This window comes from Mycoplasma struthionis, assembly GCF_003855455.1.
Classification (GTDB): Bacteria; Bacillota_I; Bacilli_A; order Mycoplasmatales; family Metamycoplasmataceae; genus Metamycoplasma; species Metamycoplasma struthionis.
In genome coordinates this window covers 57,672-173,014 of sequence record NZ_CP034044.1, presented here as the reverse complement: position 1 = coordinate 173,014, position 115,343 = coordinate 57,672, and the positions used below count along the sequence as shown (strand labels likewise).

Here is a 115,343-nt window from a genome sequence, read left to right as displayed (position 1 = left end):
AACTATTCATTTAGCTTTTTCTTCACCTATTCCTGGAAAATTAGATGATTTTAAAATCTTAACTATATAAGCTACTTCAAATTCTTTTCTATCATTAACATCAATTTTACTTTTAGCTATATAACTATTTGCATATCTTGTTCTTTGATTTAATATAACTGAAAAACCATATTCTCTTCCATCCATTTGAACATCTGAATATCTATATAAATCGTCTTTAAAAACTAATGATATAGTGTTATCACGGTTTAAATTAATTGTATTTATAGGATCATTTACTGTAACTTTAAAAACACAAATAACGACACTTGTGTCGTCACTTGATCATAGTATTCTTTGAACAGTACCTTTTATAATACTTGGTTTTAATGCTTCTTTTTCTTTTGCCATAATTAAAATATATTTTAACATATTTTAAGGTTTTGAATTACTAAAATTTGTGTCAATAAATTTTTTAAAAAAGTTGAAAAAAAATAATAGTTTTACTATTATCTTTAGATTTCTAATTCAATTCTTTTTATAGCTAATTCATAAAATTCTTTATCAAGTTCTGAACCTATGAATCTTTTTTTTAATTGTTTAGCAGCAATTGCAGTTGAACCAGCACCTAAAAAACAATCTAAAACTATGTCATTTTCATTTGTATACATACTTATAAGTTTTTTCATTAATTCAACGGGTTTTTGAGTAGGATGAAAATAATTTGTTTCTTTATTAACTACTAAAATGTTATTTAAAGTCTTAGAATATTCAAAAGCATCTAGTTTTATGCCTTTAGTTATATTTTTTTCTTCATCTCATTTTTTCTTTAGTTCTTTATATTCTAAAAAGTGTTCAAATTTTCTAATATCAAATTTTTCAATTAAATCATTATATAAACTTTCGCTTAATAAACCAAAATGTTTTGAAGTGAAACAAAAGAAAAATTCTAATTTTCTATGTTTCATTATTTCATGAATTTTTCTTCTCTTTAGATTTGTAAATTTAAAAAGTTGTTGAGCATATCAACGACAAAAATGTTCTTCTTTATTAATTTCTGTTTCATTTGCAATGTTGTTAAAAGTTCTTTTATTTTCTTTATTTTCGTTGTGAATAAACACCGCAATGTTTTCAGTATAAATTAAAGGCATTTTGTCAGCATGAAAACCTTGAGCTGCATTATTTTTTTGTCAAATTAGTTCATATTTAAAATCTTTTAAATTTGATAAAATCATTTCACTATAAGTAGGTTGTTGTCCAAATACAACTATTGTTTTACCTTTTTTTATAATTCTATTAAATTCTAAAACATTTGTTTTCAATCTATTTTAGTATCTCAAGATACTTTTTTCTTTTGCCCTGATAAAATCATTCCATTGATTTTTCCGTAAGGTGGATCAATGCAAATAAAGTCAACACTTTCATTTTCTATTTTTTTAAGACATTCTAAATAATCTTCGTTAAAAAAAGTTATTCCATCTTTATCATACATATAATAATTATTATAAATTAATATTTTTAATTTAGTTTTTAGATTCAAAAGTTTTTTAAGATAAAAACTAAAAAAACAATTAAAATAATATTAATAGAAAAGAGAAGTTAAAATGATTGATTTAAAATATATTCTAAATAATGAAAAGCAAGTAAAAGAAGCTTTACAAAAACGTAGTTTTGATTTAGCTGTAATTGATGAAATTATAGCTAAAGGTAAAAAAAGAAATGATTTAATTTATACCCTTTCACAAAAGCAAGCTAAAAGAAATGAAATTTCTGAAACAATAGGTATTAAAAAAAGAAATAAAGAAGATTGTGAAGAACTTTTTAAAGAAGTTGCTTTAGTAAAAGAAGAAATAGATAATATAGAAAAACAAACAAATGATTTAATTAATGAAGTTAATAAACTTTTATTATTAGTTCCTAATATGCCTTATGAAGATGTTCCATATGGAGTTGATGAAAATGATAATATAACTCTTAAAGAACACAATACATTAGGTAGAGGTTTAGTTGAAGTTAAAAAAGCTCATTATGAAATTGCAGCTGATTTAGATTTGGTTGATTTTGTTAGAGCTGTAAAACTAGCAAAAACAAGATTTGTATTATATAAAAATGACGGAGCAAAATTAGTTAGAGCATTAGCTAATTTTATGTTAGATACTCATATAGCAAATGGATATAAAGAAATTATGCCAGCTCACTTAGTTAATTCAGATATGCTTTATGGAACAGGGCAACTTCCAAAGTTTGCTGAAGATCTATTTAAAATTGAAAATGAAGATCTTTGATTAATTCCAACAGCTGAAGTTCCTGTTACAAACTATCATTATGATGAAATTTTAAACTTAGATAAACCAATTAAATATGTTGCTTATACAAAATGTTTTAGATCAGAAGCTGGAAGCGGTGGAAAAGACACAAGAGGTTTAATTAGACAACATGAGTTTCATAAAGTTGAATTAGTTAAGTTTGTTAAAGAAGAAGACGCTTTAAAAGAATGACAAAAAACAGTAGACGATGCTAAGAGTATTCTTGAACTTTTAGAAATTCCTTATCGTGAACTTTTATTATGTTCTGGAGATATGGGTTTTGGTTCAGCTAAAACTATAGATTTAGAATTATGACTTCCTTCTGAAAAAAGATATCGTGAAACTTCTTCTATTTCTATATATAAAGATTTTCAAGCAAGAAGAGCAAAAATCAGATATCGTGATGAAAATAATAAAATTAAATACGCATATACAATTAATGGTTCAGGTTTAGCTATTGATAGAGTTATGGCTGCTATTTTAGAAAACTATCAAAATGAAGATGGAAGTATTACTGTTCCTAAAGTTTTAGTTAAATATCTAAATAAAGAAAAAATACAATAAAAAACTCGTAACTATGAGTTTTTATTTTTTATATAATTAAAGAATGGAAAACAAAGAAAAGTTATCGTTTAGCTTACAAATTAAAAAAGAAATAATGGCTAAACAATTAAACAAAAAACAAATGCTTAATTTATTAAGCGGTATTTTTGATTCTTTTCAAAACGAAAATAATAAAATCAAAATTACTTTATTAAATAAAGAAATCTTTGATTTTATTTCTATTTTGCTTGATTTATTTAATTTAGAATATTCAAAAGTTAAAAAAAATGTCTTAGAAATAAATTTAGACAATTTTAAAAATGAAAATTTAAAAAAAGAAAGAGATTATTTTGGGGGTATCTTTTTAGTTAGCGGGTCAATTAATGATTTGAAGAGTTCTTCAAATCATTTAGAAATGAAATTTAGCTTAGAAAAAAATGCTAAAGCTGCAATTGAAATACTGTCTCATTATGGCTTTGATTTTAAATTATTAAAAAGATCTAATAGATATTTTATTTATATTAAAAAAATAGAACAAATATGTGATTTTTTAAAAGCAATTGAAACTATTGAAAGTTATTATTTACTAGAAGAAAGTAAGATAAGAAAAGATTATTATAATAACATTAATAGAATAACTAACTTTGATATGTATAATCAAAAAAGAATCGCAAATGCAAATGTGCTGTTTATTAATGCCTATCAATTTTTAGAAAAAAATTTAGCTTTATTAAAAAATGAATTTAGTAAAAACGAATTAGCTTTTTTTAAACTCAAAGCTAATAATTTAGATGCAAGTTTAGAAGAACTTAGCAGTATTTTAAAAACAAAAAATATTAATAAAAGTAGATCTTCATTAAACAATGCTTTAATTAAACTTAAAAAGGTTTATCAAAAATTTAATCACGAAAATTAAAGAAACTTTTAAGTGTTTCTTTAATTTTTTTATTTAATAAAAAAACACAACTTTAGAATGTTGTGTTTTTTAAAATAATTATACTGTGTATTTAAAAATTTTAAGGCTTGCAGTGTTGATGCTTGGGTCTGGTTCTCTATATGATCTAGCAACCTTTGGTTGATTTAGAATAATGCTTGATATTGTCAATCCATTATTCTCAATTTTTAACGTGATATAACCATCGACTGGTCTTTTTGCTCTAACTTGGTCATTTTCTAATCCTTGTATTGGAATATTGTATTCGCTATTCATATCGGTTGTAGTATTTAAAAATGTTACCAATCTTACTTCATAATATGTACCACTTACTAACCAAATAAGTTTTAGATCCATATAAACAAGATCACCATAGTTAATAGTAGAAGTAAATGGTGCCTTATGCCCTCTTAAAATCACGTTTCTCAAATTTTTATCACTAATACGGTTTGCGACAAATAAATCTGTTCTTTTGAAACTTTTTCCTGCCGGGCCCATTGGTCCAGCAGGTCCCACGTCTCCACGTTCACCTTTAGGTCCAGTATCGCCTTTAGGACCTTTTGGTCCAACAGCTCCAGCAGGACCCATAGGACCCACTGGTCCAGTGTCTCCTCTTTCACCTCTTGCACCAGCAGGACCGGCTGCACCATCTCTTCCTGCAGGCCCGGGAGCACCTGCAGGTCCTCTGTCTCCTTGTGGTCCTCTTGGCCCTTGAGGTCCTGTTGCTCCAGCCGGTCCTCTTTGTCCTTGGGCTCCATCTCTACCCGCAGGCCCTTGGGCACCAGGTGCTCCGGCCGGGCCTCTATCTCCTTTAGGTCCTTTTAATTTCTCTAAATCTTCTTTTGATAAATCATTTAAATTGAAGCTTGTGCTATCAGATAAATCAGAATTATTATTAGATACAGCAGGTGCATCAGCTGCTAACATTTCTCTTAATCTATGATTTTTTTCTTTTTCTAATCTTAGTTGCCTTTGGTTATTCTTATGTTCTTTTAAAGGCAATGCAACTAAAGCAGTTGTTATTGCTAAAGGTGCAACTGTCCCTACTGTTATTAGCAATTTTGATGTTTTTGTCATTTTCTCAATCCTTATTTTTTAATAATTTTTTAGTTTACAAAAAAAAAAAAAAATGGCTTTTTTCATTGCCGAAAGATTGAAAAAAGCAATTTTTATTCTTAAATTAAGGATTTTTTTAGTTTTTTATTTCTTTTGTTAAGTTATAACAAAAGCTTAAAGAAGCAAGGTGTGGACCATTTTTTAATAGTTCTATTAATTCAGCTTCTTTTAATCATTTATTATATGAAAGTTGTTCATAAAATGAACCATCAGTGCTTGGAATATTTTCTTTTAAATTAGTTACATCAAAAATATAACAATAAACAATTTCATTTAATTGTGTACTTGAAAAATATGAAGAAGATATTTTTAAATTATTTTTATTAACAATAAAACCACCTTCTTCAGCTACTTCTCTAATAGCAGTGTCTACTGTATCTTCATTTTCATGATCTAAACTTCCAGTTATAGGGCATGGAAATTGATCATTTCAATTTTGATTTTCTTTTATACCTATTAATATTTGATAGTGAATTAAAAACTCTTTTTCATTATTTTCATTAATTCTATAGCAAAGCGCAGCTATAGAATTTTTTCCTGCTCTTTGTGCATAAACTAAACCTTGTTCAGTTTTATGCAAAGTTATGTATTTTTTTGATGTCATAATATATCCTCACTTTTAAACCTTTAATATTTTAATCTTTTTTATTAATTTTTTTAATATTAGTAAAATAGATTTAAAAGTGTAATTATGATATAATAAAAATATTAAAAAACAATAAGGAGTGGAGATGTCAAAAATCTTAGTAATTAATGCAGGTTCAAGCTCAATTAAATGAACACTGTTTTCAGCTTCATTTGAAGTTGAAGCTAAAGGGTTAGCAGAAAGAATTAAAGTAGCTAATGGAAAAGGAAGATTAAATTTATATTATAAAGCTGAAAAATATTCAGTTGAATTAGAATTACCTTCTTTTTTAGAAACCGTTAAACAATTAGTAAACTTATGAAAAGAAAAAAATATTATTTCAGATTTTAAAGAAATAGACCAAGTAGCGTTTAGAGTTGTTAATGGTGGTGTTAAAATGCAAGACACTACAATTGTTACAGATGAAACAATTGAAAATCTAAGATCAGTTTTAGATTTAGCACCAGTTCATAACCCAGGTGCTTTAGAAGCGATTTTAGCATTTAGAGAAATGCTTCCACATGCTAAAATGTCAATGCATTTTGATACAGCTTTTCACAAAACATTACCAAAAGTAGCTTATACATATCCTATTAATTATGAAATAACTAAAGAATTAAACATTAGAAAATATGGTTTTCATGGTTTAAATCATCACTATGTAACTTTAAAAGCTGAAGAAATATTAAATAAAAAAGGAATTAATATAGTAAGTTTACATATTGGAAATGGTGCAAGTTTATGTGCTATTGAAAATAGTCAATCAATTGATACATCAATGGGCTTTACTCCATTAGCTGGAATTATGATGGGAACAAGATCAGGAGATATTGATCCTTCAATAATTGCTTATATAATGAAAAACAAAAACATGACTATTGAAGAAGTTATGAAAATGTTGAATGAAAAATCTGGATTATTAGGAGTTAGTTTACTATCTTCAGATATAAGAGATATTCATGAAGTTGTTAAAGAAAATGAACAAGCTAAATTTGCATTAGATTTATATATAAGAAGAATTGTTGATTATTTAATAACTTACATTAACCGTTTAGGTCATGTTGATGCTTTAGTTTTCACTGCTGGCGTTGGTGAAAACGATGACTATGTAAGAGCAGAAGTTTTAAAACAAATTAAATTACTAGATATTAAAATTGACGAAAAAGCAAACGCTAACCGTAACTTTGGAGATTATAAACAAATAAGCACTGATGACAGTGCAACTAAAGTTTTTGTTATTAGAGCAGAAGAAGAACTTTACATTGCCACTCAAGCAAAAGGTCTTAAATAAGACTTTTTGTTTTATATAATGAAAATTTAGAAAGGAGAAAAAGTGTTTAGAATATTTAAATATTTATCAGCAAAATTCAAGTGATTAACTGCTATTGCTGTTGTTTTTACAGTTTTACAAGTCGCTGCTTTTTTAGTTGTTCCAAACTTTATTGGTCAACTTGTTGGTTTAATTGTCGAAAAAACTCAACCAAATTATGCAGCATTTGCTAATACTCAAAGAGTAATAACAATTTTAAGAATAGATTTAGTATTTAAAAATGCTAATGATGCAATAATTAAAATTCTTATTTATTTTATAAGCTTTTTATTAATTGGAACAATAGCTGGTTTTATATCTTCATATTTTTCATCTTATATTTCAAATGCAGGAGCAAAAGATGTAAGAAACAGATTATGAAGACATTTAGGTACTTTATCTCAAAAAGACATAGATACTTTTACACATGCGAGAATAATTACATGCTTTACAATTGATATTTCAAGAATTCAAGTTGGTATTGCATCATTTATTAGAACTATGATAATAGGTCCTTCATATTTAGCATTAGGTTTAATATTTGGTTTATTAACCGACCTTAATTTATCATTAGTATTTTCTGTTATGATTCCATTATTATCAGCAACAATGATGATTTCAGGTATTATAATAGGACCTTTATTTAAAAAAGAACAAAAAGCATATGATGAAATAAATAATCAATCAAGAGAAAACGTTATGGGTTCTAAAGTTATAAAATCATATAACTTAGAAGAAATTCAATTAAAGAAATTTGACAATGCAAATAATAATTGACATAATGTTGCTAAAAAATCTTGATTCTCATTTAACTTAACATTTAACTTTATTAATTTAATAACTAATATATCTTCAATTTCTATTTTCTTTGTAGTTGGTTTAACTTCAAGAAATATAAATGACACAATATTATTTCAAAAAGCAATTTCAAATGGAACAACATTTACTAACTATGTAATGTTTATAACAATTGGTGTTGTCATGTCTTCATTTGTTGCCTTTACTATGGCTAGAGCTTATGTTTCAACTAAAAGAATTTCAGAAATTTTAGATAAAAAAGGTGATATTGAATTTATTAAATCAGATAAAAAAATTACAAATGGTGTTTTAGAATTTGATCATGTTACTTTTAGATATCATGAAAGTTCAGAAAGAAATGTTTTAGAAGACATTTCATTTACTTTAAAACCAGGACAAACTTTAGGAATTATAGGTCCAACAGGTTCAGGAAAATCAACAATTGCAAAATTAGCAAGCTTAGATTTTAAAACAAGTCATGGTTTTATAAAGATCGACGGAAATAACATAACTGAAATTGATACACTTTCATTAAGAAATGCTATTTCTCATGTTTATCAAAAACCTGCTTTATTAAGTGGAACAATTAAATCTAATTTATTATTAGCAAATCCAGAAGCTAGTGAGCAAGATATTATTGACGCAGCTAAAGCTTCATGTGCTTTTGAATATATTAATAGATTTAAAAACAAATTTGAACACAGACTAGAACAAAAAGCAAACAATCTATCAGGTGGTCAAAAACAAAGACTTTCAATTGCTCAAGGTTTAATTAGAAATCCAAAAATTTTAATTTTAGATGACTCGACTTCTGCTTTAGATGCTAAAACTGAAGCTTTAGTTAGACATAATATAAAAGAAAAATTTGCAAACTCACCTTTAGCAACTATTATAATTGCTCAAAAAATATCTTCAATTATTGATGCCGATAACATTTTGGTTTTAGAACATGGAAGAATTATTGGTCAAGGTACACATGAACAATTAATGAAGAGCAATAAATTATATAAAGAAATAGCCTTAAGTCAATTAGGAGGAGAAAATGAGTAACAATTATATAGACCCTCTTAAAACAGAAATTAAATATAAAAACATGTCTAAAGCCGAAAAAAAGGCTTATAGAAAAAAGAAAGACAAGTTAAAAAAGAAAGTTTTCATCAATTAATTAAATATTTAAATGCCAAAAAAGGAACTGTTTTTTGAATAATAGTAACAACATTCCTAGCTTCATTTTCATTAACCGCTGGGGTATTTGGTTTAGGATATTTTACAGACACATTTTTAACAAAAGACTTTTTAAACAATAATTTTGATATGTTAAAATTTGGGGGCTTTTTTGGTTTAATTATCTTTTTATACTTACTTCAATTACTATTTTCATATATTTCAACCCAACTAACAATTAAATCGGCTATGCTAACAGCCAAAATAATGCGGCTTGATGCATATAAAGCAATAATGAAAATGCCAATATCATTTTTTGATTCAATTAACAATGGTGAATTAATGTCTATATTATCAAATGATATTGAAAACATTACAAGTGGACTAAATGGAAGTTTAAACGCAATTATTTCATCAGTTGCTACAACATTAACTTCTTTAGCATTTATGCTTTATTATTCAAGTTATTTAACAATCATTACAATTTCATTTTTCTTTGGTTCATTAATAGTAGCTTACTTTTTAATGAAAAAAGCAACTCCACAATTTGCTAAAACACAAAAAAGAATTGCTACATTAAATGGTTTTATTGAAGAAAACCTGTCAGCTCACCATTTAATTAATTCATATCAAAGACAAGAAGTTATTAATAAAGAATTTGAAATTAAAAATCAAAAATTATTTAAATCATCATTTAAAGGTAATCTATATTCAGGTTTAATTTATCCTTACGGAAATGCAATTTCAAACATTTTACAACTATTAACAGTAGCATTTGCCTTTGTATTCGCATTTAATAATATTGGAACAGGTTCAGGTAAAAAATTCCAAGCTGGTATCATAATCTCATTTATTATTTATGTAAGAATTATGTCAAACCAAATTATTAGAACTTTTGAAAACATTAATGCAATGCAAATAGCATCAGTTTCAGCTTCAAGAGTTATTAGATTAATTAATTTAAAACCTGAAGTAAATGAAGATTTATTAAAAACAATAGATAGTGTTTCAGGAGAAGTTGAATTTAAAAACGTTGACTTTTCATATAATAAATCATCTGATACATTACAACTTAAAAATGCTAACTTTAAAGCAAACAAAGGTCAAGTATTTGCAATAGTAGGCCCTACTGGAGCAGGTAAAACTACAATCATTAATTTATTATCAAAATTCTATTTACCAAACAAAGGTCAAGTATTAATAGATAATCACTCATCTACTGAAATAAATGAAAAATCTTGAAGAAACCATATTTCAATAGTTTTACAAGATACATTTTTATTTAAAACAACTATTTTAGAAAACTTACGTTATGCAAATCCAAATGCGACTGATGAAGAAATTCAAAAAGCAGCAAGAATTTCAAGCGCTGATGATTTTATTCAACAACTACAAAATGGATATAATGAAATAGTTGAAGAAGGTGGTGAAAACTTCTCACAAGGTGAAAGACAATTGTTAGCTATTACAAGAGCAATAATAGCTAATAAAAACATTTTGATTTTAGATGAAGCAACTTCAAATGTTGATACTAGAACTGAAAAATTAATTCAAGCTGCTATGCTTGAATTAATGAAAGGCAAAACAAGTTTTGTTATAGCTCATAGACTTTCAACAATAGTTAATGCTGATCAAATCTTAGTTATTAAAGATGGTGAAATAATCGAACGTGGAACTCACGCCGAATTATTAAAATTAAATCAATTTTATGCAAAACTATATAACTCATCATTTGATGAAGATGCATAAGATATTCAAGAATATAAAAAATACTTAATTTTAGAGTAAAATAAATAATAATATGACTAATCCAAAAATAAGAAATTTTGCAATTATAGCCCATATTGATCACGGTAAGAGCACTTTAGCAGACCGTATTTTAGAATTCACAAATACTGTATCAGCTAGAGAAGCTAAAGCCCAAATTCTTGATTCAATGGAACTTGAACAAGAAAGAGGGATAACAATCAAATTAAATGCTGTTCAAATTAAATATAAAGATTATGTTTTTCATTTAATAGATACACCAGGACATGTCGATTTTACTTATGAAGTCAGTCGAAGTTTAGCAGCTTGTGAAGGTGCTTTATTATTAGTAGATGCAACTCAAGGAATTCAAGCTCAAACACTAGCAAATGTTTATTTAGCTATTGAAAACAATTTAGAGATAATTCCCATTATCAATAAAATCGATTTAATAAGTGCTGATGTTGAAAGAGTTAAACAAGAAATTGAAGATATTATTGGAATAGATGCTTCAAATAGTATTTGTATATCTGCAAAAACAGGTTTAAATATAGATCAAGTCATTGAAGCAATTATTTCAAGAATACCAGCTCCAAAAGAAGCTGATATAAATAAACCATTAGAAGCTTTGATATTTGATAGTTATTTTGATAATTATAGAGGAGTTGTAATTTACACTAGGCTTTTTAATGGTAAAGTAAGTGTCGGCGACGAAATATATTTTATGCAATCGCAAAAAAAATATTTAGTCACTGAACTAGGAATTAAAAATCCTTCTGAAACTAAAAAAGAATCATTAGAGGCTGGCGAAGTTGGTTGAATTGCAGCATCTATTAGAGATGTACATGATGTTCATGTTGGAGATACTATAACTTTAGCTAATAATAAAGTATCTCAACCACTTCCTGGATATAAAAAACTAAAACCAGTAGTTTATACAGGATTTTATCCAGTTGATACTAGAGATTATAATGATTTAAAAGATGCTTTAGAAAAAATTTCTCTTTCAGATTCTTCAATAGTTTGAGAACCAGAAACCTCAAAAGCACTAGGTTTTGGCTTTAGAATTGGTTTTCTTGGTTTACTTCACATGGACATATTACAAGAAAGATTAGAAAGAGAATTTAAATTAGACATTATTGCAACTGCACCTTCTGTAGAATTCGTTGTTACTTTAACAAATAATGAGTCAATGTCTATTACAAACCCATCTTTATTTCCTGATAGAACTTTAATTAAAAAAATAGAAGAACCTTATATCAAGGCTAATATTATGTTAGTTGAAGAATATTTAGGTTCAATTATGGAACTATGTCAAAATAAAAGAGGAAAATATATAGACATTGAATATCTAGATAAAACAAGAAGAAAATTAGTTTATGAACTTCCATTAAATGAAATAATTTTTGACTTTTTTGATTTAATGAAAAGTTATTCAAGAGGTTATGCTTCATTTGATTATGAATATATTGGCTTAAGAGAAAGTGATTTAGTAAAAGTCGATATTATGCTAAATGGTGAAAAAATTGATGCTCTAGCTATGATAGTTCACAGAGACTCAGCTTATTCAAAAAGTCGTGAGTTAACTGAGAAATTAAAAGAAGTTGTTCCAAGACAAAACTTTGAAATTCCAGTTCAAGCCGCAATTGGTGGTAAAATTATAGCAAGAGAAACAATTAAGGCATATAGAAAAGATGTTACTGCTAAACTTTATGGAGGAGATGTTACAAGACGTCAAAAACTTCTAAATAAACAAAAAGCAGGTAAGAAAAGAATGAAACAAATAGGAACAGTTGAAGTTCCACAAGAAGCATTTTTAGCTATTTTAAAAACCGATACATCTAAAAAAGGAGATAAATAATGAGTTTGAGACCTGATATGAATAATCAAAACCCGAATAATCCAAATTTTAGAAATCCAAACATTCCAACAGCTACATATACAAATCACGTTTATGAAAATGAAGTAAAAAATAAACAATTAACCTCTAAAATAACTTCAGATCCACAAGGTATTATTCCTAACAGCATTTATAAAGTTTTCTCTCATGAAATGAGAAATAAAACAACAATGATTTTAATTGCATTCTTGGTTGCTTTATCAGCAGGAATTGTAATTGCTTTATTAGCTTTAAGACCATATCTATTTTCTTCAGAAATTAAAAAAGCACCTTGAGGATGATATGTTATTCCTGTAATATTTTTATTAATATCATCAGTATACTTTGTTTCTCAAAGCTTAGAACTTTCTGGTATTAAAAAGAGTGTTTCGATGTATCGAGACAATCTAAGAATGGGTTCTTCTGTAACACCTCCATTTATAACTCTTTTATATCGTAAATTAGTTTTACGTCAAGTATATTACACTTGATTAGTTATTGGATTTTTATTTTATGTAGGTATCTTTACTTTAGTTTTATGAGCTTTAAAAGATAGAACATTTGGTAAATTAGATTTTAAAAAATGAATTCATGAAACTTTTAAAGATCCAAATTTAATTATTTATATTCTATGTGGAATAATGGCTGGGGTTTTAGTAATATTTATTATTAATGCTATATTTAGAAAGAAAAGAATTATTGATATCCAATCATTCTTTGGCGATGCTATTATGAATTACTCAGAAGTAGCTGAAAAAAGATCAGAAGCTAATAGAAGATGTGTTAAATATTTCTTTTTATCAATTTTATTAATTTTAGTTATTCCAATTATTGTTTATATTATTTTAAGAAAAACCGTTTTAAGAGGAGGAAAATAATGCCAACTTATGCAATAGTATTATTAGTAATATTACCTATTGTTACTTTAATTATTGGTGGTGTTTTAGGAATTTACATTGCTCAAAAGAAATTCAAAAAACAACTAAAAGAAAACCCACCTATTTCTGAAAAAATGATTAGAGTAATGTTTCAACAAATGGGACGTAAAGCTTCAGAAGCACAAATTAGATCAGTCATGAAGTCAATGAAAAATGCTAAATAATAATTTAAACCAGATTAATTCTGGTTTTTATTTTATAAAAAAACAGCTATGAATTCACTTCATAGCTGAAACTAAAAAATAGTTTACACATAAAATTATTAATGTTAAAAAGTAATAGACTGTAAAAATGTATAGAGGAATTTTTAATTACTATTTTCAACATTTTCAAAAGGTAAAACATTAATGATACCTTTTGCTTTATAAGTTTGATTATCAATGATAATATCTGCTTCAATAGGATATGTACCATAATCTGAAGCCAAAACAAAACTATTATTTACTAATGTTAGTTTATCAGGAAGCTTATATCTAACAATAGCATTATCTAAATTTAAATATTTAGCTTGCAAAGTTAAAGGAATTAAATAATTATTTAACTCTTCATTTTTTAAATAATGTTTAGTTGAGCTAATAATAACTGCTTTAGGCAACATAGAATCATTTAAAGTTACAATTCTATTTAAAGTAACATTAGTATCTAAAGCTTTTTCATTTTTTTGATGTTTAACTCTTATTTCAAGAGTATGTTGTGTATTTTGTAAACCTCAAGCTTCAAAACCTAATAAATCATTATTTCTAATTGATCAACTATTTTGTCAATAATCAATTAAATATAAATCAATAGTTTTAACTAATTTATTATCTAAATAAATATCAGCTATACCAGATGATTTATCTCTTTTAAAAAATACACTAACATTTGTTCCTGTAAATGAATATGAAAATTTTTCATTTTCATTTTTTAATGTTATAGCTCTATCAGTTTTAATTTGATTACCTGTTTTTATAATAGAAGCACTATCAGCATAAGTTTCAGTGATAAAGCTATTATCTCTATTTAAAACAATTAATCTATCTATACTGTTTTCACCTGGTTCTGTTGTAACAATTTTTAAAGTGTGCTTTTTGTTTGAATCTAATAAATCACTGCTAAAAGCTATTAATCTAGGAGTTCTACTTGCGCTTTGGCTAAAATCTATTTGACTAACTTTATTATCATCAATATAAACATCAGCTTTACCACCATTTACACTTTTAACTACTTGAACTAATATTTGGTTACCTGAAAAACTATAAGTTAATGAATTATTTAATTTTGCTAAATTATAACTGTGGTTATATCATGATCCAGAATCATTATTATTTCAAGAACCTCCATCTAAAACTATTTCGTTTTGCATAGAAGCTTTTTTAATATCTATATATTTAACTGAACTATTATCTAAGGTTATTTCTTTTCCTTGATATGCCCCTATAACTGAAGAATTTTCATTTCCAAAAATGTCATAGTTATATTCTTCTTTTTTATTTAAGATATTTAAATTTTCTTTATTTTTAAAAATAGCAGAATATCAGCTAGGGTAAATTGATATTAAGTTGTCATTTAAAGCAATATTATCAACTTTAATATTGTTTAATGTTAGATCTTTAGCTTTATTTGGTAAAGCATTAGCATAAAAAACATTATTTACAAAGCTTGAATTAGCACCTGCTTCATAAACTTAATTAGGATTTAAATTGTTATCTTTATTTATATATTTAAATATGTTATTTTTATATAATACTTCATTACCATGGAATATCATTTTTCCATTCATTTCTTGAATAAAAGTATTATTATATACTTTTGCATTTTTTATATATGTATTAGTTAATGGATGTTCTCCTATAGCAATAATTTGAGCTTTATTTGGACTAAAAGCTAAAGTATTATTAATTAAAATATTGCCTCTTATAATGTGGTTTTTATTATATGAAGCATCACGAATGTGAAGCATAATACCACCACCATAATTATTTATTATCAAATTGTTTTCAATTAAACCATCTTTAGTCATGTCATCTAAATTGAAGCCCATACCGTCTTTATCATTGATTCCATTTCTAACAATATTGTTAATAAACATCATATGATCTGCTCTATCGGCTCATATACCTACTCCATAGCCTGAGCTATGAGATTGAAATGTATCGACTACATTTCCATCTACAATAACACCTGTAGTATATAATGGTATAATACCAGCTCTAGTTGCATTAATTATTTTATTATTTCTAATAACGACATTTCTATGTCTATATGCTATATTATCTAATTCACCTTTTATATTTGTTGTAGTAATACCATTTGCTTCGACATTTTCTATATCGTTATTTTCAATTAATACATCTTCAAAAATAGTTATTTTTTTATCTGGGTCTAGTTCTTGAACTAAAACACCTTTTTTGTTTTTCTTTTCTTTTTCTCTTGCTGTATATGTAACTAAATTAATACCACCAGTTCTGTGTGTTGTTCTTGCACCAAAAAAATTAGCTCCATTTTTTATTAAATTACCATCTTTATCTACTGCTTTAACAGTATATATATCATCTTGAGTTCCTCAACCATTTACGTGGTTTATAGTATTATTTCTAATTACTATTCCTTTTATTACACCTTTATTATAACCTTCAACTCTAATAGCTGATCTATCACCTTGATTAGTAGCGGGATTTGTTAAATAAAGATTTTCTATTGTTATATAGTCTTGATTATATAAATAAACTGCTGCACCTATATTGTTTTCTTTAAAATCAGTCATAGGTCCTTTTATATCTTTATTAGCATTTAAAAATTTTCTTCCTTCAGCATCTATTATTGGTTTATTTCCTGAGCCATACATTGAAATAGTAATTGGATTTTCTTGACTTCCACTTCCTTTAGGTCATAAAACACCTTTAAAAACACTATTTGCTTTTAATAAAACCTTGTCTCCTGGATTTAGTTTAATTTTATTAATTTGATCTAAATTATTAAAAGGTGTTTTTTCAGATAAGCCGTCACCATTACCTTGATAATTTGAATCCAAATAATAAGTTTTAAATTCAGCTGCTATGGCTTTATTATCTTTTATTAAAGCCATAGCTTCTATTAAATTAACAGTTGTATTATATATATTTTCAGGCTCATTATTTTCTAAAGAAGTTTTTAATAAACTAAAATCTTCATTTAATTTATTAAGTTGATTTTTATTTATATTATTACTTTCAGCTTCTAATTTTCTAATTAAAGCTTTTCAATCTGCTTTTTTTGCTTTTTTAATTACTATTGCTTTAAGTTTATTATTATATTCAGTTTTATATTCTTCACTTACTTCTTTATTTAATAGTTTATTTACTAAATCTGCGTTTAAATTTTTTAAATCTTCTAAATCAAAATAAGACATTAAAGTTTTAAAACTGTTATATATTTCTAGTGATTTAGTAGCAAAATCACTAGAAAACGCAGTTAATTTATTTTCATATTCTATTTTTTAAGTGTCGATATTTAAAAAACATTTTTGTAACTCTAAAAATATATCATTATTTTCTATTTGTTTAATTACTAAAGAATTAAACAAAGACTTATACTTATTTAATTCATTTAAAAAATCTTCTTTTCAATTTATTTCAAAATCACTTAAATTATATTTTTGTAATTTATCTTCAATATTATTTAAAAGATTAATTTTGTAATTAAAATAATCTTTTAAATCTATTTTTATATTTATTTGTAAAGAATTAATTAAAGAAGTTAGTTTATCTTCTTTATTTTTTTTATCTAAATTTTCTTTTTTTAGATCTTCAATGTCTTTAATATTTTGTAAAACTTGTTCACTTTTATTAAAGTTGTTTAATAAAAGTGAATTGTAATGTTGTTCTAATAGTTTGGCTTTATTTTCTAATTTTAAAACATCATTAGCTTCATTTTGTTTACATGCCACCATAATTAATGGGCTAACAAAAACTGGCGTTTGTGCTAATAAAATATAGACTAATTTTTTTGTATTACTTTTCATAAGCATCCTTTTTTATGCCTTAAATTATAAATAAAATAATTTTTTTGTTTTATTTAGAATGTTAATTTAAATACTTTTAAGTTTTTTAATTGCAATTATGATTTATTTATAAAAAATTAAGGAGAAAAAATGACAATTGATAATGAAAAGAAAATTTCAATTTTTAACAAATTTATAAAGTATAAAAAAAATCACGGTAACATTTCTGAAATAACACTAACCCATTATAAAATTTGCTTTTATAAGCATTTAGTAAAATTAGATTGAGAAAGCAAACTTACTTTAGCTGATTTTAATAATGAGAATTTAAAAAAATCAACTATTAATTTATTAATTACATTAATTAAAAATATTAATAATTGATATACTAAAACATATAAAAAACAACTTTTAAATTTAACTGAATTAGAAAGACATAAATCAATAGTATATAAAAAAAAGCCAGCTTATTATGGTGAAATATTAGATAGGTTAAATAAAAATATCGAAGAATTTAAAAATAAAGAATTTAAATTCTTATGACATATACTTTTAAAAAATGGTTGCAGGCTTTCTGAATTTACATCAGTAGATTGACAAACCGTTTTTAATAGGCATTTTAAAATATTTAAAATAGAAACTAAAAAGAATAATAATGATCGGTTTTTATCAATACCAGAAGAAGTTTTAAAATTAACTAATAGCAATTTGGATATAAAAAAATTGCAAAATAGAATATGAATCAAAAGCAATTTTGTTAAATTTAAAAAATTTGTGTTTGAAAAAAACGAAGATATAGCAAAATTAAATTTGCAAATTTGTGCTCACTCTTTAAGAACCACTTTTATAACATATGCTCATAAAAGTGGAAAAACAGTAGCACAAATTGCGCAAATTACGGGACATAAAAATCTTAATACTATTCAAAATCATTATATAAATGTAGATGAAGAATATCAAAAAGATTTACTTTTATCGCTGCAAAAAACCAGCTTTAAAAATAAAATTAGTTATCCAAAAAAAGAATATCAACTTAAAACAGCTAAAATTTTTTTCGAGCTTGAAATGCTCGAAAATATGATTAATTTGTATGAAATTAAGTTGTTTAAAGCTAAAAAAGTAAATAAAGAAATAAAAGATGAATTAGATAATATAAAAGAATTTATAAATCAAATTATTAAAAATAAAGCTTAAAGTATAAATAATATATATAAAACTAATATATAATATATATTTTTTAAATTTATATTAAATAATTAATTATTAAATATTAGGAGTATATATGAAAATTAAAAAACAATTTCTTTTATTAGCATTAGGAATGATTCCTATAGCAACTATATCATGCCAGCATATTCATGTTAAAGCTGAAAGAGGTTTACAAGGCTTTCAAGGAGAAAAAGGTGAAAGAGGAGAACCTGGTCAAAAAGGTGAGAGAGGCGAAAACGGAAAAGATGGCAAAGGATTTGAAAAAATTTGATTGCTAAATTCTTCATTAGAAGCCTCAGATTATCTTGTGAGGCGTGCCTTTGTAAAATCAGGTAAAATATTATTTTCAAATAATCAAAAGTATCTTGAAGGAGATTTAATAACTTTATTTTTAGATCTTAAAGCTAGTTTAGACAATAAAGAATATTCAATTAATTTAAAGACTTTATTAGATACTAGAAATATAGAAGAAAAAGGTAAGGTTGTAGAATGTTATACAAGCGCAATGGTTGTAAACAAAGATTTAAAAACAAAAGCTATTATTCCAGCTTTTATAACTTATCGTTTATGAGATGATGGTATAACAGTTTTTAATATTCAAGTTCAAGAAAATGAAAAGTTTATAAATCTTAAAAATAATGAATCTCTAACAGGAAGAATAACCTTAATAAAATATTCAAAAGAAAATTAGTTTTTATTGCTTTAGATTTTTATATCTAAAGCAATTTTTTATTTATTAAATTAAAAAGGAGAAAGATGAAAAAATCATTAAAAATTATGCTAGGTTTAGCTAGTGTTTCACCGTTAGTAGCAGCTCCTTTATTCGCTCTTTCATGTGAACAAGGACCTAAAGGTGAAAAAGGTGATAGAGGACCTGCTGGACCTCAAGGTCAACCTGGAGCCAAAGGTGAAAAAGGAGATAAGGGAGAAACCGGGGCTACCGGACCTGCTGGAGCTGTAGGACCTCAAGGACCTAGAGGTGAAAAAGGGGAACCTGGTAAAGATGCTTCTTCAGTAAGTGGGCCAGCTACTACATTAGAAAGAACCGTATTATTAAATCAAGATTTTGGCGATACTCAAGAAGAAAGTCCTAAAAAAGCGCTAAAAAAAGCTTTAGTTGATAGAACTGCAATACCTTTTACTAATGGAGAAATTAAAAAAGGTGATATTGTTAAATTAAGATTAACATTAAGCAATAGATGATCTGGAGCTACATTTACAGCATTCTATTTAGGTGAACTTGACACTGATGGTTTATTTGATGATCAAGGAAACGCGGTAGAGGATGGAATAGATGGTCAAGTTTATACCTTATTAGTAAAAAATGGGTTAAATGGTACAGCACCTAAAAACAATTTTCAAACAAGAATAGCATATAAATTGAAAAAATCTTCTATCCAATTTACTGTTTTAGCAGCTTCATTCGACGAAGTATCAGGCGGTTATAGCGATACAAATACAACATCATTTAATCAAAAAATAAATTCATCAGGTGCACCATTTGTTGGTAAAATAACAATAACAAAAATCTCAACAACAGACGCGACTCCTAAAGCAGCAGAACCTGCTCCAGCAGTTGAAGAAGCTGCTCACGCAAGCAATGAATCAACTAGATAATTTCTAAATAGCGATTACATTTTGTAATTGCTATTTTTTATTTTGTCTTTAAATTAAAAAGGAGAAAGATGAAAAAATCATTAAAAATTATGCTAGGTTTAGCTAGTGTTTCACCATTAGTAGCTGCTCCTTTATTCGCACTTTCATGTGAACAAGGACCTAAAGGTGAAAAAGGTGACAGAGGACCTACTGGACCTCAAGGTCAACCCGGAGCCAAAGGTGAAAAAGGAGACAAGGGAGATAAAGGTGAAACTGGTGATAGAGGACCTGCTGGACCTCAAGGAGAAAGAGGCCCTGAAGGACCAGCTGGTAAACCAGGGGTTGCAACAAATGCTGAAACAGCTACTAGTTTAGAAAGAACTGTGCTATTTGATAGAGACTTTGAAGACTCTGCAGAAGAACCTACCAAAAAAGAAGAAAAAGCTTTATATGATATTCTAATTCATGACGGCAAAGATGGATCTACAAAAATCCCTTTTTCAGAACAAATTAAAAAAGGGGATATTGTTAGAATAAAATTTAGTTTTTCAAATAATTGAGGAAGTAATAAATTATATACAGACTATGTTGGAGAAATTAACACAGATAACTTATTTTCAACTACACCTACATGACCTTTAGAAGATGGAGGAATGAGGGGACAAATACTTACAGATTTTATAAAAGACGGTGTAACAAATAATAGTACAAAAACTATTTATAAAATTAGAATTGCTTATCTTTTATTTAATGATGGTATTAAAATTTTACAAATAAAAGGTGGTTTTAATCCAAAAGGAAACACATTCCCAGCTATAGATAACTTTGATACAGATATAAGTACAGGTTCTAGCTTTAAAGGGCATTTACAACTTTCAAAAATTTCTATTAAAGATAAAGAAGGAATAAATTTACCATTGTTAGTTAAAGCTCCAGCAGCATAAATTAAAAAGTTGGGATTTCCCAACTTTTATTTACTATCTTGTTGTTTCAGCTTTATTTGTTTTATTTGTGGTGTGTATAGAAGTTAAAGTTAGTCTTCCTGTTAAACCTTTTCCTACATTAAATTGTGTGTCAAAATTTTCTGCCTTTTTTGGAGCCCCGTCACCAGAAGTGGTAAAACCACCTCTAATTTCATTGAAAATAATTTTATCTGCTTTTAAAGTATATTTTATTCTTGCAACAAATATTTCATCAGGTTTTGTTGCATCTCCCTCTACAAGGACTCTTCCAAAAACAACTCCATTAATGCCGTCTGCATTAACCTCATCGTTATTGTATAATCCTTCAGTGTCAAGATTTCCTAAATAAAATAATTTGAAAACTTTTCTAACACGATTAATTGTTCATGCATTGTCCATTTCTAATCTTAATGTTACAATATCTTCTTTTTGAATTGAATTATTTAAAGAAATTTCTTGAGGTGTTGTAATTTTTGTTCATAAATCATTTTCTGGTGTAGAAGTTGTAACTTCATCTGCATCTTTTTTAATAGCTAAATTAAGTAAAACTGTTTTTTCCAATGAAGTGGCAGGTCCATTTGCGCTTGCACCGTCTTTACCAGGCTCCCCTTTTTCACCTTTAGGACCTTGAGGTCCTACAGCTCCGGCAGGTCCGGTAGCACCGGTTTCTCCCTTGTCCCCCTTTTCTCCTTTTGCTCCAGGTTGACCTTGAGGTATATTAGGATAAAAAATTTAGACACAAAACGCTATATGTTGATTAACAGCATATGGCGTTTTATATTCCATATTCGATTGTGGTCTATCTAAGTTATATCAAACCACAAATTTGTTAACTATATTATACACATTTAATAAATTCATTTTACTGGTATCGTAAAAATCGAATAATTCTCTTTGAAAAATTGAAAACAAATATTCCGAAGGTCTATTAGCTAATGAATTCCCTTTTGGTGACATAGATTGTTTAATGTTGTTGGTTTTTAAAAAGTCCCTAAATTTATTATTTGCATACTCTATACCATGGTCGCTATGAAAAATTTGAGGTTTTATTTTAAATTTCTTAATAGTTTCATCTAATAATTTAATAGTTGAATCAGCGGTTCTTTCTTTTGACAATGTTCAGTTTAAAATGGAATTTGAAAATGTTTCAGTTAAAACATGTAAGTAGTATCATTGTTCTTTGACTCTTACATATTTAATATCCGCATGAATTGTTTGAGCGAAAAAAGATGATGAAAAATCTCCTTTTAAAAAGTCATCAGTTCATATTTTATCGTATTTAGCTTCTTTCGGTGGTCTTGATTTGTTTGAACGCACATATGACAAAGATTTATATTGACTTTTTTCATAATTTATTCTAAAAACATATGAAGAAACATATTTTTTTGTTGATCTTATATATTTATAATAGAGTTTGTCCCTACCTATAATTAATCCTGATTTTTCAGCTTCTGCTAAAATCCAATCAATAATTTCTTGTTTAATATATTTTTCTTTAGAATCTTTTTTTGTTTTTTAAGATAGTTAGAGTAAATAGAAGTTCTGTTTATATCAAAGATTTCTGCTAGAATTTTCATTCTGCAGTTTTTAATATTTTTTTCGTCTTTTCTTTTCTTAACTTTCTCAATTATATCTGAATTTGTTATCCCATGCTCTTCTAATATTTCTTCTAAGACATCTTGATAAAATTGTCTTTCATATTCATTTAAGTCATTTATGCTTATTTTTCTTTTTCGACCTGATTTACCTTTTTTTGGAGCAATTCCCGTTTTAGATTTGAGTAATTCCATATCTAAATTATACAAGTTGTATCAATCTGTAATTAGCATTTTCGCATATTTAAATGGGTTTCTTTTATTCTTGTATTTTAAATAATTTTCTTTATATCTTTCTTCTCAGAAATCTTCAACAAAAGTAATCATCGCCATTTCTAAATCTTTTTCAATTAAAATTTTTATATATTTTAGTTTTTGTTCTGCTGTAAACTGTTTTCTTGACATAAAAAAACACATTCCTTTCTTTTAAATGGAATGTGTCTATAAATTTTTATCCTAGTTTATTACAAAATGTAATCGCTATTTAGAAATTATCTAGTTTATTCAGTATCAGAATGTGTTCCAGCTTCTTCAGCTGCTGGAGCAGGTTCTGCTGCTTTAGGAGTAACTAAATTAGTTGATAATTTAGTAATTGATAACTGACCTTTAAAAGAAGCACCTCTATTATAATCTTGACCATTATTAAACCCATCGACTGCTACATAAGCATTACCTTTTTTTGTTGGGTTTAAAGTAACTTTCATTGAATTAATTTTAATAGATCCTTTTTTCAATGTATATTCTATTTTTGTTTTAAATATTTGGTTAATTGCATTAGGAGTAGCAGCTCCTCTTACAGCATCTACAATAATGTAATTAGTGGTTCCTTGATTGTCGTCGTAACCTTTTTTAAATAAAGAATCAGTATTTAAATCACCTAAATAAGATAATCAAAATTCATCTTTTGTGTTTCATACATTAGAAGCAAAAAAGTTTAATTTAACTATATCACCTTTTTCAATAGGAGCATTAAAATTAATTTCTTTGCTTGTAGTTAAGTTAGTTCATAAATCATTTTCTGGTGTAGAAGGTGTAACATTGTCTGCATCTTTTTTAAATTCATTACTAAATAAAACTGTTTGATTAACTTTTGATGCAGATTCAGCATTTGCTGCAACTCCTGGTTTACCAGCAGGTCCTTCAGGTCCTCTTTCTCCTTGAGGTCCAGCAGGTCCTCTATCACCAGTTTCACCTTTATCTCCCTTGTCTCCTTTTTCACCTTTGGCTCCAGGTTGACCTTGAGGTCCAGCAGGTCCTCTATCACCTTTTTCACCTTTAGGTCCCTGTTCACATGAAAGTGCGAATAAAGGAGCAGCTACTAATGGTGAAACACTAGCTAAACCTAGCATAATTTTTAATGATTTTTTCATCTTTCTCCTTTTTAATTTAAAGACAAAATAAAAAATAGCAATTACATATTGTAATCGCTATTTAGAAATTATCTAGTTGATTAAACACTAGGGTGTGCTACAGTTTCTTCAGCTGTTGCAACAGGTTCTGCTGCTTTAGGAGTAACCTCTGTTGTTGAAATTTTTGTGATTGTTATTCTTCCAGCAAAGTTTTGTCCAGTATTTATCTTATTACCAAAATTTGCACTTTCTTCAAATTTATTATTATTTCTATAAAAACTTACTCTTAACTCATTAAATTGAATTGAATTTTTTTTCAAAGTATATTTTGCTTTAATAATAAAGACATTATTAGGTTCATTATTTCCTAACCCATCTTTTACTATTGTTGGAATAATTATCCCTTGTATTCCTTCCTCATTAGCTTCTCCATTTTCCGTTTCAAATAATGGTTGTGTATCTAATTGACCCATATATAAAGAAGTAAAAGTAGAACCATTTCAACCATTTTGCATTTCCAGCCTTAAGTTAACGATATCACCTTTTTTAATTTCTCCATTGTCAAAATTTACTTCTTGTTCTGCTAATAGTTTATCTTGTAAAGCCTTTGCGTCACCATCTTTATTAAATTTTTTATCTAATAATACGGTTCTTTCTAATGAAGTGGCAGGTCCATTTGCGCCTACACCGTCTTTACCAGGCTCACCTTTTTCACCTCTAGGTCCTTGAGACCCTACAGCTCCGGCAGGTCCGGTAGCACCGGTTTCTCCCTTGTCACCTTTTTCACCTTTTGCTCCAGGTTGACCTTGAGGTCCAGCAGGTCCTCTATCACCTTTTTCACCTTTAGGTCCTTGTTCACATGAAAGTGCAAATAAAGGAGCTACTACTAATGGTGAAACACTAGCTAAACCTAGCATAATTTTTAATGATTTTTTCATCTTTCTCCTTTTTAATTTAGACAAAATAAAAAATAGCAATTACAAAATGTAATCACTATTTAGAAATTATCTAGAAGATACTTCAGCAGTATGTGTTGTAGCTTCTTCAGCTGCTGGAGAAGGTTCTGCTGCTTTAGGAGTTGAAGGATCTGTTGTTGAAATTTTTGTGATTGTTATTCTTCCAACAAAATTATCACCAGTATTTATTTTATTACCAAAGTTTGTACTTTCTTCAAATTTATTATTATTTCTATAAAAACTTACTCTTAACTCATTAAATTGAATTGAATTTTTTTTCAAAGTATATTTTGCTTTAATAATAAAGACATTATTAGGTTCATTATTTCCTAACCCATCTTTTACTATTGTTGGAATAATTATCCCTTGTATTCCTTCCTCATTAGCTTCTCCATTTTCCGTTTCAAATAATGGTTGTGTATCTAATTGACCCATATATAAAGAAGTAAAAGTAGAACCATTTCAACCATTTTGCATTTCCAGCCTTAAGTTAACGATATCCCCTTTTTTAATTTCTCCATTGTCAAAATTTACTTCTTGTTCTGCTAATAGTTTATCTTGTAAAGCCTTTGCGTCACCATCTTTATTAAATTTTTTATCTAATAATACGGTTCTTTCTAATGAAGTGGCAGGTCCATTTGCGCCTACACCGTCTTTACCAGGCTCACCTTTTTCACCTCTAGGTCCTTGAGACCCTACAGCTCCGGCAGGTCCGGTAGCACCGGTTTCTCCCTTGTCACCTTTTTCACCTTTTGCTCCAGGTTGACCTTGAGGTCCAGCAGGCCCTCTGTCCCCTTTTTCTCCTTTAGGTCCTTGTTCACATGAAAGTGCAAATAAAGGAGTTGCTACTAGTGGTGAAACACTAGCTAAACCTAGCATAATTTTTAATGATTTTTTCATCTTTCTCCTTTTTAATTTAAAAAAAAAACTTTAATTTTATATCAAAAAAAGTTTGATTAAATTGAAAAATATTTGATTATGATTTTATTTTATTTTAATTTATTTGTTTATTTTTGGATACTTATAAATAAGAATTATATATATAACAGACATAATAATATCCATTACATGTGTGACGCGTCTGTATACATCACACATAATAATTATATATTTTTTTTAAATTATTGCTTTTTTTTTTTTTTTTGCTGGCTTTTTATAATAAAAAAATGTATCAAAATTAATATTTTAAAAATATAAAGGTAAAGTAAATGCTTTTATTTTTAAAATAAAAAGCCTACATAATTATAACTTTAAAATTTATTATTTATATCACTTTAGGCAATAAAAACAATTTTGTTTTTTAAATTAAAAAGGAGAAAGATGAAAAAATCATTAAAAATTATGCTAGGTTTAGCTAGTGTTTCACCATTAGTAGCAGCTCCTTTATTTGCACTTTCATGTGAACAAGGACCTAAAGGTGAAAAAGGGGATAGAGGACCTGCTGGGCCTCAAGGTCAACCTGGAGCAAAAGGTGAAAAAGGTGATAAGGGAGAAACCGGTGCTACCGGACCTGCAGGAGCTGTAGGACCTCAAGGACCTAGAGGTGAAAAAGGTGAGCCTGGTAAAGATGCTTCTGCAGTAAGTGGGCCAGCTACTTCATTGGAAAGAACTGTGTTATTAAATCAAGATTTTGATAATTCAGCAGATGGACCTAAAAAAGTATTGAAAGACGCACTTGTTAAAAAAACAGAAATTTCTTTTGCTAATGGTGGAATAAAAAAAGGTGACATTGTTAGAATAAGAATTCAATTAACAAATAATTGAGGAGGGCAACCTTTTACAGCATTTTATTTAGGTGAACTAGACACTGATGGTTTATTTAACGAAAATGGTGATCCTGTTGACGCTGGAATTAATGGTCAAATTATAACGGATTTTATGAAAAATGGTTTTGCTAATACAGCACCGAAAAATATTTTTAAAGCAAGAATTGGTTACACTTTAAAAGCTGGATCTATTAAATTTACACAACTAGCTGCATCATTTAAAACAATCACACAAGGATTTGATGACAGTTCAACAGCATGAGATCAAACAATAAACACAACAGGAGCTGCCTTTGTTGGTAAAATAACAATAACAAAAATCTCAACAACAGATCCTTCAACTCCTAAAGCAGCAGAACCTTCTCCAGCAGCTGAAGAAACTGTAGCACACCCTAGTGTTTAATCAACTAGATAATTTCTAAATAGCGATTACAATATGTAATTGCTATTTTTTATTTTGTCTTTAAATTAAAAAGGAGAAAGATGAAAAAATCATTAAAAATTATGCTAGGTTTAGTTAGTGTTTCACCATTAGTAGCAGCTCCTTTATTTGCACTTTCATGTGAACAAGGACCTAAGGGTGAAAAAGGTGATAGAGGACCAGCTGGACCTCAAGGTCAACCCGGTGCAAAAGGTGAAAAAGGTGATAAGGGAGATAAAGGTGAAACTGGTGACAGAGGGCCTGCTGGAGAAAGAGGACCACAAGGTGAACCTGGTAAACCAGGGGTTGCGACAAATGCTGAAACAGCTACCAGTTTAGAAAGAACTGTTTTATTAAATGAAAATATAGATGGTGAAATTAGAACCAAACTAACAAATGGTTCAACAGCCCCTTTAAATTTTGCTACAAATTTACAAAAAGGCGACTTATTGTATATGAATATTAATTTAATGAATTATTGAACTATTAAAGGTAAAAGAACACCATTTGTAATAAATTATTCTAGTCAAATTGATACAACAAATTTATTTCAAAATGATAATACACCTAACGAACAAGGAATTAGTGGAATAATAATAGCCAAAATTTTAATGAATTCTGATGACGTAGCGAAACCAGATGACATTTTTGTAGCAAGAATTAAATATACATTAAAACAAAATTCAATTGAATTTAAAGAAATAAGACACGGTTTCAATGAAACAAACGGAACTAAGTCAAGCGATTTTAATGGAATCTTTAATAGAGGAACATTTACCGGAAAAATTTCTTTATCAACAATACACACAAAAAATAAAACAGAAAACACAACTAACGTAGAATAAAATTAAATAAAAAACCTGCTTAACAAAAAATGTTCTGAGCTATATTAGGATAAAAAATTTAGACACAAAACGCTATATGTTGATTAACAGCATATGGCGTTTTATATTCCATATTCGATTGTGGTCTATCTAAGTTATATCAAACCACAAATTTGTTAACTATATTATACACATTTAATAAATTCATTTTACTGGTATCGTAAAAATCGAAAAATTCTCTTTGAAAAATTGAAAACAAATATTCCGAAGGTCTATTAGCTAATGAATTCCCTTTTGGTGACATAGATTGTTTAATGTTGTTGGTTTTTAAAAAGTCCCTAAATTTATTATTTGCATACTCTATACCATGGTCGCTATGAAAAATTTGAGGTTTTATTTTAAATTTCTTAATGGTTTCATCTAATAATTTAATAGTTGAATCAGCGGTTCTTTCTTTTGACAATGTTCAGTTTAAAATTGAATTTGAAAATGTTTCAGTTAAAACATGTAAGTAGTATCATTGTTCTTTGACTCTTACATATTTAATATCCGCATGAATTGTTTGAGCGAAAAAAGATGATGAAAAATCTCCTTTTAAAAAGCCATCAGTTCATATTTTATCGTATTTAGCTTCTTTCGGTGGTCTTGATTTGTTTGAACGCACATATGACAAAGATTTATATTAACTTTTTTCATAATTTATTCTAAAAACATATGAAGAAACATATTTTTTTGTTGATCTTATATATTTATAATAGAGTTTGTCCCTACCTATAACTAATCCTGATTTTTCAGCTTCTGCTAAAATCCAATCAATAATTTCTTGTTTAATATATTTTTCTTTAGAATCTTTTTTTTGTTTTTTAAGATAGTTAGAGTAAATAGAAGTTCTGTTTATATCAAAGATTTCTGCTAGAATTTTCATTCTGCAGTTTTTAATATTTTTTTCGTCTTTTCTTTTCTTAACTTTCTCAATTATATCTGAATTTGTTATCCCATGCTCTTCTAATATTTCTTCTAAGACATCTTGATAAAATTGTCTTTCATATTCATTTAAGTCATTTATGCTTATTTTTCTTTTTCGACCTGATTTACCTTTTTTTGGAGCAATTCCCGTTTTAGATTTGAGTAATTCCATATCTAAATTATACAAGTTGTATCAATCTGTAATTAGCATTTTGGCATATTTAAATGGGTTTCTTTTATTCTTGTATTTTAAATAATTTTCTTTATATCTTTCTTCTCAGAAATCTTCAACAAAAGTAATCATCGCCATTTCTAAATCTTTTTCAATTAAAATTTTTATATATTTTAGTTTTTGTTCTGCTGTAAACTGTTTTCTTGACATAAAAAAACACATTCCTTTCTTTTAAATGGAATGTGTCTATAAATTTTTATCCTAGTTTAAAAATGTTCTGAGCAGGTTTTTTATTTTATTTTATTTTATTCAGCAGGTGTTTTAACTAATAAAGGAAGGGCTACATTTTCTTTGTTAGTTAAAGTAATTTTTGAAATTTGTAATCTTCCGGTGAAAGCATCTCCTGTATTAATTGTAGTTCCAAATCTATCAGATACAGTGAATTTTGTTGCATCAAAACCACCATTAATTTGCAGAATTTGTATACCATCTGTAAATAGTAAATATGCTACTCTTACTTTAAAAATTTCTTTAGGTGTATTTGTGTTAACTCCATCTTTTACAAAATCTAATAAAATTTGACCTCTAAGACCTTTTTCATTACTTGCAGAACCATCACCACTAGCTTCCAATAAAGAAGGATTATTAGCAAATAAAGACTCTGTTTCTAATTCACCATTATAATTTGCATAGTAAGTTCTGTTTGATAAGTTGTTTTTAAAACTTAATTTTATTTTTAAAATATCATTTTTTGTTATATTTTGAGCAAAAGGAATTTTTGTAGCTCCAACTTTCCCGCTATGTGTCATTATGTTGTATAATGCATTTTCTTCTTTTTTTGATGGATCGTTTGATTTTAAAAAGTCTCTATCAAATAGCACAGTTCTTTCTAAACTAGTAGCTGTTTCAGCATTTGTTGCAACCCCTGGTTTACCAGCTGGTCCTTCAGGTCCTCTTTCTCCAGCAGGCCCTCTGTCACCAGTTTCACCTTTAGGTCCTTGAGCACCAGTATCTCCTTTTTCACCTTTTGCTCCAGGTTGACCTTGAGGTCCAGCAGGTCCCCTGTCCCCTTTTTCACCTTTAGGTCCTTGTTCACATGAAAGTGCAAATAAAGGAGCTGCTACTAATGGTGAAACACTAGCTAAACCTAGCATAATTTTTAATGATTTTTTCATCTTTCTCCTTTTTAATTTAAAGACAAAATAAAAAATAGCAATTACAAAATGTAATCGCTATTTAGAAATTATCCAATTGATTAAGCACCAGAATGTGTTGTATCTTCTTCAACTGTTGTAGCAGAATCTGCTGCTTTAGGAGTAACTAAATTAGTTGAAATTTTTGTTAGAATTAATTTCCCCTTAAAGGCCTCACCTTTATTAAAGTCTTGTCCAGTTTTAAAATCTATTGCTGCATTATAAGCATTTGTACCATGTTTATTACTATCAAAAGCGGCTTTAATTGAATTAATTTTAATTGAACCTCTTTTTAAGGTATATTCAATTTTAGCTCTAAAGATTTGATTTATAGCATTAGGCAACCCTCCCCCTCTTACAGCTTCAACTAATATATAATTAGTTATACCTTCTGAATCATTGTAACCATTAATAAATAAATCGCTTGTATCTAATTGATTTAAATAGTATATTCTAAATTCATCATTTCCATTTCATTTATTTGACGCAAAAAAGTTTAGTTTAACAATGTCAGATTTTTCAATAGGAGAACTGAATACAATTTCTTGATTTGATGTCAATTTAGTTCAAAGTTCTCCCGCTGGTGTTGTATTGTCTGTGCTTGTGTCTTTAGCAAAGTCACTACTAAATAAAACAGTTTGATTAACTTTAGATGCAGATTCAGCATTTGTCGCAACCCCTGGTTTACCAGGTTCACCTTGTGGTCCTCTTTCTCCAGCAGGCCCTCTGTCACCAGTTTCACCTTTATCTCCCTTATCACCTTTTTCACCTTTTGCACCGGGTTGACCTTGAGGTCCAGCTGGTCCTCTATCACCTTTTTCACCTTTAGGTCCTTGTTCACATGAAAGTGCAAATAAAGGAGCTACTACTAATGGTGAAACACTAGCTAAACCTAGCATAATTTTTAATGATTTTTTCATCTTTCTCCTTTTTAATTTAAAACAGGCTGAACTATTTTCTTTTTATTTTTTTTCAAAAAATAACTTTAAATACTAAAAACTTAAAAAATGAAAATTTTTAATTTTTCTTTTATAATTTAAATAACTTAATAAAGGAGTTTAAAGTGAAAAAAAGGATTAGTATTTTAAATTATGAAAATCGAATTTGAACTTCATTTTTTATTAAAAAATATATTAGAGCGGAAGAGTAAGGGCTATAAAAATGTGGACTTACATTTTTATTAAAGCCCATTTTATGCATTTAAAAAGTTAATTAAATTATAAAAATAGATAAAGGTTAAAAATATGTCAAGAAAATTTACAGAACAAGAACAAATTAGAAGAGAAAAAATTCAAACTTTAGAAAAAGAAAATTTGAGAGCTTTTAATCAAACTATAAAACCAACTACAAACTCAGAAATAATAGATAAAAACTTTTCTTCACTTACTAGAGAAGAAATTGAAAGCCAAGAAATTAATGAAATTTTTAATGGTAGAGTATTAGCACAAAGAGGACCATTTATTGTTTTAAACGATAGATATGGCAATTTACAAATCTATATTGATAAAAAAATATTAGATGAAAATTCTTTAAACACATTAAAACAATTAGATTTAGGAGATATTGTAAGTGTTAGTGGTATGTTATCTAAAACTCATACTAATGCATTAATGCTTAAAGCTAAATCATTAACCTTATTAACTAAATCACTAAAACCATTACCAGATAAATATCATGGTTTAGTAGATCCAGAAGAAAGAAGACGTCATAGATATGTTGACACAATTGTTAATGAAGAATCAAGAAAAACTTTTGTATTAAGAACCAAAATAATTAGAGGTGTAAGAGAATATTTTGATAATTTAGACTATCTAGAAGTTGACACTCCTGTTTTACATCCTATTTTAGGCGGGGCTGCTGCCAAACCTTTTATTACTTACTACAATGCACTAAATAGAAATTTCTATTTAAGAATAGCTACTGAATTGCCACTTAAAAAATGTTTAGTTGGTGGTTTTGAAAGAGTATATGAAATAGGAAGAATTTTTAGAAACGAAGGTGTTGATTCTACACATAATCCAGAATTTACTTCTATTGAATTTTATGAAGCCTATTCTGATATGTGAGGAATGATGGAAAGAACTGAAGGAGTATTTAAATACTTAACAGAAAAATTAAATATTTCAAAAGTAAAATTCAATGGGTATGATATCGAATTTAAATATCCATTTAATAAAATAAATATGGTTGATGCTGTATCAGAAAAGGTCGGTGTTAATGTTAGAGAATTAAATGATGAACAAGCTATTGAACTTGCTAAAAAACATAACATTAAAGTTGAAAAATACTTTAAATTAGGTCACGTAATTAATGAACTATTTGAAAAATATATTGAAGAAACTTTAATACAACCAACATTTGTATATGGACATCCTATTGAAATCTCTCCACTTGCTTTTAAAGAACTAAATGATGAACGTTTTACACAAAGAGCAGAATTATTTATTGGTACAAAAGAATTTGCTAATATGTTTACAGAATTAACAGATCCTATTGATCAATTAAAACGTTTTGAAGCACAATTAGATGAAAGAGAAAATGGAAATGAAGAAGCTAATGAAATTGATTGAGATTTTGTTAATGCTTTAGAATATGGTATGCCACCTGCTGGAGGCTGTGGAATTGGTATTGATAGATTAATTATGCTATTAACAGAAAATGACTCAATTAGAGACATTTTAATGTTTCCACAATTAAAAGAATTAGAAAACAACAAATAATAACGTTTTATGCAATTTATCTTGAATGATAAATTGATTTTTTATACAATTTAAAATACTTTTAAATTTATTAAAACTCATTTAATATAATAAAGTAAAAAATTATTAATTAAGGAGATATTTATATATGAAAATTAAAAAACAATTTCTTTTATTAGCATTAGGAATAATTCCTATAGCAACTGTATCATGCCAGCATATTCATGTTAAAGCTGAAAGAGGTTTACAAGGCTTTCAAGGAGAAAAAGGTGAAAAAGGAGAACCAGGACAAAAAGGCGAGAAAGGCGAAAACGGAAAAGATGGCAAAGGATTTGAAAAAATTTGATTGCTAAATTCTTCATTAGAAGCCTCAGATTATCTTGTGAGGCGTGCTTTTGTAAAATCAGGTAAAATATTATTTTCAAATAATCAAAAGTATCTTGAAGGAGATTTAATAACTTTATTTTTAGATCTTAAAGCTAGTTTAGACAATAAAGAATATTCAATCAATTTAAAAACTTTATTAGATACTAGAAATATAGAAGAAAAAGGTAAGGTTGTAGAATGTTATACAAGCGCAATGGTTATGAGTATAAAATCCAAAACAAAAGCTATTATTCCAGCTTTTGTAACTTATCGATTATGAGATGATGGTATAACAGTTTTTAATATTCAAGTTCAAGAAAATGGAAATTTTATAAATCTTAAAAATAATGAATCTCTAACCGGCAGAATAACCTTAATAAAATATTCAAAAGAAAATTAGTTTTTATTGCTTTAGATTTTTATATCTAAAGCAATTTTTTATTTATTAAATTAAAAAGGAGAAAGATGAAAAAATCATTAAAAATTATGCTAGGTTTAGCTAGTGTTTCACCGTTAGTAGCAGCTCCTTTATTTGCACTTTCATGTGAACAAGGACCTAAAGGTGAAAAAGGTGATAGAGGACCTGCTGGACCTCAAGGTCAACCTGGAGCAAAAGGTGAAAAAGGTGATAAGGGAGATAAAGGTGAAACTGGTGACAGAGGACCTGCTGGAGAAAGAGGACCTGAAGGACCAGCTGGTAAACCTGGTAAAGATGGTGCAGGTGCAAATGGGCCTGCTGTTTCATTAGAAAGAACAGTTTTAATTGATAAAGCTATAGACACTGATTTGCGTCAAAAAATTGCTGACGGAAATACCAATGCAGCTATTGATTTCAGTAGCCCAATCAAAAAAGACGATGTTGTAACTTTAAAATTTGAAATTTCAAATTATTGAACTTCAAAAACAGTTAGACCTACAAACAGACGTTCAAAATTTATTATTAAATATGTAGGCCAACTGGATACAGATTCTCTTTTTGGAGAAGACGGTAACGCAAAAGACACTGGAGTTCAAGGAATATTATTTACAAATGTATTAGAAAACGGTGATGCTTCTGGACCTGATAATCTATTTTCTGCAAGAATAAAATATACTTTAAAAGCAAATTCAATTCAATTTACAGAAATTAAAGGGGCCTTTGCTACTGACAGTTTTAGTAAACTTGGTACATACAATACTAAAATGAATACAGGAAATTTTGAAGGTAAATTAACTATAACAAAAATTTCTGTTGTAGATACAACTCCTAATAAAGCAGCAGAAATGGCTAAACCTGTTAATGAAGAAGCTGCTCACGCAAGCAATGAATCAACTAGATAATTTCTAAATAGCGATTACATTTTGTAATTGCTATTTTTTATTTTGTCTAAATTAAAAAGGAGAAAGATGAAAAAATCATTAAAAATTATGCTAGGTTTAGCTAGTGTTTCACCACTAGTAGCAGCTCCTTTATTCGCACTTTCATGTGAACAAGGACCTAAAGGTGAAAAAGGTGACAGAGGGCCTGCTGGACCTCAAGGTCAACCTGGAGCAAAAGGTGAAAAAGGTGACACTGGTGCTCAAGGGCCTAAAGGTGAAACCGGTGACAGAGGACCTGCTGGAGAAAGAGGACCACAAGGTGAACCTGGTAAACCAGGGGTTGCGACAAATGCTGAAACAGCTACTAGTTTAGAAAGAACTGTGCTATTTGATAGGGACTTTGAAAACACTACAGAACCTACCAAAAAAGAAGAGAAAGCTTTATATGATATTCTAATTCATGACGGCAAAGATGGAGCTACAAAAATCCCTTTTTCAGAACAAATTAAAAAAGGCGATATTGTTAGAATAAAATTTAGTTTTTCAAATAATTTAGGAAGTAATAAATTATATACAGACTATGTTGGAGAAATTAACACAGATAACTTATTTTCAACTACACCTACATGACCTTTAGAAGATGGAGGAATGAGGGGACAAATACTTACAGATTTTATAAAAGACGGTGTAACAAATAATAGTACAAAAACTATTTATAAAATTAGAATTGCTTATCTTTTATTTAATGATGGTATTCAAATTTTACAAATAAAAGGTGGTTTTAATCCAAAAGGAAACACATTCCCAGCTATAGATAACTTTGATACAGATATAAGTACAGGCTCTAGCTTTAAAGGGCATTTACAACTTTCAAAAATTTCTATTAAAGATAAAGAAGGAATAAATTTACCATTGTTAGTTAAAGCTCCAGCAGCATAAATTAAAAAGTTGGGATATCCCAACTTTTATTTATTATCTTGCTGTTTCAGAGTTTTTAGTTTTATTTGTGGTGTGAATAGTAGTTAGAGTTAGTTTTCCTGTTAAACCTTTTCCTACATTAAATTGTGTGTCAAAATTTTCTGCCTTTTTTGGAGCCATATTACCAGAAGTGGTAAAACCACCTTTTACTTCATTAAAGATAATTTTATCAGCTTTTAAGGTATATTTAATTTTTGCAACAAATACTTCATCAGGTTTTGTTGCATCTCCCTCTACAAGGACTCTTCCAAAAACAACTCCATTAATGCCGCCTGCATTAACCTCATCGTTATTGTATAATCCTTCAGTGTCAAGATTTCCTAAATAAAATAATTTGAAAACTTTTCTAACACTATTAATTGTTCATGCATTGTCCATTTCTAATCTTAATGTTACAATATCTTCTTTTTGAATTGAATTATTTAAAGAAATTTCTTGAGGTGTTGTAATTTTTGTTCATAAATCATTTTCTGGTGTAGAAATTGTAACTTCATCTGCATCTTTTTTAATAGCTAAATTAAGTAAAACTGTTTTTTCCAATGAAGTGGCAGGTCCATTTGCGCCTGCACCGTCTTTACCAGGCTCCCCTTTTTCACCTTTAGGACCTTGAGGTCCTACAGCTCCGGCAGGTCCGGTAGCACCGGTTTCTCCCTTGTCCCCTTTTTCTCCTTTTGCTCCAGGTTGACCTTGAGGTCCAGCAGGCCCTCTATCACCTTTTTCACCTTTAGGCCCTTGTTCACATGAAAGTGCAAATAAAGGAGCTACTACTAATGGTGAAACACTAGCTAAACCTAGCATAATTTTTAATGATTTTTTCATCTTTCTCCTTTTTAATTTATATAAAAAAATGTTCTCTAGCGAGAACACTTTATTTAATTTGCAAAAATTCTTATTTTCTTTAATTTTATTGAACTTGTTTTTCCTGTAAATTCATAAAAAATTCATAAATCAAAATAGTTAGAATGCTTGTTTGTAATTATATTTGTTGAATATGAAAATGATCCACCTAAATCTCTTAAATTAAGATTTGAAATTCTTTTTGGATCCGCACCTTCAAATACATATACGGCACCGTTTATTCTATAACCTCTCGGTGTGCTTAAGAATATAAATTCATTATTATTAGTTTTTGTATATGAAATAGTAGCAAAAGTGCTTTTATTAGCTTGGTAATTTGTACTGGTTTTGTCAATAAATGTTCAAGTCTTACCACCATCTACTGACTTTCTAAAACTTAATGGGTGTAATCTTGAGTATCATAATAGTGTACCATCTTCTTTTTCTATTATAGATGATTCAGATCCGTCAGGAGAATTTATATCTTTATATAATACATATCAATTTTTACCCATATCATCACTGGCGATTAACCCAACTTTTTCTGAATGTCATCTAAAATATATTGGGAATATTAAACGACCATTTTTATTTGCGTTGCTTGCAGTTTGATGTTTCAATTGAATACCAGATCCAACTCCATTTATAAAGTATCTTTCTAATGTACGGCCACTAAATTGGTTTACTGAGATCATATTTCCTCAAGTTTTTCCATTGTCATCAGATTCTATAATAAAACTTCAGTCCATTATTTCAAAGGCTCAGCCTTTATTTTCTCTAGATCATGCTGAATAACTTTCTCTATTTGAAGCTATTTCTTGTTTAGAACTATTTTGACCTTCTTCACCAAAATTTGTAAATAAAGAAGGATTTATATTAGTATAAACTGCTCCAGTAATTACTTTATTAACTGGATCATATGAATTGTCAATTATTACATTTGCTGCTTCTAATGTTGAATTGTCATTTACTTGGCTGAAATCTGTTGCATCTAAAACTTTGTAAACTTTTCATCAATTTTTTAATCCATCTACTATTATTGGTTTTCCAATATATAATTCTCTTGAATTTGCTTTTTCTATTCTAATTCATTTATTATTATTTACATAACCATTTTTATTTTTCTTGGCAAAAAATGATCCTTGTTGAATTTTTGAATTATATCTATATACTCCGAAAAAGTAAAATAATTTTTCTCTTCCAGTATTTGGGTCTATAGAACTTAACATAGTTCCATCAGTTATTTGGCCTATGTTCTTTCCATCAACCGGATCATTTAAGCTAACCGCCACAATTCTTTTAACATCGCTTCATTTTTCATCTTTTTTATTATAAACTCTTAAGTCTTGTTCTATATCGCCAAGATCAGCTGCATTATTTTTTCTTTTATCTATATTAAATAAAATATTTCCATCTTTGTCTTCAACTACACCAGGAATTCTTCATGAATTAGAACCATCAACTTTTTCTGGCGTTCCTCTTAAAAAAGCGGTTGTTCCTAATGACTCAGGCATTTCCAAGTAACTGTATGTTTTTGTATTTCTTGGAGTGTCAAATTTCAAACTATATTTATCTAATATATGGCCTTCTCTATCTGAAATAACTGCTACAACTAAAAATTTATTATTGTTAACTTGTTGGGCAAAAAAGTCGTAATTTTTTGAACTAAAATCATTGTATCTTGGAACGATAAAGTTGATATTTATATCTTGTTTTACCTTTGTTATATTTTGATCACCTAATAACAATCTGTCGTAGTTTGAATAAACATCTATGGCTGTTTGATTAGAAGTACCTACTGTATTCTTTTTAATTGTAAAGTATTTTTCAAAGCCTTCAGTCTTAGAACTATCTACCAATTGTTTAAAATCAGTTAATTCTCAAGGTTTAATAGTATTGTTGTATAAAAGGTCTCGATCTTTAAATTTAATATCAATATTTTTCTTAGCCTTCAATTCCTGCATATCAATTCTTATTTGACCCTTTAATGTTTTTTCTATGGTCATACGAGGAGATTGCAAGGTTCCATTACCTATTTCTAAATTAATTGTGTAATCTGCTGTTAATGTATCTTGGTTTGTCAAACTTAAACTTTTTATTTCAAATCTTGCGTTAGGATAAGCTTTTAAAAAGCCAAAAGCATCAGTAAACTCAAAAACTTGTTTAAGTTTGTCTATAGAATCTTTTTTATTTGTAAATTCTGTTAGATTATTCAAGTCTTCATCAGTTATTACTGATAAATCTGCGTTTTCTTTTAATGAAGCCATCATTGTTAAAGTACTTGGAAATGATAGAATATTAGAACCTGAATTACTAAAGTTTAATTCTATAATTTGTTGATATTCTTTATTTCTATTGTAATTTACATATGCTAAAACAAAAAGTTTTTTTTGTGCTTCATTTGAACCAATTATTTCCAATTTTATATCTTTTCAGTCAAATAATCTTATATTATTATCTTCTATAGTTATGTAATCTCTTAAATTTTCATTGTTTAGAGTATTTAAATAAAATTTATCTAAATAAACTTTCGTTGGTGTAATTACAAGTGGTTTAACTTCTGAATTTTTATTATTAATCTTAAATACTTGTTGATTTCTTGGAACAAGTTCTGCATTTTTAAGTTCATCAATCTTATTAATTAATTTAAAAGTCAATTCACTTACTTCAGATCTGCTTCCGTCATTAGACAAAAGATTTTTCAAATCAGTTTTCAATTTATCTAGTTCTTTTATTTGCTCAATACTTAAATTAATATAATCTTTTTCAAAATTATTAACTACATTACTTCAATCTGTTTGACCTGATAAAATAAATATTTTGTTGTCTGCGTCTGTTTCAAAGGTATCACTTATACTGTCTTGTGTATTTTGGTCAGAATTTTTAAAAACTTCTAAAGATCTTGAAATTAATGTGTTTAATTCTTCATTATTGAAAAAATCTTTAACTTTTGATAATTTATTATATGTATTAAATCAGTTATTAGCACTTTCACTATTATATTTTTCAATTTCAGCTTGATATTTTTCAGAAATTTTTACAACTTCTTTAAACAAATTAGAGATTTCGCTTATAGATTCATCGTTTTTTAAATCAATATTTTTAATTGCTAAAAATTGTTGGTCATAGTTTTGAATCTCAGTGTTAAATTCACTAGTAATTGGAACTCCAAATTTTGCTAAAGTAACAGCAAATTTCGGTTCTTGTAAAGTTGTTTTAATACTGTTTAATGAAGCTTTTTCGGTTTCTCATCTTGTTTGAATTTCATCTTTAACGCTTTTATCAAATTCGGCAACAGCTTTTTGAATTTTTTCAACTAATTCATTTATTTCTTCATCAGTTGCTTCTTTTGAATTAAATGAAGAATTTTTTAATGATAATACTTTAATAATTTTATTTGCCAAATCTATGTTTGTTAGTTTTTCTTCTGGCATTAATTTTTTATAATTTGCTAATAATTGATCAAAATTATTAAACAAAGTGTTAATAGCGCTAAATTTTTCGCTATTATCCATATTTTTTATTTCTTCATTAGTAATAGGTTTTACATTGCTTGAACCCAAATTTACTTCTATTTTGTCGTTTTCTTTTTTTATTTTTTCATTATTTTTAACAAAGTCTTTCAATGTTAAAATCTTATTTTGACATGCCACACTAACTATTGCTGGTGCAACTGCAATAGGGGCAAGTAATAATTTTGCTAATATTTTTTTGCTCATAACATCCTTCACTACATTTTTAATAAAAAACATATAAATTATAAAACAAAGTTTTATGCAAATTAAAATAAAAAAAATTTTTTTTAAAAAAAGAGAGAATTTTTTCTCTTCTTTTTCAAAAAAATGGTAAATAATTAAATTTTAAAAATTTTCTTTCCTAATTTTATTAATTCTTCTATTTTATTTTCTAGTATTTCATAAGCTAAAGTATATATATTAGGATCATAAATATCAATGTTTGCTTCTTTTAAAATTTCAGCTGGTCAGTTTTTATCACCTGATTTTAAAAACTTATTAATATATTCATTTAATCCGTCTATTCCTTTTAATTTATATTGATTAAAAAAGACATTAGCACAAATATAACCTATTGCATATTTATATACATAAAAACCATAGTAATAATGTGGTACTATTACAGAATTAATAGTTGCAATATCATTTGGCTTATTATATTTATTTGTAGTTGAATATTTTTTTGCGTTATTTAAATATATATTTTCTAATGCTTCAAAAGTATTCACAGGCATTTGTTTATCTACTGCTTCATATAAATCATATTCATAGTTAGATCATTCAGTTTGTTTAATTACTGTAGCAATAAAATCATCAATACTCTGGTTTAATAGCATAAATTTTTCTTTATCACTTTTAGCATTTTTTACTAAATAATCATTTAACATAAGTTCATTAAAAATTGAAGCAATTTCAGCTAAGAAAATTGGATATTTAGATCTAAAATAAGGTTGATAAGTATCTGAAAAATAAGAGTGCAATGAATGTCCCATTTCATGGGCTAAAGTATTAACTGAAGAAAGTGTATAGTCAAAGTTCATTAAAATATATTTTTTATTTAAACCATAACTTTCACCGATTGAATAAGCTCCGGTTATTTTTGAAGGTACTGAAATAAAATCAACTCAGTTTTCATTTAAAGCTTTTTTGACTATATTATTATATTCTTGAGGCATTATTTTTAATGCTTCTAAAACAATATCTTTAGCTTCTTCAATACTATATTTATTTTTAATTGAAAATATAGGATAGCTTCAATCTCATCTTCTAATATCTTTTTTAAATCTTGCTTTATAAAACTTTTTATAAGCATCATAATATTTTTTTATTAAAGGCATTTTATTTTGCACTTGAGTATATAAAATGTTTAATAATTTTTTATCAACATGATCTGCTAATAAAAAACTTTCAACAGTTGAAGAAAAGTTTCTAATTAATGCATCTACTGATAATTCTTTAAAATGGTTATAAAGCATAAAAGAAAGGCTATGCTTATGCTTTATAAAACCTTTTAAATAATTTACATGTGCATCTTTTCTAACTTTTTCGTCTTTATCTTTTCTTAATAAACCTATATTAGCATTAGTTATTTTAATTTTTTTATTATTTTTATTAACAAAACCATATGAAACTTCTGAATCAGTTAAAATAGCAAAAAGTTCAGAAAGATCAGTATCAGCTGCTGTACTTTTAATTAAATATTCTTCAACTTCATCATTTAATTTATGCTCTAAAGTTTCAAAAGAAGCATCGATATCTTTTTTAACTTCATTTAATCTTGGATCTTTTAAATATTCTCTAATTTTGTTTTCATATTTTTTTAATCTATTAATTTCTGAACCTAATAATTTGTTTTTTTCAGTTACTTCTTTTTCAAATTCAGCTAATAAAACTAAATATTTTTGATTAACTAAATTAGTATTTATATTGTTAGATAAATAATTACTAATTTTATTATTAATAATTCCTAATTGCTTTGATAATTCAATACTTTTTAAATAATTTTCAATGTTTTCGTATTTTGAGTCTTTTATTTCAATTAATTTATCAAACAATAAAAAGAACTCTTTTTTTAATTCATCAAGAGTTTTATTTTCTAATATCGCTTCTAAATCGAAGCGATATTTGTTTTCTATTTGATCATAACTTTTATATTTTTTCATATTCTAACTTTCTATGATTGCTTTTATTGGATAATTTTTTACATATTCATTTGTTAATAAATCTTTTAAAGCTAATAAAACTACAATTTTTATAACCTTAGCTTCTTGATTTTCACATAATTTAATAATAGCTTCTAAAGTTCCACCTGTTGCTAAAACATCATCAATAATAACAACTTTGCTTCCTTTTTTTATTAAACCTTTTTGAAGTTCTAAAACATTTTTTCCATACTCTAAACTATATTCAATAAAATGAGTTTGTCCTGGTATTTTTCCTTTTTTTCTAACCATTATAAATGGCTTTTTTTCTTTATATGCTACAGGACATGCAAAAATAAAACCACGTGCATCAGGCGCTATAATTACATCGGCATCTTTTGTTTCTTTAGCTATTAAATCGATAGCTAAAGAAAAAGCTTCAGGATTAGCTAATAATGGGCTTATATCTTTAAAATCTATTCCTTTTTTAGGAAAATCTTTAATTGTTTTTATATAATCTTCTAGTTTCATAATTTAATTATAATTTAATTATGAAAACTAAAAGTTAGCAAAAATAAAATTTCTTAGTTTTTTCTTTAAATTTTCTAAAATTTTGGTTTTTTAAAAATCGTTTATTATAATAAAAATGAAATAAGGTTTTTTTGATACAATTAAAACAGTTAATTAAATATTAAGCACTTTAGATATTCAAAATAATACGGAGGAAAAATGAACAAAGTAAACTTTTTTGCATTAGGTGGGTTAGATGAAAATGGTAAAAACTGTTATGTAATAGAAGTAAATAGTAAACTTTTTATAATTAATTCAGGAACAAAAGTTCCTATTAATTCACATAATGGAATTGATACATTAATATGTAATTATGATTTTTTAGAAAAAAGACAAAAAGACATTGTTGGACTATTTTTAACTGATGTTCATAACGAATCTTTTTCAGCTATTCCTTGACTTTTAATGAAAGTTAAAAATTTAAAAATTTACACAAGTGCTTTTAATAGAATTGTTTTAATAGATAGAATTTCAAAATATAATATAGAAGATCATTCATATTCAATTGAGACTTTAAAAGCTAAAAAATCTTTTGATGGAACTTATGTAACACCTTTTGTTTTAGCAGGAGGCTTACCCGGTCAATTAGGTTTTAATTTAGAAACAGAAAAACTTAATTTATTATTTATGTCAGATTTTGTTGACGGTGATTTAGGACCTTATGGTAAAACCAATTTAGAAGATATAAAAAAGATTTTAAATTCTAAAAAAGAAACTGTTTTAATTTTAGATTCAAGCCACTCTGCTTATAAAGGAAAGAGTATTGAAAAACTTTGAGTTTCTAAAAAAATTGAATATAAATTTAAAGAAACAGCAGATGACAAAAGAATAATAGTGGGACTTTATGATGAAGATATGATTACAGCTCATGAAGTTTTAGTTTTAGCAAAAAGATACAAGAGACCTGTTATAACATATGGTAGAACTTATTCACAATTAATTAATTTAGTAAGTAAAATAAATCCTAATTTACCTTGACCTGAATTTGTTGATTATAGAGCGGCTAATGATGTTAAAAATGCAGTTATTTTAGTAACAGGTGCTATTGAAAGACTGTATTTGAGATTTTTAAGAATAACTTCAAATAATGATGTTTATTTAAAACTTAAAAAAGATGATTGTGTAATTATAATAGCTCCTCCAGTAAATGGACTTGAAGTAAATTATGCTTTAACATTAGATGAAATAGCAAGACACACTGCTAATTTAATAGAATTAGGTTCAGATCAATATTATCAATGTAATCCAGCTAGAGATGATATATTCAATATTATTAAAGCTATTAAACCAAAATATTTTATTCCAATAAAAGGTTTATATCGTTATATGGTTGTAGCTGCTTATATTGCTAAAGAAGCGGGAATGAATTTTAATAATGCTATTGTTTTAAATAATGGAAAAGTTGCAGAATTTTCAGACGCTGATTTAGTTTCTCAAAAACATCTTTTAAGAAATGTAGGGGACACTGTAATTGATGGTTTTGGAATAGGTGATATTTCTCAAGAAGTAATTAATGAAAGAGAATCATTAGCTAAAGACGGTGTTTTAGCTTTAAGTGTTTTAATTGACTATAAAACTAAAAAACCAATCAATGATTTACACATTTCATCTTATGGTTTAATTAGTAAAGATAATAAACAAACTGTAACAAAAATAATTAATGAATTATTTTTAAAAGAGTTTGAAAATAAAGAAACTCCAGAAATAGATTTAAAAGAAATTCAAGAACACTTAAGAAAAGTAATAAAAAGAAAAATTTTAAAAGTAGTAGACAAAGAACCTATGGTTGTGGTAACATTATTTGAAATATAAAGAAGGAATTATGCAAGAGGCTTTGACACACAAGAAAGTTAGAACAAGAAAAGCAAAGAATTATTATGTAACAAAAGATGTTGCTTTTTTATGAACATTGTTTATTTTGTTTAATATTTTCTTTATAATAGTATCTTTTCTAAACATTCCTTATTTAACAACTCTTCACTCATTTTCATTAAATGTTATTTTTGGAATGTTTTCAATATTAATTTATGTTTGATTTATTTTATTTGGTTTTAAGAATGTAATGAAATCATATAAAACAAGCTGGCAAAAATCAGTGTACACTAAAGGTGTTTTTCATGTCAGTTTATGAAGAATAGGATTTTTCTTTTTTGCAATTACATTATTAGGTTCAACTATTTATTATTTAAAAAATTCAAAACCAGTTGATTATAAAATAGAAACTGTTTTTCAAGAAGTTTTTAAAAATTGATTTAATGATTTTAAAAATACAGACAATGTTTTATTACCTAACAAGCTTACACCAGGATTAATAGGCACATTATTTTTTGCAACTTCATCAATTGCAAGTTACAAAGCTGGTATAGCTATAGCATTTGTAATTTCATCAATTATTTTAGTTTTATCTATTGCATTTTTCTTTATAGCATCAAAGAAAAATAAAGTAATAAAACCAGCCGATTCTCAGTCAAATCAAAACTTAGTTTTAGAAGAAACTAAAACTTCTGATATTTATTTAAATAATAAAAAATATAATGCTAAAAAAAATGTAGTTAACTTTGAACAACTTGAAAATTCAACAGAAGTAATTGAATTAGAAAAAGAAAAACAAAAAGAAAAAATAATAGAAGAAAAACCAACAAACAAAAAATCAGATTTTAGTTTTGAAACTAAAGATTTTGATTTAACTTGAGGAAATGAAGAAGCTACAAAAGAAAGCTTAGAAGATGTTTCTGAAACTAAAGAAACTAAACAAGATTATGAAGATTTTGAAATGATTGAAGATATAAAAGAAGAAGACAATATAAATGAAATTCAAAATCAAGAGGATTCATTGCCTTTTGAAACTAATGAAAATGATGAGAAAAACTTAGAATTAGATATAAATAATAATAAAAAAGAAAGTAGAAATTCTTCAGGTTCATTAATAGAAGATGAAGATGATTTATTTTAATGCAGCATAGACTGCATTTTTATATTTATTTTTTTAGTATAATAAAAGAAGTTAAAAAGGAGAAAATATGAGTAAAGAAGTAAATTTTAATGATATTTTTTTAGATCCATATAATAAATTTTATGAACCAGTAAAAGCGGCCTTTAAAGAAAATTTTGATGAAGTATATAAAAGGCTTTTTGAAGACAACAATGAAGAATATGTAGCTGAAATTAAAAGCTGTGATTCTAGAATTTCAGAATTAAATCTTTTAAATACAAAAGAAGAAAAACAAAATTCAATAAAAGCAAGAAGATTTGCTCAAAAACTAATGTTTGTTTTATTCTTTTTTATAATAGGTTTACCTTTTATTCCTTTATATATAAAAAATAAAAAGATAATTCAAAAGTTTGAAAACGAAAAAAGGGAAAGAGAAAAAGAAATTTCTAGTTTAAAAGAAAAAAGAGAGAAACTTATTGTTTATATTTGTCAAAATAAAAACTTAGGTGATTTAACAGAAGAAGTTTTAAAAACTATAAATATTCAAAGATTATACGATGCAAAAATAGAAGATCTTTTGGGTATCTTAAATACTAATGAAGAAAACACATATTTAAATATTGAAAAATACGACATTAGAAACAGTACTTTTTATCAAGTAATTTATCACACCTTGAAATATAAAATGGTTACAACAAGAGCTTATAAATCAGTTTTAGTTAAGTCAGGTGATAGTTTAGAAACACTTCGTATAGAAGGTGTCCATGTTGAAAAAACACCATATCTAGATTATAAAAAAGCTAATTTATTACCAACTAATTATTTAAAAGATTTAGATTTTTATAATAATAAAGAAAATTTAAATGTAAAAGAATATGAAAAATTAAAGAAAAAAGACACTTTTTATTAGAAAATCCTGAATTTTATAATTTCTATAATTTTAGTTATAATGATGAAATTAAATTTGCTACATACTTTCAAGTTTCAGTTCAAGAAAAAATGATTGATATAGCTAAAAAATTCACAGATTCAAAACCAGATTTTAATAAAAGAAAAAATATTATTTATTCAAAAAACTCAATTTTTGCACCTGATTTAGAAAAACTATCGTTTTCAAAAAGTTCAAAATTTATTTCTTTACTTTTTAACAAAACTTATAACAACTTTAAATGATTCTTATTTGATTATTTATGAACAAGAATGGGGAGCACTTTTAAATTTTTAACTTTTGCTTATGCAAATAAATATATAGCTTCAGAAAATTTAGAAGATGCTGATAATAAAGGATATTCTTCAGATTATCAAGATAATAAAAAAGTAAATACTGAAGTTTCTTTTGGCTATCCATTTTGATTTAATAGATTATCAGAACATGACTATATTAAAATGTTTACTAAAAATCCAGCATTAGATTATATTATTGATGATTTGCAATTTGAAGTTAAAAACAATTCTATGGAAGTTTCTGTATTTTTAAAAAACTTTTGAACAGAACAAAAAATAGATAGACAATATGTAAAAGGTTTTTATGTTGATGTTCCTTATACAAAATATAATGAATTTAAAGAAAAAAGAACTATTTATTTTACTCCACTTTTAAGATTAGAAGATGGACAAATAACTGTTAATAGAAACCCAATGATTTTATTAAATAATATGATTATGGAAGAAATAAATACAAAGTTGTATTCTTCAATGATTATTTATGATGAAGAAGTTTTAAAGGCAATAATTATAAAAATAATTGAAATATATACAAAATATCCAGAACTTAAAACAAACTCATTTATTCATGTTGATAAATTCGGTTTTTCAATTATAATTGAAGAAGATAAGAAGAAAATATTATCATTAGAAGAGTTTGACGAGATTATAAATAGTTAGTCAAAAAAAAGGAGAACAAAATGTTATTTGATACAAGAGAAAAACAAAATAACGAAGGTTTTAAGCCAAATGTTAACAATGAAATTGTTAAACCAACTCCAACAAAAAGTGAAAAAACAATTTATGTTTTATTTTGAGTTTTATCAGCTTTAACAATTATTGGTTTAATTATTATGGCAACACAATACTATTCAAGAAAAAATAGATTGTTAAGAAAAATTAATGATATTCAAGAATCATCATCTCTAATTCAAGCTGCAGAAAAAAAACGTAGAGCAACTCTATTAAAACAAATGGATTCAGTTTTAAGCTATAGAGATTTTGAAAAAGAAACAATAACAAAAGTTACAGAATTACGTTCACAATTAGTAAGTTTAGAAAATGAAGAATCACCAGTGGAATTAAACAAAAAAATCAATTCAATTCAAAGTGGTTTAAACTTACAATTTGAAAATTATCCAGATTTAAAAGCAAGTTCATTATACAGAAACTTCAATACTGAAATTGCTTTACAAGAAGATGAAATTTATACAGCTATTAGATTATACAACAACAAAGTTAACTCATTTAATAGTGAAATATACACATTCTGAACAAACATTATAGCTGCTAAAAACGACATGTATAATCAACCTTTATTTGTTGCTTCTGAAAAAGAAAGAGAAGACGTTGACACAAGCATGCTAAGAAATTAGTTTCAAAATTAAATAGGCTTAGCCTATTTTTTTAGTTTTTGGTATAATATAGACATATTAATACATACATGTATTAATACAATTAAATTCAAAAGGAGTTTTAATGAGTACTTTAGAAGATTCAAAAAACTATGAAGCTAGTAATATTCAGGTCTTAGAAGGCTTAGAAGCCGTAAGAAAAAGACCTGGTATGTATATAGGTTCAATCGGCTTTAGAGGATTACATCACTTAATTTGAGAAATAGTTGATAACTCAGTCGATGAAGCTATGGCTGGTTTTGCAAGTACAATAGATATTAAACTATATCCTGATAATGTTATAGAAATTACTGATAATGGGCGTGGTATGCCTGTTGGAATTCATGAAAAAACTGGCAAGTCAGCTGTAGAAACTATTTTAACAGTTTTACACGCTGGTGGTAAATTTGATAGTTCTACTTATAAAGTATCTGGTGGTTTACATGGTGTTGGTGCATCAGTTGTTAACGCTTTAAGTGATAGTTTTGAAGTTTGAGTTAAAAGAGAAGGTAAATTACATTATCAAAAATTTTTAAATGGTGGACAACCTGTTGAAAGTTTAAAAGTAATTGGTGAAGCAAACGAAAATGAAACAGGAACAAGAATAAAATTTCATCCAGATTTTACAGTAATGGACCGTCTAGATTTTGATTTTGGAACTATAGTAGACCACTCAAAACAAATTGCATATTTAAATAAAGGTTTAACTATAAATGTTGAACATGTTGCTAATGATACTAAAAAAACATTTTGTTTTGAAGGTGGGATTGTTGATTATGTTAATGAACTAAATAAAGGTAAAAAATTAATTAACAATCAAGTAATTTATGCAGAAGGTTCTTTTAAAGATAAAGTTGAAGGTGCTGAAGATGTTATAGTTGAAGTAGCATTACAATATAATGAAACTTACACTACTAATGTTGTATCATATGCAAACAATATTCAAACTGCAGATGGTGGAACTCATGAACAAGGTTTTTATGATGCTTTAATCAGAATTTTCCATAACTATGCTGAAACAAATAAACTTTATAAAAACAATAATGAAAGAATAACAAGAGAAGACGTAAAAGACGGATTAGTTTCTATAATTTCTATTAAACATACCGATCCTATTTTTGAAGGACAAACAAAAGGTAAATTAGAAAATAAAGATGCCAGAATTGCTACAAATAAAATCATTTCATTACAATTAGAAAGATTTATGAATGAAAACCCTGAAGCGGCTAAAGCAATTATTGAAAAATGTTTATTAGCTCAACGTTCTAGATTAGCAGCAAATGCAGCTAGAGAAGTTTCAAGAAAAAAAGATGGATTAGACATCGGTAATTTACCAGGCAAGTTAGCTGACTGTTCATCAAAAAATGCTGAAATTAGAGAACTATTTATAGTCGAAGGTAATTCAGCTGGTGGCTCTGCTAAAATGGGACGTAACCGTGCTATTCAAGCAATATTACCATTACGTGGTAAAGTTATTAACGCTGAAAAAAATCATTTTGCTTCTGTTCTTTCAAATAAAGAAATTGCAACAATGATTCATGCTTTAGGAACTGGAATTGGTCAAGAATTTAATATTAACAAATTGAAATATCACAAAATTATTATTATGACCGATGCCGACGTCGATGGGGCTCACATTACTACATTGTTATTAACTTTCTTCTATCGTTATATGAGACCACTAATTGAATATGGTTTTGTATATATAGCACAACCTCCACTATATAAAATTAGTAGTGGTAAAACTGTTTCTTATGCATATAATGATGCTCAAAAAGAAGAAATTTTAGCAAATTTAGAAGATAAAAGAAATATATCTATTCAACGTTACAAAGGGTTAGGTGAAATGGATCCAGAACAACTTTGAGAAACAACAATGGATCCTGATACAAGAAAAATGTTGCAAGTTCAAATTGACGACGTTGCAGTTTGTGATACTGTATTTTCAACACTTATGGGTGAAGAAATTGAACCTCGTCATGACTTTATTCAAGAAAATGCGAAATACGCATCTAATATTGACTTTTAAAAATGTTAAAAAAATTAGAAAATCAAGGTTTTACTAATATTACATTTAAAGATGAACAAAACAACTTATTTGTAAAAGAAAAAAAGTATGATGGGTTTAATCATAAAACCGATTACTTTTTATTAAATTCCCTAAGCTTTGCTCCTGAAGTTATTTCAGATGATAAAGAATATTTAAAAACTAAATGAATTGAAGGAAATATTTTATTAGAAAGTACAATTACAAATCAAGATTTAAAAGAAATTGGACAAAAACTAATAGAACTTCATAATTCAAAACTAAAATTTGCAAAAGAAAACCAAATAGCAAGACGTTTTAAAGTATATAGAGAAAAAATTGCAGCACTTAATAGAAAAATTCCTGTTTTAGATAAGCATTACAAAAAAATTAATTTATTTTTAAAAAACATTGATACTTCGGCTCCAACTCATAATGATTTATGACTTTTTAACATGATTAAAAACGAAAAAGGAATTTATATAACTGATTGAGAATATTCAAGTATGGGCGATGTTCATTTTGATTTAGCTTATTTCTGTGAAACAAGTAATTTAACAAAAGAACAAGAAGAAGTCTTTTTTGAAGGCTATGGTGACGATTATGAACCTAAGTATTTATTAGTTCATAGAATTATTGTTAACGCGTTAGTTGTTTTATGAATTAATAAAGAAGAAATTAAACCTTTTGATGATCAAATGTATATAGATAGAGTAGAAAAATATATGAAAGAGTATTTAGAAAAATATGCCTAATCAAATCAATCGTTCAAACATAATGTCAACAGCCAGCCCACAGAATAAAAAAAATGCTGAAGTTTATGAAGTATATAGAATAATTAAAGAAGCTTTTGGACAAGATATATATGAAAAACTAACAAACGTTAGAGCTTATTATAAAGATTATCATAACCGCTCATATATAGGCAAATTAGAAGATACATGAGTGCAAATAAGAATTCCTTATGATATTGTTGAAGTAAATCATGCTAATGAACAAAAAATAATAGAAATATTTAAAGATTATTTATATGCCAAAAATGGTGTTTTAATCAAAAAATGATTTCCTGGTGTAGATTTATTTAAAATAAACATTGATGAAAAAATCTCAAAAGCAATTTTGCATTGCGTTAAAAATTTTCAAAATCTTGATGTTAAATTAGAAAGATTTAACTGACTGAGATTCAATATAGATGATCCTAAATATTTAGAATTAGTTAAAAAATATGAAAATGAAGAATATGTTTTAGCACACAATAATTTAAAAAGACAAAACATATTAGTAAATAAATATGGTTTTATAAAACTTGTTGACTTTGAATTTAGTTCTTTTAATTCTAGATACTTTGATCCAGTGTCTTTACATTTATTTTTAGGTTTAAATAAAGATGAAATAATAGAATTTTTTAATTTAGATAGAAACACTTTTGACGATTATGTATATATGGTAAGAGTATATAATGAAGTTTTATTCAAAAACATATATGCAAATTTAAAAATTCCTAATATAAAAGTTATTGAATCATTAAACCATTACAATAATAGAAGCTTTTTAGTGTCAAATCGCTTTATTATTCAAAAAATAATAATGAATTTGATAATAAATTAGACATTTCAAAAATTGAAGATTTATACTTTGTTCCAACTTGTGTTTATGAAGATAAAGATAGAATTATTTGAAGATGATTAAACTGTCAAAATGTAACAGATATTAAAAGAAGACAAATGAAAGTTTTAGCTAAAGCTATAAAAAATCTTCATGATTCAGATATAGAATTTCCTGAATACATTTTAGAAGATAAAATTGAAAAACTAGTTAAAGCTGTTGGAAAAAAACAACTAGTTGAAGATTTTAATGATTTATCTGTTTTAAAATTAATCAGAGATTGATTAAAAGAAATTAAACCAGATGCAAACTGTCATAATAACTTATGTTCAGAAAGTATATATTTTTCAGAAAATTTAAACGTTTATATTATTGACTGAGCATATGCATATAGAAGTTCAAGATTTTTAGACATAGCCTTTATGTTTGAAAATTTAAATTCAACTAAAGCTGTAGAAGATGTATTTTGAAATGTATATGAATATGAATGTCCATATGATTTTGATAAATATAGAGTAATCGTTCATTTTATAGCTTATTTATATAATAGAGCTTTAAACGGGGATTATCTAGCCGCTTCAATTAATGTTAAAAGAATTAAAGAATTAATAGTTAAATTAAAGAAAAGAGATTAAAATGGATAATTTAAACGAAGCTAATAAAACTAAACCATTATCAAAAAAGAAAAAAGTAGTATCAACTACTATTTTGCTTTCTTTTTCAGTTTTAACTATTGCTTCAACTGTAACTATTCCATTAGCTATTAATAAACATAAAGTTTATAAAAAAACTAAATATTTTAACGATTTTTATTTAGATAAAGATCCTAAAATTGAAAAAATAAATGATGATGAACAACTAGTAACTTTTAGAAACACACCTTCTAATGAAGCTAAAATTATGTCTTTAGAACCCAAGATTTTAAAAGGTATTAGTTCTTTAAAAAAAGAAAACGGTATAAAATACTCATTATCTTTAAACTTTCACTCAATTGGGAATGAATTTAAAAAATATTATGACTCTTTAAATAATAATGAAAGTCATAAACTAAATGAAGTTCAGGTTCCCCTAGGCGTTGAAAGTTATATATATGAACTTGATTTATTAAATATATTAAATTTAATTAATAATAAAGCTAAAAAAGAATTTGATCAAGCTTTATTTTTAAGATCAATTAGTAGTATTAATTTTTCAATGACTTACTTTTTTAAAAAAGACAATAAAATATTTTATTATGATCATATAAATGAATATATAGGTTACTCAATTGTCGAATTTTTTAAAAACATAAGAATTTGATTATCTGCTTTTATAGATTCAAATCCAGATGCAATTATTAAAATAAATAAAGCATCTTTAAAAGCTAAAGTTAAAATAAATCCAGAGTCTCATAAAATAGAAGATTTAAAATTTGAAAATGAAATAGTTTTAAAAACAGAAAACCGAAAACCACAGCGCTAAGCTGTGGTTTTCTTAATAAAGTTTCCTCTCGACTTATGAATTTTTAGTTTAAATTGTATCCTTTTTCGATAACCGCTTTTAATGCATCAAGTGGTAAGGCACCATTCATTAACAATTTATCTAAAAATTCTTTGATATATCCGTGTTCTGCATTTTCGTGTTCTTCGCCAATTGAAGTAAATGATTTTGTTTGTTCAACAAATTCTTTTCTTGTCAAGCCAAAATGTTTTCTTACTTTTGTATATAACCCTAACATTGATTCTTTACCCGCATTGTAAGATGTGGCTTGTGCTGGCAACACTAAGTAACGCAATGATTCTGAAGTAATGTCTCCAATACCTAAAGCAGAATTAGATTTCATGAATTCTCTTACTTGGTTTATAGATGCACCTCTTGGTAGATCTGTGTGCCCTTCGATGTCTCCATGATATGCTGTATCAACTGCTCTACGCATATTTCTTAATTGTGCTTCATTTAAAGCACCAAAATATTGTAGCATATTTGTTAATTTAATTGCTCTTAACGCGTGTTCTTTGTTATTATTTTCGCCATCTTTAGCTGTTAATGTTCAATAAACACCGCCGTGTAATGATTTAATTTTGTTAACTATTTCATCTGTTACTTCAGAAGCTGTTCTAGCTTGTGAAAAGCTTGTAATACCTTTTGAAACTTGGAAGTCTACAGGCATTGCATAATTATCATCGCTATCATAGTCTGGGGTTCCATAATATCCAGCTTCAATAGCAAATCATTCCATAAATAATGCTCAACCTTCAACATATGCTGTATAGTCAAAAATGTTTCCTAATTGTTGATCATTATATTTTGCTAAATATTGCTTTGCATAATAAATTTGATTATGGTGTCCCATCATTGATTCGTGATCAGCAAAAGAAGTTAGTGATCACTTAGGTAATGAAAAGTAAGGGTCGGTGTTAAAGATAAATGCTTTAACACCGCTGTTGTATGCTCCAACACCTTCTATTGCTCTTCTTGGATATCTATATGTATACATTTCAAATTCTGGAACTTCGTTAGCAAAGAAACCTTTACCGAAGTTAACTGTTTGTTCTTTAAATTGTTGATATCCTTTGAAGGCTTCTAAAGCACCATAGTAAAATTGTTTGTCTGTAATTGAACCATAAGGTCTATCTGAATTTTTTAGATTTTCATAGCCTTTATCTTTTAGCTCTTTTACATATCTAGCTAATTTAGGATCTGATACTAAACTGTTTTTTAATTCTTCTGTGTAATAAGATTTGTCTTCACGACCAAAGAAGAATTGTTCTTGGTTTAATCATTTATTAAACTCTTTTAAGTCAATGTTACCGTTTTCATCTCTTATATTTACAGTTATTGTTTCTACTGGTTTTGGTCCTCTACCGTCAACGTCATATTTAATTTGAGGTTTTCAAGCGCCAGATTCACCAGCAATTAATTTTGCTACTTCAGTAGCCACTTTTTTCATATTTCCTGAAGCAGTGGTTGTGGTTGTATAACCTGAATCATTAACTTCTTGTGCTGTTAAAGATTCGGTTGTAGCCATTTTTAAATATTGATCATATAATGTTTTACCATTAATTTCTTCATTTCCCACAACTCCGATTAAACCTACATTATTAGCGTTTAAATCAGCTTCAGTAAATCCTAATCCGTAAATTTTTTGGGACTGTCCATTTACAGATATTTCAATGCTGTTTTCTTTTTCTTTATCTCCAGCATTTTCTTTTGTTAACTTCAGGTCTTGAATATTTTCTCCAAGTCCTTGTGTAGTTGTATTATAGTAATCATTAGCGTAATATTTAGTAAATTCAACTCAAGGATTATCTGATGCTGAACTTAATAAATCATTTACTGAAATCTCTTGTTTTGTACTATCTTTATAGAAAGCAACTAATTCTGTTTGGAAAAATGTTTCCAATAAGTATTTAATATTATTTTTAATTAATACTTTTGATAAAACAATATTATTGTCTTTTGCTTCTTTTAAAACTTCTAGAGCTTTAGGTAAGTTACCATCTAGATTTTTAAATGAATCATAAAAGCTATTTGCAGGATATGAACTTGCTGCTCCTCAAGAGAATGAACTTAGTAAAAATGGAGCTCCATATTTATAATTATCTCTTAAAACGCTGTATTCAAATTGTAATCCTTTAACTCAAGCAACTGTAACTTCGTTTAAATTACTTAAATCAATGCTTGCAAATTTATCTACTCATTTTCCATAAAAGTCAGATATTTTTTTAGCTTCTTCAGCATTAGGAATGTCTAAATCTACATCTGCTAGTTCAGCATCTTGTGCTGCAGATATTAGACTTTGCAAAATAAATACATATTCAGCAGTAATAATTTTAGCATCTTCTGAATTTCCTTTTGATTTTGCAATAGTCTCAATAGATTTAATATTCTTATTAATTAATTCATTATATTCATCACTTGAATTTTTTAATTCAGCTTCTTTATCACTAACAACTTGTTGTTGCTTACGATATTCAGCTGAGTTTTTATCTAATGAAGATAATTTTGCTTTTTCTTGTTTTAAATCTTCTGATAATTGTTGATTTTTAGATTTTATTTCTTTAATTTGGTTTAATGTGTCTAAATTAAAATTTTGTACTCAATAATTTTGAGATTTAGTATAGCTGTATGTTACACCAGCTGCGATAACAGGTGCTGCTACTAATGAAGTTGCAAGTAGAGACACTGTTAAAATTTTCACTTGTCTTTTATTCAAAGTGTTCCCTCCGAAACAAAAATTGAATCTAGCCTATAAAATTAAAGCCACCTGCTATTAATGATATAGGAGTCTTAATTTTACAAAAAAAATTCTAAATTTTTTCAATAAAGCAACAAAAAAACACATAAAAGCTAAAAATAAATAGAAGAAGTTAAAAAAATTGTGTAAATTTAAAACTTTCGACTTTTTCAAAGTAAATAATTTTAAGCAACTTTTTTATGTCTTTAATATAATTTAATATAAATGAAAATAATAATAAATAATCATTTTAATATATTTAAAGAAAAGAGAATTTTATGAATAAAAAAATAATTTTAACAGTTATTGATGGACTTGGTTTAAGAAATGAAAAACAAGGTAATGCTTATTTACAAGCAAATCATCCTACTTTTGATGAACTATTCAAATATTATCCAAATTCTGTATTAGAAGCATCGGGAGAATATGTTGGACTTCCTAAAGGTCAAATTGGAAATAGTGAAGTTGGACATCTAAATATAGGAGCTGGAAGAATCGTTTATACTGGTTTGTCTTTAATTAATAAAGCTATAGAAGATGATACTTTTAAAGATAATGAAGTATTAAACAAAGTTTTAGATGATGTTTTAAAAACAAATACAACATTACATCTAATGGGTTTATTAAGTGATGGTGGTGTTCATTCACTTGATAAACATTTATTTGAAATCATTAAATTAGCAAATACTAAAGGTTTAAAAAAAGCAAGTATTCATATTTTTGGTGATGGAAGAGATGTTAAACCTCAATCAATTAAAAATAGTTTAGAAACTTTAAATGATTTAGTTAAAAAATATAATTACACAATTTCATCAATTGCTGGTCGTTTTTATGCAATGGACCGTGATAGTATGTTTGAAAGAAATGCTCAAAGCTATGACGCAATTTTAGGTTTATCAGAAAATCAAATTGATGATGTAAATGAATATATTGAAAAACAATATAGCGAAGGAATTTATGATGAGTTCTTTAAACCAGCTCAACTAAAAAATGGTTTATTTGTAAATGATAATGATTCAATTATTTTCTTTAATTTTAGACCAGATAGAGCCAGACAACTAAGCCACATGTTTATAGGTTCAAATTTATACTCATTTGAACCAAAAAATAAAAGAAATATTAAAAACTTTGTTTCATTAATGAAATATGAAGGGATTAATTCTTTAATAGCTTTTGAAGAAATGAAAGTTATTAATCCATTAGGAGAAGTTTTAGAAAAAAATAATTTAACTCAACTAAGATTAGCTGAAACTCAAAAATATGCTCATGTTACATTTTTTATGGATGGTGGAATTGATACTGTTTATAAAAATGAAAATAGAATATTAGTTGATTCATTAAAAGTTGATTCTTTTGCCGATTATCCTCAAATGAGCGCAAAAGAAATAACTAATAAATTACTTGAAAATATTGAAAATAATGACTTTGTAATTATGAACTATGCAAATCCTGATATGGTAGGACACACTGGTAATTTAAAAGCAACTATTAAAGCAATTGAAATACTAGATTCACAGTTCAAAAGAATTTTAGATTATATAAAAAATAATGAAAATGTTACCTGATTTATAACAGCAGATCACGGTAATGCTGAAATAACAGAAGACGAAAATAATAAGCCAGCAACAAAACACACTACTAGTCCTGTAATGTTTATTTCAACAGATAAAAATATCAATTTAAATAATGGAAAATTAGCTGACGTTGCACCAACAATTTTAGAATATTTAGGTATAAATAAACCAGTAGAAATGACTGGAAATTCTTTGTTAAAAAAATAAATTTAAATTCTAATTAAACAATAAAAAAAGCAAAAAAAGAAAAAAATAAGGCAAAAATTTGAAAAAATGCCTTATTTTTTTGTATTTTTATTTAATTTTAAGTATGCAATAAAACTTTTGTTGTAATATATATGTATATATATATATTTTTTTAGTATGTATATAGAAATATAAATTTATTATTTTACAAAGGAAATTTTATGAATAATAGTAAGAAATTATTAATATCTACAGGTGTAATGTTGCCTGTAGCTTTAGGTTCTGTTTTGTCTTTATCTTTAAGTAATCTTAACAATAAAAAAGCAACTGACAGTCCTAGTGCATTAACAAAATATTTACATAAACACAAATTTAGTTATGAAAAACTTGAAAAATTAGGTGGTCTATCAAATAATCAAGTATTAAAATTTTTAAAACAAATAAACGCTTTAAAAGCTAAAAATCTAAATAAATTAGATTTAGAAAAAAAATTAAAAGAAATAAAAAATAGAATTGATTATGAATACAATATTACCACTTCAGCATATAATGACTTTTTAAACAACAGTTTTGGCGACCCGCTGTTTGCGGGGGGGGTTATTATAAAAACTCTGGGTTAGCAAATTTAAAACAATTAGCAAGTGAATATGTAACTAAAAACTTTCAAATTGGCTTTGACAATTCTAATGAAAATTTAGAAAAAATATTAAGCCAAAATCAAAAACAATTTAATATTAATTTCTACAATTTAATTACAAATCAAGAACTTAAAAATTTATTTTCTTTAGTTAAAGATAACCAACAAAATTTAAATACTTTAAATCAATTCTTATTGATTTTTTTAGGTATAGAAAATATTAATACTTTACATGAAAATATAAATAATGAATTACTAAATAACATAAAAGAAGTTGCAAAATTAAATGAAACTTTAGTAAACAAATTTTTAGAAAAATTTTCTTCATTTTCGAAAAAAGACATTAAAAGTTCAACACTATATAAAAATTTAATAACTGAAAATGAACAAAATGAAGTTTTTGCAATATTAGATTTTATTAAAGCAACAAATCAAGAACTATCATCTGTATTATCATTTAAAACCAAAAACGCTATTAATTCAATTGAAGATTTTTCTAGTGTAGTTCAAACTTTAAAAAATAATTTAAAAAATAACTTACAACTTTTAGATAATTTAATTTTAGTTTCTGACAAGCATTTTACAGAAGCTAAAGCAGATTTTGAAAGTAAAATTAGTAATATCTTACCAAATACACCATTATTAGCTAATACAGCTAATTTTTCAGTAATTGCAGATTTTGCGGTGGCTAATGCTCAAGCAAGTGCGGCCGCAGCAAGAGATAAATTGCAAAAAAAAGTTGATGAAGTAGTTAGATATACTACATTAGGCGATGACGCTATTTGATATAAGTATGCTGAGGAAACCAAAAAAAATGAGTTAAGAGCAGCCCTAACAAACGCACAACAAATATTACAAAATAATAATTCTAATTCTGAACAAGATTATAATCAAAAATATAACTCTTTAAATACTGCTTTTGGTAATGTTAGTCATAATAAAATTGAAGAATATCAAAAAAATAAAATAATGAATGATATGACAAATTGACCAGCTACACCTGAACAAATTAAAGAATTAAAAAGGACTGTTGAAGTTAAAGATATTCAAGACAAAGCAAGCATAATTAAAGAAATGGTAGAAGGTTATGCAACTGTTAAAAGTCAAATAACAACAATAGCTGACTTAACTAGATTGAGTCAAACCAGAAAAAAAGAAGCAGTAGATATAATAGTAAATTATCCTATAAACCCAGGGCGCAGAAATGGTGCTTTTACTCTGGCTACAAGAAGAGATAGTTTTTTAAAAAATTTAGATAAAGCTATAGAAATTCCAGAACAAACAAGACATGCTTTAGAAGAAGAAATAAATGGTGTAAAAGATCAAGTTACTAGCTCGGGTCAAATGAATGGTTTAAATAATAGATTTAATATTATTAAAAGAATTTATCAAAAACTTAATAACACTCCTGAGATTACTTCTGACCTAAAACGTATTTATGAAAATTATATACAAATAAATAATAGAACAGCTCTTAAACAATTGGATGAAGGCTATATACCTAACAGTATTGTAAATTTAAAAAGAATTAAAGATGCTGACACAACTTTAGAAATTAAAAAAATTCTTTCAACAGAATTAATTAGTTTTTCAAGTGAAACTCAATGACCTAGCATTATGGACGAAAAATTGCCAGCAGCTGAGTTAAAAACTGTATTAGAAAGAAAAGCTGACGAAATTGAAAATTATAAGCAAGGGAAAGATGATTTATTAAGTTATGCAAATCAAGATATTTTGAATAATCTTAATTCTAATATCGCAAGCATTAAATCAAAAAAATTAAGTACTAATTTAGATAGTCTTTCTAATTATAAAACTTTAGAGAGTACTATTAATACACAATATGAAGCCATTAAAGAACCAGCTATTGTTGCTTATCAAAAAGAAAAATTTAATAAATTAATTGATAGTTGAAATCCTCCTTTTTCACAAAATCACATTAGTAAATTAAAAGAAATTATTAATAAAGTTTCAACAATAGAACAATTCAAACAAGAATACGCAAATATAAATGCCTTAAAGCCTAAAGCCGAAACTATTAAAAACCTAGATCCTATTTTAGAAAATAATGAGAAAGATGACTTAATAGATAAAATTATTTCTTTAAAAGATAATAGTTCTGAGCAAGATAATATTGTTTCTTTAGGAAATAAAGAAGTTGATCTATTACAAAAATTAAATGCAAAACAAGATTATCCTTTTTTAACTAAAGATGGTTATAAAAACGATGTTGAAGGTTTAAATAGTTTAAGTGAAGTATCTTCATTAGTTGATAAACTTGAAAAACATAATAAATTCAAGGAGCTTGAACAAAAATTAAAAGAAGCCAAAGAATATTTAGCTAAAAATTTAAATGATTTAGATCTTATAGATCCTAAGGGTAAAGCAACACTTAAAGAAAAAATAAATTTAGCAGACGGTGTTGTAAAACAAGGTATTGATGCTGGAACAAAAGAAATTTATCAACAAAGAATTGATGAGTTAAATGTTGCTTTAAATTCAGTAAGTAATAATAACTTGTTAGATGCTTTAAGAAATAAATTAATTCAAGATTTGAATAACATGCAACCGGCTTTAACAGATGCTAATAGAATTAAATTAGAAAATGTTATTAAAAATCCTTTATTAAAAACTTCTTAAGATATAAACGCAGCATTTGAAAAAACAAAAGAAGTAAAAAATAAAATAGGTGAATTAAATAATTTAAATGATTTATCTCCAAATGCTTTACAACAAGCAAAAAACGAAATGACTAATTTAGTTTTAGATAATGGTACAAAAAAACAAGATTTATTGAACTTAGCGAAAGCAAAAAATGATGCTATTAAAAATTTTGATTCTAATTATCCTAATTTACAAGCAAACAAAAAAAATCATCAAGATGCAATAGAAGTACTTGACTCAGTTAAAAAAGTTCAAGAAAAAACAGTCGAATTGCAAAAATTAAATGCTAAGGAAGAATTAGCAAAAAAAGTTAAAGAAGCTCAAGATTACTTTGATAATAATCAAAACATTTTTAATGCAGCAACCTTGTCAAAACAAACTGCATTTTCTACAGCACTTCAAAATGCAAAAGATGTTGTTTCTCCTACAGCAACTTTACAAGAAGTACAAAAATATGAAGAATTAAAAAAACAATTAACTGACGCTTTAAATAATATATCAGCTAATAATGTTTTAAATGATTTAAGAGAAGCTTTAAAAGAAAAGGTTAAAAAGTTTATTCCTCCTTTTATTCAAGAGCAAATCGATAAATTGGTAAAAAAATTAGATGAGCCTGCACTTAACACATTAGACTTATTAAATCAAGAGTTTAGCAAAATTGAAGAAGTTAAAAATAATGCAAATACTGTGCAATCCTTATCAAAATTAAGTGAAAAAGCAAAAACAGATTCAATAAATAATTTAATTTCAAATATAAACAATAATGTAGCTCAGTTAGATGATATAGCTTTAGCTAAAAAGAAAAACGAAATATTAACAACTTTAGATAATGGTGTAGTTTATCCTAATCTAAAAACTAATGAAGAAAAAGATCAAGTGGAAGCTTTAAATTCACTTTCTAACGCGCCTGCATTACTTGAAAAACTAGCAACCAAAAATGAATTATTGAATCTTGATAAAAAAATACAAGCTGCGCAAGATGTATTATCTAAAAACGGTGCACAAATACAGAGAATAAATCCTGCAGGTAAACAAGATTTAGAAAATGAAATAACAAATGCAACTAATTTAAAAACAAAAACTCCATCTGCAACAAAACAAGAAATTTTGGACAAAATTAAGTTGCTTGATCAAAAAATGGATGCAGTTTCACAAGAAAAATTAATTAGAAAATTAAGAGAACAAAAAATCCAAGAAATTACTAATGCACAGCCAAATAATATATCTCAAAGCAATCTACAAAAATTAATAGACAAAATTGAAAACCCAAGATTAAGTACAGAAGATGAAATTAATGATGCGTTTTCAAAAGCAAAATATGCAAAAGATAAATTACAAGAAATAAAACAACTTAGTTCTTTAAGCCCAGATGCACAAAATAATTTAGAAGAAAAAATTATAAATGCAGCTGGAAATAACAGTTTGGTAGATGAAATAAAAAATGTAGCTATTAAACAAAATACTTTATTGCAAAATTTTGATTCAACATATGACAAATTGAATAAGCAAAATGAAAGATCAGATATTGAAAGCTTAAATTCATTGCAAGAATCAACAAATAAAGAAAAAGAATTAAAATCTAAAAATTCAAAAATAAAACTTCAAGAAATTGTTGATCAAGCGAATGCAGCAAAACAAGATACTGGAATTTATTCAAAAGCTGAGGACACAAAACGAACATCATTTGATCAAAAGCTTCAAGAAGCAGAACAAGCATTGCAAGGGGATCTAAAAGATTCAAAGGTTTATGATGATTTAGCTAATGGCTTAAAACCAAAAATTGACGATGTTAAACTGCCTACAGTTTTAAATTATCAAAAACAACAGGCAGAAGCGCTTATTAATACATACCAACCAGTTCTAACATCAGATCAAGCTCAAAAATTAAAAGAAAAAGTAAAATCAGATACAATAAAAGATTTAAATCAATTAGACAATGAATTAAATAAAGTCAAAGATGTAAAAGAAAAGATTGATGAAATTAACTTATTACAAACATTATCTAATGATGCAAAACAAAAAGCTTATGGCAAATTAATCGATCATTATGGTGATACTTCTAACCAAGCTTTAGATTTACAATTAGCAAAACAAAAAGATGAATTATTAAAACAAATACAAGATAAACAAAATCCTTATAATAATTTAAATTTAGATCAAAGTATTAGAACAGAAATAGAAAATGCAACTGATTCTAACAAATTAGATGAATTAAAACAAAAATATGCAATAAAAAATAGAATTGAAGATCTAAAAAAATTAAAAGATGAATCTGAACAATACAAAAATACTAATTCTAATGAATTAACCGAAGCAGATCCAGAAGGTAAAACAGAATTAGAAAAACAAATAACTGAAGCTCAAAATATAATAAATAAAGGTGACTTAAATAAATTAGCAGAAGTAGAAAATAAAATTTCAGAATTAAAAAATGCTTACGATGCAGTACAAAAAGAAAAATATTTAAAGAAATTTAGAGATAAAAAAGTCCAAGAAATTTCTAAGTTTAACGATGTTTTATCTGGCAATAATATAAGAGATTTAAATGCAAAAGTTACTGATCAAGGTCATAACACAGTAGCTTTAATAAAAGCGGAATTTGAAAAAGCTAAAAAAGTTCATGAAAATGCACAACAATTAAATAATAAAAATGAATTAAGTTCATCAATTATAGAAGCGGCAAAAAATAATCTTGTATCTAATTACGATAATCAACCAAAACAAATTGAAATTGTTAAGACAATTAACGCAAAACAAGATTTATTAGCAAGTTTTAATTCAAAATATCCAAACTTATTAAAAGCTGATAAAAAAAAACAAATTGAGAATTTAGATTCAGAAGACGCTGTTAATAAATACAAACAAGAATTAGAAAAAGAAAATGCAAAAGTAGATTTAGAGAATAAAGTAAAAGAAATTGATACATATTTAGCACAAAATCAAGAGATTTACAATTCAGCTGACCCACAAAAAAGAGAAGAATTTAACAAAGCTTTAGAAGCTGCCAAAAATGCTTTAAAAGAAACTACTTTTAAAAATAAAGAAGATTATGAAAATCTAAAAAAAGCATTAGTAGATAATTTAGTTTCTGTTCAAGAGCCAGCAGTTGTTACTTATCAAAAAGATCAAAAGAAAAACTTAATTTCTTCAATGTCTGAATTCGAAAATAATCAAAAAGATCTTTTAGAAGCAAAATATGATGATACAAATCTAAATACTCTTCAAAAAATTAATGAAGTGTTTGCAAAAGTTGAAGCGACAAAATCTCTTTCAAATCAAATTAAACAATTACCTAATTTAAGCCCAGAAGATCAAAAGAAAGCTATAGATAATTTAATTAGTCATTTTGGAGATAATTCAGCACAAACAAATGATTTTACATTAGCACAAAAAATCTCTGAAGTATTAGGTACACTAAATACAAACAATTATCCATTTTTAACTTCTGAAGAAATAAAAGATTTAACAAATAAAGTTAAGAGTGCAGATTCTTTAGATAAATTAGTTAACGTAGTTGTAAAAGAAATTGAAAATACCAATAAATTAGAAGAATTAAAAATTAAAAAACAACAAGCCGAAAATTATAAAACTCAAAATCCAAATGTTTTAAGAGCAGCAAATCCAGAAGATGTTAAAGAATTGGATAAAATTTTAGCTAAATCGCAAAAAGATATAGCAGCTGGTCAACAAATTGGAAAAGATACTTTTGAAGAAGATATAAGAAAAATTAATGAAGCTTTAGCAAAAGTAAGTGCTGATAAAGTTTTAAAAGAATTAAAACAAAGACAAACAGCTGAAATTAATAGTTATGATAATTTATTAACTCCGAGCGATATAAATAATCTAGCTTCTGCAATTAATGATTTAAATATCGATACTGTTGAAAAAGCTAATGACAAATTTGCAAAGATTCAAACAGTAAAACAAAAAGCTCAAGAAATTGAAAGCTTAGATCAATTAACTCCAACAGAAAAAACAAAATTAAAAACACAACTAGTAAATAATTTGGCTAACCCAACAGAACAACAAAGATTATTAGACTTAGGAAATTCAAAAAATAAATTATTAAAAGATTTAAATAATTCTAACTGACCTAAATTAACTAAAGCACAATATCAAACACAAATTGAGTCTTTAAACACTAAAGAAGAAGTTGAAAATTATAGAACTCAATTGGATAAAGATAATGAAAAAGCTTTATTAGATGAATTAATTAAAGAAATTGAAGATTATAAAAAATCTAACCCTACTGTTTTAGGAAATGCAAATGAATTAGATAAAACTACTTTAGATAATTTAATAGCAAAAGCAAAAGCAGATACAAGTAACCCAAACAATTTACCTTCAAAAGAAGAAATAGCTCAAAAAATTGCAGATTTAAAAGAAGCATATAATAAAATTAAACGTGACTATGTAACAAACTCTTTAAGAGAAAAAATAAACAAAGAAATTGAATCATATGGTGATTTAAGTTCACAAGATCAAAATGCTCTTAAAAATCAAATAACTCCAACTTTTGCTCCTAAATTAGAAGACTTGTTAGAAAAACAAAAAGAAAATCAAAAGATTGTAGCAAAAGCTAAAGAATTAAAAAACTTACAACATTTAAGTTCAAATAAAATAAATGAAGCAATTACTAATTTAGCAAATGCATTTGGCAATGAACAAAATCAAAATAATATAGTTTCATTAGCAAAAGCTAAAGATGCAGCTATAAATAATTTAAGTGAATTAAATGGGCTAAGAGTTCCAACTACAGCAATTCAAAACTTCACAGCAAACATTTCTGATAAAGACACTATAGCAAACTTAGAAGCTTATAAAGAGCAAACTGAAGCAGCTAAAAAAGCTGCAGAAGCAATTTTAGCTTCTAAAATAGATCCATCAAGTCAACAATTATTCTTAGATAAAATAGGAGAAGATAAAGCGCAAAATGATGCATTAACTGCTCATATACCTAAAGTAAATGACTTATTAGATAAAATAAAAGCAGCAGGAATTTCTGAAACTGTTAAAGATTCATTAAAAGATGAATTATTCCATTTAAATAATTTTGCAGACATAACAAATGTAGAAGCAAAATTGGAATCAGAAAAACAAAAAGTATTATTAGATCAATTAATAAAAGAAGTAGATAATTATATTCAAACTAATCCAAATGGATATAAATATGCTCCGCAAGAGGCTAAAGATGAACTTTTAGCTGAATTAGCAGTTGCAAAAGAAAAGATTAAAAAGACGCCTTTACCTTCAGCTGCTGATTTATTGAGATCATTTAATGATTTAAATAACAAATATACTAATGTTAAACCTGAAGCTACAATAAAACATCTACATGCAAAAATAGAATCAGAAATTGATCAAAATCAAAAACTTTCTCCTGAACAAAATACTTTATTAAAATCAAAAATTACTCCTATTTCTGATAATAATTTAGATAAATTGGTTCAAGATATAGATAAAAAAGACGAAGTATTTAACAATATTAATAAATTAGATAAATTTAGACACTTAGATCCTACTCAGGTTGAAGACTTTAAAAAACAATTAATTGATGCTTATGGTAATACGAATAAACAGCTAGAAATTTTAGAATTAGCAAAACTAAAAAATCAATTAAATGAAAAAGTAAAAAGATATTCAACTATACCAGAACCTATAGCAAATGAATTAAAGAAAATTATTAATGATGAAAATGATATTAATAAACTAAAAAATGATGTAGCTCAACAAATTGAAAAAGTAAAAGCAGTAGCTGATCAAATTGCAACTTCAACTATTCCTGATGATAAAAAACCTAGATTAGCTGCTAAACTAAGTGTAAATGAAACTAAAAACACAAAATTATCTAATTTAGTAAAAGATATTGAAGCACAATATCAAAAAGCTTGAGTTTCTTTAGTAAATGAAGAAAAGAAAAATGCATTAAAAGAAGAGGCTTTAGCATTAGACAACCACGAACAAGCAGAAACTTTATCTAAGAAAATAGATGCAGAAAATGAAAGAGTTCTATTAAATGAGTTAATTGCTTTAGTAAAAGCTTATCCTCAAGATGAACCTATTGTTTATGCTAATGCTGCACCTGAAGCCAAAGCCGCTTTACAAAAAGAATTAGAAGCTGCAATGGCTTTGACCGCTACAGAACCAGTAGTAAAAATAGAAGATTTAAAAGCAGCTAAAGACAAATTAACAAAAGCATTTGCAGGTGTAGAAAGAGCTGCAGTTACAGAATATGTAAGAAATAAATATAATGAAGAAATTGCTAGTCATAACTTTGACGAAACTGTTACTGAGGCATTAAAAGAAAAAATTAATAATACAAACTCACCTGCTTTAGAAAATTTAATTGAATAACATGGTAAAATTCGTGGTATTTCTGAAAAAATTAAATTTGTTAATAATTTAGAAAATATTACTGGAGCGGCTGAGGATAAAGTAGAAAGAGCTTTATTAGATAACTATAATTTACCTACTAAACAAAATGATTTAATAACCTTAGCTAATAAACAAAATACAACTATTGATAATATAGAAAGTTACAAAAATATTCCAGAAGACGTTAAAACACAATTAAAAGGTTTAACTCTTGTAGCTAAATCAGTAAACCCTGATGTTGATAAAGTTAATGCTGATGCTTTATCTATTAAAAGATCGGCAGATAAAATTAGTGATTCATTAATTCCAGAAGAAAATAGAAAACGTTTCTATGATAGAATTTCAACTAATTTATTAAATAATAATTCATTGGAAAACTTAGTAGCATCAGTTGATGATAAAATAGTAGATTTAAATAACTCAATAGTTTCACCAGAAAAAAATCTAGAACTTAAAGCTATTCTATTAAACGTAAATAATGAAAAAGATGTAGAGGAATTTGCAAAACTTCTAGATTCAGAAAATGAAAAAGTTCGTTTAGATAAAATAATTAAAGAAGCAGATGAATTTTTAGCTGATGGTGAATTTGACATTAATTTTGCAAATATTCCACAAATACAAAATTTAAAATCTGTTTTAACAGAATCAAAACAAGCAACTTTTGAAAATCCAATTAAATCTGCTAAAGATTTAAAAGCACAAAAAGAAAAATTAATTGAAGCAATAAATAATGCTAAAATGGCATCTGCTATTAAATTAGTAAGAGATAAATTAAAAGCATTAATTAATAATGAAAGTAGTTTATCAGCGCCTTTAAAAGAACGTCTATTAGACAAAATCAAACCACAAAATGCTCCTGGTTTAGCTGAATTAGCTAATAGTGAAATATTATTAAATCAAATTATTAATAATATAAAAGAAGTTAAAAATACAGCTTTACTAGATCAAGATAAAGAAAGATTAGCTAACAATTTAATTGATAATTATTCAGATAACGCAAAACAAAAAGCTTTAATTAATTTTGCAAAATCTATAGATAATAATATTAAAGAAGCAAAATCTAATTTAGAAAACTTAAATATTCCAAATGATGTTAAAGATAAATTAATTTCAAATCTTTCATCATCATTTGATGAAGATAGTTTAGCAAAAGCTAAAGAACACATTCTTTCAGCAAAAGATTTAGAAAACTTCATTAATGATTCAGTATTTATTCCTGAAGAATCTAGAGATTTATTAATGAGAAAAATATCTTAAAATAAAACTAATAATGAAAACTTAAAAACATTAATTAATGATTTTTCAGGTTTAATTAAAGAGGTAAATAATTTAACTTTACCAAAAGCTAAAAAAGTTGAAATCGCTAATGAAATTTTATCAAAAGCTAATTTAGAAGAAGCTAAAGCTTATTTAGAATCAATTAGCTGAAAATTCAACTTAGAACATGAAGTATTTAATAATGTTCCTAAAACAATATTAGATGAATTAGGTGGTTCTGATAAAGATGTAGCTATTGCCGAATATCTAAATAATCTAACAAAATTAAATATTAATAATTTATCAAATGCTAAATTAAAAGACTTCTTTAACGAATTTAAAAAATTAGATACCAAAATTCAAAGAGATCTATTTATTAAAAAATACGTAATTCAAGATGAATATGAAAAAGCAAGCACAGCTAAAAAAGCAAAAGACTTTTGAATATGAATTATTCTAATGTCTATAACATCAGCTTTAATATTCTTAGGAATTATTGTTTTAGCAAAGAAAAAAATAAGAAGAAAACACAGAGCAATCGATAAAGATAAAGAAAATAAATAAAATTATACGGAAAATTCAAGTAGTTTCTACTACTTGATTTTCGTTGTTTTAAAAAAATAAGGCAAAACAACAAAAAAACTCTTTCTTGCACAAAAAAACGCAAAAAAGAGCATTTTTGTTGTTTTTTTAGTTTAAAAGTTAAAAAAGAAAAAAATTTTTTTATTTTTCTAATGGCTGTTACTTTTTTTATTGTAGTATATATATATATATTGAGAAATGTATATATAAAAGCATTTTTATACATACAAAAAAAGGAAAGCATTTTTATGAATAATACTAAAAAATTATTATTAAGCTCAGGAGCTATTTTTTCTGCAACAATAGCTTCTGCTTTAACTTTGTCTTGAGTTAATAATAATCAAGACAAATTAGTTAATAGTCCAAATGCGTTATTGGACTATTTAAACAAACAAAAATTCAGTTATGATAGAGAAGGAAATTTAGGTGGGTTAACTGAAAAACAAGTTTCAGAATTTGTTAAAAAAATTAACGATTTACAAAGACTAAGTTTATCAAAAGAAGATTTAGAAAACAAATTAAGATTAATTAAAAATGAAATTGATAAAACTTTTGGTTTAATGACTCAAGCATATAGCTCATTTTTAAATTACAGTTTTGGTGATGGTTTTTGAAAAAATGAAATTGCATTTAGAAATGAAAAAAATGCAATACAAAAACAATTAGCAAATGATTTTGTTTTAAGTGTTTTTAAAAATGGTTATTCTTTAGACACAAATAATTTAAAAGCTTCATTAGCCTTATCTATGGAAGCTTTTAAAAATGAATTTAAAAATAGCTTAGAAAATTCTGAAATTAAAGATTTATATAATTCAATTTTAGAAAATGAAGAAAAAAACCAAAACAACACTTTAAACCAAATTTTATTAGTTTATTTAGGTTCTTTAGATTCTAACACTCTTAAAGAAAATTTAAATGCAAGTGTTTTAGAAAACATAACTTCTTTAAATAACCTAAATAAAGAATTAATTTTTACATTTGCTGAAGCTTTTTTAGCATTTAGTGCAAAAGAAATAAAAAAATCACCAACATTTTTAAACTTATTAGATAAAAACAGTCAAAACCAAGTTTTTGATATCCTAGACTTTATTAAAAATACAGATAGAAAACTATCTTCAGTTTTATCATTTAATTTTTCAATTCAAAATAACGGAATTAATGAATTTAAAGACAACGTTAATAATTTAAAAAATGCTATAAAAACAAATTTAATTAAATTAAATGAATTAATTACTAAATCAGAAAACAATTTATTAAACGCAAGAAATGAATACAATAAAACTATCGAAAGTAATGCAGATAGAGATAGTTTACTTTCAAAAGCAAGTAATTTTACAGTGGTTGCTGAGTTTGCTGCTAATGCTAATGAACAAGCCAAAACACAATTACAAAATAAAGTAAATGAAATTGAAAGATATAAAACCGATGCTACAAACTCTAGATGGTATGCTTTGGCCTATGAAACAGAAAAGCAAAAACTAGATGGTTTGTTGCAAAAAGCCAATGTTTTATTAAAAGATTCTGCAGTGCACCAAGCAAACGAATATAATACTATTCTAAACTCTCTAAATGCAACAAACGGACCTTGAGATAAAGTTCAATCAAATTGAGTAATTCAAAATCAAAAAGACATTTTAAGAGCAGAAATACCGAAATGGCCGAGTTTAGAACAAAATCAAATAAATAACCTATTAAATGCAGTAAGAGATTTTGATGTTCAAAGTAATATAGATCAATTAATATTAATGATAGATACTTTTAAAAAAGTAAAAGATCAAATAGAAAAAATGTCCAAAATGACTGTTCTTAACAGAACTCGTCTTAATGAATCTAGAAATAGAGTAACAGAAAACGTTTTTAATGAATCAGAAAGAGATGCAGCCTTTAAATTTGCAGATGATAGAGTTAAATTTATTAATAAAGTAAATACATACTTAGATATACCCGTTAGAAAAAGGGAAGCTTTTATAAATGATGTTAATAAATCAGAAAAAGGTTTTATTTCTACACAAGATGAAATAAATAGACATTTTGAAGTATTAGAATTAGCAAATAAACTTTCTAAGCGCATTAATACAGATCCAAATATACCTAGTTATGCAAGACCAAATTACCATAATCACGTTACTAGAGTTTTAAATCAGTTAAAAGAATTTGAAAAAAACATTGATAGCAGCATAAATGAACTTAAAAAAATTTCAGATGCTGATATATCTCAAGAAGCAAGAGTTCAGTTGTCAAAAGAATTAGCAGATAAAAAATATCCAATAGATTGGCCTTCAGTAATAAACAAAATTCCAAATGCTGAAGCTAGACACCACTTAGATGAAAAAGAAAAAGAAATTTCTAAATATATTGCGTCAAATGCAAATTTATATAGTTTAGCAGATCCAACTATAACTGCAGAATTGCAAAAAAATATTGCTTCTGCAAAAAGTGAAATTGCTGAAAGAGTTGTAGTAAATCCAAGAAGAAACACAACAGCCTTAAATATTAAAGACGCATCAGTATATAAAGCTATAGAAGATAAGTTAAAACTTGGTTTTGATAACATACAAGAACCTGCCGTAACAGAATATCAAAAAAATGAGTATACAAAAATAATTGATAATTGGTCATCTGTTTTTAATCCAGAACAAATAAAAAAACTTAAAGAAAAAATTAAAGATTCTTCTATCACATCAATTGATAAATTAAATGAAGAAAAAGCTAAATTAGAACATGTTAAAAGTGAAGCAGAAAAAGTTAGAAATTTAAGTAGTTTATTGAGTGATGAAGAAAAAAATAAAGCAATTTCAGCTATTATAGAAGCAAAAGATAGCCGTGTTGATCAAGCCGCAAATGTAGATCTTGCTAATAAAAAATTACAATTAATTGAAATATTAGAAAATAAACAACAGTTTCCTAAATTAGAAAAAGTTAATTATATTAAAAAAATAAACAATGCAACTACTCTTTCTCAATTAAATGAAATTGAAAATAATTTTCCAAGAGATAATAGTTTTGAATTGTTAAAAGAAAAAATTTCTTATGCAAATAATTATATTAATGAAAATAGAAATTTATTAGATGAAGCCACACCAGAATCAAAACAAAATTTAGAAGAAAAAATTAGATTAGGTCAGGCTGATGTCGATGCTGGCGTAGATTCTCATAATAAACAAGTATATGATGATCATATTAGTAAAATAGATGAAGCATTAAACTTAGTAACAAAAGATAAACTACTAAATGCATTAAAAGAAAAATTAATAAAAGATCTTAAGGCTATTGATCCTCAATTGGACCCATCAAATGATGCAAAATTGAATAATTATATAAAAAATGCTCAAGATGAGTCTGCAATAAGACAAGCTTTTGAAAAAGCTAAAGCTGTAAAAAATAATGTTAAAGAATTAAATAAATTAAGTGAATTATCACCACAAGCATTATTAAACGCTCAAAATGATCTAGCAACTGCTGTAGGCGATAATGCAAATCAAACTAATATTTTAGATTTAGCTAAAAAGAAAAACGAATTATTATCTAATTTTGACAATAATTATCCAAACCTAGTTAAAGATAAAGCAAATCATAAAAATGCAATTGAAGCACTAGCTGATTCGGGCCAAGTTGAACAAAAGAAACAAGATTTAGAAAAATTAAATTCTCAACAAGATTTAGCTAATAAAGTTAAAGAAGCTCAAGAATATTTTGATCAACACCAACCTATTTATAAAGCTGCTACAACTGACAAACAAAATGCTTTTGATTTAGCATTGCAAAATGCGAAAAATGCTACAAATTCTAGTGCAACTTTAAAAGAAGTTCCTGAATATAATCAACTAAAACAAGAATTGCAAAACGCTTTGGATGCAATCTCTGAAGCAAATGTTTTAAAAGATTTAAGAGATGCTTTAAAAGAAAAAGTTAGACAAATGACTCCTCCATTTGATTCAACTCAAATTCAAACATTAGTAAATAAATTAGATAATCAAACATTAAATACTCCTGATTTATTAAATAAAGAATTTGAGAAAATTGAAAATGTAAAAAATAATGCTGTTACAGTAAAAGCTTTAAGTCAATTATCACCTACTGCTTCTACTGATACAATAAATAATTTAATTACAAACATTGATGATCAAGCAGCTCAATTAACTAACGTTACTTTAGCTGAGAAAAAGAACGAAATTTTAACTACATTAAATAATCAAACAACATATCCAAATCTAAATAAAGCTGAAGAACAAGCTGAAGTTGAAAAACTTGCTTCTATTTCAGATGCACCTGCTTTATTGGAAAAATTAGCAACTAAAAATGAGTTAAAAAATTTAGAGAAAAAAATACAAGCTGCTCAAAATGTTATAACTCAAAATGGTGAGCAAATTGGTAGAATCAACCCAACAGGAAAACAAGAATTAGAAACAGAAATTAATAATGCTAATACTTTAAAAGCACAGAAGCCTACTCCAACTAAAAAAGAAATATTAGACAAGATTAAATTATTAGATCAAAAAATGGAAGCAGTTTCACATGATAATTTAATTAAAAAGTTAAGAGAGCAAAAAATAAAAGAAATAACTGATGCTCAACCTACAAATATTTCTTCAAGCAATTTACAAAAATTAGTTGACAAAATACAAGATCCGAGATTAAGTACCGAACAAGAAATAAATAGCGCCTTTAATAATGCTAAAAAAGCAAAAGACGCAATTTTAGAAGTACAAAAACTAGGACAATTAAGTTCTCAAGCACAAACTAATATAGAAAATAAAATAGTAAATGCTACCGGAAATGATCAATTAATAAGCACCATTAAAGATGTAGCTACAAAACAAAATGAATTGTTAGCTAAATTTGATGGAAATAGTGCATTCCCTAAATTAAGTAAGCAAACAGAACAACCAAATATAGAAGCTCTTGATAGTGCAGAGGCAGTTGAAAACAAAGAAAAAGAATTAAAAAATGAAAATGCTAAACGTAAACTTCAAGAAATAGTTGAAAAAGCAAGAGAAGCGCAAAGAAACAATGACGTTTATTCAAAGGCAGAACCAAATAAAAAATTAGAATTTGATCAAAAATTAAGAGAAGCTGAACAAGCGTTACAAGGAAATTTACAAGAAGCTAGTGTTTATGACAAATTAGCTGTTGATTTATCTAATAAAACTGAAGATGTTAAATTACCTGCTGTATTAAAACACCAACAATCCGTGGCTGAACAATTAATTAGTAGTTATTCACCAATGATGACTCAACCACAAATAAACAGTTTAAAGGCGAAAGTAAAAGATGCTAAAATTCAAGACCTTCAACAATTAGAAGCTGAGTTAAATAAAATTAAAAAGGTTAAAGAAAAAGCTGATGAAATTAACACATTAACAAAATTATCTACTGCTGCTAAACAAGAGACTTATAATAAACTAATTGAACATATAGAGGACCCTTCTAAACAAGATTTAGATACTGACTTAGCAAAACAAAAAGATGCTTTATTAAAACAAATAGGAGCTAAAAAAAGTCCTTATAACAATTTAACTTTAGATTCTACAATAACTAGTGAAATTGAATCTGCTAAAGATGCAAATGCTTTAGATGCTTTAAAACAAAAATATGCTGTTAGAAATAAAATAGAAGAACTAAAAAAATTGAAAGAAAAATCTAGTGATTATAAAACACAACATTCAAGCGATTTAGATGAAGCTGATCCTGATGGTAAAAGCGAACTAGAAAAACAAATAAAAGAAGCAGAAGCTATTATAGCAAAAGGTGAATCTAATCAAATAACTGATGTTGAAAGAAAAATTACTGAATTGCAAAATGCTCTAGATGCAGTTCAAGTAAACAAATACTTGCAAAAATTTAGAGATAAAAAAGTTAAAGAAATTTCTACGTTTAAAGATGCATTATCAGGTACCAATATTAATGATCTAAATGCGAAAGTTAATGACAAAACTCATAATACTATAGCTTTAATAAAAGCTGAATTCGAAAAAGCCGAAAAAGTACACGAAAATGCTAAACAATTAGATGCTAATAATGAATTAAGCCCATCAACAATTGAAAAAGCAAAAAATGCCTTGGTTTCTAATTATGGTGTTGAAAATAATCAAAAAAACATTTTAGATACTGCAAAAGCTAAACAAGATTTATTGTCTTCATTTGATAAAACGTATCCAAATTTAGTAAAAGCAGATAAAAAACAACATATTGAAGGTTTGGTTGATGTTACTGCTGTAAATCAATATAAAAATGAATTAGAAAAAGAAGATGCTAAAAACGATTTAGATAAAAAAGTTAAAAAAATGGAAGCATATTTAGCAAAAAGTAAAGATGTATATGATGCTTCAGATCCTCAAAACAAAACAGCTTTCGATAAAGCATTAGCTGATGCAAGAGCTGCTTTAGCAAACCCAAATTTAAAAACTAAAGAAGAATATAAAAATTTAAAAGATGCTTTAGATCAAAAATTAGTAGGTGTTCAAGAAGCTGCTGCTGTTACTTATCAAAAAGGTCAAAAGAAACAAGACATTCAAAACAGTACAAATGAATTTGATCATGATCAACAAGAAGAATTAAAAGCTAAATACGATGCACAAGACGTTACAACTTTATCAAAAGTAAATGAAGTTGCACAAAAAGTAAATGACACAAAACAATTAGCTAATCAGATAAAATCATTACCTAATTTGGATGGTGAAACACAAAAACGTTTAGTAGACAAATTAATAGATCATTTTGGTGACAACGCCGAACAAGCTAATGATTTAAAACTAGCACAAAAAATTTCAGAAGTTTTAGGCAAATTAAATAAAACAACTTATCCATTTTTAACTGATGAAGAAATAAACCAATTAACAGAAAAAGTTAAAAAAGCAGATTCCTTAGATAATCTTGTAAATAATATTGTTAAAGAAATTGAAAACACTAATAAATGAGAAGAATTAAAAGCTAAAAAGAAACAAGCAGAAGATTACAAAGCACAAAATCCGGAAGTTATAAAGGCTGCCAATCCAGCTGATGTTCAAGAATTAGAAGCAATTTTAAATAAATCACAACAAGATATAACAACAGGTCAACAAGTTGGAAAAGATACATTTGAAGAAGATATAAGAAAATTAAATGAAGCTTTAGCAAAAGTAAGTGCAGATAAAGTTTTAAAAGAATTAAAACAAAGACAAACAACAGAAGTAAATGGATACAATAACTTATTAACTCAAGGTGATATAAATAATTTAGTATCTGCAATTAATGATATAGATGTAAATACTGTTGAAAAAGCAAACAATAAATTTGCAGAAATTCAAGCCTTAAAAGCAAAAGCTCAAGAAATTGAAGATCTTGAACAATTAACTCCAGCAGAAAAAACAAAATTAAAAACACAATTAGTAAATAATTTAACTAATCCAACAGAACAACAAACAACAGTTGATTTAGCAAAAGCAAAAAATAAATTATTAAAAGATTTAAATAATTCTAACTGACCTAAATTAACTAAAGCACAATATCAAACACAAATTGAGTCTTTAAACACTAAAGAAGAAGTTGAAAATTATAGAACTCAATTGGATAAAGATAATGAAAAAGCTTTATTAGATGAATTAATTAAAGAAATTGAAGATTATAAAAAAGCTAACCCTACTGTTTTAGGAAATGCAAATGAATTAGATAAAACTACTTTAGATAATTTAATAGCAAAAGCAAAAGCAGATACAAGTAACCCAAATAATTTACCTTCAAAAGAAGAAATAGCTCAAAAAATTTCAAATTTAAAAGAAGCATATAATAAAATCAAACGTGACTATGTAACAAACTCTTTAAGAGAAAAAATAAACAAAGAAATTGAAGCATATAGTGATTTAAGTTCACAAGATCAAAATGCTCTTAAAAACCAAGTCACAGAAGCTTCTGCTCCTAACTTAGAAGATTTATTACAAAAACAAAAAGAAAATCAAAAAATTGTAGAAAAAGCTAAAGAATTAAAAGGTTTACAACATTTAAATACAAATAAAGTAAATGAAGCAATTACTGGTTTAGTTAATGCATTTGGCAATGACGATAAACAAACTGAAATAGTTAATTTAGCTAAAGCAAAAGATGAGGCAATTAATAATTTAAGTGAGTTAAATGGTCTAAGAGTTCCAACTACAGCAATTCAAAACTTCACAGCAAACATTTCTGATAAAGACACTATAGCAAACTTAGAAGCTTATAAAGAGCAAACTGAAGCAGCTAAAAAAGCTGCAGAAGCAATTTTAGCTTCTAAAATAGATCCATCAAGTCAACAATTATTCTTAGATAAAATAGGAGAAGATAAAGCGCAAAATGATGCATTAACTGCTCATATACCTAAAGTAAATGACTTATTAGATAAAATAAAAGATGCTAAAATTCCAGTAGATGTTAAAGAAAACTTGAAAAAGGAATTATTTAATTTAAGTGATTTTGCTGACATAACTAATGTAGAAACAAAATTAGAATCAGAAAAACAAAAAGTATTATTAGATCAATTAATAAAAGAAGTTGAAAGTTATATTCAAACTAATCCAAATGGATATAAATATGCTCCACAAGAGGCTAAAGATCAACTTTTAGCTGAATTAGCAGTTGCTAAAGAAAAGATTAAAAAGACACCTTTACCTTCAGCTGCTGATTTATTGAGATCATTTAATGATTTAAATGATAAATATACTAATGTTAAACCTGAAGCTACAATAAAACATCTACATGCAAAAATAGAATCAGAAATTGATCAAAATCAAAAACTATCTCCTGAACAAAATGCTTTATTAAAATCAAAAATTACAACAATTGCTGAAAATAATTTAGACAAATTAGTTCAAGATATAGCTAAAAAAGACGAAGTATTTAATAATATTAATGAATTAGATAAATTCAGACATTTAGATCCTGCTCAAGTTGAAGACTTTAAAAAACAATTAATTGAGGCTTATGGCAATACAACCGAACAACAAAGAATTTTAGATCTTGCTAGAGCTAAAAATCAATTAAATGAAAAAGTAAAAAGATATTCAACTATACCAGAACCTATAGCAAATGAATTAAAGAAAATTATTAATGATGAAAATGATATTAATAATTTAAATAATAAGGTTTCTCAACAAATTGAAAAAGTAAAAGCAGTAGCTGATCAAATTGCAACTTCAACTATTCCTGATGATAAAAAACCTAGATTAGCTGCTAAACTAAGTGTAGATGAAGCTAAAAACACAGAATTATCTAATTTAGTAAAAGATATTGAAGCACAATATCAAAAAGCTTGAGTTTCTTTAGTAAATGAAGAAAAGAAAAATGCATTAAAAGAAGAAGCTTTAGCATTAGACAACCACGAACAAGCAGAAGCTTTATCTAAGAAAATAGATGCAGAAAATGAAAGAGTTCTATTAAATGAATTAATTGCTTTAGTAAAAGCTTATCCTCAAGATGAACCTATTGTTTATGCTAATGCTGCACCTGAAGCAAAAGCTGCTTTACAAAAGAATTAGAAGCTGCAATGGCTCTAACTGCCACAGAACCAGTTGCTTCAATAGAAGCTTTAAAAGCAGCTAAAGACAAATTAACAAAAGCATTTGCAGGTGTTGAAAGAGAAGCTGTTACTGAATATGTAAGAACAAAATACAATGAAGAAATAGCGAGCCACAATTTTGATGAAACCGTTACAGAAGCATTAAAAGAAAAGATAAATGATACAAACTCTCCTGCTTTAGAAAATCTAATTGAAGAACATGGTAAAATCCGTGGAATTTCTGAAAAAATTAAATTTGTTAATAATTTAGAAAATATAACTGGTGTAGCTGAAGATAAATTAGAAAAAGCATTGTTAGAAAGCTATGACTTACCTAATAAACAAGATGCTTTAGTAACTTTAGCTAATAAACAAAATACAACTATTGATAATATAGAAAGCTATGACAACGTTCCTGAAGATGTTAAAACACAACTAAAAGCCTTAACATTAGTTGCAAAAACAGTTAATCAAGATGTTGATCAAGTTAACACAGATGCTTTATCTATTAAAAGATCTGCAGATAAAATTAGCGATTCATTAATCCCAGAAGAAAACAGAAAACGTTTCTATGATAGAATTTCAACTAATTTACTAAATAATAATTTATTAGAAAACTTAGTAACATCAGTTGATGATAAAATAGTAGATTTAAATAACTCAATAGTTTCACCAGAAAAAAATCTAGAACTTAAAGCAATTTTATTAAATGCAAATAATGAAAAAGATGTAGAAGACTTTGCAAAACTTCTAGATTCAGAAAATGAAAAAGTTCGTTTAGATAAAGTAATTAAAGAAGCAGATGAATTTTTAGCTGATGGTGAATTTGACAGTAATTTTGCTGAAATTCCAGAAATTAAAACATTAAAATCTGTTTTAGCAGAATCAAAACAAGCATCACTAGAAACACCAATCAGACCTGCTAAAGATTTAAAGGCACAAAAAGAAAAATTAATTGAAGCATTAAATAATGCTAAAATGGCGTCTGCTATTAAATTAGTAAGAGATAAATTAAAAGCATTAATTAATAATGAAAGTGGTTTATCAGCGCCTTTAAAAGAACGTCTATTAGACAAAATCAAACCACAAAATGCTCCTGGTTTAGCTGAATTAGCTAATAGTGAAATATTATTAAATCAAATTATTAATAATATAAAAGAAGTTAAAAATACAGCTTTACTAGATCAAGATAAAGAAAGATTAGCTAACAATTTAATTGATAATTATTCAGATAACGCAAAACAAAAAGCTTTAATTAATTTTGCAAAATCTATAGATAATAATATTAAAGAAGCAAAATCTAATTTAGAAAACTTAAATATTCCAAATGACGTTAAAGATAAATTAATTTCAAATCTTTCATCATTTGATGAAGACAGTTTAGCAAAAGCTAAAGAACACGTTCTTTCAGCAAAAGATTTAGAAAACTTCATTAATGATTCAGTATTTATTCCTGAAGAATCTAGAGATTTATTAATGAAAAAAATATCTGAAAATAAAGCTAATAATGAAAACTTAAAAACATTAATTAATGATTTTTCAGATTTAATTAAAGAAGTAAATAATTTAACTTTACCAAAAGCTAAAAAAGTTGAAATCTCTAATGAAATTTTATCAAAAGCTAATTTAGAAGAAGCTAAAGCTTATTTAGAATCAATTAGCTGAAAATTCAACTTAGAACATGAAGTATTTAATAATGTTCCTAAAACAATATTAGATGAATTAGGTGGTTCTGATAAAGATGTAGCTATTGCCGAATATCTAAATAATCTAACAAAATTAAATATTAATAATTTATCAAATGCTAAATTAAAAGAATTCTTTAAAGAATTTAAAAATTAGATACCAAAATTCAAAGAGATCTATTTGTTAAAAAATACGTGATTCAAGATAAATATGAAAAAGCAAGCGCAGCTAAAAAAGCAAAAGACTTCTGAATATGAATTATTCTAATGTCTATAACATCAGCTTTAATATTCTTAGGAATTATTGTTTTAGCAAAGAAAAAAATAAGAAGAAGACACAGAGCAATTGATAAAGAAAATAAATAAAATTAACACAAAAAAATCAAGTAGTTAAAGCTACTTGATTTTTAAAATATTATTTTTAATTATCTTCTAACTATGTTGTCAGTTGCTGAAGGTCCTGATTGATATCTTGGATTACTTACTATTTTCTTAATTGCTTCATAGAATTTTTGAACATTTCCGTATCCATATTCTCTGTTTCATCCACCATATTCAGCATTACCTGGAACCATGATGTAAGCTTGTTGGAAATCATTTTCATCAAATTTATTGGTTTTTAAATTTCAAGTATGTGCTTTTGCACCATTAACTGAAAAAATATCTTTCATTCAAGCATTATCTTTATAGAATTTAACTCTTAAATCGTTATCTTTACCTCTTGAATATCCATCAAAGAAGTCATCGAAGTTATCTCCCACTCTCATTATTGTTTTTAATTTAACAGCATTTCCAGAACCACTGTCTTCTACTGAAAGATTTCAACCGTCTGTTTTAGCATCTAAACCATTCATTCTTAAAGTTTTTAGAGCTTTTTTACCAATTATTTCAGCTGATAAAGTGTTTTTTCAAGGTTCTCAAGGTTTATCTCTAAATGAGTCAGTAAATTCTAATTTTTTAGCTAAAGCACTTAACTGTTCTTTAGTCATGTTTTCTGTTTTTTCTTTTGTAATTTCGCTATCTATGTTAGTTTGATATGGTAAAGTACCTCTCATTCAGAATTGATAATTTGCTATAAATTCTACACCTATTCTTTTTAGGTTTTCTTTAACAGCATCTCTCATAGCTTCAGATTGATTCATATCTGAGTTATAAATTACCAAACCACCATGTGATTGAACATAGTTAATAAATTCTACAGCTCCTGGTACAGCAAATCTTCTAGACATTAAATCTTCTTTTTCTTTATTTGCGTTGCTAAAACCACCATTAATCATAGCGCCAGCTTCTGTTAAATCATTTTGTAAAACAGTTTCATCTATATCCATAAATACAACAGGTACAAATTTATCTGTTGCTGCATTTGTTACGTGTTTTGTTGTATTGTAGTTCCGTGCTTCACTAAAGTCAAATAAATTTTTATTTTTTTCATTTTCCATTAATTTTTTGTAAGCTTCAATACCATTTTTATAAGCAGCTTCTTTTGCAATTAGTGATTCTGCAGATTTGATGTATCAAACAATTCCACCAAATGAACCAGCATCTTTATTGAATTTAGCAATTAGTTCATGTAATTGATCTTGACTCAATGCTTGATTTAAATTTGCTTCATTTAACACTTGTAGTTTTTGATCATCTGTTAATTTAGCAAATGATTCTTTAGCTAAAGTGAAATCATCTTTATTTAAAGCTGAACTTTCACTTTTCGCTCCTTCTTGTTTTTTTGTATCATTTTTAGCACATGAAATAGCCAAAGGAGCAATAGGAGCTAAAGCAGCTGACATAATTCCTAAGCTAATTAAAAATTTATTTTTTTTCATTATTTTAAAAATTCTCCTTAAATTTTTTAACATATCAATTTTACTTTTATGCACTAAAATTATAAAACTCTAAAAAAATAAATTTTTAAATATTAATATTTTTCTTTAAATCGTTCTTAAAATAAATATCTTTTTTAAAAATCTAAAAAAGCAAAAAAAGTTCTTAAATTAAGCACTTTTTTTGCTTTTTGCTATAATTTATTTATAAAAACTAATAAGAAATTTTATTTTATTTTAAAAAAGGTAATTTTATGTCCGAAAGAGAAAGAAGAAATAAGAATAAGAAGATGGCAGCGCTTTTTGCAACTGGTGTAGCAGTTGCTGGTACTACATTAACTTACATATTAATAGAATCAAGAAATGTTACAAGATTTAAAGATGTTTTAAAAGAAGCTAGACAAATAAATGAAGATCAAAATATAGACAATGCTATAGAGTTTTCAGATTATAAAGATCTAAGACATAATATAAACGAATTAGTAAATAAATACTCTTCAAAAGAAAAAGAGTATTTACATTCTAATTCTAAATCTTTTAAAGCTATGCGTGAACTTGCAGATGAAATTACATCAGTTAGATCAAGTATAGCAGAAGCGCTTTATAAAGAAACAGATTATAGTAGAAGTATAGTTGATAATCCATATTTAGATAATGAAATAAAAGAAGATTTAAACAATCTATTAAAAGAATATGATAGTTTTAATTCTTTATTTGACAATAGCACTCCAAAATTAGCCAAAATGCTAAACGATTTTATTTTAAATAACCAAATAGCATTCGACAGGGGGGGGGCAAACGATCTCTGATCTTAAAAATGAATTAAATAATTTAATAGAAAGAATCGGAGATAATGAAGAATTAGTAGCTTCTAAAAAAGAAATAGTAGAAGTTTTAAATAATGTGCCAAATGATATTAATAAAGGTAATTATTTAGACATAATTAAAACTTTGTCATTAACTTTTGAAAAAAACAAAAAAATAGTAGATGAAAATGATAGAGAAGCTTTAAGAGCTCGTTTAACTGAATTATCATCAAGTGCAGGTGTTATATTAACTGATGATTATTTAAGTGATGGAGAAATTAAAGAAGAATTAACAACAGAAAAAACTGATTCTGACACTTTATTAAAAGAAAATAAACCAGAAATTACAAATTTAAAAGACCAAATAGAAGAAATAAACTTTGCTATTGAAAAAGCAAAAGATGCAATTAATAAAGCCAAAATTAAAGAAGCAAGAGATAATTTAACAGCAACAATTCTAAGAGCAGAAGGTATTTTACCAAGACTTGTAGATTTCGAAGCTAAAAGTATTTTAACATTAGGTATAAATAAAGGTCGTCAAGTAAATGATAATGAAGATGCGACAGCAGAAGAATTAAAAAATGCCAATGTTCAATTAATAAGTGATATACAAAAAGCAATTTTATTAAATCAAAAAAATGCTCTTTCAAAACAACTTAGAGATATAAACAAACTTTTAAAGGATGCCAAAAATAATGCTGATGAAATAGTAGGTATTGATGAATTACAAGATGCTAGAAATAGATTATTAGCCGCAATAGAAAGTACAGAAGAGAATTTAAAAAATAATATTATAGATGCAAATGACTTTGCTGTTGCAACAAAAGCATTAAAAGATGTCTTAGACGAATCTAAGAAGTCAATTGAAACATTCTTTAGTGAAAACCATAAAGAAGATTTAAAGAGAGCAATTTTTAGAGCTAATAGATTAAAAAATGATATTTCTAAAATACCTGAATTAGCTAACGACTTAACTAGATTAAATAAAATAATAAGTGAAAATCCTTTTAATGATAGTGATCCAGATGCTACTGTTTTAGAGAAAACTAGAAAATTAAAAGAAGCTTATGATGAAATTCTAGCTAAATTAGATAAATACAATGCTAAAAAAGAATTAGAAGAATTAATTAAAGAAGCAAATGCATTAAAAGCAGAAGGTGAAAAAGAAAAAGTTGATGCAGCGGAATTTAAAAAAGCTATTGACGCCGCAAACAACGGCATTGGCTCAAAATCTACTGAAACTTTAGAAAATGATTTTGATACTTTAAGAGTTTCTATAAATAAATATAGAGAAAAATTAGAAACAAGTAGAAAAGCAAAAGCTTTAGAAAGAATTAAAGCATTAAGAACTAAGGCTGAAAACGAATTATTAAATAATGAATTATTAGATGAAAATCTAAAAAGAGAATTAAAAAATATATATGATCTAACAAGTAATTTAAATGGATTAGCTTCAGCACAATTGAATGAATTAGCTGACTCATTGAAACAAAAAGAAGATGAAGCTGAGAAAGATATTTTAACAAAAGGTATTAATAATGAAATTTCTTTATTTAAAGAAAAAATTCAAACTTTAGAAAACGATAAAAAAATTGTTTCTAATTTAGGAACAATTCAAAGCGGTCTACAAACCTTTGTCAATGAAAAAGAAAATATTTCAGGTTTATCTAATGAAGCCTTAAAAACTAGATTAGAAGAAATTAAAACTAAAAAAGCAGATGTTTTAGCGAAAGAAAAACAAGAATGAAAAAATGATTATGAAGTTCAAAAGCAAAACGCTAAAAATATAGCTTCAATGATTTCAAATGAAACAGAAAATCATCATAAAGAAAATAAAGACGCTTTAAATACATTTTTATCAACTGCTAATATCTTAGATACTGACAGCACAGATCAAATTAAAGATAAATATAAACAATTAGTAGACAAAAGAAATGAAATTGAAAAAGCGGAAAAAGATCAACACAAACGTGAAATTAATGAATTATTAGCAGAAGTTGAAAAAGTAGACAGTAAATTTGATGATTTAAATATGAATAATGAAAAAGTTGCTTTAGATACAGTTGTAAAACAAAAAGCACCATCTGAAGAAGCTTTAGACAAGAAAAGCATAACTGAATTAATTGATTCTAGAGATAGAATAAAAAATGCTATTTTAGATGCTAAAAGAAAACAATTAACTGAATTATTAAGAAGAGCGGACGAACTAAAAAATTCATTAAAAGCAAATCATATAGATACAGCAGAAATAGAAAGAGTAATTAATTCAGCTAAAAACCCAGCAGTTTCATCACAAAACAGCAGTCAATTAGATGACAATATTAAAAAAGTTTCAGACATTATTGGTTCTTCTAAACAAGAAGGAGATCGTGTTAGAGATCTAAGAGACGAAATTACCAGACTTTTAGCAAGGGCTAAAAAAGTTGAAGGTAAAACAAAAACTACTCAAATAGGAAATGAATTAACTGGTGCAAAAAATTCAGTAGCTGATTTAAATTCTAAATCATCAACTGAATTAACTGCTATTAGAGATAGATTATTAGCTGCAACTAATTCAGCAGAAAATGATGCTAGAGCAAACTATAGAGAAAAAATTCAAAATCTATTAAATGATAATAAGAGAATAAAGGCAAATCTAAAAACAGAAAAATTAGATACTGATTTAGCTACTTTACAAAGTGTAATTGATGCTAATAATCACGTTAATGGAAATAATGATATAGATAATTTAGTAGCAGAAGAAGCAAAATTAAAACAAGCATTTGCAGATGCTGAAAATAAACTTTTAACTAAAGTTAGAAATGATATTAATACATTAGCTGGAAATCAAACAGTCTTAATAAATGAATTAGCATTAATTAATACAAAATTAAAAGACAATTTAAATTCTGTTATTAATGATGCTAAAAGAAACCAAAATCTTGATTATAACGGACTAAAAAATAAACAAAGTCTTCTAAATAATGCAATAGAGTTAGCAAATTCTAAAAAGGCTTTAAATGAAGAAATTAAAAAAGCTGAAGCTCTAAAAGCTAAAATGCAACCTTCGGCTGGTTTAAATTCTGAAACACAAGCATTTGGCAAAAAAATAGATGCCGCTAAAGCAAAATTAATTTCAGAAACTAACGATGCAAATGTTAAATCATTAACAGCCTCTGTAAAACAAGATACAGCAACAAATCAAAGCACTTTTGACGAATATAATAGAGTGAAAAAAGAAGTGAAAGCTTTAAAAACCTCAACTGAAGCTTATATTAACTCAAATTTAAACGATGATAAATTCTACTCAGCTTTAAAAGCAGATCTACAAAGTGTTTTAACAGGTGATATAAATACAATGAATTTAGAAGCCTTAAAAAGCAAAAAAGATTCAATTACTAGAAGAAAAGATGCAGTTGATAAAAAAGCTAAACAAATTAAAGCATTAATTAAAACATATAATGATGTAAAAAGAAAAGCAGATGAATATTATGATTTAATAAGAGAATTAGATAGTTCTAGATTACCATATGAAAATGAAATAAGAACTCCGGCAAATAATAAATATGAAGAATTTAAGAGAGATAACGATCCTACTAAATTGCAAGCTTCTATAGATATCTATAAAAAAGCTGAAGCAAAATATACAGAATTAATTAATGTTCAAAAAACAGGACTGGAAAAAGAATTAGCAAAATTTGCACCAAAGAGCTCAGAAGCTAATAGTTACACAAATCCTGGGGCAACCGATTCTACTCATCATCTTCCTAATGGGAGACCTGTGCCTATTGACAACCTTGCACAAGGAGATTTTAGAAGATTAAGTAATGATTTTAAAGCAAATACTAATAGAGCAGACGCTGATAGATTGTATGGTAAACAAAAATTAAAAACTAAAGAGTTAGCCGATTTAATAATTTCCAAACAACAAACTCTAGCCACATACGATAGAAGAAAAAAAGAAATTCTTGACGCGAACTTTGATCGAGCTTCAACATTTGGTGGTTATGTAAACGCAAGAAATGCTTTATATGATAAACTATACAATCATAGAAATGATGCCGATCCTGAATTCTTCAGTTTAGAAAAAGAAACATACAACACACTAAAAAGATTAAGCAACTTATCGGACAAAGAACAAGATTCTAGACTATTGCAGGCAAGAAGAGACCTAGAAGCAGCTACTAGAAAAATAGAACTTAGAGAAATTGCTACAGAAAATGAAAGACAAAAATACATTAACTACTTAGGCGATCCTAATAGTTCTGATTTTGACAAGTATTATAGAGACTTTAGAACAGACTTTGATAATTGATATCCTGAAGCTAAAAGAAATAGTACTTTAGATAAATATCCTGATACTATGAAAGATACTATGGATAGAATAAAAACTCAGTTATTGCCATTAATTAAGAATTTTGCAAAAGAAAGAGATTCTTTATTTTCTTTAAGATTAGCTTATGAAATGAAAAGATTTATTCAAGATTACGGAGATGATTGAAAAGCATTCGGTTATAACTGAAATGGTGAATATATGAGAAAAGTTTTTGCACAAAATGTTCAAAACCCACAAAAAACAAGATTTATCAATTATTTACAAAATATTTATAATAATACAGAAAACAATATAGCATGAAGAAATGACGAAGCAAGAAATTACTATGCTGCTGGACCGGTTAGGGCTAATAGATTTAAAGAAAATAATTGAACTAAATATGACCCTGCTGGATATCCATACTACTATAGCGTTGATGCAAGTGCATATCAAGTAGCAGAAGTTTGATATTATGATGGTTATTCATATATTGTTAAACAAATGTTAAGAGTATTAGTTCCTTCATTAAGATTAATTCGTGATGGTACAAATAGTGTGAATGAAACTAATAAACACAATATTTCTTCTTACGGTTATATAAATGCTGAAGTAAAAAGAAAATGAAAAAATATTTACGAAGCTTACTTTTCACCAATAAATACAAGAAAAGATAAAAGATTGGTAAACCAAGATATACTAGAATACTTATACGGACAATTTAATACAAATATGATTAATTAAAATAAAAGATCGCAACCGCGATCTTTTTTATACTGCTTTTTCAAGTTTGTCTTTTTTTGCTTTTTGAATTCCTTCAGGTTGTTTAACTCTCATTATACCTTTTCACATAAAACCTAAAGCAGGAGTTAAAAACACAGCTAGTATAACTAAAATTAAGTCTAAAATAAATATAATACCAGGATTATCGCCTTTATAAAATAAAGGGAATCTAAAGTTTAAAAATGGATATATTACAACATTAAAATCTCTATAAGCTTGATATTTTTCTTCATTTCCATTAAAGTTTTTTAAATCTAGTAATTGGCTTCCTATTAAAAATACAACTAAAGCAAATGCAAAATATACTAAAACAAATAAATTAGACATTCAGATTTGTGTATTTTTAACAAATATAGTTTTTCTTACTAAAAATAAAGCAATAAAACCTAAAATTGGATGAATTGCGTGAACAAAAAAGCTAGGTAATGCTAAATGTAATGCTTTTCATGTGTCAAGTGAACTTGGTAAAACTAAACTTCAGTATACAACAAAAGTAATAGTAATATATGTAATAGTAGCAAAAAATCACGCTTGTACTTTTTGATGTTCTTTTTTAAAAGCAAAAATAATTAAAGTAATTGAAAGCATAAAATTACTTATCTCTGTAAAAGTAATAGTATTACCTCATATTATTCTTAATGAATTAGGTAATACAACTTTACTATGATCAACTAAAGCTTTAAATTGATTTTGATATTCTGCTTTAGAAGAAATAATTGAGTTATTAAAATTAATAATAATAATAATTACATTACTAATTAAAGTAATTAAGCCAAGATAAAATATTGTCTTTGTTATTTTATCTCAGCTTTTATATAGCATTCTAAAATCATTTGCTATATTTTTAATCTGTTCTTTTTTCATACATAAAAATATAGCACAAAAAATTAATGTTTTTTGAAAAAATTTTCATAATTTTTATTATAAAAATTTAAAAAACACTAATTTTCTTAATTTATTATTGTGATTTCGTCTATTTTTTCGTCTTCTTGATTATCTAAAAAACTAAATTGGTCTACATATGCTTTTGCTAATTCTGCAATTTCTTTATTACATGCATCGCCTAATTTATTGTGTAAAAATCAAGCTAAAAATATATAATCATCAGTCAACAGCATACGTTTAGTCATAGCTACTTGCATAAATTCTTCGAAAACGATTTTTGAATCGATAATTTTTATTGTTTTGGCTTCACTATTTATTAAAGCTTCAAAATCAACAATGAGTTCTCTAAAATATCTCATATAATCGTTATCTACATCTCTTTTGAATTTCTTTGCTTTATTTTTTAAATAAACAAAAGAAAGTTCTAATAGTTTATTAAAAGTTTTTTCATTATAAATATAGTCTTTAAGATCTAATTCTTTTAATTTCTTTTGTATTGGAAGATATTTATTACTTTTTGATTTTAAAATTGTTTTCATTAAGAAATAAACTTCTTTAAAATCATCAAATAATGGTTTAATAGATTTTAAATCACCTAATTTTTTTAATCTTTCTATATTGTCTAATAGCTCTTGATTTTCAAAAGCTAAAAAGTAAATGTCTCCCACTCTAACTCTTTTTGATTTAGCTAAAAAGTTTTCATATAAGTGAGAGATTCTAAAAAAGCCTCAATCCCTTTCATATATTGAGTCAAATAATATTTCAAATAGCAAATCGTTTGCTAATATATCTCTAATAATAATTTTTTTCAACTTTAATGGCAAACTCATATCTTTAATTATATTAAAAAAATAAAAATATTGCTATAATTTAATTTAATATGGAACAAATTAAAGTATATATCGATTTTGAAGCAATAGCAAACCCATTTGCTAAATTAATAAATATCCCTAATTCAACGCCTTATTGCTATTCTCTAGGCTTATTAAATGATAAAAATAAATTTCAGATATCTACTTTTATAATTGATTTTAGAAAACATAATAGCGTTACTTCAATTTGAGCTAAATTAAAAAAACAAATAATTCTTGATATAAATAAAATAAATAAAAAAGTAAACATTAAAAATGTTGTTTTTGTAGGACACAACCCTTATTTAGAAATCGAATGTCTTAAAAAAATGTTTCCTGATAATTCAGTTGAACCATTAATTAATAACTCAACTGTTTCATTATCAAAACTAGTTGGAAAAGAATATAATAAAAACTATTTTTCAAAAGTAAAAGAAGTAATTTTTTCAGATAAAAATAATCATAAATCATTTTTTATTAAAGCCTTAGGCGATAGAAATGGAGCAATAGCTTCATATATTGGCTATTGATTATATGTTGATGCTTTTATAATGGCTTTTAAAGAAAAAGATAGAAGAATAAGATTCTTTTGTCCAATGGACAGAAGAGTCACTTTAAGAGAATTAAGATCATATTCAAATGATGATGTTGATAAAATGTTATATTTAGCAAGCAAGCCGGAACTTTTAGAAAAACTTTTAAAAGAATTAAGTTATAAAAAAGACTTACTTAAAGCAATTAATAATTTAGATTTAAATGATAAATTAACAATAAAAGAAATTAAAGAAAAAATATGAAGTTTATAGGAGTTTAAAAGTGCAAATAAATAAAAATAAACACGTTTTTAGACGTTTACTTCCGCAAAATAAAAGCGATTTAAAATCATATTTTATTAAAACACTTCCTATTATTATTGGTGAAATTCTTTTTTGTTTAAATGGATTTTTAGATAACTTTATGGTTAGCCATATAAGTGGTGGAGTTGATGCATTAAGTTATGCCAATAGTTATACTGGAATTATTTATACTGTCTTTTTTTCAATTCAAGGTATAGCTGCAATGTTTGTGGGACAGTATTATGGAAAAAAAGACTATGATAAAGTAAAACAAATTATTAATTTAAGGTTTTGATTAAATTTTGTAGTTGTCATTTGTTTTGCTATTCCAACTTGAGTTGTCGGCAAACAAATGATTGAATTAATAGGTGGACCTAATATTAAAGAATCAGTTAAAATTCAATCTGTTAGATATTTATCTTTAATTTGTATTTCATGACTTTTAACAACTTATAATATTAATACTAACATGCTTTTAAATGAAACAGGTCATTCTAAATATGCTTTTTTTTCAGCATGTGCTACTATGACTTCAAATGCTTTAATTAATGTTCTATTTTTATATATTCTAAAAAAACCTGCATACTATGCAGCTATAGGTTCAATTATAGGTGCTTTAGTTTGTGCTATTAGTGATGAATTATGAACTTATTTTAAAGATAGAAAAATATTTATTAATCCTTTAAAAGTATTTTATATAACTAAACCTATTGCAAAACAAATACTTTCTAAAATTCCAGCAATGCTAATTACTATTTCAGCAATGATTACAATTCCTTTAAGATTAATTATTTGAACAAGAGCTTATCCAGATGATTTGCTTCATGGCTCAGGTGTTGGTTTAAAATGAATGGGAATTAATTCAGCTAATGTTTTTGGTTTAGTTGAAAGTCTTTCAACAATAGCTTCAGCAGTTACGGGAGCTTGTTCAAGTAACGTTTCATTTTTTGTGGCCGCTAAATTAGGACATAATGAATTTGATGAAGCAGAAAAACATTCACATGCTTTAAAAGGTTTTCATGCTCTATTAGGTTTTATTGTTTCAATTTTATTATTAGCAGTAGTATTTGCTATTGCATATTCACCTACTACAACAAAAGGTATATCTGAAGGAATTAATAAAATCTTTTATGAAAATAAACAAAGTTCTTTAGCAAATCAAAAACAATATGTTTTAGAAATTCTAAAAACTCAAAATCGTTTAGATCTATTAAATTATATTGATCAAAATAATTCACTTCCATTTTTAAATCAAAATCCTGATTATGATTTATGAGTTAAAAAAGCTGCTAATTTAGGAAGACAAGAATATAGAAAAGCATTTTTATTTTGCTCATTTACTTTTTTAGCTTTTAATCCAGTATGATGTTGATTTTATACTTCAGCTGCTTTACCAAGAGCAGGTGGTAGAACAATAATAGCTTCAATAACTATGTGAGTTGCTCAATGACTTTCATTTATATGACTTGTTATTTTAACTTTTGCTATAGTTTTACCTTTAAGAGCTAATGGAACTAATATTTCAATTGCTTTAACTTACTTTTTATTTTACTCAATTGATTTTATAAGGTTAGCAATTTTTGAAATAGTGGCCTGAAAAACTGATTGAAAAAGAAATATAACAATTAATCATAAAAGCGATTCAGAGCCTATATCACAAAGTGCCTAAAAGCACTTTTTTTTGTGAAAAATTTAAGAAAAATTAGCGAAAAAACTTATTAAAAAAACTACTTAAAGTTGGTAAAATAATGGTACGTAAAACTAAAAAAAGTTAAAGGAGTTTTTATGGGCTTATATGATGTAATAGAACCTTATAATTATGGTTATTTAAAAGTTAGTGATTTACATTCTATTTATTATGAAGAAATAGGAAATCCTAATGGAAAACCAATTTTATTTGTTCATGGTGGACCTGGTGGTGGAATTTCTGAATCATCAAGACAGTATTTCGATTCTAAATATTATAGAGTCATTTTATTTGATCAAAGAGGAGCAGGGAAAAGTTTACCAGCCGCTGAAATAAAAGAAAATACAACACATGATCTAATAGAAGATATTGAAAAACTTAGAGAATTTTTAAAAATAGATAAATGAACATTATTTGGGGGATCTTGAGGTTCTACTCTTTCATTACTTTATGCAATTAAATATCCAAGTAAAGTTAATGGAATGATATTAAGAGGAATATTTTTAGGAAGAAAAGAAGATGATAACTGATTATATAATAAAGGTGCATCTGATTATTTTCCTTATGAATATGAAGAATATTCTTCTTTTGTAAAACCAGAAGAAAGAGATGATCTAATTTTAGCTTATCATAAATATCTAAATCACGAAGATCCTAAAATAGCAGAGCAAGCTGCATATCATTGAGCAAAATGAGAACTTAGCTTAATAACTTTAATTAAAAGTCCCATTTTAGAAGAAATTTTAAGTGATAAAAAAGCTAATTTGGCTTTAGCTAGATTAGAAAATCATTATTTTGTTAATCACATTTTTTTAGATGATGATAACTACATTTTAAATAATGCTAATAAAATAGAAAATATAAAAACTATTATAATTCATGGACAATATGACATGGATTGTAGACCTGTTGGAGCTTATTTACTTCATCAAAAATTAAAAAATTCTTCACTAAGATTTATTGAAGCTTCAGGACATTCTACTAGAGATATAAAAATTGCTGAAGCTTTAGTTTTAGCTACTGAAGAATTTAAAAACTATCTATAAGGAAAATTATGAACTCAATATTAAATGTTGCTAAAAAATTAAATTTATCAGAAAAACAAGTTGCTGATACACTTGCTTTATTACAAGAAGGGGCTACAATTCCTTTTATAGCCCGTTATAGAAAAGCTGCTACTGGTGGTCTTGATGAAGATCAAATTGCTAAAATTAATGAATTTTATGTTTATGATGTTGAATTAAATAAAAGAAAAGAATATGTTTCAGAAATTTTAAAAGAAAAAGGTTTATTAACAGAAGAACTTTCTAAAAAATTATTTTTAGCTGAAACAAAAAAGCTGTTGAAAATATTTATGAACCTTTTAAAATAGGTAAAAAAACAAAAGCAACTGAAGCAATTGCTTTAGGACTTTCAAAATTAGCAGAAGACATAATGGCTTCAAGTTCTGAATCATTTAATATGTTTTCAGAAGCTAAAAAATATTTAAATGATAAAGTTCAAACAGTAGAATTTGCATTAGAACAAACTAAATTTATAATAGCTCAAATAGTTTCTCAAGATATTAAAGTTAGAGAATATATTAAACATCAAATTTATAATTATGGAGTTATTGAAACTAAATATAAAAAAGGTGCTGAAGATACAAATGGTGTATTTGAACAATACTATGATTTTAATGAAAAAGTTTCAAAAATACCAAACCACCGTGTTCTAGCTATTACAAGAGGAGAAGAAAAGAAAATTCTAAGTTATACAATAGTTGACTTTAATTTAAAAAAGATTACTTATGATCTAAATGAAATGTTTTTTAAAAACAAAAGAACAGCTAAATATATTAATGAATGTATTCAAGATGCTTTAGATAGACTTTTAATTCCTTCTATTATTAGAGAAATAAAAACAGATTTATTTGAAAGAGCAGAAAAAGAAGCTATAACAGTTTTTGCAGAAAATTTAGAACAAATGCTTTTAGGACCTGCTATTAAAAATAAAAGAATTTTAGCAATTGATCCGGCTTATGTAAACGGATGTAAAATGGCCGCTCTTGCAGAAGATGGAAAATTTTTAGAAAAAGGAATTATTTTTCCTCATAATCACGATGAAAAACAATTTATTGAAGCAGTTAAATTAGTAAATATTTTTATTGACAAATATACTATAAATTTAATAGTAATTGGTAATGGAACAGCAAGTAGAGAAACTGAAAGATTTATATCAAAATTGCTAGAAGCAAGAAAGAAAAAAATTCCAAATGACAATGTTAAATTTGGTGTAGTAAGTGAAGTAGGTGCTTCAGTTTATTCAGCATCTAAAATAGCTATTGAAGAATTTCCAGATTTAGCAGTAGAATATCGTTCAGCAATTAATATAGGTAGAAGATTTCAAGATCCATTAAATGAATTAATTAAAATTGATCCAAAATCAATAGGTGTTGGTCAATATCAACATGACGTTAATCAAAAAGAATTATCAGAACAATTAAAACTAAAAGTTAATAAAGCTGTTAATATGGTAGGTGTTGACTTAAATAGTGCAACAAAAGTTATTTTGTCATATATTTCAGGCTTAAGCAATACTATAGCAGAAAATATTGTCGCTTATCGTGAAGAAAACGGTCCTTTTATAAATAGAGAACAACTTAAAAAAGTTAAAGGATTAGGTCCTAAAGCCTATGAACAATCAGTTGGTTTTTAAGAATACATAATTCAAATAATTTCTATGATAAAACTAATATTCACCCAGAAAGTTATAAATTAGCTGATAGCATTGTTAAACTTTTAAAATTAGATTTATCAAATATCGATAAAGATAAAATTTTAAATGCCGATAAAGAAGTAATAATTGATAAATTAAAAATTAGTGAATATGATTTAGATTTAATTTTAGATTCGCTTTTAAAACCTGGAAAAGACATTAGAGAAGATAAAAAAGGTTTTGAATTTTCAGATAAGATTTTAGAAATTGATGATTTAGCAATAGGTCAAGAATTAAAAGGTGAAATTCAAAATGTTACAGATTTTGGTGCTTTTGCATTTATAGGACTTAAACAAGCTGTTTTAATTCATATAAGAAATATGAAAAAAACTGAAAACCAATATATTAAACATCCTTTAGAAGTTCTAAAAGTTGGTGATAATGTTAATATAAAAATAATTGACATAGATAAAAAACGGGGCAGAATTCAAGGTAAAATAATTTGAAATTAATTTTTATGTTATAATATATGTATAAGTAAGATTTAATTTGATTCAAAAGAGTTGGCGTTAGCCGACTCTTTTTATCCTAGAAGTGTATAAAAGGAGATTTAATATGACAGAAAATGGTTCATCTAGCAAAGCAAAAGAAATTTTTGTTGCTATTTATAACCTAGCCCAAATTAAAAAGCTTGATCAATCAGTCGTTTTAAATTTTTTAGAACAGGCAATTAGAAAACTGATTTGTGAGCAGTATGATGATGAAGCTGATTTAGAATTTATTTTTAATGAAGAAGAAAACTTTTTTAAAATTATTAATCACAATAAAACAGTTATTCCTGATCCAAAAACAGATGACGAAAAAGATGATTTAAGTCGTTGTATCGAAGTTCCATTATCTGAAGCTAAAAAAATAAATAAAAATGCAGAAGTTAATGACAGTATTTCAGAAGAAATTGATTTTGAGTTATTTAATAAAAGAGACTATTCAAAAATCTTAAATGTATTCGGTCAATATATTAGAGAACTTGAAAAACAAAGTACTTTTTTAAAATATCAAGAAAAAATTGGAGATGTTGAAAAAGCTAAAATTATAAGCATTGAAAGATCTGGTATTCTTTTACAATTACAAGATGGTTCAACTGCTTATATGCCTCCTTCATCAATTAACCAAAGATTGACAAAAATTTGAAAACCTGGAGACAATATCGATGTATATATAGAAGAAGTAAAACCTGATTCAAAAAATGCACAAGTTATTGTTTCATCAGTAGATTCAAAACTTTTAAACCGTTTATTTGAAAAAGAAATTCCAGAAATTGAACAAGGTTTAGTAGAGATTGTTAAAATTGCTAGAATTCCAGGAGAAAGATCTAAAGTTGCAATTAAAAAAACAGATCTAGCTCCAGAAGGTTTAGAAGAAGTTGGTGCAATCATGGGAAATGGTTCAGAAAGAATTGATGCAATTTCTCATCAACTTAAAGGTGAAAAAATCGATGTTATTTTATATTCAGATGACATAAAAGATTTTATTATTAATGCAATTAGCCCAGCTAAAGTTATTGATATTATTCAAGAAAAATCAGAAGATAGTTCACATCAAGCGTTTACCGTTATTGTTCCAAATTCACAGCACACTTTAGCAATTGGTAAAAAAGGACAAAATGTTAGTTTAGTATCTGAACTTGTTAAAGCAAGATTAAATATCTTATCTCAAAAACAAGCAGATGAACAAAGCATTCAATACAATTTCTCTAATGGTAATATAACTTTAGAACAAATTCAAATTCTTGAAGAAGGAAAAAAATTACAATCAAATTTCAAAAAGAAAAATATTGTTTCATCAAAACCATCATTTTCAACTTTTGAAAATTCATTTAACATCGATGAGTTTGATGAAGATTTAGCTGAATTAAGAAAAAAAGCACAAGAAACCAATGATGTATTCTCTAAAAATGTTTATTCTTCAAATCCTTTAGAATTAGACGATGAACTTGAAAATGCATTATCACAAATGTCAAATGATTTAGAACAAGAAGAAGACCAAGATACAGATCCATATTCAGAATCAATTTCAGAATTAGCTGAAAAAGAAAAAGTTGTTGAAGAAGATTATGAAAAAATTACTTCAACAAAAATGAAAGATTTTAAAAGAGACGATGATTTAAGTGCTGGTTTAGAAGATCTTGACTTAAGTGATTTAGAAGATGAAGACTGATAAAAACTATAGTCGTAAATCTATTAGCGATAATAAAATTTATGAAATATCAAAACTAGTTAGATTTGTAAAAAATAAACAAGGTGAAATTAGTTTTGATGAAAACAAAAATAAACCAGGTAGAGGTGCATACTGTTTAGCATCTCAAGATCAATTAGATATCTTATTTAATAAAAAATTATTACATAAAGCTTTTAGACAAAATATTGCTCCTGAAGTTTATGAAAAGTTAAGAAACGAGGTGGAATTATGGCTAAACAAAAAAACCACAGAAAATCAAACGTTGAAACATTAAAAGATCAGCTAAACACAGTAGAAACTAAATTAGAAGATGGGATTTTTACTTTTAGTGGACCTTTAACAGTTTCAGAATTTGCAACAAAAATTAAGAAAAATCCAGCAGAAATTTTAACTATGTATTTTAAAAATGGTGTTATGAAAACTATTAACACTACTTTAAATGAAGAAGAAATTGCTGAACTTTGTTTGCATTATAATTTGGATTTTAAAAGAGAAGAAAACATTGATGCTCAAAATTTATTTGACAAATTTGAAATTATTGATGATCCTAAGGATTTAGTAACCAGGCCACCAATTGTAACAATTATGGGACATGTTGATCATGGAAAAACTACATTAATTGATCAAATTAGAAAATCAAATATTTTACAAACTGAATTTGGAGGCATAACCCAGCATACAGGTGCCTATCAAGTTGAACATAATGGTAAAAAAATAACTTTTTTAGACACTCCTGGACATGAAGCATTTACCGAAATGCGTTCAAGAGGAGCTAAAGTTACTGATATTGTTGTTATTGTTATTGCGGCTGATGATGGTGTAAAACCACAAACAGTGGAAGCAATTGACCATGCTAAAGCAGCAAAAGTTCCTATTATTATCTTTGCTAATAAAATAGATAAAGAAGGAGCTGACATTGAAAAAATTATTGCTCAATTATCTGAACATGACATTATTGTTGAAAAATGAGGTGGAGACGTTCAATTAATTGAAGGTTCAGCTATGAAAAATAAAAATATTGATAAATTATTAGAAGCAATATTTTTACAAGCTGACATGCTAGATTTAAAAGCTAATTTAAATCGTGATCCTATTGGAACAATTGTTGAATCAAAAATTGATAAAGGTAGAGGTGTAGTTTCTACTGTTATAGTTCAAAATGGAACTTTATTACCTAGAGACTTTATAGTGGCTGGTTCACAATATGGAAACATTAGAAGCTTAAGTACTATAGAAGGTAAACCTTTATTAAAAGCAACTCCAGGTATGCCATGTATCATTACAGGATTAAAAACAAATCCTCAATCAGGAGATAAATTTGTTGTTATAAGTGATGAAAAATTTGCTAAAAAATTAGCAGAACAAAAATCTCATTTAGATAAACAAAAAGCATTGAATGAAAAAAATGTTTTCTCTGTTACAAATAACTCAAAAACTGTTAATGTAATTATTAAAACTGATGTTCAAGGAACAGCAGAAGCAATTAGACAAACTTTATCAAAAATAAGAAATGATGAAGCAGCAGTTAATGTTATAGCTGCAAATGCTGGAGAAGTTACAAAAGCTGATATTTTATTAGCTGAAACTTCTAATGCTCGTATTTATGTATTTAACAATAATTTAAATACAGAAATTAAAAAATTAGCAGAAAGCAAACAAATCAAAATAATTAAACATAACGTTATATATAAAATAGTAGAAGAACTAGAAGCTTTAATTACAACATTAAAAGAACCTGTTTATGAAGAAAAATTAATCGGTTCTGCTCAAGTTATTCAATTATTCTTCTATTCTAAGGTTGGAACAATTGCTGGATGTATGATGGTAACTGGCCAAGCAAAAGAATTTTCTAAAGTAGAAGTAGTTAGAAGAAACAAAATAATTTTTAAAGGACAAATAGATTCTTTAAAAAGAGAAAAAAATGATGTAAAAGTTGTAGAAAAAGGTTTCGATTTTGGAACACACATCAAAGACTTTGATAAAATAGAAGTAGATGATGAAATTAAATTTTATGAGGATGTATTAGTATAATTATGAACCAAATTAATCACGAAAGAAAAACTCAATTATTATTAGAATTAATCGGAAATAGTTTTTATGAATTACAAGATTTTGACGTAACTAACATTTCAATTAATGAAGTTATTTTGTCAAATGACGAATCTCATGCAAAAGTATATGTAACTTTATTTAAAGATATAAAACGTTATTTAGAAAAATTAGAAGCAATGACTCCATTTATTAGATCAGTTGTTGCTAAAAGCTGAAAATATAAAAAATTACCTGAACTTGTATTTATTCTTGACGAAGTAGAACGTAACGCAGCTAAAATTGAAGATATTTTAAATAAAATAAAAGAATCTGAAGAATAGAATGCAAAAATTCGATGCAATTGTCATCGGCGGTGGCCATGCTGGTGTTGAAGCAACTTATGCTTTAGCACATAGAAATTTTAAAGTGGCCTTAATAACATTAGATCAAAACAAAATAGCCATGCTACCTTGCAACCCTTCAATAGGAGGTTCTGCAAAGGGTATTATCACTAGAGAAATTGATGCTCTTGGTGGTATGCAGGGCTTTTTTGCTGATAAGGCAATGATTCAGATCAAAATGTTAAATTCCTCAAAAGGACCGGCCGTTTGATCTTTACGTGCTCAAATTGATAAAGATAAATATTCAGAATTAATTTTAGAAGATATAAAAAAACAGCCAAATATAACACTTATTGAAGACGAAGTTTTAGATTTAATTGTTGAAAATAAACAATGTAAAGGTGTTATAACAAAAAACCACAATGAATTATTATCAGATGTTACTGTTATGACAACTGGAGTTTATATGAACTCTAGAATTTTAAGAGGAACAGACATTAAATATGATGGACCTGATGGTCAAAAAAGAAGTGAAACTCTTTCAAATAATTTAAAAAAATATGGTTTTGAAATTATTAGATTAAAAACTGGAACACCTTGCAGAATTTATACAGATAGTATCGATTTTTCAAAAGTAGAAAAAGAAGAATTAGAAGAAAACGATTTATTTTTTTCAAGTAGATCAAATATTAAACTAGATAAACAAACCTGTTGTTATCTAACTCATACAACTTTAAAAACAAAAGAAATCGTTTTAAATAACTTAGATAAAAGTTCATTATATTCAGGAATAATAATTGGAGTAGGTCCTAGATATTGTCCTTCAATTGAAGATAAAATAGTTCGTTTTAAAGAAAAAGATACTCACCACATCTTTTTTGAACCAGAAACAGCTAAAGGTGACATTATGTATATAAATGGACTTTCAACGTCAATGCCAGTTGAAGTTCAAAAAGAAATGATAGCTTCAGTTCCAGGTTTAGAAAATGCTAGAATTCAAAAATTTGGCTATGCTATTGAATATGATGCAATTAATCCTTTAGATTTATTTAAATCCTTAGAATCAAAACATTTATCTAACTTCTTTTCAGCAGGTCAACCAAATGGAACAAGTGGATATGAAGAAGCTGCTGCTCAAGGTTTGATTGCAGGTATAAACGCAGCTAATAAATTAGATAATAAAGAAGCTTTAGAAATAGCAAGAAGTGATGCATACATCGGCGTTTTAATCGATGACATAGTTACAAAAGGAACTAATGAACCTTATCGTATGTTAACTTCAAGAGCTGAATATCGTTTATTATTAAGAAATGATAATGTTGACGAAAGACTTTATAAATATGCTTATGAAAATAATATGATTTCAGAGCAAGAGTATAAAAAAATAGCCAACAAATATGAATACATTCAGAAAAAAATAGAAGAACTTAAAGACAAATATGTGTCTTCAAAAAGTGATTTAGGACTTAAATATAACGTCACAAACGGATCTTCATATTTAAAATTATTAGCTAATCCAGAAACTGACCCAGTTGATGTACTTGGAGAAGATTGTTTATATAAAAATGAAATAACTATTCAAGTTAGATTGTTTGGTTATTTAAAAAAACAAGAATCCACAGCAGAAAAAATGATTAGACTTGAAAAACTAAAATTGCCTTTAGATATTGATTATTATCAAGTCGAAAATTTAGCAACAGAAGCTAAACAAAAATTATCACAAATTAGACCTACAACAATAGGACAAGCATCAAGAATAAGTGGCATTAATCCAGCTGATATTCAAATGTTAATGTTTTATTTAAATAATAGAAGAAAATAATGAAAATTAATATTATTGCAGTTGGATCACTTAGCAAAGAATATAAGGTTTTATATGATCAATACCTTAAAAAAATAAACTTTTTTGCAACTATAAATTTAATTGAAATTAAAGAACAACAATTAGAAAATATAAATCAAAAAATTGATAAAGAAACGAAAAATATTTTAGAAAAAATTCCTAAAAACTCAAAAGTATATTATTTATCTTTAAGAGGTAAGAAAATGAATAGCGAAGAATTTTCAAATCTATTAATAGAAGATAATATAACTTTTATAATCGGTGGCTCAAACGGAGTTAATGAAGAAAGTTTTACAAATAAAATATGCTTTTCGGATCTAACTTTTCCACATCAACTATTTAGAGTAATGTTAGTTGAACAAATCTACCGAGGTTTTAGTATAATAAAGAATATTAAATATCATAAATAAAGCAGGCTAAATTATGAAAAAGACAAAGAAAATGAAAAAAATATTATTTTCAATCACACCATTAATGGCTACTACAGGTTTTTTAGCATTATCATGTATAAAACCTCATAAAAAAGTAGAGATAATTTCAACAAATAATAATGAAGCATTTGAAAGACTAGATGAATTAAATAAAGCTGCTAGAAAAGTTAGTGTTACATTTAAAGGAGACAAAGCACAAACTACTACTAAAAGCGTAACAATTGATCAAATAGTTTTTGACAATTTTGATAAAGAAAAATTTAAAATTGCTCAACCAGAACTATTAGCTCAAGAAGATTCAATAATTATTAGTTTTAATTTAATGACTTCAGACAATTCTTTAATTTCAGACAAAATAAAATTAGAAATATCAGGTTTTAAACAAGACAGCGCAGTAAGAATTTCTTCTTTTGAAAAAGCATTAGAAAAATCTTCTATTGCAATGACTAACAATGGATATTTTGAAAGCAATGACAGTCCAATGACTTTATCATTTGCACCATTTAGTGATCAAATCCAACCAACTAAATACACTTGATATTTAAATGGTCAAAAACAAGCTTCAACTGAAAACACTTTTAGCTTATCTCGTTCATCTATAACAGCAGACGCAGAAGTAGCTTTAGAAGTTACAGCTTCAATTGAAAATCAAAGTTTTACTAAAAAATTTACTCAAACAGTTCATTATCAAAACCCATTATCAAACATTACTTTATCAGCTTCTAATGGAGGCAAATTAATTGACAACAAAGCTCAATTAACATTAAATTTAGGCTCTCACACTGAATCATTAAGTACTACTTGATATTTTAACGATGAAGCGTTTAGAGCTGAATCATTTAATGTGGCAAGTGTTTCATCATCAGGAACTTATAAAGCAAAAGTTACAAATTTAGAAGGTATCAGTTTTATCACAAATAGTGTAACAATACAAAGTGCAGAAGATGCAATCGTAGCTCAGCCTGAAATTAGAAGATTGCAAAACTTTTCAATTCAAGATAATCTAAATACTTCAATTGATTCTGTAGGCGTTGCTTTGAAAACTGGTATTCAAAAAAGTGATCCTACCGCTATTCGCAAAGAAAACTTACAATTTACAAATTTAGATGAAAACAAATATGAAGTTAAAGATCTTCAATTAAAACCAAACGGTAGTGTATTGAATGTAACTTTTAAAATTAAACAAAAGAATTCAGAAGTAGCATCAACTGTTACAAAAGAATTAAAAATAGACGGTTTTACAGCATCAACTAATGAACAAACGCTATTACAACAAAAATTAGATGCTTCAACTGTCGTTGTTTCAAATAATGGATATTTCTTATCAAATGACGATAGATTAAGTCTTACATTTATTCCTTCTTCAAAAGATTTAAAAATAAAATCATATAAATGATACAAAGACAATATTTTAGTTTATGAATCAAATGTTCCAAACCTATTTATATTGAATTCTGATTTAAATGCTAATGCAACCTATAAATTAGAAGTTGTGGCGCAAAAAGATTCATATACAGCTAACAAAACTTTTGACAATATTATTGTTTATAAAAAGAACCCATTACAAGAAATTGATTTAGTAGCTAAAGATAGAGGGCTTTTATTAGAAGGCCAGGGAGAAATAGCATTAAATTTAAAAGGTCACACTAATAATTTTAAAACTCAGTGATTTTTATATGATACCGAAGTGCACAAAGGAGATGTAATTAACAAAACACCTGTAACTGAAAAAGGTGAGTATCATGCACTTTTAAGTACAATAGACGGTATAAAATGAAAAACAAATAATGTTTTTATTTCAGAATTAGAACACAGAAATTTAAACCCAGTTTTTGCTTCTAAAATGACAGATACTATTCATCCTACAACATATAGTGAAAAGATTCTAGGTTATAAGAATAGAACTCCTAATAATAAAACTTATGAAACTGAATTGTTAAAAACATATGCACAATATGGTTTTAAATACCCTGGTTGACAATATAACTACGAAGGTGGGAAAAATAATTCAAATTCATTTATTACAATACCTACAAGATCAACAAACAATAGTTTAAATATTTCAGATCTAGTATTTAATGAAAGAGTTCCACAAGAATTGGATGAAAATGGACAACCAGTTAAATATAATAATGCCGCTTGAATTAAAAAACAAATTGCAAACAATATTTTGAAAAAACACCCAGCTGCTGATTTATGATATAAGAGACAAATAACAGAAGACACTCAAGCCATTGAAAAAGAATTCTTTATTAGTACTCAAATCTCAGGTCCTAATGCATTAGGTGTATATATTCCAGCTGGAGAAGTGGCTGAGATTGAATTTACACCAGAAACTTATGCGTATTTAAAATCTAAATATGGTAATAATACTAAAGATAATTTACCTATTAGTTTTACATTAAATAAAAATTACTGAGATAATAGAGCATTTAATGACTCTGGTAGAATTTCAAACAGATATCCTTTTGTTCAAACCAATTTTACATACAAGTTTTCAGAAATTGATCCTGCAACAAGAAGAATAAAAATTGGTTCTCCTTTTGGTGGTTCAATAACTGCTGAAATTGGTAATTTTGGCGATGATAGAGGAAAAATGTCGTTAGATTTTATAGTTCATAATGTAGTAGAAAACTTACATTATGTTTATGGTTTAACTACAAAAGAAGATTGAGATCGTCAAGTGTTAATGTTAAAACAAAACAAAATAAATGCTTCAGTTGCATCTTTAAATGGTTATTTCTATTCTATAATTACACCATTTACTGATATTGATAGAGTAGCTGGAGTTAAATTTGATGATTTAACTTTCCCTGAAGAAGCTATGAGGAAATGAGAAAGTTTCTACCGTGGATCACAAGTATGAAATGATTACGGTGGACCAAAAATCGCCTTAAATTACTGTAATGACGTTTGGGGTGGTGCTGGTGCATGAGGTGGTGGTGGAAACCTTTGAGCCCCTATTGGATGGTCAACTAATTACTTTACTAAAAATAATGAGTTTAATTTTGGTGGTTGAGGTAACTATCATGAAATTAACCATAATTTCCAAGCAAATCAAGACCCATTTAGTGTAAATGACCATGGCTGAACTAATATTCCTTCTGTTTATAACTTATCTTATTTAAATGATGGAAGCAGACTAAGAAACTTAGAAAATGTTGACGGTTCATTTGCAAGAGACTGATCAATTTTAGCAAGTGGTTATTCTACAGCATTATCTTGGGTAGGGGCTTCTTGATATGCTATGTATTCAAACATGATTTATAATTTAGGTCCTGATAATTTTGCAAATTGAGTTAAATCTTCAGCAGCTAATGGAAAATCATGAATTGATGATAAAAAAGGTGGTAATCCTATCGACACTGTGAATTATTTATCTAAGTTTTTCAAACTAAACTTATATTATGCCTTACTACCTTATAAAACATTAGTTAAAACAGGTAAAACTATGGCTTATAGTTTACCGTATCGCCCTAATATTGAAGATCATTCAGAAGAAATCAATGCAGCTAAAGAGAAAGCTGATAAAGCTAAAGCAGCTAATGATGAGGCTATTCAGGCCTTGGATGTTTGACGTCAAAATTATTCAAGATCTACTGGAGAAGAAAAAAAACGTTTACAAGCAGAAAGAGAAAGCATAAATTCAAAATTAGATGATACTCGTATAGATTATTTTGTGGCTAAAGCAGCTTTAGATAAATTATTAGAAAAATATCCAAATCAAGACAAAATTGCTAAATTTGCTGAAATGGAAAAATATCCAGCAATGGATTTCTTAGGTAATATTTATGCTGCTGGTCAATATTTTTACAATTCACAAACAAAAGAATTTGAATATACATCCGACACACAAGCACCTTTTGAAATACCAGGTGGTACACCTTACACATTTGATTTTGAAAAAGCGATTAATTCTGTAAATAAAAACTTTAGATTTAAAGAAGTACAATTTGAACCAACTACAAAATGAGGTGGTACCTTAAAATATGTAGATGGAGACACTTCTAAAAAGAGAGTTTTATATACTCCAAATAATTTATATTTAGATAGAAATGATGAGTTTGATGTAACTATAATACCTTCTGATAATTGAGATGGTAAACCTACTAAATATGTTCCGGGATACAAATTTAAAATAAAAATTAGACATGTTTTAAATAAACCTACACTTTATATTTACGATACAATACAGCCTGAAAATGGATTGTCATTTGGTTCTCTAGATTCAGCTTTAGACAAACATAAAGCCATGAAATCTGTTCCAAAAATAGCAGTAATGGATTATAAAACAGGCGATATAAATTACTTTAGATTTAATTCAAAACAACCTGAAAAATTTGCTAGAAAATTAATAATAGAAAAATTAAAATTTGTTGCCCCTGATAATGGTCAATTTGATATAATCGGTAATGTTGATGATTTTGGTAGAATATTAATTAACGATAAAAAAGTTTTAGATGTTAAGAAAAGAACAAACGATTATAAAAAGATAGGTTCATATGAATTTAGAAAGGGTGAAATTTACAATATTGAAATAATTACCTACAATTGAAGTGGGGAAGGTAGAGCAAACTATTATTTACAAAAAGATAATCAAAAATATTACTTTGAAGATTATTCATTAAGTGATCAATTACCAGAAGAAGTTTACAGAGGTAAGATTAATGAGATATTAAATGATGATAAATACAAATATCATTTAAGATTAAAAGATCAACATTCAATAGATCCTAAATTAGCATTCAGACAAACACCAAAAACTGATTATATTAGAAGTGGTTATCAATTTAGCGCTAGTGGGCCAAACGGCGCACAAAATAAAGGGATTACTAGAGTAGCAGATAATAATCAAGACACTCAATATGAAAATTGACAAGCTGATGAGTCTCAATTTGTTTGAACATTTGAAAAACCTACTTCAATTTCATATTTTGACGTGTTTCCTAAAAAACATTGAGATCAATGAAAATTTGTTCCAAAACAATATAATCTTCAAATTCAGACGAAAAAGGCGAAGTAATAAATTTAGATCCATTTTTCTTAGAACCAACAAATGGAAGATCTAATGACAAACCTGCTGGATATTCTGCATGAAGAATTCAATTAGGCAAAGTATACAAGGCTAAAAAAGTAGTTATGGATGTATATAGAAAAAAAGCAGTTGGTGAAACAACGGCAATTATTATTGGTGATATTAGATTAGGTTTGGAAACTAAAGAAGTAACTAAAGTATTACCAGTAAATAATATGGATATTCAATATTTTGGTAAGTGAAATTTACTAGACAACAATGATCCAGGAATTAGCGCTTCATTTAATGGTCATGCCGTACAATCTAATAAAGAATTTGAATATTTAGAATTTAAATTAAAATCAAATCAATTTAGATTAATAGGTAAAAAAGATGTTAACGCTTCTTCATTTGACGTTTATATCAACAATCAAAGAGTGGCTGAAAATATCTCTACAGCTTCAAACAGAACTGAAGAAAAAGCCTGACTATATACATTTGCTGATTCAGAATTAGATCCTAACAAAGAACACATTGTAAAAATAGTAAATAAAGAAGACAAACCATTAACATTAAACTTCTTTGCATATTAATAATAATTAAAAAAAGCTAGCATCAAATGATGTTAGCTTTTAAATTTATTTAATTAATATACCAGCGTTTTTTAATAATTTAATAGCCATATTATGAAATTCATCTTTATTATGATTTTCTGAATCAAAAGTTGAAACTAAATTTTCATAAACAATAACGTTTTTATTAATTTGTTTTGAATTTAAATACATTTTTAAACTTAAAGCAAACTGTAAAATACATATATCACTACAACAACCAATTATTTCATAACTGTTAAATTCTTCATACAATTTTTTATCTATTGCAAAAAATGAATTAGTTGTGTTTTTATAAATTATTTGATCAGCAAAAGGTTTTAATTCTTTAACTATGTCACTTTCAAAAGAACCTTTTAAACAATGAATTGGATAGCTAAGCATTTCAATATCATTTTCGCTATGAGCGTCACATAAAAATATAATTTTACTTTTATTTTCAGCTACTTTTTTTTCTAAAAAATCTTTTTGAGCAGGTATTAATTTTGCAATATATTGACTAGCAAGACTTCCTGAAGTGCAAAAACCATTTACCATATCAACCACAAAAATTGCATTTTTTTTCATATTGTTCCTTTTTTATGTCTTTTTTTGCTTTTTTTAGTATCAAAATAATATTAACTTTTATAATTATAAATGGATACAGCGTTTAATTTGCGATTTGTATCTATTAAATTTTTAAATATATATTTAAGAAAGGAAAACTATGAACGAAGAACAATTAGTTGTTACTTCAAGTCCTTCTAAAAAAATTGGCTTCTTTTCAGCTATTTTAGTAGTGCTTGGTTCTTCAATCGGTGTCGGGATCTTTCTAAGATCTAAAGCTGTTTTGGAAAATTCAGCTGGTAACATTGCTTGAGCTGCTATCGTTTGATTGATCGCAGGTTTCGCAGTTGTAACTATGGCCTTAGCACTAGTTGAAGTTGCTTCAGGTCGTAATGACAACCTTGGTATGATAGGTTGAGCTAAAGTTTTCACAACCCTTTACATTTATAAAGGTACAAAATTCTTTATGACTTATCTATACCTACCATTTACATATTTCTTCATGCCATACTACGTTATTTTACAATTCCAAGATGGTATTTCTGGATTTGGAGGCAACCCAAGTATTGGAAGCACATCAAGTGCACCATGAATTTATTTTGCAATTGGTTTAGTATTAACCTTATGAATGATTTTCTCAGCAGGTATTAGCGGACGTGCTGGAAACGTTCAAAACTGAATTATTACTTCAGTTAAATTTATTCCTTTAGTAGCTGTTGTTGCAATCGGTATTGCATTTGCTATTTTAGGAAACCACGCAAACGAAGAAAAAACAGCATTACTACCTTCAACATTCTGAAAAAATGTAACTGCTAAAGACTTGTTTGATAAAAATGCTGGATCATTCTTTGGTCTATCACCATTCTTTGCTACATTCTCATCACTAGGTGCAATTTTCTTTGCATTTGATGGTTTCTATGTAACAGCTGGTATTCAATCAGAAATGAAAGAACCTAAGAAAACTCCTTTAGCATTAACAATTGGTTTATTATCAATGACCGTTCTATATATTGTTATTGCTACAGCAATGACATTAGGAGCTGGAACAGGTGGTTTCTACGGATTCCAAGACTTACTAACAGTTAAAAAAGCTGGATGAGTATTTGGTGTTGTTAACGTATTAATTGCTATCGGTGTTCTAGGAATTCTAAACGGTTTCACAATGTGAGCTACAAGATTCGTAGAAGACTTAATTAAAGAAGGAGAAATTTTTGTTCCTGTATCAGCTTACAGATACTTAAAGAACTCAAAAACTCCATGAGTTGGAGCATTCTTCTGTTTAGCATTATCATTACCAATTATGATTTTATTCACGGCTATTGGTGCATTCGCTTACATCGATGCTAGTGGATACGGTGATGGTTACGGATACAAAATTGGACAATTATTATCATTCTCAGACTTAATGTCTAACTGAATGGCAATCTTTGCATTTATGTTTATTTGTGCTGCTATCGTTGGAGCTATTTTAAATAGAAAATCTAACAGAGTAGCTGTAGAAAAAACTCCTCACCTATACTGAGCAGGTATTTCATCAGTAGTTATTATTACTTTAACAATGTTATTTAACGTTTTAGATCCATTTATTTCAATGGGAATTAACTCAGTTAAATACATTACTACAAAAGACGGCGAAGTAAGAAACGCTTTAATTAGTAATGTTGCTACTTCAGGACTATTCTTATTCTTCTTAGTTGTAACATTCTTATCAACTCCAATTGAAAAACAAATTGCTATTTGAAACAAGAAAAGATTTGATAGAATTCTAAGCGGAAACATTTGTCCTCACGAAAGAGAATACTACTGCCCATGTGTAATGCAAGATTACAAAGAAAGAGCAGAATTAAACAATTTAGTTTTAGCAACATACGGACTATAATTGTAAAAGTTTTCAACTTTCAAAGTCAACGCTATGCGTTGGCTTTTCTTATTTTTTTATTTAAAAATATAGTACAATTTTTAAAGATATAAATAGGAGAAAAAATGAAAAAAAACAAATTAGAGGATATTAAAGAAATACAAGTTTTAGAATCTGATATAGCTACAGATTTAAAAACTGGTTTAAATGATAATGAGGTAAATGAAAGGCAAAATAAATATGGTTTAAATGAACTAGAGCAAAGTAAAAAAATAAATCCTTTTTTAGTTTATTTAGCACAATTCAAAGATTTATTAGTTATCATTTTACTTTTTGCTTCTTTATTATCTTATATTTTTGCTATTATAAGTGGAATCAAACATAATTGAAATTGAAGTGAAAATAATCACCGTTTATTAATAGAATTTATTGAACCTTCTATTATTATGTTTGTTGTTATGACTAACTCCTTAGTCGGCGCTGTTCAAGAAATAAAAAGTGCACAAGCAATTGATGCATTAAAAAAACTTAGTCCTCAGCAAGCCAAGGTTGTTAGAAACGGTAATCTTATTACTATTAATTCTTCAGAACTAACAATTGGAGATGTTGTATTAATTGAAGCTGGAGATGTTATTGCCGCAGATGGGTATTTACTTTTTTCATCGAATTTATCAGCAATTGAAAGTTCATTAACTGGTGAAAGTGAACCAGCAGAAAAAAATTATTTAGAAGCTCGCGATTTATCTAAACCGATGGCTGATAGAAAATTTATGGTTTATTCTTCTTCAATTGCAGCCACTGGAACAGGTTATTTTGTAGTCACTGCAATTGGTAAAAACACAGAACTTGGAAAAATATCAACACTAGTTTCAAAACAAGAAGAAGTATTAAGTCCATTACAATTAAAAATTAATAAATTAGGAAAAATATTTGGATATGCTGGTTTAGGATTATTTTTAGCAAGTTTATTATTACAAATTATTTTCCAAGCAGCTGGTCATTTAAGTTTTGCTGATACTGCTTTTTGATCAACTACAATAGTAAATGCTATCTCTTTAGCAGTTGCTGCTATTCCAGAAGGTTTAATAGCATTCTCATCTATAATTTTAGCAATTGGTGTTCAAAGAATGGCCAATAAAAAGCTATTGTAAAAGATCTAATGGCTGTAGAAGCTTTAGGTAGCTGTGCTGTAATATGTTCTGATAAAACAGGTACATTAACTCAAAATAAAATGACCATTGTTGATTTATTTGCAAACAATGAAATAAGTTCTGAAAATGGTTTTAATAATGATTCTCATCTTAAATTAGTAGAATATGGTTCTTTATGTTCAGAAGCAAATTTAGTTTTACAAAATAATGAATATAAAGAAGCAGGAGATCCTACTGAATTAGCATTCTTATATGCTTTAGAAAAACACTCTTCATTTGTTTTTAAAAGTGATTTAATAAAATCTAATCCAAGACTTCACGTTATTCCTTTTGATTCAGATAGAAAACTGATGTCTACAATTAATGAAGTTAACAATAAAAAATTAGTTTTAGTAAAAGGTGCACCTGATATTTTAGTAAATAGATGTACAAATTTTATAAATACTAATTTAGAATCAATACACAATATTAATGAAAAATGAGCAAGCAAAGCATATCGGGTTTTAGCAGTTGCATTCAAAGAAATAACTGATAAAGAATATGCTGAATTCCAAAAACTTGATGCTAAAAAACAAGAAGAAATGTTAGAAAATAATTTAACTTTTCTAGGTTTAGTAGCAATGATAGACCCTCCTAGAGAAGAAGCAAAAGCTGCTATTGAAATATGTCGTTCTTCTGGTATTAAACCAATAATGATTACTGGAGACAATATTAACACAGCAAAAGCAATTGCAACTAGTTTAGGAATTTATAATGAAAATGATAAAGCTATAACAGGTTTAGAATTAGATGCTTTATCTGATGAATATTTAACTGAACACATAACTGAATATTCAGTTTATGCAAGAGTTAAACCGGAAGATAAATTAAGAATTGTTAACGCTTGACAAAAAAGAAAACAAGTCGTTGCTATGACAGGTGACGGTGTTAACGATGCGCCTGCTTTAAAAGCCTCTGATATAGGTTGTGCTATGGGTATAACTGGAACAGAAGCATCAAAACAAGCAGCTAATATGATCTTAGCTGATGACAATTTCTCAACTATTGTTGAAGCAGTTAAAAACGGTCGTTCTATTTATCAAAAAATTAAAAATGTAATTCAAAATTTACTAATTACTTCTATAGCTGAAATTATTTTAGTATTCTTTGGCTTATTAATTTTTAAAGGAATTTTTTCAACTCAAAAATTTGCTGAAATTTTAAAAGGTGAAGAAATATACATACTTTCAGCTACTCAATTATTATGAATTAACTTATTTACTCACGGTTTTCCAGCTATTGCATTAGGTCTTCAAGATTCTAAAGAAAATTATATGAATAAAAGACCTATTTCAAAATATGAATCAATATTTGCAAAAGGTATGGGAATTAATACTCTTTGACAAGGTATTTTAGTTGGTATACTTTCACTAGTTGCTTATTATTTAGGTGCTTTATATGCTGTAAATCAAGCAAATGCTACAGCTGATAGCGTTTTAAGAGCGGCATCAACAATGGCTTTTTTAGTCTTAGGTATTACAGCAACATTTAACTCAATTAATTTAATGTCTAAAAAACCATTTTTTATGTCTAATCCAATTTTCTATTGAAAAGTATATGCTTCTGTATTTATGTCATTAGGCTTTTTATTTTTAGTTGTATTTGTAAATAAAATTGCTTTAGTATTCAATGGTTATGAAAACATCGTTGCTCACTCTAAACTAATAGCAATAGGTTTAGGACTTCCTTTAGTTTTAATTCCTATATATTCAATTCACAAACTTATTTTAATGGCTATAGATAAAAAGAATCAACATGATCATAAAATAGTATCATTTGAACTAATTCAAGATCCAAGAGATAAAAAAGTTTTCAAAAAAAGTAGGGTTTAATTTTCCCTACTTTTTAATATCTCAATTTCATCTTGATTTAATTCTCTTATTTCACCTAATTTAAGTTTTTTATCTAAAACAAGATTTCCAAAACTTAATCTTTTTAAATAAATAACCTCATAGTTAAAAAATTCTAACATTCTTTTAACTTGATGAAACTTACCTTCATAAATAGTTAAATAAGCACTAAAATCATCAATAAATTCAAACTGATAATCTTTTATAAATTCATCTTCTCCTATTTTAATAGGTTTAGTATAAGTTTTTATGTTTTCAGTAAATTCTTTATTTACTTTTAAATAATATTTTTTAGCAACTTTGTGTTTAGGACTTAATAAATAATGACCTAATTTTCCATCATTTGAAATAATTAATAAACCTTCTGTATCTTTATCTAACCGCCCGTATGCAAAATATTGGCGATTATCTAAATCTAAAATGTCAAATATAGTACTTTCATATTTATCATAATTAGCACAAATATAGCCAGCAGGTTTATTAAACATATAATAATAAAATTCTTTATATTTTATTAATTCATTATCAAAATAAACTAAATCTTTTTCAGTGTCTATATTTATAGGTTTTTTAATAATTTCATTATTTACTTTTATTAGTCCTTTTTTAATTAAGTCTTTTATTTCAGCTCTTGTATAAGGATATAATGAAGCAATTACTTTTTCTATTCTTATTTTCATTATTTAATATCTTGTAATCTAACTAAAGCATTGATATATATTTCTAATGAATCTTTTATTTCTTGATAACTAAAATATTCATTAGGTCCATGCATTAAATGCATATATTTAGTTGAACCAAAAGCAACACAGTTTTCAAGCAATCTAGCATAAGTTCCACCACCGATTGCTAAAGGTTCTTCATTTGTTTTCATAGCCTCATTATAAGTTAACATTAATACTCTTAGCATTTCATTATCTTTAGGCATGTATTTTGAGTTTTTATAACCTACTAAATTTTCAGTTACTCTTCCTTTAAATGTTTTTTGTAAATAATCATTCAAATATTTTTGTATATCTTCTTTTTTTAATGAAACAGGAACTCTTAAATCAAAAGAAGTAACGTATCTATCTTTTAAAGTTTTTATAATTCCTAAATTTGCTGAAAGTTTACCTGAAAAATCTTCAAAACCTGAAAATATGTTTTTAAGCTCATAATTATTTGTCATGAAGTTAGTTAAAACAAATTTAAATAAATCTTTTGTTATTAAAGTTGGATCATCATTTACTAATTTTTTAATTGCTTTTATAATAGCATTTTCTCCTTTTTCAGGAGTTGAACCATGTCCTCCAATGCCTTTTATAGTTTCTTTTTTATTTTTATAAACTAAGTTAACTATATCAGGAATTTGATTTGCTACTAAACCACCTTCAATTTCTAAATTATCAATTTTAGGAAAACTAATTTCAGTATGATAAATAGTTTTTTCTGCAAATATTAAAGGTCATTCTCCATCTGGAGTATATGAAAGATAAGGTGATTCATTTTCTTTTAAATAAGCTTTCATTGAGTTCATTGTTGTTTCTTCTGATAAACCAAAAATGATTCTAATATTTCATTCATCGCTTAATAATTTATTGTCATAAATATATTTCATAGCATATAAATTAATTATTGTAGGTCCTTTATCATCTAATGAACCTCTTGCTATTATTTTATCTTCTTCAATAACTGGTTTAAAAGCTTCGGTTTTTCATTGACTTTTATCACCTTCTGGCACAACATCTAAATGAGCTAAAATCCCAATTGATTTTTTACCTTTTCCAATTTGAGCATAACGATATTGATTATTTTTATCTTTAAATGTATCAAAACCAAATGATTTAGCTAGATTTAATACATAATCTAAAGCATCATTTACTTCTTTTCCAAAAGGGTATTTTTTATCTTTTGATTCAACTGAAATTGAGGGTATAGCACATAAATTAGCTATGTCTTTTACCATTTTGTTAAATTCTTTTTGATCTTGTTTATATTGTATAAATTGTTTCATATCAATCCTTTCTTTTTAATTATACATTTAAAAAGAAAAATAAACTCTTGTAGGAGTTTATTTTTTAACACTTATTGCAATTCCTTTGTTGTGAAATACATAATCATTATTGTTGTTAAATACAACATCTACTAATTCAGGATAGTCAATAAATGGATTTCTATTTCTTTGATGTTTGTAAATTCCATTAT

Annotated in this window: 87 protein-coding genes (2 of these 87 cut by a window edge); 56 read left to right on the top strand and 31 right to left on the bottom strand. The window is 26.6% G+C overall.

The features are described 5' to 3' along the window. The 3 genes from EGN60_RS00635 to EGN60_RS00625 all read right to left on the bottom strand — a co-directional run. Positions 1-390: the 5' end (the start) of an ATP-dependent DNA helicase gene (locus tag EGN60_RS00635; RefSeq protein ID WP_245979671.1), read on the bottom strand. Its footprint begins 1,893 nt before the window's first position; only the first 390 of its 2,283 coding nucleotides appear in the window; the start codon lies at positions 388-390; its stop codon lies beyond the left edge, outside the window. 104 nt (positions 391-494) lie between these two features. Further along, a complete protein-coding gene (locus EGN60_RS00630) occupies positions 495-1,301 on the bottom strand; it encodes a site-specific DNA-methyltransferase (protein ID WP_211324456.1) in 807 nt (268 codons plus the stop codon). Beyond that, the gene (locus EGN60_RS00625) at positions 1,283-1,471 is read right to left on the bottom strand and encodes a class I SAM-dependent methyltransferase (protein WP_124724177.1); all 189 of its coding nucleotides are present in this window, start codon (positions 1,469-1,471) and stop codon (positions 1,283-1,285) included. The genes EGN60_RS00630 and EGN60_RS00625 overlap by 19 nt, the downstream gene beginning before the upstream one ends. 112 nt (positions 1,472-1,583) lie before the next feature. Between EGN60_RS00625 and serS the strand changes: the two genes are divergently transcribed. Together serS and whiA are read left to right on the top strand one after the other, a co-directional pair. After that, on the top strand, positions 1,584-2,849 hold the full coding sequence (serS, locus tag EGN60_RS00620; RefSeq protein WP_124724176.1) for a serine--tRNA ligase: 1,266 nt from the start codon (positions 1,584-1,586) through the stop codon (positions 2,847-2,849). Positions 2,850-2,892: 43 nt separating this feature from the next. After that, entirely contained in the window at positions 2,893-3,744 is an 852-nt protein-coding gene (gene whiA, locus EGN60_RS00615) for a DNA-binding protein WhiA (RefSeq protein ID WP_124724175.1), read from the top strand. A gap of 78 nt (positions 3,745-3,822) precedes the next feature. Here the strand turns inward: whiA and EGN60_RS00610 are convergent, their stop codons facing one another. Together EGN60_RS00610 and EGN60_RS00605 are read right to left on the bottom strand one after the other, a co-directional pair. Then, a complete protein-coding gene (locus EGN60_RS00610) occupies positions 3,823-4,839 on the bottom strand; it encodes a collagen-like domain-containing protein (RefSeq protein ID WP_124724174.1) in 1,017 nt (338 codons plus the stop codon). Positions 4,840-4,954: 115 nt separating this feature from the next. Then, positions 4,955-5,482 carry an NUDIX domain-containing protein gene (locus EGN60_RS00605; RefSeq protein ID WP_124724173.1) on the bottom strand — a complete coding sequence of 176 codons (528 nt, stop codon included), beginning with the start codon at positions 5,480-5,482 and terminating at the stop codon, positions 4,955-4,957. A 127-nt stretch (positions 5,483-5,609) separates the two neighbouring features. Here EGN60_RS00605 and EGN60_RS00600 point away from each other — a divergent pair, with 127 nt between their 5' ends. The 7 genes from EGN60_RS00600 to EGN60_RS00575 are packed head-to-tail and all read left to right on the top strand — an operon-like array spanning position 5,610 to position 13,501. Next, the gene (locus EGN60_RS00600) at positions 5,610-6,794 is read left to right on the top strand and encodes an acetate/propionate family kinase (protein ID WP_124724172.1); all 1,185 of its coding nucleotides are present in this window, start codon (positions 5,610-5,612) and stop codon (positions 6,792-6,794) included. Positions 6,795-6,836: 42 nt separating this feature from the next. Continuing rightward, on the top strand, positions 6,837-8,660 hold the full coding sequence (locus EGN60_RS00595) for an ABC transporter ATP-binding protein (protein WP_124724171.1): 1,824 nt from the start codon (positions 6,837-6,839) through the stop codon (positions 8,658-8,660). Next, positions 8,653-8,775: a hypothetical protein gene (locus EGN60_RS03610; RefSeq protein ID WP_281272061.1), complete on the top strand. Its 123-nt coding sequence runs from the start codon at positions 8,653-8,655 to the stop codon at positions 8,773-8,775. Before EGN60_RS00595 ends, EGN60_RS03610 begins: the two co-directional genes overlap by 8 nt. Further along, entirely contained in the window at positions 8,772-10,523 is a 1,752-nt protein-coding gene (locus tag EGN60_RS00590) for an ABC transporter ATP-binding protein (RefSeq protein ID WP_334198911.1), read from the top strand. Before EGN60_RS03610 ends, EGN60_RS00590 begins: the two co-directional genes overlap by 4 nt. A 52-nt stretch (positions 10,524-10,575) precedes the next feature. Beyond that, positions 10,576-12,381, top strand: a complete 1,806-nt coding sequence (gene lepA, locus EGN60_RS00585; protein ID WP_124724170.1) for a translation elongation factor 4 — start codon at positions 10,576-10,578, stop codon at positions 12,379-12,381. Beyond that, positions 12,381-13,277 (top strand): MSC_0882 family membrane protein, encoded by an 897-nt coding sequence (locus EGN60_RS00580; protein ID WP_124724169.1) that lies wholly within the window; start codon positions 12,381-12,383, stop codon positions 13,275-13,277. The genes lepA and EGN60_RS00580 overlap by 1 nt, the downstream gene beginning before the upstream one ends. Further along, a complete protein-coding gene (locus tag EGN60_RS00575) occupies positions 13,277-13,501 on the top strand; it encodes a YneF family protein (protein WP_124724168.1) in 225 nt (74 codons plus the stop codon). Before EGN60_RS00580 ends, EGN60_RS00575 begins: the two co-directional genes overlap by 1 nt. Before the next feature lie 143 nt (positions 13,502-13,644). Here the strand turns inward: EGN60_RS00575 and EGN60_RS00570 are convergent, their stop codons facing one another. The 3 genes from EGN60_RS00570 to EGN60_RS00560 form a co-directional block, all read right to left on the bottom strand. After that, the gene (locus EGN60_RS00570) at positions 13,645-14,682 is read right to left on the bottom strand and encodes a hypothetical protein (RefSeq protein ID WP_124724167.1); all 1,038 of its coding nucleotides are present in this window, start codon (positions 14,680-14,682) and stop codon (positions 13,645-13,647) included. A gap of 321 nt (positions 14,683-15,003) precedes the next feature. Beyond that, positions 15,004-16,707: a right-handed parallel beta-helix repeat-containing protein gene (locus tag EGN60_RS00565; RefSeq protein ID WP_124724166.1), complete on the bottom strand. Its 1,704-nt coding sequence runs from the start codon at positions 16,705-16,707 to the stop codon at positions 15,004-15,006. Positions 16,708-16,794: 87 nt separating this feature from the next. Continuing rightward, on the bottom strand, positions 16,795-17,319 hold the full coding sequence (locus tag EGN60_RS00560) for a hypothetical protein (protein ID WP_124724165.1): 525 nt from the start codon (positions 17,317-17,319) through the stop codon (positions 16,795-16,797). A 129-nt stretch (positions 17,320-17,448) separates the two neighbouring features. Here EGN60_RS00560 and EGN60_RS00555 point away from each other — a divergent pair, with 129 nt between their 5' ends. The 4 genes from EGN60_RS00555 (at position 17,449) to EGN60_RS00540 (ending at position 21,047) form a co-directional block, all read left to right on the top strand. Beyond that, positions 17,449-18,492: a tyrosine-type recombinase/integrase gene (locus EGN60_RS00555; RefSeq protein WP_124724164.1), complete on the top strand. Its 1,044-nt coding sequence runs from the start codon at positions 17,449-17,451 to the stop codon at positions 18,490-18,492. Between the two features lie 88 nt (positions 18,493-18,580). Further along, complete coding sequence (locus EGN60_RS00550; RefSeq protein WP_124724163.1) at positions 18,581-19,198, top strand: collagen-like triple helix repeat-containing protein; 618 nt, start codon at positions 18,581-18,583, stop codon at positions 19,196-19,198. A gap of 65 nt (positions 19,199-19,263) precedes the next feature. Then, positions 19,264-20,124: a collagen-like triple helix repeat-containing protein gene (locus tag EGN60_RS03605; protein ID WP_124724162.1), complete on the top strand. Its 861-nt coding sequence runs from the start codon at positions 19,264-19,266 to the stop codon at positions 20,122-20,124. 68 nt (positions 20,125-20,192) lie between these two features. Continuing rightward, positions 20,193-21,047, top strand: a complete 855-nt coding sequence (locus tag EGN60_RS00540; protein ID WP_124724161.1) for a collagen-like triple helix repeat-containing protein — start codon at positions 20,193-20,195, stop codon at positions 21,045-21,047. A 33-nt stretch (positions 21,048-21,080) separates the two neighbouring features. Here EGN60_RS00540 and EGN60_RS00535 read toward each other — a convergent pair whose 3' ends face one another. The 6 genes from EGN60_RS00535 to EGN60_RS00505 form a co-directional block, all read right to left on the bottom strand. Beyond that, positions 21,081-21,626 (bottom strand): hypothetical protein, encoded by a 546-nt coding sequence (locus EGN60_RS00535; RefSeq protein WP_124724160.1) that lies wholly within the window; start codon positions 21,624-21,626, stop codon positions 21,081-21,083. 171 nt (positions 21,627-21,797) lie between these two features. Further along, a complete protein-coding gene (locus EGN60_RS00525; RefSeq protein WP_157977607.1) occupies positions 21,798-22,382 on the bottom strand; it encodes a DDE-type integrase/transposase/recombinase in 585 nt (194 codons plus the stop codon). Between the two features lie 137 nt (positions 22,383-22,519). After that, on the bottom strand, positions 22,520-23,065 hold the full coding sequence (locus tag EGN60_RS00520; RefSeq protein WP_124724158.1) for a hypothetical protein: 546 nt from the start codon (positions 23,063-23,065) through the stop codon (positions 22,520-22,522). Positions 23,066-23,160: 95 nt separating this feature from the next. After that, positions 23,161-24,030 (bottom strand): collagen-like triple helix repeat-containing protein, encoded by an 870-nt coding sequence (locus tag EGN60_RS03600; RefSeq protein ID WP_124724157.1) that lies wholly within the window; start codon positions 24,028-24,030, stop codon positions 23,161-23,163. 80 nt (positions 24,031-24,110) lie between these two features. Then, complete coding sequence (locus EGN60_RS00510; protein WP_124724156.1) at positions 24,111-24,947, bottom strand: collagen-like triple helix repeat-containing protein; 837 nt, start codon at positions 24,945-24,947, stop codon at positions 24,111-24,113. 66 nt (positions 24,948-25,013) lie between these two features. Beyond that, a complete protein-coding gene (locus tag EGN60_RS00505; protein ID WP_124724155.1) occupies positions 25,014-25,865 on the bottom strand; it encodes a collagen-like triple helix repeat-containing protein in 852 nt (283 codons plus the stop codon). 420 nt (positions 25,866-26,285) lie between these two features. Between EGN60_RS00505 and EGN60_RS03595 the strand changes: the two genes are divergently transcribed. Then, the gene (locus EGN60_RS03595; RefSeq protein WP_124724154.1) at positions 26,286-27,134 is read left to right on the top strand and encodes a variable surface lipoprotein; all 849 of its coding nucleotides are present in this window, start codon (positions 26,286-26,288) and stop codon (positions 27,132-27,134) included. A gap of 80 nt (positions 27,135-27,214) precedes the next feature. Continuing rightward, on the top strand, positions 27,215-27,997 hold the full coding sequence (locus tag EGN60_RS03590) for a collagen-like triple helix repeat-containing protein (protein ID WP_124724153.1): 783 nt from the start codon (positions 27,215-27,217) through the stop codon (positions 27,995-27,997). A gap of 58 nt (positions 27,998-28,055) precedes the next feature. On the opposite strand, the gene EGN60_RS00490 is transcribed toward EGN60_RS03590, so the two are convergent. The 4 genes from EGN60_RS00490 to EGN60_RS03580 form a co-directional block, all read right to left on the bottom strand. Further along, complete coding sequence (locus tag EGN60_RS00490; protein WP_157977606.1) at positions 28,056-28,640, bottom strand: DDE-type integrase/transposase/recombinase; 585 nt, start codon at positions 28,638-28,640, stop codon at positions 28,056-28,058. An 18-nt stretch (positions 28,641-28,658) separates the two neighbouring features. Beyond that, positions 28,659-29,324 (bottom strand): hypothetical protein, encoded by a 666-nt coding sequence (locus EGN60_RS00485; RefSeq protein ID WP_124724151.1) that lies wholly within the window; start codon positions 29,322-29,324, stop codon positions 28,659-28,661. A 95-nt stretch (positions 29,325-29,419) separates the two neighbouring features. Then, complete coding sequence (locus EGN60_RS03585; protein WP_124724150.1) at positions 29,420-30,289, bottom strand: collagen-like triple helix repeat-containing protein; 870 nt, start codon at positions 30,287-30,289, stop codon at positions 29,420-29,422. Positions 30,290-30,369: 80 nt separating this feature from the next. After that, a complete protein-coding gene (locus tag EGN60_RS03580; RefSeq protein ID WP_124724149.1) occupies positions 30,370-31,227 on the bottom strand; it encodes a collagen-like triple helix repeat-containing protein in 858 nt (285 codons plus the stop codon). Between the two features lie 324 nt (positions 31,228-31,551). Here EGN60_RS03580 and lysS point away from each other — a divergent pair, with 324 nt between their 5' ends. The 4 genes from lysS (at position 31,552) to EGN60_RS03570 (ending at position 35,610) form a co-directional block, all read left to right on the top strand. Continuing rightward, positions 31,552-33,027, top strand: coding sequence for a lysine--tRNA ligase (gene lysS, locus EGN60_RS00470; protein WP_124724148.1), 1,476 nt, complete (start codon positions 31,552-31,554; stop codon positions 33,025-33,027). A gap of 127 nt (positions 33,028-33,154) precedes the next feature. Then, entirely contained in the window at positions 33,155-33,772 is a 618-nt protein-coding gene (locus tag EGN60_RS03440) for a collagen-like triple helix repeat-containing protein (RefSeq protein WP_211324455.1), read from the top strand. A 65-nt stretch (positions 33,773-33,837) separates the two neighbouring features. Then, a complete protein-coding gene (locus tag EGN60_RS03575) occupies positions 33,838-34,692 on the top strand; it encodes a collagen-like triple helix repeat-containing protein (RefSeq protein WP_157977605.1) in 855 nt (284 codons plus the stop codon). A 66-nt stretch (positions 34,693-34,758) separates the two neighbouring features. Next, positions 34,759-35,610, top strand: coding sequence for a collagen-like triple helix repeat-containing protein (locus EGN60_RS03570; RefSeq protein ID WP_124724147.1), 852 nt, complete (start codon positions 34,759-34,761; stop codon positions 35,608-35,610). 33 nt (positions 35,611-35,643) lie between these two features. Here the strand turns inward: EGN60_RS03570 and EGN60_RS00450 are convergent, their stop codons facing one another. The 4 genes from EGN60_RS00450 to EGN60_RS00435 all read right to left on the bottom strand — a co-directional run bounded on the left by EGN60_RS00450 (position 35,644) and on the right by EGN60_RS00435 (position 42,673). Continuing rightward, positions 35,644-36,468, bottom strand: a complete 825-nt coding sequence (locus EGN60_RS00450; RefSeq protein ID WP_124724146.1) for a collagen-like triple helix repeat-containing protein — start codon at positions 36,466-36,468, stop codon at positions 35,644-35,646. Positions 36,469-36,521: 53 nt separating this feature from the next. Further along, positions 36,522-40,205: an exo-alpha-sialidase gene (locus tag EGN60_RS00445; RefSeq protein WP_124724145.1), complete on the bottom strand. Its 3,684-nt coding sequence runs from the start codon at positions 40,203-40,205 to the stop codon at positions 36,522-36,524. A gap of 134 nt (positions 40,206-40,339) precedes the next feature. Then, on the bottom strand, positions 40,340-42,163 hold the full coding sequence (gene pepF / locus EGN60_RS00440) for an oligoendopeptidase F (RefSeq protein ID WP_124724144.1): 1,824 nt from the start codon (positions 42,161-42,163) through the stop codon (positions 40,340-40,342). Positions 42,164-42,166: 3 nt separating this feature from the next. After that, positions 42,167-42,673, bottom strand: a complete 507-nt coding sequence (locus EGN60_RS00435) for an adenine phosphoribosyltransferase (RefSeq protein ID WP_124724143.1) — start codon at positions 42,671-42,673, stop codon at positions 42,167-42,169. Positions 42,674-42,871: 198 nt separating this feature from the next. Here EGN60_RS00435 and EGN60_RS00430 point away from each other — a divergent pair, with 198 nt between their 5' ends. From EGN60_RS00430 to EGN60_RS00385, 10 genes are all read left to right on the top strand, one after another. After that, positions 42,872-44,524 (top strand): ribonuclease J, encoded by a 1,653-nt coding sequence (locus EGN60_RS00430; protein WP_124724142.1) that lies wholly within the window; start codon positions 42,872-42,874, stop codon positions 44,522-44,524. A gap of 22 nt (positions 44,525-44,546) precedes the next feature. Then, positions 44,547-45,665: a hypothetical protein gene (locus tag EGN60_RS00425; protein WP_157977603.1), complete on the top strand. Its 1,119-nt coding sequence runs from the start codon at positions 44,547-44,549 to the stop codon at positions 45,663-45,665. Between the two features lie 67 nt (positions 45,666-45,732). Continuing rightward, positions 45,733-46,554, top strand: a complete 822-nt coding sequence (locus EGN60_RS00420) for a hypothetical protein (protein ID WP_124724140.1) — start codon at positions 45,733-45,735, stop codon at positions 46,552-46,554. 89 nt (positions 46,555-46,643) lie between these two features. Further along, positions 46,644-47,528 carry a hypothetical protein gene (locus EGN60_RS00415; RefSeq protein ID WP_124724139.1) on the top strand — a complete coding sequence of 295 codons (885 nt, stop codon included), beginning with the start codon at positions 46,644-46,646 and terminating at the stop codon, positions 47,526-47,528. 20 nt (positions 47,529-47,548) lie between these two features. Continuing rightward, positions 47,549-48,223, top strand: coding sequence for a LemA family protein (locus EGN60_RS00410; RefSeq protein ID WP_124724138.1), 675 nt, complete (start codon positions 47,549-47,551; stop codon positions 48,221-48,223). A gap of 103 nt (positions 48,224-48,326) precedes the next feature. Then, a complete protein-coding gene (gene gyrB / locus EGN60_RS00405; protein ID WP_124724137.1) occupies positions 48,327-50,270 on the top strand; it encodes a DNA topoisomerase (ATP-hydrolyzing) subunit B in 1,944 nt (647 codons plus the stop codon). A gap of 2 nt (positions 50,271-50,272) precedes the next feature. Beyond that, positions 50,273-51,022: a phosphotransferase gene (locus tag EGN60_RS00400; protein ID WP_124724136.1), complete on the top strand. Its 750-nt coding sequence runs from the start codon at positions 50,273-50,275 to the stop codon at positions 51,020-51,022. Further along, positions 51,015-51,875 (top strand): protein kinase family protein, encoded by an 861-nt coding sequence (locus tag EGN60_RS00395; protein ID WP_124724135.1) that lies wholly within the window; start codon positions 51,015-51,017, stop codon positions 51,873-51,875. The genes EGN60_RS00400 and EGN60_RS00395 overlap by 8 nt, the downstream gene beginning before the upstream one ends. A gap of 116 nt (positions 51,876-51,991) precedes the next feature. Further along, complete coding sequence (locus tag EGN60_RS00390; RefSeq protein WP_124724134.1) at positions 51,992-52,507, top strand: phosphotransferase family protein; 516 nt, start codon at positions 51,992-51,994, stop codon at positions 52,505-52,507. Position 52,508: 1 nt separating this feature from the next. After that, the gene (locus EGN60_RS00385) at positions 52,509-53,333 is read left to right on the top strand and encodes a hypothetical protein (protein ID WP_124724133.1); all 825 of its coding nucleotides are present in this window, start codon (positions 52,509-52,511) and stop codon (positions 53,331-53,333) included. 43 nt (positions 53,334-53,376) lie between these two features. Here the strand turns inward: EGN60_RS00385 and EGN60_RS00380 are convergent, their stop codons facing one another. Beyond that, entirely contained in the window at positions 53,377-56,067 is a 2,691-nt protein-coding gene (locus tag EGN60_RS00380) for a DUF885 family protein (protein ID WP_124724132.1), read from the bottom strand. A 299-nt stretch (positions 56,068-56,366) separates the two neighbouring features. Here EGN60_RS00380 and gpmI point away from each other — a divergent pair, with 299 nt between their 5' ends. From gpmI to EGN60_RS00355, 5 genes are all read left to right on the top strand, one after another. Beyond that, complete coding sequence (gene gpmI / locus EGN60_RS00375; RefSeq protein ID WP_124724131.1) at positions 56,367-57,869, top strand: 2,3-bisphosphoglycerate-independent phosphoglycerate mutase; 1,503 nt, start codon at positions 56,367-56,369, stop codon at positions 57,867-57,869. A 200-nt stretch (positions 57,870-58,069) separates the two neighbouring features. Further along, positions 58,070-58,468, top strand: coding sequence for a hypothetical protein (locus EGN60_RS00370; protein ID WP_124724130.1), 399 nt, complete (start codon positions 58,070-58,072; stop codon positions 58,466-58,468). A gap of 212 nt (positions 58,469-58,680) precedes the next feature. Then, complete coding sequence (locus EGN60_RS00365) at positions 58,681-61,125, top strand: hypothetical protein (protein WP_124724129.1); 2,445 nt, start codon at positions 58,681-58,683, stop codon at positions 61,123-61,125. A gap of 108 nt (positions 61,126-61,233) precedes the next feature. Beyond that, positions 61,234-67,503, top strand: coding sequence for a hypothetical protein (locus EGN60_RS00360; protein WP_124724128.1), 6,270 nt, complete (start codon positions 61,234-61,236; stop codon positions 67,501-67,503). Between the two features lie 390 nt (positions 67,504-67,893). After that, positions 67,894-68,781 carry a hypothetical protein gene (locus EGN60_RS00355; protein WP_124724127.1) on the top strand — a complete coding sequence of 296 codons (888 nt, stop codon included), beginning with the start codon at positions 67,894-67,896 and terminating at the stop codon, positions 68,779-68,781. A 149-nt stretch (positions 68,782-68,930) separates the two neighbouring features. Here EGN60_RS00355 and EGN60_RS00350 read toward each other — a convergent pair whose 3' ends face one another. After that, positions 68,931-69,137 (bottom strand): hypothetical protein, encoded by a 207-nt coding sequence (locus tag EGN60_RS00350; protein WP_124724126.1) that lies wholly within the window; start codon positions 69,135-69,137, stop codon positions 68,931-68,933. A gap of 474 nt (positions 69,138-69,611) precedes the next feature. Between EGN60_RS00350 and EGN60_RS00345 the strand changes: the two genes are divergently transcribed. The 3 genes from EGN60_RS00345 to EGN60_RS03415 are packed head-to-tail and all read left to right on the top strand — an operon-like array spanning position 69,612 to position 80,919. Then, the gene (locus EGN60_RS00345; protein ID WP_124724125.1) at positions 69,612-78,848 is read left to right on the top strand and encodes a hypothetical protein; all 9,237 of its coding nucleotides are present in this window, start codon (positions 69,612-69,614) and stop codon (positions 78,846-78,848) included. 8 nt (positions 78,849-78,856) lie between these two features. Then, a complete protein-coding gene (locus EGN60_RS00340) occupies positions 78,857-80,710 on the top strand; it encodes a hypothetical protein (protein WP_124724124.1) in 1,854 nt (617 codons plus the stop codon). 38 nt (positions 80,711-80,748) lie between these two features. Then, the gene (locus EGN60_RS03415) at positions 80,749-80,919 is read left to right on the top strand and encodes a hypothetical protein (RefSeq protein ID WP_157977602.1); all 171 of its coding nucleotides are present in this window, start codon (positions 80,749-80,751) and stop codon (positions 80,917-80,919) included. A gap of 59 nt (positions 80,920-80,978) precedes the next feature. Here the strand turns inward: EGN60_RS03415 and EGN60_RS00335 are convergent, their stop codons facing one another. Next, entirely contained in the window at positions 80,979-82,373 is a 1,395-nt protein-coding gene (locus EGN60_RS00335) for an HAD family acid phosphatase (protein WP_245979670.1), read from the bottom strand. 251 nt (positions 82,374-82,624) lie between these two features. On the opposite strand from EGN60_RS00335, the gene EGN60_RS00330 reads away from it, so the two are divergent. Both EGN60_RS00330 and EGN60_RS00325 read left to right on the top strand, forming a co-directional pair. After that, positions 82,625-83,185, top strand: a complete 561-nt coding sequence (locus tag EGN60_RS00330) for a hypothetical protein (RefSeq protein WP_124724123.1) — start codon at positions 82,625-82,627, stop codon at positions 83,183-83,185. An 88-nt stretch (positions 83,186-83,273) separates the two neighbouring features. Next, positions 83,274-88,211 carry a coiled-coil domain-containing protein gene (locus EGN60_RS00325; protein ID WP_124724122.1) on the top strand — a complete coding sequence of 1,646 codons (4,938 nt, stop codon included), beginning with the start codon at positions 83,274-83,276 and terminating at the stop codon, positions 88,209-88,211. A gap of 27 nt (positions 88,212-88,238) precedes the next feature. Here EGN60_RS00325 and EGN60_RS00320 read toward each other — a convergent pair whose 3' ends face one another. Both EGN60_RS00320 and EGN60_RS00315 read right to left on the bottom strand, forming a co-directional pair. Continuing rightward, positions 88,239-89,114 (bottom strand): MAGa3780 family membrane protein, encoded by an 876-nt coding sequence (locus EGN60_RS00320; protein WP_124724121.1) that lies wholly within the window; start codon positions 89,112-89,114, stop codon positions 88,239-88,241. An 86-nt stretch (positions 89,115-89,200) separates the two neighbouring features. Next, a complete protein-coding gene (locus EGN60_RS00315) occupies positions 89,201-89,965 on the bottom strand; it encodes a hypothetical protein (protein ID WP_124724120.1) in 765 nt (254 codons plus the stop codon). Between the two features lie 50 nt (positions 89,966-90,015). Between EGN60_RS00315 and EGN60_RS00310 the strand changes: the two genes are divergently transcribed. The 14 genes from EGN60_RS00310 (at position 90,016) to EGN60_RS00255 (ending at position 107,697) form a co-directional block, all read left to right on the top strand. Further along, entirely contained in the window at positions 90,016-90,792 is a 777-nt protein-coding gene (locus EGN60_RS00310) for a DUF2779 domain-containing protein (protein WP_124724119.1), read from the top strand. 10 nt (positions 90,793-90,802) lie between these two features. Next, positions 90,803-92,491 carry an MATE family efflux transporter gene (locus EGN60_RS00305; RefSeq protein ID WP_245979667.1) on the top strand — a complete coding sequence of 563 codons (1,689 nt, stop codon included), beginning with the start codon at positions 90,803-90,805 and terminating at the stop codon, positions 92,489-92,491. Between the two features lie 116 nt (positions 92,492-92,607). Further along, entirely contained in the window at positions 92,608-93,555 is a 948-nt protein-coding gene (gene pip, locus EGN60_RS00300) for a prolyl aminopeptidase (RefSeq protein ID WP_124724117.1), read from the top strand. 8 nt (positions 93,556-93,563) lie between these two features. Next, the gene (locus EGN60_RS03645) at positions 93,564-93,881 is read left to right on the top strand and encodes a Tex-like N-terminal domain-containing protein (RefSeq protein WP_334198907.1); all 318 of its coding nucleotides are present in this window, start codon (positions 93,564-93,566) and stop codon (positions 93,879-93,881) included. A 62-nt stretch (positions 93,882-93,943) separates the two neighbouring features. Further along, entirely contained in the window at positions 93,944-95,206 is a 1,263-nt protein-coding gene (locus tag EGN60_RS03640; protein WP_408632030.1) for a helix-hairpin-helix domain-containing protein, read from the top strand. Next, positions 95,191-95,718 carry a S1 RNA-binding domain-containing protein gene (locus EGN60_RS03635; protein ID WP_334198909.1) on the top strand — a complete coding sequence of 176 codons (528 nt, stop codon included), beginning with the start codon at positions 95,191-95,193 and terminating at the stop codon, positions 95,716-95,718. Before EGN60_RS03640 ends, EGN60_RS03635 begins: the two co-directional genes overlap by 16 nt. 103 nt (positions 95,719-95,821) lie before the next feature. Then, positions 95,822-97,426, top strand: a complete 1,605-nt coding sequence (gene nusA / locus EGN60_RS00290; protein ID WP_124724116.1) for a transcription termination factor NusA — start codon at positions 95,822-95,824, stop codon at positions 97,424-97,426. Beyond that, positions 97,413-97,718 (top strand): YlxR family protein, encoded by a 306-nt coding sequence (locus tag EGN60_RS00285; RefSeq protein ID WP_124724115.1) that lies wholly within the window; start codon positions 97,413-97,415, stop codon positions 97,716-97,718. Before nusA ends, EGN60_RS00285 begins: the two co-directional genes overlap by 14 nt. Next, positions 97,673-99,475 carry a translation initiation factor IF-2 gene (gene infB, locus EGN60_RS00280; protein WP_124724114.1) on the top strand — a complete coding sequence of 601 codons (1,803 nt, stop codon included), beginning with the start codon at positions 97,673-97,675 and terminating at the stop codon, positions 99,473-99,475. Before EGN60_RS00285 ends, infB begins: the two co-directional genes overlap by 46 nt. A gap of 2 nt (positions 99,476-99,477) precedes the next feature. Beyond that, on the top strand, positions 99,478-99,816 hold the full coding sequence (gene rbfA, locus EGN60_RS00275; RefSeq protein ID WP_124724113.1) for a 30S ribosome-binding factor RbfA: 339 nt from the start codon (positions 99,478-99,480) through the stop codon (positions 99,814-99,816). A gap of 1 nt (position 99,817) precedes the next feature. Beyond that, on the top strand, positions 99,818-101,638 hold the full coding sequence (gene mnmG / locus EGN60_RS00270) for a tRNA uridine-5-carboxymethylaminomethyl(34) synthesis enzyme MnmG (RefSeq protein ID WP_124724112.1): 1,821 nt from the start codon (positions 99,818-99,820) through the stop codon (positions 101,636-101,638). Next, on the top strand, positions 101,638-102,069 hold the full coding sequence (locus EGN60_RS00265; protein WP_124724111.1) for a 23S rRNA (pseudouridine(1915)-N(3))-methyltransferase RlmH: 432 nt from the start codon (positions 101,638-101,640) through the stop codon (positions 102,067-102,069). The genes mnmG and EGN60_RS00265 overlap by 1 nt, the downstream gene beginning before the upstream one ends. Positions 102,070-102,082: 13 nt before the next feature. Continuing rightward, a complete protein-coding gene (locus EGN60_RS00260; protein WP_124724110.1) occupies positions 102,083-107,113 on the top strand; it encodes a M60 family metallopeptidase in 5,031 nt (1,676 codons plus the stop codon). A gap of 116 nt (positions 107,114-107,229) precedes the next feature. Next, entirely contained in the window at positions 107,230-107,697 is a 468-nt protein-coding gene (locus EGN60_RS00255; protein ID WP_124724109.1) for a hypothetical protein, read from the top strand. A 45-nt stretch (positions 107,698-107,742) separates the two neighbouring features. Here EGN60_RS00255 and EGN60_RS00250 read toward each other — a convergent pair whose 3' ends face one another. Further along, complete coding sequence (locus tag EGN60_RS00250) at positions 107,743-108,282, bottom strand: isochorismatase family cysteine hydrolase (RefSeq protein ID WP_124724108.1); 540 nt, start codon at positions 108,280-108,282, stop codon at positions 107,743-107,745. Between the two features lie 139 nt (positions 108,283-108,421). Here EGN60_RS00250 and EGN60_RS00245 point away from each other — a divergent pair, with 139 nt between their 5' ends. From EGN60_RS00245 to EGN60_RS03460, 3 genes are all read left to right on the top strand, one after another. Then, complete coding sequence (locus EGN60_RS00245) at positions 108,422-110,140, top strand: APC family permease (RefSeq protein WP_124724107.1); 1,719 nt, start codon at positions 108,422-108,424, stop codon at positions 110,138-110,140. A gap of 104 nt (positions 110,141-110,244) precedes the next feature. Next, positions 110,245-111,270: a P-type ATPase gene (locus EGN60_RS03465; protein ID WP_245979666.1), complete on the top strand. Its 1,026-nt coding sequence runs from the start codon at positions 110,245-110,247 to the stop codon at positions 111,268-111,270. A gap of 8 nt (positions 111,271-111,278) precedes the next feature. After that, positions 111,279-113,141, top strand: a complete 1,863-nt coding sequence (locus tag EGN60_RS03460; protein WP_245979665.1) for a cation-translocating P-type ATPase — start codon at positions 111,279-111,281, stop codon at positions 113,139-113,141. Here the strand turns inward: EGN60_RS03460 and EGN60_RS00235 are convergent. The 3 genes in view from EGN60_RS00235 to EGN60_RS00225 are tightly spaced (at most 57 nt apart) and all read right to left on the bottom strand, a layout consistent with a single transcriptional unit that may run on beyond the window. Further along, positions 113,138-113,839, bottom strand: coding sequence for a pseudouridine synthase (locus EGN60_RS00235; protein WP_245979664.1), 702 nt, complete (start codon positions 113,837-113,839; stop codon positions 113,138-113,140). The genes EGN60_RS03460 and EGN60_RS00235 overlap by 4 nt on opposite strands. Beyond that, positions 113,839-115,152, bottom strand: a complete 1,314-nt coding sequence (locus EGN60_RS00230) for a M20/M25/M40 family metallo-hydrolase (protein ID WP_124724105.1) — start codon at positions 115,150-115,152, stop codon at positions 113,839-113,841. The genes EGN60_RS00235 and EGN60_RS00230 overlap by 1 nt, the downstream gene beginning before the upstream one ends. Positions 115,153-115,209: 57 nt before the next feature. Next, positions 115,210-115,343, bottom strand: partial view of an endonuclease gene (locus tag EGN60_RS00225; RefSeq protein WP_124724104.1) — the 3' end only. Its footprint extends 925 nt past the window's final position; 134 of the gene's 1,059 nt are visible here — the last part of the coding sequence; its start codon lies beyond the right edge, outside the window; the stop codon is at positions 115,210-115,212.